This is a genomic window from Paraburkholderia sp. (genome assembly GCF_004298475.1).
GTDB lineage: Bacteria > Pseudomonadota > Gammaproteobacteria > Burkholderiales > Burkholderiaceae > Paraburkholderia > Paraburkholderia denitrificans.
In genome coordinates this window covers 1-115343 of sequence record NZ_SCRP01000006.1, presented here as the reverse complement: position 1 = coordinate 115343, position 115343 = coordinate 1, and the positions used below count along the sequence as shown (strand labels likewise).

The following is a 115343-nucleotide window of genomic DNA, read 5'->3' as shown; positions in this document are numbered from 1 at the left end:
CGCACGCCGTGCACGAGTTCTACGAGTGACTGGAAGTTTTCCTCGACGAGCCAGTCGATCTGCGCGTCGGGATGCCGCCGCAGGACGTCGGCGACGACAGGCATGTTGTGGACGACGTCGCCGAGCGACGATACGCGCACGATCAGGATCTTTTGTACGCTCAAGGCAAATCGGACGGCGCATCTGCGCCGAAAGAGGCGGTAAAGGCCGTGATTTTAGCGCGAGCGGTGGGGAAAACGAGGAAAAGCGCGGGCCGGGATGACGCAGGCATGCGGGGAAGCGCGACGCGCCCGGGTACCAGGCGAAATTCGTGCTGCTCGTGAAGCGGCTGCCCGCGCTCCCGGTGGCGTTCGTGGTGAATGTTGACGGCTACGAGTCCGTCTGGTTCTCTTCCAGGTATTCGTCCACGATCTGCACGAGTCCGGAAAGGTACTTCTTGATGCTCTCCCGTTCGCTGCTGTCCAGTTTGCTGTCGAATTCGGCCAGACTGCGATTCACCTGCTCGTAACAGACATTGATCAGCGGTCGACGCCCGGAGACGAAACGCAACAGAACGCGCCTGCGGTCGGTAGGATCGGGTTCCCGTTTGATCAATCCTGCCTTTTCCAGGCGTTTGAGCGACGTCGTAATGCTGCTCGGCGATAACCGCATGAGCTTCGATAACCGTCCCGGCGTGACAGGTTGAACCTCGTCGTAACAGGCGACTTCCAGGCACTTGAGATCCGTGATGCTCAGCCCGAGTCGTTCGGCCACGAACTGGTTGAAGGCCGCCAGCTTGACGCCCAGCATGAACCGCAGCCTGACGACTTCCGCGTTTTTTCCTGGATCTGTCATGACCGCTCCTGCCGTTACATGGGGGGCGCCGCGACGCCCGTCTGCCCGGCGAACGTCGGTAGCAGCACGCGAAGCACCTGGATGAAGGCGGGACCGAGCAGGACCAGCATCAGCGTGGGAAAGATGCAGAAGATCAGCGGGAACAGCAGTTTCACGGCGATCTTTGCAGCCGCCTCTTCTGCGCGCAGCCTGCGCTTGAGGCGCAGATTCTCTGAATGCACACGCAACGAGTCGCCGACGCTGGTACCGAAACGTTCGGCCTGAATCAGCATGGCCACCAGCACGTCGAGATCTTCCACGCCCGTGCGCAACGCGAGGTTCTTGAGTGCCGTTTCCTTGCTCTGTCCCGCCCGGAGTTCCAGCAGCAGAAGCTGCAGTTCGTTGCTCAGGGTCCGGCTCTTGATGTGCATTTCTTCGGCCACTTTCATCAATGCCGCGTCCAGCCCGAGCCCCGCTTCCACGCATACCGTGAGCAGATCCAGTGCATCGGGAAAGTCTTCGAAGATAGTCTGCTGGCGGTGCCGTACCCGGCGTGACAGCACGACGTTCGGCAGGTAATACCCGATGGCCGAAAGTACGACGAGTATCGCGATGAGGCCATGATTGTTGCCCGCCTCGATGTAGAGCGCCGCCACCAGCACGCAGACCAGCGGCAGCCCGACCGCGAGCCCCGTCTTCGCAGCGAAGTAGAGCACCGGCGCCGACGCGCTGCGCCACCCGGCATGCATGAAACGCGTGCGTAACGCGGAGTTCTCCCAGCCTTCCTTGGGAATCGACAGGCGCGCAATCGGCTCCGACACCTGCGCAATCTTCTTCGCCCATTGCACGTCGAGGTCGTTCGTATCCGACAGCGGAATAGCGCCGTCCGTCAACGTCTTGAGGCGGCGATTCAGTGAATTGGGCATGAATAGCGCCATCACACCGAAGCTGAACAGGACAACGATGATGAACACGATGGCCAGCAATACGATCTGCTCTGTTTTCATGGTCGACATGGGACGTGCCCATCTCCGTTCAGATATTCAAACGTGAATCCGGATGACCTTGCGCATCCACACGAAACCGAACAGCATCAGGACCACCGCGCCGCCGACCATCTTGAGCCCCGCGGGATCGGTCCACAGCACTTTCATGAAGCCCGGGTTGACGAGCGAGATGACCATCCCCAATCCAAAAGGCAGGAGACCGAGTATCCAGGCCGACAGCCTGCCCTCGGCCGAGAGCGCCTTCACCTTGCCCAGCAGCGCGAGCCGGCTGCGGATGAGCTGACTGATGTTGCCGAGAATCTCGGCCAGGTTGCCGCCGCTTTCGCGCTGGATCAGAACGGCGATCACGAAGTAGCGCAAGTCGCTGATCGGAACGCGGCTCGCGAGCGCGCCAAGCGCCTGGTTGAGCGGGACGCCGAAATTGATCTCGTCGAACGCTGCACGAAACTCGCCGCCTATCGGCTCTGGCATTTCGTCGCCGACGATCCCGAGCGCCGTCGCAAACGAGTGGCCTGCGCGCAGCGAGCGGCTCATCATGTCGGCGGCCTCCGGCAACTGTTCCTCGAGCCGCTTGAGCCGCTTGTTCATGGCGCGGTTGACCCTGAACGGCGCATACAGCGCCCCGATGAGCATCAGCACGACGAGCGCGGCAGCCGGAATGTAGACCAGCCTGCCAAGCAGCGCGATCACGACAGGCGGACAGACCATCAGCATCACGAACTTCCCGACCGACCAGTTCAGTCCCGACTGAACCAGCCAGCGGTCGAGCGCATGAATGCGCGGCACCTTCAGCAGCAGCCGGGACATCAGCGGCGACGAGCTGAGCTCGCGCTGCTTGAGAATCGACCCGGCTCGATCGTTGCCGTGGCCGCCCGCGGACATCATCCGGATGCGGTTTTCCAGGCGCTTCGCCTCGCTGCTGTGCCCGCTTTTCCACCAGAAGTAGCCGGCTTCGATCAGCAGGATGATCGAGACGAAGACCAGAATGACGAATCCATAGAATAGCGTGTTCATTTTCAGATACCTCGCAGGCACATGGCCGTGGCCGCCGCCCGTTGCTGGTTCCGCGCTGCGTTCGTCATGCGGGGCTCACACCGGGTAATGCTTCGACGGGTCGTACAGCGTATCGGGCACGGCTACGCCAAACGCCTGGAGACGCTCCGAGAATTTCGGTCGCACGCCGGTGGCGCAAAAATGCCCGCATACTTTGCCTTCCCGATCGACGCCGGCGCGCCTGAACGTGAAAATCTCCTGCAGGTTGACGACGTCGCCTTCCATGCCGGTGATTTCCTGAATGCTCGTGATCTTTCTGCGTCCGTCCGTCAAGCGCGCGACCTGGATGATGACGCTGATCGCCGACGTGATCTGATGGCGGGCCGACTTCGGCGGCAGATTCAGCCCAGCCATGCCAATCATGTTTTCGAGCCGCGTTAGCGCATCGCGCGGCGTATTCGCGTGCACCGTTGCAAGCGATCCCTCGTGGCCCGTGTTCATCGCCTGGAGCATGTCGAGCGCCTCAGCGCCGCGCACCTCGCCAAGGATGATGCGGTCCGGCCGCATCCGCAGCGCATTGCGCACCAGTGCGCGCTGCGTGATCTCGCCCCGTCCTTCGATATTGGGCGGGCGCGTTTCGAGACGCAGCACGTGCTCCTGGCGCAACTGAAGCTCGGCGGCGTCCTCGATCGTGACGATCCGCTCGTCCGCCGGGATGAATCCGGACAGCACGTTGAGCAGCGTCGTCTTGCCGCTGCCCGTTCCGCCCGAGATCAGCACGTTCATCTTCGCGGCCGACATCGCTTCGAGCATCTGAAGCATCGGCGGCGTCATGCTCTGATTCTCGATCAGGTCTTTCGGCGCGAGCGGATTGACCGAAAAACGGCGAATCGACAGCAATGGCCCGTCGATGGCGGACGGCGGAATGATCGCGTTCATCCGCGAGCCATCGGGAAGGCGCGCATCCACCATCGGATTCGATTCGTCGATCCGGCGGCCGACGCGCGACACGATCTTTTCGATCACCTTCATCAGATGCGCGTCGTCGTAGAACGTGACGTCAGTCAGTTCGAGCTTGCCGCGCCGCTCGACGTACACATGCTTGTGCGTGTTGACGAGGATGTCCGAGACGGTCGGATCGGCAAGCAACGGTTCGAGCGGACCGAAGCCGAGCATCTCGTCGCGCACGTCGCGCACGAGCTGCCTGCGCTCCAGCTCGTTGATCGGCACGTTGTCTTCTTCGATGATCCGCTCGACCAGTTGCGCCAGTTCATGCTGGATCTGCTCAGTCGACAGACGCTGCAGCTTCTCCAGTTCGACGCGATCGATGATCGACTGATGGACGTTCTTCTTCAGTTCCTGATACGCCCGTTGCGCCATTTTCGAGCGATGCGCGCCCTGATCGTGAACCGATGCGTCGGGCAGATCAATAAACTGCTCACGGAGTGTCATTACGTCGGCCATTCTGGTTCTCCTCGATTTCAGGCCCGGCTCAGCACCGGACGGGCGAAGAATTTCTGCAGGATGCGCGTCCGCCCGATCACAGGCTGCGGCGAGAGACTGCGCATCAGATCGTTCAATCCTTTCGCAACGCCGCTCGATTTCGCGAGACGCAGGATCGGCACGCCCTGGTTGATCGATGCGGATACCGAAGCATCGTCTTCAGGGATCACGCTCGATGCGCGCAGGCCGATTGCTTTCTCCAGTTCCGGCAATCCCACGGGCCCCTTCTTTTCATAGCGGTTCACCAGCACGCGAATCCGGTCGCCGCGATAGCCGAGCGAACGGAAGATTTCCATCAGCCGGCGGCCCGCCCGCAGATACGGCAGGCTCAGTTGCAGCACGGCAAAGATGCATTCGCTCTGGTCCAGCGCGGCGATCGACACATGGCTGATGCTCTGCCCGATATCGAAGATGACGAGATCGTAGAGCGGGCGCGCCAGGTTCAGGATACGTTGCAGATGCTCCGGCTTGATGTCCCTGGCTCGCCCCGGGTCGAGCGCGCCGGCAAGCACGTCGAAGCTCTCGCTGACGTGCGTCAGGCACGCTTCGAGAAACGCCGGATCGAGACGCTCGATTTGCGCGCTGACGTCGGCGAGCGTGGCGGGCGGCGTGGCTTCGCAGACGAGGAACGCCGCTTCTCCGAACTGCTGGTTCAGGTCGATCAGCAGCGCGCGCTTGCCCGCTGCCGAGGCCGCAAACGCCAGATTGGCCGCGAGGAACGACGTGCCGCTGCCGCCTTTGCAGGAAACGAACGAGATCACCCGCCCGTCGCGCCGCGTGCCGCGCGACTTCGCGGCGATGCGCTCGACGGCACGCCCCAGATCGTGAGGGTCCGCGGGCCACGGCTGCACGTCCTTCACGCCTGCACGCATCGCGCGCACCAGCAGGTCCGCGGACGGCGACGGAGCGAGCAGGATGCAGCTCAAATCGGCATGCCTCGCCGCGATCGTAGCGAGCGCATCGAAATCCTCCTGCATCGGTTGCGAACTTTCGAAAATCAGCAGGTCGATGCCATCGAGCGCTTCATCGCTCGCGCAGAGATCCGCAAGACGTGCCGATGAAGTCCTGACGCGATGGCGGGACTCACCGGTCTCGACGATCCGTGCAACGGCATGCGCACGTGCCGGATCGGATGAAATCGTGAGAATGTCGATCATTTCATTCTTCCCATGATGAACGATGGTCTACGCACAGCTCGGATTGGTGCCGCCCACGCTGTTCAGGCTTTCGCGCGGCAAGGTCGTCGAGAACGGCGGCAAGGTCACATTGAACGGCACGAACGGCACCATCGTATTGACGGTGACGTTGGTGACCGACACCGTTACTGCCGTGCACGACGAGGCGTCGCATCCCGACGGCGTGTACGCCACCGAGACATTGGCCGGGGTCAGGATCGGCAGCATCCGCTGCATGTCCCGGACGACCGGGTTGGTCGTGGCCTGGCTACTGTTGACATCGCAGACGACCGCCACGCGCGCGCCCAGCCTCGTCGCCTCCGCCGCCGTGTTGAAGTAGAAGAGCACGCGGCCCATTTCCATCACGCCGATCAGCAGCGTGAAGAAAACCGATGCGATCAGCGCGAACTCGAGCGCCGCTACGCCTTTTTGACGTCGTGCGGGCGGCCGACGATGGATTCGGAGTCGGTTCATAGCACCTGCCTCATCACACAGCTGATATCGCCGAAGATCAGACCGCCGAGATTGAAGAACCCGGTGATCTGCGCGTACTGATAGCCCGTCACCTTCACCTGCACGAGATTGATCGTCTCCGCAGCGGGGTTGGTCTGCACGTTCTTGAACTGTCCGCTGCAGCCGGCCGTATTGACCTGGTCGCACACCACCACCTGATCGACCGTCAGTCCCTGGACGAGCGGCGGTCCTGAACAATCCGGCGTGCCATAGGCGACCAGACACTTTGCCTGCGCCATCGGATAGTCGGTGGTATCGGTCGGGTCGTAGGCCGACAGCAGACGCGCGCCGTCGCGCACCGACTTGACGATGGTGTTGTACTCATAGAACGCGTGGCCGAACTCGGCGATGCCAAGCAGCAGCGTGATGAGCGGCATCGCCAGAAAGGCGAACTCGACGGCGACCGCGCCCTTCATCTTCCGGGGCGACCTTCTTTGCCTGCGCATGACGAACCTCCTATTGGACCAGTACGGGCACCATCGGCCCGATGCCCGCCGTCGTGCTTCCCGGAATGCCTTGCGTGGCGCAGACCGTCGTCGGGTCGCTCGCGTCGCCGCGATACTCCAGGTAGACGGTGCCGTTGAGCCCGCTCTTGCTCCCGCCTTTTTCCATCGGGTGAAGCATCAGGATGCATGCCCATGACAGGATCGGCGCCTGGTGCACAGGACTTTGCAATACCGAGCAGTCGACCACCGGCACCAGCGCCAGCCGCCGGTCGGCGCCACTCGCGTAGTAGGTGCTCGCCTGGGTCGTGCCCTGGACATCCAGGAGATTGTCTGGAGTCGAGGGGCCGCCCTGATAGGGCGTGTGGTTCGGCCGCTGGTTGTCACGGAAATCCGGGAAGACATTGCCGGTCGGAATCGAACCGTTGAGCTGAGTCACGGGCGAATAGGCGAAGCCGGTGAAATCGGATATTCCGGCGGGATCCGGCGGCGGATTGTATTGGCCATGGTAGATACCGAAACGGGTGTTCCACGCGTCGGCCATGCTCTGGATGTTGCCGGTCTGGCCGACATTGGTTCCTTTCGATGGCAGCGTGCACTGGCCCGAGCCCGTGAGAAGCGTCCTCATGTCGGGCACATTCTGACCGGGGTACGCAACCCACATGAAGCTGCCGTTCAGTTGGTTGGTGCTCGAATCGACCTTGCTGGACACCCACTGCCCAACGCTATACGGACTCGCGGCCGGCGGTTGGCAAATGGCGACCGGCAGCGCGCAGGTCGTCTGCGACTCCGTGGTCGACGCAACCGCCGTCGCGGCGACGGCCGACGTGCCCAGCGTGGCGTCGACCACCTGCATGAACCAGTTGGGGATGCGCGTGCGGCTCACCGTGCAGCGCACATATCCGATATCCGGCACATCCGCCGTCGTGAACTGGTCCTTGGTGAGGTAAGGCCCCGCGAACTGCTTGCTGAACGTGACGTTGCTGTCGGTTGCCAGCGCCACGCTCTCACCCTGCAGCAGCACGCGGTTGCTCGCCCCCACCGTCATGGCAGCCGCCTCGGGCGTCGCAAGCGATACCGCCTTGGTCAGATCGCGCGCGGCGGCCAGCGCACAGGCGTCGGCGGCGTTGGACAGCTCGCTCTTCGCGACATACAGCTTGCCCAGATCGAGCGCGAGGCCTGTGAAGGCAATCAGCAACGCAAGCGTGAGCGCGACGATGATCGCCACGACGCCGCGCGCGCCCCGGCGAGCGGCACCGTACGAACCCGAATGATTGACGCGACGCATGACGATCTCCTGTGCCTGTTCCGGTTACTGGCCGCCGACCGCGCTTCCGCTGCCTACGCCGATGACGAATGCATTCGATGGCGGCGTAGGCGAGCGGAAGGACTTGTCGTAGCTGTCCATGGCCGTGACGGCGGACGTGCCATCCATACTCGGCTTGTCGGGCGTGTGCCCGGCGTCCGGATCGATGATCTGCGCCTGGGTGACGGCCTTGAGTGCCTGGCCGACGTGCGCATCCCAGATCGGCGTGCTGGACAGGCATCCGTTCAGCGAGGCGCACGCGCACAAGACCAGGGCGGCACGGCGCACGAGATTGACGAGTTCGAGTTTCATGAGATTCCCCTGTGCATCACATCAATGGTCCAGCGCGTGGCCCGATGCGCTTGCGGCCGCCACTTCCTGCTGGCCTGTGCCCGCTGCGATCCGGCTCGCGGCGGCTTCGATACGCGCAATACGGACGGCTTCGTTATCGGCCGTCTGTGCCGATGGCGGCGCGGACGGCGACCTCTCCGGCGACGGCCCGGTCGGCCCCTGCGAACCAGCTTGCGGGGGCACCTCTGATACGACATGCACGTCGGGCTGCGGCACGGCCATCACCGTTGGCGCAACCGGCGCCTGAGGTGCGGGTACCTGAGGTGCGGGTACCTGAGGTGCGGGCGCCTGGGATACGGGTACCTGAGGCGCCGGAGCAGGCATCGGTGCAGGCGATTGCGCCGGCTGCGCGTTCGTCGGCGTACCGACGGGTGTCACGGTCTTGCTGCCGTGACGGCCTTCCATGTTGCCCGTCGCATACACGTCGGCATCGTTCGTCGGCGAGAAGCTGTCCGTCGGCAACGGATAATTCGCGGTCTGCATCGGCTTCACGAGGTGCGGCGTGATGATGAATACGAGCTCCGTCATGTCCCGCTGGAACGATGTGCTACGCAGCAATGCGCCGAGAACGGGCACTTCGCCAAGACCGGGAACGGCCTTCAGCGCGCCCGTAATGTTGTTGCTCAACAGGCCGCCGATCGCAAACGACTCGCCATCGTTCATCTGCACGACCGTCGATGCGCGGCGCGTGTTGATGAGCGGCAGGATGGAAACCGAGTTCGTGCCGGAGGACGCGACCGTCACGCCCGTGGGAGACAGTTCGGACACTTCAGGCGCCACCTTCAGGTTGATCCGCCCATTGGCCAGCACGGTCGGCGTGAACCTCAGCCCGACGCCGAACTCTTCCTCCTGCAGCGTGATGCTCGACACGCCGTTGCCGCTGCTCTGCGGAATCGGAATGAAGATCTTGCCGCCCGAAAGGAACGTCGCTTCCTGGCCGCTGATCGTCACGAGGTTCGGTTCGGCAAGAATCTTGATCAGGTTGTCGGTCTTCTGCGCATCGACGGCGAGAGCCAACGGGCGGTTGTTGGCCTTGCTGAAGGCAAACGCGCTCGACACGCCCTGGAGCAGGCTGCTCACCAGCGCCCCCGTCCACGAGCCGAAGCCGCCCTGAATATTCACGGCCGCGCCCAGCTGGTTGATCAGCGTCTTCGAGACCTCCGCCACCTTGACTTCGAGCATCACCTGCTGCGGCGCATCGACGACCATCATGTTGATCACCGTGGCCGATTTGCTGGTGCTCGTACTCTGCTGGCTCGTGCTTGTCGTCCCGTTACCCGAATTCGACGAGGCCGCCTGCTGCTGTTGCGTAGGCTGCGAGTCCGCGAAAGCCTGGGCCATCTGCATCACCTGTTGTGCAGCGGGCGCGCTCGACACGCTCCCGGCCAGCACCAGGTTGCCGGCTGCCGACGATACGCGGATGCCGCGCTCTTCCGGCATCACCTGCCGCAGCGCCTGCTGCAGCCCTTCGGCATCGACATTGACGCTCACATCGATCATGGTGCAGGCGCCGCTCTTGCCCTGCACGATCATGTTAGTGGTGCCGACCGTCATCCCGACGACGTAGAGCGTTTGCGGGGACACCAGCGCCGCCTGCGCGACGACCGGGTTGCCGAGCGTGCGATTGCGCGCGGGCTCGGGAAGCGGCACGAGAACCGATTTGCCGACCGGTACGGCAACGTTGGTTTCGGCGCGCATCTCCCCGGTGCAGCTCGGGCCGCGCAACGGAATGGGCCCGCTCATCGCCGCCGCGCCGGGCATCATCGCGACGGTCATCGGCGCCGCACCGCGCAAGGCCGGCGACGGCGGCTTCGGGCCGCGCTTCGCCGCCAGGATCGGGTTTTCGATCGCCTCCTGCGCCTCGCTGGTCTGAGCGGCCACGAGGCCGAAGCAAAGCGCCGCAACGAGCGCCGTACTGCCCAGTGAGCGGTGGCGCGTCCGGCGGCCGCCCGAGAACCCCTGTTTCGTCTTCATTTTTGATTCCCCCGTTACCCGATGTCTTTCGAACGCACCGTGCAGTCGTCCCGGCGCCCGATGCCGGACGCCCCGCTCACGGGCTGACCGCCTGCGCCTAGAAACACTCCACGCCGCCCAACACACCCGATAGAACACCTACGCAATCGCGCGGCGCAGCCCGACGTGCCACATAGCGCGTGCGTACCACCGGACGCGCGGCGGGCGCCGAGGCAGCCACCGGAGCCTCCGTACCAAGCAGCGTGAATTTCGTCGCGCCGGGCGTGGCAAGCTCGGCGGTGTCGACCTGGTTGCGAAGCACGAGCGACAGCGTCCCGACACTGCGCGCCAAATCGAGCTTCTCTGCCTGTTCGGGCGTGACTTCGAGCGTGACGGCGTTGACGACCTTCGGCTTGGTTTCGTCGCGCCCGACCTCCTGCGCGACGGCCAGCACCAGGATCTTCTCGAGCACGATCTTCGAGATGTTTTCGTCCTTCGAACCCTTGGCGCCTTTGTCCTGCTGCGTGCTGACGATGATGTCGACGTAGTTGCCCGGCAGCGCAAAGCCCGCCACGCCGATCACGTCGTTCACCCGCACGGTGATCGCCCGGTCGCCCTGCGCGATCACGGCCGAGAGGCCGCCTTGCGTACCGACGGGCGTCAGCTTGCCTTCGAGAATCGGCTCGCCGCGCAGCACGCTGTTTTTCATGACCCGCCCGTCGAGTTTCTGGACATCGTTGAAAGTGCCGGCCGGCACGCTGCCCGATGGCCAGTCGACCATCTTGATGAATTCCGGGCTCAGCCGCTGACCGAGATTGATGTCGATGTCCGCGACGGCAACCTTGGCCGTCATGCCGGACGACCGGTCGATCAGCCAGCGCGATGCCACCGCGACAGCACCCAGCCCGGCTATCGCGGCAACCAGCAACATCACTATGGCGCGTACGTTCTTCATGATGCGTCTCCTGATTCCTGACCTGTTTCCTGACTAGGGTTTCCGGCCGCTTAACCGGTCCATTAACCGGCCGCTGATTTTTTTGCGGCCCGCTCCGACGCGCCCTGCTGTTGCGGCGGCGGCGCCTCGTACTCGCCGACGACCGCGAAATAGCTGTTCCACGCACGCAGAAGGTTCGGCGCACTGGCGACGGGCGGCTCGTCCAGATACCTGGCGTTGGCCAGCACGATGCGCAGAAGATCGCCCGGATAACAGGCGAGCAGCGGACGCCCGGACGTCATGTGCAGGTGATGAACGAGGTATTCGAAGGCATCGGCGTCCGATGGGACACGCAGCTCTTCGCTGCGGCGCTCATAGACGGCCCTGTACTCGGCGACGTCGAGCGCGCCGACATACAGCTTGCAGCCGAGACGCCGGAAGAACGCTTCATCGCCGAGATCCGCGGGCGAGAAGTTGCTTGAGAACGCAACCCAGACATCGAACGGCAGCGAGAAGCGCAAGCCCGTATGCAAGGTGAGCATGTCGCGGCCGCGATCGAACGGCACGATCCAGCGGTTGAGCAGTTCAGCCGGCTCGACACGCTGACGTCCCAGGTCGTCGACCACGTAAAGACCGCCGTTGGCCTTCACGTGCGGCGGGGCCTGATAGAACCCGCTCGCGTCGTCATAGTGCAGCTCGAGCATATCGAGCGTGAGTTCGCCACCCGACAGCACCGTGGGCCGCCGGCAGACTTGCCAGCGCGCGTCGATGGGCGCCCCCTGCGCGCCATCCGGCGCAGCGACGTTAAAGGGTTCGTGGATCAGCGGGTCGAAAATCTGGATCACTTCGTTTTCGACGGCAATCGCATAGGGCACCGCGACGCGCCCCGGCAGCAGGTTGCCCAGTCGTTCGGCAAGCGAAGTTTTTCCGCTTCCCGGCGGGCCGAAGAAGATCACCGGCTTGCCGCTGTTGACCGCGCCGCCAATGTCGTCGAGCAGCGACGTCCTGACCGTCAGCCCAGCAAAGGCCGCGCGCACCTGCGTGCGTGTCACGTGCATCTGCCGCACGGATTGCCGCGCGAGGACGGCTTCATAACTCGCGAGCGACACCGGCGCCGGGCCGACGTAGCGGCACCGGCTCATGAAGTCGGCCGCGCGCTGACGCCCGCCTTCCGTCAATTGAAGTTCGACATCGAGGTCGCTCGCGCCGCGCCGGACAATTTCGAGAATCCGCTCCCGCACGCCGAACGACACGACACTGTCGAGCACGCTGGCGCAGAGCTTTAGCCGCTGCACGAGCTGGGAAAGTGTCACTTTGCCCATCACGAATGCGGACTTGGCAACGAGTTCGAGAAGGAAGTTCTGGTCGAGGCCGGTTTCCTCGATGGTGCGCGGTGCGCGGGCCAGCTTGCCCGCCGCGTCCCCGTCGCTACGTGCGCGGCTGGCGTCATGAAGGCGCGTCACGTCGGCCGATGCCTGCGGCACCGTGTGCTGTTGGTCTTTCACGTTGTACCCCCGATTGTCACCGCGCATCGCGCGAAGTGTTTTTGCTGCCTTTATTGCCCTTCGACGTGGCCTCTGCTTTTGCGTGAATCTTTTGCGCGAATCTTTTGCGCGACTGCTCCCGCCCATCAAACGATGCCTTGTCCGGCGCGCAGGATCATGATGCTCAACGTGCCCAGTGCAATGGCGACGCCATAAGGCAGCGACCCGACCGAAGGCAGTACGGCGCCGCTTTCTTTCCCGGACAGCCTGCTGCACTGACCGCCCTGCGAGAGCAGGATTGCCAGAATGTTGGTGCCTGCGGCCCTGGCGTTACCCCTAAAGACAACCACCGCCAGCGACCAGACACCGCCAATGACGCAGGTCGTCAGCGCGATTTCGAATGCCATCCCGGGTCCGACGAAAGCGCCCACGGCCGCCATCAGCTTCACGTCGCCCGCCCCCATGCCGCGCAACAGGTAGAGCGGAAAGAACAGGCCGCCTCCCGTGAGCAGGCCCAAGATCCAGCGCTGGCTGCCCTCACCCACGCCGTGCAGTCCCCACTGCACCGCGAACGCCACCGCCAGACCCGTGAGCACCAGAACATTCGGAATGCGACGCGCATGCAGATCCGTGCCTGCGGCTGCTCCGAGCAGCCCCAAGAGACATGCCCCGACAGGAAAAGCGAAAGCGTCCATGGCGTTCCCCGGTTGTGCTAATTAGTTCGACCCTCGATAGAAAGCGGGTCGCTTTGTTATCGCAGTCTTCTTTCGCTTCTTAAGGCATCTTGATGCCGCTGAACCAGTAACCGACATTGGTAAAAAAACCGGTTCAGCCTGGTCGTGGAGCTGCACAGGGCAAAGACCCGGCAGCTCCGCCTTGCCTGGTGCGCCGCCTAGTTCACGGTGACATTCTTCAGCTTGGTCCCAATGTTGTTGAACAACGTATTGAGGTTGCTACCGACAGCCGTAGCGCCCAGGATGATCGCCACTGCGATCAGCGCAGCCAGCAGGCCGTATTCGATTGCCGTCACGCCATCTTCTTCACGGGCAAAGGCACGAACCAGGTCGAGAGTCTTTTGCATTTTTAAGCTCCTTGAAAATGAAGTTTTGAACTCAAGTACTGAAACATGCCCGCTGCGGGACCGAGCATCGGTTAAAGGGCCTCGCACTGCACGGCCCGGATTAGCCTGGCTAAGAGGATCGGCACTGAGACGTATCGCCCCTGAGTGATGCGCCGCGTACCTTCCTTTCCCCTACGCCACCACTGCGGGAACGTCGATAACCGCCGAGGCCGTAATCGCTGCTCCCTGCCCTTCAGCACCGACTTCCATGACCGACAGGTCAGAGGCTGAAGTCTTTCGGCATCGAGGATTGATTCCCCGTCAGCAGTCCTGCGATGCCGGAAACCGTGACACGTCGCCTGATCACTGCGCAGGCTGCACGTCACCGTTGCGCGTGCTACTAAGCGACTAGCGTGCCAACACGCCTGGGAGGCTTGATGGGATTGATTTGTTTGGCGAAGTAAAGGATCCCGGCAATCGGGTCACACACAGAATGTTTCACTGCTGAACACGAGTCCATGAAGTCGCCAGAAAAGCCATGGAAGCGCTTCGGAACGGCTTGACGACAGGAAGAGCCCGGCGCGCGTCACGGAAGACGTTCGTTCGGGCGGCTAAAGCATTGAAATCAAACAGGGACGCTCCAGTCGTCAGGTATTTTGGCGACGCGAATATTTGGGTAAGCAAGCGCACGTATGCAGACGAAATCCCTGCATCGCACAAGAGAATCAGGGGCATTGTGTGAAGAAACACACAGACCGCATGTGACACGCGCGGGCCTTGCCAGCCGGCCGCTGCGGATTCTGTTTTGTTTCACCTCTGATACAGCCTCGCTGTCCAGAACGGTGAATCAGACACGCGATGCGGTCTTGTGCGGCAATACAACCGGAGCCGTCATCGAGCTTTCAGAAATAATTTTCCTTCAGGCCAACAAAGCGTTCGGGCGAGCCGAATCGCCCTGTCGACGGGCATTCCGGACGCACAAACGTTTGCTGTCGCGAACGTCTTGTACCGGTGCAAGACGGGGTTACCGTGAAGGGGAATTCGTCGGCCTACCAGGAGAAACGCGCATAACGTCGCTTACGAGCGTCTGAAAAAGCCGCCCGGAATAGCGCAGTCACATTTTGTTACGCAAATGATTCATCGGTTACATGCGCAGGCTTGCGCGGCGTTCGAATCGTTTGGCGTACAGGATTCCGGGTGACGTCCGCTCTGTGCGCTCGCACGCACAGAGCCACATTCATGGAGCCGTGGCACGTACATGATCCGGAAAGATGTGAGCGCACACATGGAATACGAAGACAATGCCCGCCCGAAGGTAGACAAGGTACAAGAAGCCGAATGACAGCACTGCTGCTTGACCATGCAACCAGCAGGAACGTGGGTGGACAGGTCCGGGGTGGGGTGAACCGGGACAGCAGGATGTTCTGCAGCGGCAACGCGATGCGCTCGATGACAATGCGGCGCACCTGGTGACGGTTTTGTTTCGCGACCGTTTGTTTCGCAAAACAAAAGGAAACAGAAAGCCGCCCGTCAGCCAGCATGCGGAATTGTTCAGAGTCCGCATACGGACATCAAGGCGACCGTATGCGCCAGTCGATGCGGTGCGCGGCCCGATGTGCGCCGAACCGCACCGGGCCGCTCACCGCATCGTCAAAACGGCAGCTTCGCGTCCGGCTTCTCGGCGAGAATCAGGCGCTTGAAATCCGCCTGGATACGCGCGAGCGCCGCATCGTTGTCGGCCTCGAAGCGCATCACGACCACCGGCGTCGTATTCGACGACCGCGCGAGCCCGAAGCCGTCCGGATACTCCACGCGCAAACCGTCGATCGTGATGACTTCGTCCGCGCCCGTGAACTGCGCGTTCTTTTGCAGCTTCGCGATCAGCGCGAAGTTCTCGCCCTCTTCGAGCTTGAGTTGCAGTTCAGGCGTGGCGTGCGAGTTCGGCAGGCTGTTGAGCAGCGTGCTCGGGTCCGTGACGCGCGAGAGCAGCTCAAGCAGGCGCGCGCCCGTATAGAGCCCGTCGTCGAAGCCGTACCAGCGGTCCTTGAAGAACACGTGGCCGCTCATCTCGCCCGCGAGCGGCGCGCCGGTCTCGCGCAGCTTCGCCTTCACGAGCGAATGGCCCGTCTTCCACATGAGCGGCACGCCGCCCTTGGCCTTCACCCACTTCGCGAGATTGCGCGTGCACTTCACGTCGTAAATGATCTCTTCGCCCGGATGGCGCGACAGCACGTCCTCGGCAAACAGCATCAGTTGACGGTCCGGATAGATGATCTGGCCGTCCTTCGTGACGACGCCCAGGCGGTCGCCGTCGCCGTCGAACGCGAAGCCGACCTCGGCGTCGGTTTCCTTGAGCGCGCGAATCACGTCCTGCAGGTTTTCAGGGTGCGCCGGATCCGGGTGGTGATTCGGGAACGTGCCGTCCACTTCGGTGAAGAGCTCGACCAACTCGCAGCCCATCGTCTTGAAGAGGCGCGGCGCGAGATTGCCGGCCACGCCATTGCCGGTGTCGACCACGATCTTCATCGGACGCGCAAGCTTCACATCGCCCACGATGCGCTCGACGTATTCGTCGGCGATGTCGTATTGCGTGTAGCTGCCCGCGCCCGTGTCGAAGCGGCCCGCAACGATGCGGTCGTAGAGTGCGGTGATCTGCGCGCCGTAGATCGCCTTGCCGCGCAACACCATCTTGAAGCCGTTGTAATCGGGCGGATTATGGCTGCCGGTCACGACGATGCACGAATCCACGCTGCGCTCGCCGCCCGCCAGCTTCAGCGGCACGCTGGCCGCGAAGTAGCCGACCGGCGTCGGCACCATGCCCACATCGACGACATCGACGCCCGCTTCGCGCAGGCCGTCGCCCAGCGCGCGGCTCAGTTCCGGCCCGGAGAGCCGGCCGTCACGCGCGATCACGACTGCATCGCCGCCCTGCGCACGCACTTCGCTGCCGAATGCCCGGCCAATGGCATGCGCCGTTTCGGCGTCGAGCGTCTTGCCGATCACGCCGCGAATGTCATAGGCCTTGAAAATCGATTGAGAAACCATGATGAGACTCACCGTCCATGAATGATCGTGCCAATAGGTAACACAGTTCGGCTGCATATTTGCGCAGCCCGTTACGAAAAGTGGAATCCGTTACAAACTATAATGGCCGTCTTTCGCCTGTGCCACCCGACAATTGGGCACCCATTTTAATGCCTGGCCCTTTCCTTCCGACAACAATATCGATAATGCCTGTTCCGCGTCGGCCCCGTATGGCGCATGAGCGCCCGGCCACCCCAGGCGCCGTGCGGCCATGCTGAGCCTGAAGCGCTACGCGAACCCCGACGTCGCCCGCGCATTCGCAAACATCATGTGGCTCGGCCTCGAACGGGTCACGCAGATCGCGGTCGCCATTGCGATCAGCGGCGTACTCGCGCGCTACTTTGGTCCCGATGTCTTCGGCAAGTGGCAATACGCCAACACGCTGCTGCTCGTGCTCGCGCCCATCACCTGGGTGTGCGGCGCGGAAATCCTCGTGCCGACCATCGTGACCCGGCCGCCGGAGCAACTGGGCACGGTGCTCGGCAGCGCATTTGCATTGCGCATCGGCGTGTCCGCCGCGGCGCTGCTCGCGACCTGGGCCGGCATCGCGATGGGGGCGGCCGATCCGCTCGTCGGCGCCATGCTCGCCGGCCTCGCGGTCACGATGTTGTTCCGCGAACCTTTCGTCGGCGTCGTCAACGCCTGGCTGCAAAGCATGACGTACAGCAAACCGCAGTTGCTGGCGAGCATGACGACGGCCATCGTCAAGGCGCTCTTCGTCTGGCTGCTCGCGCGCGCCGCATTCCGGCCCGCAAGCTTCGGCTGGCTGTGGGCGATCGAATCGGCGGCAATCGGCGCGGCCCTCGTGCTCTACTTCCGGCGCCGCCACGGCGGCAAGCTCGGCTGGCATTTCGACCGTACGCTTTTTCGCCACTTCGCCACGGCAGGCACCGTGTTCTGGCTCGGGCTCATCTGCATGTACCTGTTCCTGAAACTCGACCGACTGATGCTCGAACGCACGATCTCGTTCGCCGACCTCGGCCGCTATTCGGCCGCGCAGCAGTTGAACGAAAACTGGATCACGCTCGCGCTGATGCTCGCGCAAACCATCGCACCCGCGTTCGTGTACCGCGTGCAGCAGAGCGCGCAACTGCGCCGCAATCTGCTGCGGCTCTTCATCATGACGGCGGTGTTGATGGTGTCGGGCGCGCTCGTGCTCGATGCGCTCGCAGGCTTCATCATCGGCCGCGTGTTCGGCCCGGATTACGCGGAGGCAGCCGGCATTTTCCGCTGGGCCGTGTGGCTTTCCGTGCCCGCGGGAATCGAGGCGATCGGCAACCTCGTCGTGCTCAAATACCAGGCCAAATTCGTGCTGCTCGCCAAGTGGCTGCTCGCGCTCGCCGTGGCGTTCGCCGTGAACCTGATTGCCATTGATCGCCTCGGCGCATACGGGGCACTCGTGGGACTTGCGGCGGGCTATGTCGCCGCCGCGAGCGTGAACTTCTATTACATCCGCCTCAAGCTCGCTTCATGACGAACCCCATTGCAGGCGCCGCGCGTAACGGTGCGCTCGCCGACGTCGCCGTGCTGATGCCCGCCTATAACGGCCAGGCCGACGTCGAACGCTCGCTGGCTTCGTTCAGTGAGGACGCAACGATTTACGCGCTCGTCGTGGACGACGGCAGCACGCCGCCGATCGTCGCGCCCGACGTGCCGGGCATGTGCGTGGAAATCCTGCGCATGCCCAGGAACGGCGGTATCGAGCGCGCGCTCGAAGCAGGCATCGAAGCACTCGCCACACGGGGCTTTCGTTACGCCGCGCGCATCGACGCGGGCGATCTCGCGTTCGCGCACCGGCTTGCGAAGCAGCGCGCCTGCATGGAGGCATCGCCCTCGCTCGCCGCGCTCGGCATGTGGACGCAAGTCGTGAATCGCGCAGGCGAGCCGCTCTTCATGCTGAGGCCGGCAGCCGACCCCGCGCGCTTGCGGCGCGAGCGCCTGTTGCGCTCGCCCCTGGTTCATCCTTCGGTGATGCTGCGCGTGGACGCGGTCAAGGCCGTGGGCAACTATCGCGTGAAATATCCGGCAGCCGAGGATCTCGATCTGTTCCTGCGGCTGATGGAGCGCTACGAATGCGCGAACCTGCCGGAGCCTGGGCTCTATTACGAACTCAATGAAGGCGGTATCAGCGCGACGAAGCGGCGGCGACAAATCGTTTCCACGCTGCGTTTGCAATGGCGCTATTTGAACGTGCTGAACTGGCGCGACTGGGCGGGGCTCGCGAAGAGCTTGCTGCATTTTGTGACGCCGTACAGGACGTTGCAGCGCGTGAAACGCGTGCTGTACACGTGAAAATCAGGCATCGTGCAGGACCGACCGAAGGCCAGGATGCTCGACGAAAGGATTGGCCAGCGGAAAATCAATCCGGCAGCCGTATCTGGCGCACCCCTCCTCGCGGGTCATAGCGCATTCGAATCGATTCGAGATCGACAGGCAGGCACCGCGAGCGCGCGCGCCGCCGCGCAACCTCGACGAAACCGAGCCGCCGATACAACGCAGCCGCACGCGTGTTGCTCACGAGCACGTCGAGTACGATCTCGCGTTCATCCGGCTCGCCAGCCAGGCCGCGCATGCCCGTGCGCTGCGCGTCGCCGAAGAGTTCGCGGAAAACGCCCGTGCCGCGCATTGTCGGCGCGACGGCGCAGTGGGCAACCCGCGTCTGGCGGCGCTTCGGCTTCGGCAGTTCCTGTTCGAGCACGAGCCCGCGCAGCAGCATCGGGACCGTGCGCCGCAGCCCGAAATACCGCAGCAGTATCCACGCGATGTGCGGATCGTCCGCGAGAACGTCTCTGCCGTCATGCGCGGCAAGCACGCCGATGACCTTGCCGCTCGCGTCGAGTGCCACGCGATGCCGTCGCCAGGAAAATCGCCCGGCAGAAAGCGCGAACGCATCACGCAGAAACGCCACGCACGCATCGGACGATACCCCCAGAAAAAACCGGAATTCCCGCTCTCCGGACGCGTAGACGAGTGGTGCAGCAGCAGCCGCATCCGCCGCGCGCGCAGCACGAAAGGTCAGTGCAGCCGGTGCGGCCGACGCCTCGTGCGCCTCGTGCGATAGAGCGAGCAGCGCTGCAGATCCAGTCGCCACGATGTCGTCCCGCTATCTTTTCGCAATGCGCGCGAGCGTGTCGACTGCATGCGTGATCTGGTCCGGCTCGTGCGTCGAGCAGATGAAAAAACGCAGCCTGGCTGCCCGTTCTTCGACCGCCGGATAGAAAATCGGCTGCACGTTGATGCCTTCCTCGAACAATGCGTTAGCCCACCGTGCCGCCTTGAGCGAGCTGCGCGTGATGACGGGCACGACGGCGTAGCCCGCGCTGTTGCCCGTATCCAGACCGGCTGCGCGCGCTTCGCGCAGGAACTGCCGGCCGCGCGCCTGCAGCGTCGCGACCCGCCCGGGCTCGGCAAGCATGCGATCAAGCGCCGCGAGCGAGCCTGCCGCGAGTGCCGGTGCGAGACCGACGCTGTAGAGAAACCCGGGCGCAAGATGGCGCAGCATGTCGATCAGCGGCTGGCAGCCCGCGATAAAGCCTCCACAGCCCGCGAGCGTCTTGCTCATCGTGCCCATCCAGAGATCGACGTCGCCGCTCGCCACGCCGCTATGCTCGCGGATGCCCCTGCCCTCTGCACCGAGCACGCCGAGCGAGTGCGCCTCGTCGACCATCAGGAACACGCCGTGACGCTGCCGGATTTCGACGAACCGCACGAGATCGGGCAGATCGCCGTCCATGCTGTAGAGCCCTTCGATCACGACGAGCACGTTGCGGAATTCGTGGCGCACGCGCGCGAGCAGCGCATCGAGTTCGCACCAGTCGTTGTGAGCGAACGAGAGGCGTTTTGCGCCGCTCAACCGTGCGCCTTGCACGATGCTGTTGTGTGCGAGCACATCGTGGACGATCAGATCGCCTTGCCCGAACAGGGCGCCGATCACCGTGACGTTCGTCGCGTGGCCGCTCACGAATGCCACGCAGTCGTCGGTGCCATACAGCCGCGCGAGCGCCTGTTCGAGTTCCCGCTGCACCGCGCGTTCGCCCGCAACCATGCGGCTCGCGGACGCCGAGGTGCCGTAGCGGTCGATCGCGTCTTTTGCCTGGGCCGTCACGTACGGGTCGCCGGAAAGCCCGAGGTAGTTGTAGTTCGCGAAGTTGATGTACTCGCGCCCGCCGATACGGGTCGTGGCGCCTGCCGCGCCCTCGTGCACGCGAAAGAACGGCGACGACACGCGCAGCGCGTCGCCCATCTGGCGAATGAGGCTCACCTGCTGATACAGCGGCATTGCCTCGAAACGCGCGCGCGCGTCCCACGCACCGCCCGCCGCCGCGCCCGTTCGCGCCGCGGCCTTCACGGCAGCGCCTTCGCTGTGCACCTGCACCGCACCGGAGACGCGCTCAAGGTGGCGCTTGAGCGCCGCCGCCGCAAGCTGCTTGCGGATCTGCTCACCCATTCCCATAAAGTGCCGCTCCCTGATCGAAGGCTCGCGCGGTGCTACGCCGCGCATTCGGTCCACTCCCACGCATCGCGCTCGGCGAGCAGCGCGGCAAGCAGCCGGAAGTTCATTTCGTGGCTCGGGCGCTGCGCACTCACGCGGCCAAGCAGTGGCGCACCGGCGAGTGCGAGGTCGCCGACGAGATCCAGCACGCGATGACGCACGAACTCGTCGGGCAATCGCATGCCGCCCAGCACGCGATTGCCGACGATCGACGCGGTGCACGAAGGTCGCGCCCCGCGCAGGATCGGCATGCCGCGCACGTAGCCCGCGATGATTGCGGGCACCGCCCGTTTCACACGCCCATACGAGCGTGACGGCGCGATCTCGCTGGCGAAAACTTCGGGCGTGAGCGCGCCGCTCCACTGCATGTCGCCGAAGCCCTTGAGGTCGTTGCACACGCACATTTCGTAGCGTGCCGCTGGTTCGACGCGCATTTCGCGGCGCTGCGCGCCACTTCCGTCGACGACCACAACCGTCTTGAGCACGCGAATGAAGCACTTCGGTTGCGGCAACGCCTCGCGGCCGCAGGCACGTATCGCCTCGATCCAGGGCAACGCGCTGCCGTCCAGGATCGGCACTTCCTCGGCGTCGATTTCGACCACCGCATGGTCGATCTCGCAGGCCAGCAACGATGCGAGCAAGTGCTCAACCGTGCGCACGCCAAGCCCGTTCGCGGCGCGCAGCATCGTGCACAGCGGCTGCGCATGCCGCAGCGCAGGCTCCGCGCGCAGCCACACCACTTCACGCTTGTCCTGGATGCGGCGAAACACGATGCCCGGCGACGCCTCCGCCGCCGTTGCATCACGCACCGGCACGATGCGCACGTTCACGGCGCGGCCCGTATGCAGTCCGTGGCCGCGCATCGTCAGCTCGCGCGCGAGCGTACCCTGACTGGCTAGCCAGCCGGCCGGTACGCTCATTGCACCGCCTCCGTTTCGACGGTCCGGGTGGCATCCGGCGCGCCGGCGGCGCGCGCGGCCGGTTCGCCGTCGAGGGCGTGCTGGCTCGTCAGTTGCGCAATCGTGACGCCCCGCGCATCGACCTGAGACGCGCCATCGTCCGCGCCGTCCTCATTCGCTTCGACCGAATCCACCGAATCGGCCGAATCGGTCGAAGCGACCGCATGGACAATACGCGCCGCGAGCGAGCGGACCGTCGCACCCTGCCCAATCGCCATCACCGAGAGCTTGACCCGGAACCGTTCTTCGACGGCGAGCCCCAGTTCCATGCCCATGAGCGAGTCCATGCCCATGTCCTGCACGGCGCGTTCGACGTCGATGCGCTCGGGCGCGAGATGAAGAATGTGCGCGATCTGCGCGCGCAGTGTTTCTTCGACCAGCGCAAGCGCGTCGGCACGCGGCATCACGCGGATGCGTTCGCACACGTGCTGCGCACCCTCGTGCACGGGCTCCTGCACGCCGGACGTGCACATCGAGGCGTAACGGCGCGCGAGCGCTGCGGGCATGCCGCGCGAAAGCGCCTGCCAGTCGAGCCGCACGACGGCCTCACCCGCTGCGCCCGCAAGCAGCACGCGTTCCAGCGCAGCAAGCGCTTCGTCCGACGAGATCGACGCGCCGCCGATACGCGACTGCAACGCCTCACGCGTTTTTTCGTTGCGCGCGAGAAAACCAACGTCTTCGAGCGGCCCCCATGCCATGTACGTGCCGGGCAGTCCCGCTGCGCGGCGCGTTTCAACGAGCGCTTCGAGAAAACTGTTGGCGGCGACGTAGCTCGACTGCCCCGGGTTGCCGAGCGCGGTCGTCGCGGAAGAGTAGACAATAAAGAAGCGCAAATCGTGGCCCGCCGTGGCGCGATGCAGATTCCATGCGCCCGCAACCTTCGGCGCGAGCACCGCTTCGAAACGCGCGTCGTCGAGATTGCGCACGAGACCGTCGTCGATGTGCATGGCCGAATGCAGTACGCCCCTGAGCGGCGTGCCGCGCGCGGCGATCGAAGCAACGAGCGCCGTAACAGCCGCTGCATCGGTCGCGTCGCACGACACCACATCCACGCTTACTTGCGCTTCTTCGCGCCAGTGCGCGATCTCTTTGCGCGCCGCGTCGTTCAATACGCCGCTGCGGCTCGCGAGCGTCAGGTGGCGCGCGCCGCGCGCAACCATCCAGCGGGCACTCGCGAAGCCCAGGCCGCCCGTGCCGCCGATCACGAGATACGCACCATCGGCATCGAGCTGCAACGTCGCGCCGCGAATCTGCCCGCGAATCTGCCCGCGCGCCGGCGCGGGCGTGCCCGCCGGATAGCCGACGAGCACCTTGCCGATCTGCCGCGCCTGCTGCATGTAGCGGAATGCCTCCTCGACGCGCGCAGCCGGGAACAGGCGATACGGCAGCGGATGCAGCACACCTTCTTCGAAGCATTGCATGATGTCGCGGAACAGACGCGTCGTCAGTTCGGGCAGCGCGCCCATGAGCTGGTCGGCGTCGATGCCGAAATAGCTGATGTTGTTGCGGAAAGGCCGCAGGCCCAGGCGGCTGTTCTCGTAGAAATCACGCTTGCCCAGTTCGAGGAAACGGCCAAACGGGCGCAGCGTATCGATGCTGCGCACCATTGCTTCTCCCGCCAGCGAATTCAGCACGACGTCCACACCCGCGCCGCCCGTGGCCTCGCGAACCTGATCGGCAAACGCGAGGCTGCGCGAGTCGAACACGCGGTCCGCCCCGATGAGTCGCACGAATTCGCGCTTCTCGCGGCTGCCTGCCGTCGCGAACACTTCGGCGCCGAGATGGCGTGCAAGCTGGATCGCGGCGATGCCGACGCCGCCCGCACCGCCATGCACGAGCACACGCTCGCCGCGACGCAGGCGCGCCAGCTCGACGAGCGCATACCAGGCCGTGAAGAAGGTGGTCGGAATCGTCGCCGCTTCTTCGAACGTCATCGCCGCCGGCTTGTGCGTGAGCGCGCCCGCACGCGTTTGAACGCGCGTGGCGAACGACGCGGGCCCGAAGCCGAGCACGGCGTCTCCCGGCCTGAATGCGCGCACATCCGCACCAACGCGCGTAACGCGCCCGGACAGTTCCATGCCCACCGTCGCGCCCGCGAATCCCGTCTCGACCGCCTCGTCGGACAGGAGTCCCATCGCGTACATGACGTCGCGGAAGTTCAGGCCGGTGGCGACCGGCTCGATTTCGACCTCGTCGCCGTCGAGCGCGCGCTCGGGCTGCGCAAACCATTCGAGGTTACGCAGTGAACCCGGCGATTCGAAGGCCAGCGCTACCGCACGCGCGCTGCCGTCGCTCTGCGGCGTACTGCGGCGCAGCGCTTCGGCCGCATCGAGCATGCGCGGCACGAAGCGGCCATGCGCACCGAGCAGCACTTCCTCCTCCCCGTCCGCAGCAAGCAGTTCGTTCGCAAGCGTGGCGAATGCCTCTTCGCAGGCGCACGACACGTCGATCAGACGGCAGCCCAGTTCCGGATGCTCGTTCGCCAGCACGCGGCCGAGCCCCCAGAGCGTTGCCTGCTCCGGGCGACGCGCTGCTGCTGCGGCGGCTGCATTCGGCACAAGGCTCGCGAACGGTGCGCCATCCTGCGTGACGATGCTCAACTGCACCGGCACGCCCGCATCGCCGAGTTCGCGCACGAGCCGCGCGAGCGCGACGGAGGTCGCGCGCTGGGTACGCATGACGGCAGCGCCATCGGCATCGACGGGCAACGTGGCATCGGACGCCATGAACACGAGATGCAACGGCGCGTTAGCGGGCGCGATGCTGATCGGGTGCAGCGTCTGCGCCACTTCGGCTTGCGCGACGACAGCGACGTCCGCGCCGCGTTCGCGCAATACCGATGCCAGCCCCTCGACGCGCGCATCGGCTGCGGCACCGGCATGGACAACGAGCCACGGTGCGTTGGACGACGCGGACGACCGAGGCAGCACGGACGGCGCGGCGGCGATCGGCAGCGTGCCCGCAGCCTTGCGTGACGGTGCGCGCGCAACGATCAGGGCCGGCGTCCCCTCATACTCGACGCCCTGCTCCGCGAACGAGACGATGTCGGCAAAACCTGCTGCGTCCAGCATGCGCACAATCTGGGCGGCGGTCAGCGACGTAGCCGCCGTCACGCCGGACGGTCCGAACACGATGTCGGCGAAACGGCTGTGACGCGATTCCGTGACCACGACGAAGGCACCCGGCGCGAGCCAGCCGCGCAGCGCGGTCAGCATCGCGAGCGGATCGCGCGGCCCCGCCAGCAGCCGGTTCACGATCACGATGTCGTAGGGTGCGTCATCTTCGGCGGTAAGCGTGAGGTGCTCGCCCGTGACAAGCGTGACGAGGCGAGCCGCGCAGGTGCCTTCGGCTGCCAGCGCCGCCTGCTGCGGCACGGTGCACGCGATTGCATAGTCGCAGCGCGCGGCGGGTAGCGCGAGCGCCAGCGGACTCGGCACCTCCGCGTCCGGATCGCCGATCTCAAGCACGCGCAGACGGCGCGGTGCCTGCCATGCCGCCACCGCGTGCGCCGTAAAGGCGCCGATCAGCGCACGCACATGCGACCACGTCGGCGAGGCTTCAAAGAAGTGTTCGACGAGACTGTTGCCCGTCGCGGACATCGTCTGCTCCGGCTTCAGTTCGCCCTTGAGCAGCGCAGGCAGCAACGCGCCGCAGTGCGCGAGCAAGGTCAGTTCGGCAACGTGTGCAGGCGACTGTTCGAGCAGACTGCGCCACAGCTCGTCAACGTGCGGCAACGCTTCGCAGGCTTTGGCATCGCGCATGAGACGGCCGCCGTCGAAATGTGCAAGGCCATCCTCGACGAGCATCGCCGCAAGACGCGCCGCGAGGTCCGCGAACGGGCCGCCGGGTAGCTCCGTGGCGTCGAACGCGCCGCTCGCTTCGAGCGCACGCAGCGCGTAACCGCTTGCGAGCACATCGATAAGCGGCAGCACTTCGGTCAGATGCATCGCACGGCGTGCGTGCTCGTCACGCATGGCGAGCGTGCTCACTGCATCGTCGAGCAGCGTGGCCGACGTGGGCAGCGACGACGCATCGAAACCGCCTGCAAGCGGACGCGCTTCGAGACGAAACGCATAGCGGCCCGGCTCGGCGTGGCGGCGCGCCTGCAGATCGACGCGGCGGAAACGGCACTCGCCCAGGCGGGCGACGACACGCCCTTCGCTATCGAGGAAATCGAACGACGCCACGACGGAATGTGGACTGCGCCGCTCAATCGTCGCAAGCACGCGCTCGACGGTATCGCCGCGCAGATACTCGACCCGGACGATCTGCACCGGCACATACGCAGCGCGGCTGGCAGCGGCGCCCTCGTCGGCGAGCAGCGCGAACAGCGGATGAAAACCCGCATCCATCAACGCAGGATGCAGCAGATACGGCGCCGCCACCGGCCTGTCGAGCGCGGCGAGCGCCATGCCATTAGCTGTGCCATCAGCCATGTCATTCGCCACGCGCACTTCGCGCACGAGCCGGAACGCAGGGCCATACGAGAGTCCGATCCGCTCCGTGTTCGCGTAGAGCGTGTGCGCGTCGAGCGCGGGCCGGGTCGCGAACGCATCGAGCACCGCTGCGGGCAGTGCGTCGCGCGAAGCAAGCGTCGTGCCGCTCGCGAGCAGGCGGCCGACCACGTTGGTCGCCCAGGCGTCCTCGCTCATGCGCTCGCGGGTCTCGATCGTGAACGCGGCCGTGCGGGCATCGATCGTCAGTCGGAACAGTTTTGCGTGCTGCGGCTGGAACACGACTGGCTGACGAATTTCGACATTTTCGAGCGCGCACGACGGCGTGCCGAAGAACGCGCGCGCGGCGGCGAGCGCCATCTCCACAAAACCCGCGCCGGGAAATGTCACGCCGCCGTCGACGACATGATCGGCAAGGAACGGCACGCGCACCGGATCGATCTGGTTTTCCCATGCGAACGCGTGTTCGCGCAGACGGTAGCCAAGGAGCGGATGCTCGCGGCGGCGGTCGGCGAGGCCATAACCTTCGGCAGTCGGCGTGACCCAGTAGTGCTCGTGCTGCCACGGATAGCGCGGCCACGAAACTTCCGTGCAAGCCGGCCGATACGCGACGAGGCGCTCGCGGTCAACTTGAGCGCCGTGTGCCACCGCGGACAGGATCGCGCGATGCAGCGTGAGCGCGCTGTCGTGATGGCGCTTGAGCGTGGCGAGCGTGACGCCTTGCACCTTCAGCGCATCGAGCGACTGCTTCACGTAGGTGCGCAGAATCGTGTGCGGACCGACTTCGACGAACAGCCGCACGCCCTCGTTTACGAGCCGCGCAATCGCCTCGCCAAAACGCACCGGCTCGCGGATGTTGCGCCACCAGTAGTCGGCATCGAGCGCCGTGCCGTCGAGCGGCGCGCCCGTCACGGTCGAGACGAAACGGCACTCGCCCGCACGCGGCGCGATGTCCGCGAGGCGCTCGTACACCGTCTTCTCGATCGCGTCCATGTGACGGCTGTGGAACGCGTAATCGAGATCCAGTAGCTGGAAGAACTGTCCGCTCGCAGCCAGCGCCTCCTGAATCACCAGCAGGCCCGCGAGCGATCCCGCCAGTGTCACCGCCTGCGGGCTGTTGATGCCGGCCACCTCGATATCGTCCGCGAAACCAAGGCGCTCGATCAGCTCGCATGCCTGCGCCTCGCCGATACCGGCGGCCGCCATGCGGCCAGTGCCGCGCGTCGTCGCCTGCGCACGGCTGCGGGTCTTCACGACCCGCACGGCGTCCTGCAGCGTGAGCGCGCCAGCGGCCCACGCCGCGGCAACCTCGCCGACGCTGTGACCAACGCTCGCGCAGAACGCCACGCCGCGCGCCTCGATCGCCCGCACGATGCCCACCTGGATCGCGAAGAGCAACGGTTGCGCGTGCTCGGTTGCGGCAATCATCTCGTCCTCGACGCCCGCCGAGAGCACCGCCGTCAGCGATGGGCTGCCGTCGGCGCACCAGAGCGCGTCGACTTCCGCAACAGCCGCGCCAAACGTCGCATCTTGCGCGAGCAGTTGCTGGCCCATGCCCGCCCACTGCGCACCATTGCCAGAAAACACGAGCGCGACGCGCGCGTCGTCCTCGAGCACCTCGGCACGCACGACGGCCGCGCACGCATCGTCGCTATCGGCTGAAGCGAGCGCGGCGAGCGCGGCCCAGGCTTCATCGAGACTCGACGGCGCGACGATCGCACGCTGATCGAGCCACTGGCGGCGATGCGCGGTCGCGCTCGCGAGCACGTCCCACTGCACGCCTGCATCGAGTTGTTCCGAGTAGCGCGCGGCCAATGCGGCAAGCGCCGGCTTCGAGCGCGCGGACAGCACGAGCGGCGCAAGACCGGGTGAAGCCGACGCAGGCACCGCAGCACCGCGTTCGACGGCAGGCGCCTGCGTGAGCACGACGTGCGCGTTCGTGCCGCCGAAACCGAATGAATTGACGCCCGCGATGAGCGCATGGCCGTCCTCGCCGATGGGCGTAAAGCGGTCGACGACGCGAAGGCCGCCCGCCTCGAAATCGATATTCGGATTGGGCGCATTGAAATGCAGCGTGCGCGGCACGGCGCGATGCTTCAGGCACAGGATCGCCTTGAAAAGCCCGGCCATGCCCGCCGCAGTTTCCAGGTGGCCGATGTTGGTCTTGACCGAGCCGATCAGGAGCGGCTTGCTGGCAGGACGGCCTGCACCCGCGACCTCGATCAACGCGCGCGCCTCGATCGGATCGCCGACTGCCGTCCCCGTGCCGTGCGCCTCCACGTAATCGACCGCGTGCGGATCGATGCCTGCGCACGCATAAACCTTGCGCAGCAGCGCGGCCTGCGTCGCCGCGCCCGGCACGCTGATGCCGCCCGGCGAAAAACCATCCGAATTGACGCCGGTTCCGGCGATGACCGCATGAATCGCGTCACCGTCCGCGAGCGCGCGTTCGAGCGTCTTCAACACGACGACTGCGCCGCCTTCGGCGCGCACGTAACCGTCGCCCGTCGCGTCGAATGCGCGGCAACGACCGCGCGGCGAAAGCATCGACGCCTTCGAAAAGCCCACGAAACCGAACGGATGCAAGAGCAGGTTCACGCCGCCCGCAAGCGCCATATCGACATCGCCCGACTGCAGCGCGCTCACGGCCTGATGAAGCGCGACGAGCGACGACGAACACGCCGTATCGATCGTCATGCTCGGGCCGCGCAGATCGAACAGATACGAAATGCGGTTCGACGCGATGCTCAGTGTATTGCCGGTCGCGGAGTACGGATCGACCGAATTGAGATCGTCCATGCTGCGGTTGGCGTAGTCGGTACTGGCGGCGCCGACGTAGACCGCGCAATTGCAGCCGCGCATGTCCTGCGCACGCACGCCGGCATCTTCGAACGCCTCCCAGGTCAGTTCGAGCAGAAGGCGCTGCTGGGGATCCATCTGCGTCGCCTCGCGCGGCGAGATGCCGAAGAACGCGGCATCAAAACCGGCGACATCGTCGAGCACGCCCGCAGCGAACGTATAGCTCTTGCCGGGCTCGCGCTTCGACGGATGTTGATGGAACTCTGTGCCGAAGCGCTCCGCTGGAATCTGTGTGACGGCGTCTTTTTCGCCTTCCAGCAGTTTCCAGAACGCCTCCGGCCCGTGTACGCTCCCCGGAAACCGGCACGACATGCCGACGATTGCGATCTTGCTGTTATTCATGGGCGCTGTATCTTCTCCACCGTGCTAACCGATGCGTTGCACTGGCCCGCTTTCTCCATGGCGTGGAGCAGCGCGGTGCCAAGATCCTCGACGGCTCTGTCTTGCATCCTGGCGGGTCGGCCTCCAGAGTTTCGCCAGATGAAGTAGTTGCTATGGGCCGGTATGTTGCCGAACCGTTCGAATACGTGGGATAACGCCGGGACGTGATCGCCGTAAAAGCACAGGATCGTGTCGCGACGGCGTTCGCGCAGATGCGCGATGAGGTGGCCGATCATCGCATCGGCGTTCGCAACATGGCGCAGATAGGCGGTGAGATCGCACCACACCGGATCCTCGCCGAGCTTGTGGTAGTGCCCGGCCTCCCCCGCTTCGACTGATTCCAGATGGAGCGGCCCGTGATTTTCCATCGTTATCGCGAAGATGAACGCGGGCTGCGAACGGTTTTCGTCGAGCAGCGCGACGATACGGTCGAGCACCGCCGCATCGGAAACATATGGGCCGGCTCGCGGCGCACATTCGAAAGCGCGAATGTCGAGAAAGCGGTCGAACTGGAGCAGCGGGAAAACGCGGTCGCGTCCAAAAAAATCCGCGAAAAACGGGTGAATCGCCACCGTGCGATAACCGGCGTGTCGAAACCAGCCCGCAAGCGATGCGCAGGTGCGGCGCACAAATGCGTAGGGATAAAAGCGCGCGTAGCCAAGCTGCGACGACGCCAGACCCGTGAGCAACGCAAACTCCGAGCGCATCGTGTTGGCGCCCCATGCAGGAACGCCCAGTCGGCCGTGTTCGAGCGATTCGCGGCGGGCCTGGTCGAAGTGCTTCAGGAGAGAGGGATCTATTGCGCTCGATAGCTTGCGCGGGTCGAAGAACGACTCGCTCTGAATCACGATCACGTCGGGATGGGTTGATGGCGCCTTCGCCTCGGCAAACGGACCGGCAGCGACCGTACGCGCGAAAGCCCGAAAAGTGGCCGGACGCATGCCGTTCAGCAGGTAGGCCGCGAAAACCGGGAAGAAGCCATGGTGGCGCTGGTCTTCATGCGGGTCGAGGCTGAGTCGCAGGCGCGCCGCGAACAGGTAGCCGAGCGCGAGGCATGCAGCGGCCCCTGCGGCGCCGACGACGGCGGCGGATGCGGGCAGCGTCGTATCGAGGAAGAAAACGGCGACGAAAACCGCGCTGCCGACTGCGATGGGCCCGATCGTCGCAGGGCTCAGGAACGGCAGGTAAAGGCGCGGACGCGTGAACAGCTGGCTGAAGAGGCTCAGGTCCGTAAAGACAAAAGGCTCGCGTAAAGATGCGTACTTTGCGTTACTGACTGCGCTGATGAGCAGGATCAGTGCGAGCGCAACGAACACCGCGAAATATGGACGGCGCGTAATTGCGAGCGTCAGGCAGATGAGGAACAGCACGCTCACTGCGTGGAGTGCCAGCGCGACGGGGCGGCGACGCAGGCGCGCGCGCGGAATGACAAAGGTGTCCGCGCCGAGTGACAGCGCGATGGCGGCGACGAACGCGATCGGTATTGACGAAGACGCCACGCTATCGCTCCTCGCGCGGCAGGTAGGACAGGCGGCCGAGAATTGCGTCGGCAAGCGAGGGCGGCAGGAGCGTCAAAAGGCGCATGCCGAACGCGAGCGGGCCGGGAAAGGCGATCTCGGCGCGACCGGCATCGAGCTTGCGCCGGATATAAGTGGCAGCCCGATCGGTGCTCCACATGAACGGCTTGTTGCCCGGAAACACGTCGCTCATGGCGGTTTTGATGAACCCAGGCAGAATCAGGGTCAAGCCCACACCATCGCGGCGCAGGATAGGACGCACCGACTCTGCATACGCCTTGATTGCTGCTTTACTGGCGCAGTAAGCGGGCGAAATCGCCATACCACGAATTGCCGCAAGCGATCCGACCAGCGCGATCTGTCCGGTCCCGCGCAGACGCATGCGATCAGCCACGGACTGCACCGCATGCAGCGCACCAAAAAAATTTATTTCGATGATGGTGCGCGTGCGCGCGAGATCTTCCCAGTCGTTCGACGTAGCCAGCGTGCTGGCGACGCCCGCGTTCGCGATCAGCAGATCGATGGGGTGCGCCGCATCGAAACCCCTGAGCCACGCCTGCATTGCCTCGACGTCGCGGACATCTAAAACGCCGACGACCGCGCACGCACCCGCTGCGCGGCATCGCTGCGCGCATTCGTCTAGCCGCGCGCCATCCCGGCCGATGAGACCGAGCGTCGTGCCTCGCGCGGCGTACCCCCGCGCAAGCGCCTCACCCAACCCCGAACTCGCGCCGGTCACCGCAATAACGCGTGCAGGCATGCTAGCCATCGCCTGCTTCCTCCAGACGCTTGACAGCGCCCTCAATGGCCATTGCAATGCCGTCGCGCGTGTAGAGGTCACCGTTGATTTGCGTGTGAAACAGCACATAGTTGAGGAACGCATAATAAAGGTTCATGTCCGGCAAACTGGCACCGAACCAGAAGTCGTCAAGCTCGCCCTGCCATGTCAAGCCGGGCATGTCGTACACCGCAGTTCCGAGTGCAATCAAGGGTTTCCGGTGATGCAACGCCGACAGTCCTACCGTACTGTTGACGACAATGACACCCCGCGTATGCTCGAGCAGCGTCGGCAAATGGCCAGCTTCGAGGTAGACGATACGCTTCGTTATGCAAAGCGATTTTGCTAATTCCATAGCGAAACGCCTGTATTCTATGATGCCGGTGTCAAGTGGGTGATTCTTGATGACAAGCATGGCATTCGACGGCACATGCTGCGCGAACGAGCGCATGACACGTTCGATAAATTCACGCACACCGCTGAATGGTGAATGAACGATGATCTGTGAGTCCGAATTTAATTGCAATGGAAGCAGGTAATAAATGCGCGCCGAGTTAATCAGCATTGCAGTCGCCTTTGCCGCCTCATCGCGGTGCAGCCCCTGCTTTGCGAGGCGCGATGCGAGCCCCGCATATTCCCTGAATCCGTTGAACGGACGATGGCTTTCATACTCTGGAAAGCGTATCGAATAGATCAGGTTAGCCATCCGGTAGCGGATGTCGTGCCATGCGCGTTCGTAGAGGTTGTATCCCGTCGGGCGAGCTTCCGCAATCCCGGGCACACGATTCTCCAAGTACCACGTAGGGTCACGCGGCAAGCGCGATCGACCATTGACGCCGTACTGTTCGAGCGTAAGCCAGTGGGGGCGCACATAGCCTTCTTCGAAAACATGCACGCGCACGCCGAGCCGTTCGGCAATTGGATGAATCGGACGATGAATGGCACGGCAATCGCCGAACAGGAATATGTCGGATGCCGCACCGGCATTTAACGTACGCTCGTACCACGCCGGCAAATCCGCAGCCCGTTCCGCATAATTCAAGACGGGTACTCCGTGCGAGTAAATCAGGTCACCGCCGCAGAAATTGACCTTTTGCACCGAATGCCCCCTCTCGATTAAAGCCGCCGACAAGCGGGCGAAGAAAGGCGAAGCAGTGCCTTGCAGAGCAAGAAAGGATCTCGGCATCAGAAATAGATTTAGAGATTTGCGAAATGAATCAGCCAGGCGAACGACGGATGAGTTTTGATGTATCGGAATTTGGCCGTCGATGGTACACCGCGAACAACGACCCGCTCCATTCTCTCCAGTTATTTTTGTAAGTTCGTTGCAACAACGCAAAAAACAATCCGTAATGGTTTTTCCACATTCATCCTCGAAGATAGGTTCATCAGGATTCCTGTAGACATGCATGAGCGTCTTTTATGCGCCTCAACCAGACGTGCAAGTGTGACGACATACCCGTTATGCACTAACCCATCAGATAATTTATGCAAGATCACCTAAGAAACAATGTGTCGATGATGCGTACAAGGTTGATAAGTTTGGATACATGTCTCCACAACATTTTCATATGCCCACGAATCTGAATCGGGTCGATTGGGACCGACATCTCGGCATTTTCACCACACCGGAGGCAGTCGTTCGTCGGCTCGCAGTTCAGGCTTCGCGTCCGCTTCTCAAGCACCCCAGACATCGGCGGACGGCGCTGAAAATGATCCGATGGTCCGGCAACGCAATTCGACATCTGCTCTGGCGCGTACAACATGCGCCGCGCAGTTCGCATAACCCACATCCTTGTCGAGCGAGGAAAAAATAGCGCATGAATATCGTTCCGGTCATTCTTTGCGGCGGCAACGGCACGCGTTTGTGGCCCATGTCCCGTGGCGGTTATCCGAAGCAGTACCTCAAGCTGACGAGCGATCTCTCGCTCGCTCAGCAGACGGCCAGGCGAGTGCATGGCGTCGAAGGCATTGCGCCGCCGATCGTTGTCACCAACAACGAACAGCGCTTTCTGGTGGCCGATCAATTGCGTCGGATTGGTGTGCAGCCGTCGGCCATCGTCCTCGAACCGGTCGGGCGTAATACCGCGCCAGCGATTGCTGTTGCGGCGCAGTTCGCGATCCGCGAGGCAGGAGATGCTCTGCTGCTCGTGCTTCCTTCCGATCACGTTATTCAGAACGAGAGCGCCTTTGTCCAGGCTGTGCAGATGGCCCGCGCGATTGCGTGCGATGATCGCCTGGTAACGTTCGGCATCGAACCGACCAGCCCGCACACCGGTTATGGCTATATATTTGCTGGCGCCAGGCTCGCTGAGCAATCATCCGCGCACACAGTGGAAGCCTTCGTGGAGAAGCCCGATTTACAGACTGCAGAGCGCTTTCTTTCGGAGGGTGGCTATTACTGGAACAGCGGCATGTTCATGCTCAGGGCATCCTCCTATCTGAGCGAGTTGTGCCGCCATGCGCCGGACATCGCCCAGGCGTCATCGCTTTCACTCGAGCGCGCCACGCAGGACAATGATTTCATTCGCCTCGATGCCGATGCGTTCACGCGTTGCCCCAACGTGTCCATCGATTACGCGGTGATGGAAAAGACGGATCGTGCGGCAGTCGTCGCGACGGTGGACCTTGGCTGGAATGATGTCGGTTCGTGGTCCTCGCTCGCAGAGATCGCTCAAAAGGATGACAACGGCAACGCGCTGATCGGTGACGTACTCGCCGACGGTATATCTGATTCGTACGTGCGCGCCGAGCATCGCATGGTAGCGGCAATTGGCCTCGACCATGTGGTGATCATCGAAACTGCGGACGCGGTGCTAGTCGCACATCGTGACAAAGCGGAGAACGTCAAGCAGATGGTCGAACGCCTGAACGCTTCGGGTCGTCAAGAGTCGGTCTCGCATCGATGCGTCGTACGTCCGTGGGGCTCTTATGAAAGCATTGATCGGGGCGAGCGCTTCCAGGTCAAACGCATTGTCGTGAATCCCGGCGCACAATTAAGCTTGCAAATGCATCATCATCGCGCAGAGCACTGGATCGTGGTGAAAGGCACGGCGGCTGTCACCAACGGCAACGCGGAAATTATCCTGACCGAGAACCAATCGACGTATATTCCGCTCGGCGTCACGCATCGCCTTCGCAATCCGGGCCGCATTCCGCTGGAACTCATAGAAGTCCAATCCGGCGCCTACCTCGGCGAAGACGACATCGTTCGCGTCGAAGATACATACGGTCGCGCGTGAACTGAACCCTCAGGTTTGTCCGCTTTGGGAATCCTGTTTTCCGATTCGGAACGGGAGTGGGCGATGAAACGTAACCGGTAATCGACAGGCCGGATCGTGGCGGCGTCCAGGCAAACCGGGTCGGGGACGCGGCCGGGGCGCCAGTCGGATAAAATGATCGCCCGACGCTATACCAGCTTTGCTGGCAGAGTTGCTTCGATAACGATCAGCCTTCGTGAACACCATCGCCACTCAACCCAGGCCCATTTCCCGGCCGGTTTCCTCATTGCGCATCGCCCTCGTTTGCAATACCGCCTGGGCAATCTACACCTACCGCCAGGGGCTGCTCCGCGCACTCACGGCTGCGGGCGCGCAAATCACCATCATCGCACCGCGCGACCGCACCTTCGAACCGCTTGCCGCAATGGGCTGCCGTTGCGTCGAACTGCCCGTCGCCTCGAAAGGCACGAATCCCGTAGCCGATCTTGGCACGCTGCGCGCACTCTACCGCCACTATCGCGCGCTCAAACCCGATGTCGTTTTCCACTACACGATCAAGCCCAATATCTATGGATCGGTTGCCGCATGGCTCGCGCATGTACCGTCGGTCGCGGTAACGACAGGACTCGGCTACGTATTCATCCAGAAGAGCCGCGCTGCACAGGTAGCGAAATTGCTCTATCGTTTCGCGTTCCGCTTCCCGCGTGAGGTCTGGTTCCTCAATCGCGACGACGAGGCCGCGTTCAAAGATCAGAATCTGCTCGTTCACCCGGAGCGTGCGCGATTGCTGCATGGCGAAGGCGTGGATCTCGAAGAGTACGCATTCACGCCGCTGCCCGAGCGCGACATCTTCGCGTTCGTGCTGATAGGCCGGCTGCTGTGGGACAAAGGCGTCGGCGAATACGTCGAAGCCGCCCGCGCCTTGCGCGCGCGCTATCCGCATGCGCGTTTTCGCTTGCTCGGACCGGTCGGCGTCGACAACCCGAGCGCGATCTCGCGCGAAGACGTGGCGGCGTGGGAGCGCGAAGGCGTGATCGAGTACCTGGGCGAAACCGCCGACGTGCGCCCGTTCATCGCCGACGCGGACTGTGTCGTGCTGCCGTCCTACCGCGAAGGCGTGCCGCGCACGCTGATGGAAGCCAGCGCGATGGGCCGCCCGATTGTCGCGACGGACGTGCCCGGCTGCCGCGAAGTGGTCGAAGACGGCGTCAATGGGCTGCTCTGCGAGGCGCGCAACGCCGCATCCCTCACCACCCGGCTTGCGGACATACTGGAAACAAATCGCACCGGGCGAGAAAAAATGTCCGATCTGGGCCGAAAAAAAATCGAAAAAGAATTCGATGAGCGAGGTGTGGTACAACGATATCGCGAACTCATTCACCAGATTACCGGCGTGACGTTCTAAACGAGCGCATTCATTCAATCAACGGGAACACGGCATGACACGGACGAACTCCAGGGGCACGATCCTCGTCACGGGCGGTGCGGGCTATATCGGCTCGCACACGTGTCTGGAGCTGCTTGACGGCGGCTACGATGTAATCGCGCTCGACAACCTCGTAAACAGCCATCGCGGGTCGCTCGCACGCGTCATGCAGATCACCGGCAAGGCGCTCACGTTCTACGAAGCCGACGTGCGCGACGAAGCCGCACTCGCACGCATTTTCAAAGCACATGCAATCACTGGTGTAATCCACTTCGCAGCGCTCAAGGCCGTTGGCGAATCTGTCGCCAGGCCGATCGAGTACTACCGCAACAATATCGACGGGCTGCTCGTCGTGCTCGACGTGATGCGCAAGCACGACGTGAAGCAGTTCGTGTTCAGTTCCTCGGCAACGGTGTATGGCGTGCCCGAACGCTCACCGATCGACGAGTCGTTCCCGCTCTCCGCAACGAATCCGTATGGCCAGTCCAAGCTGATCGCCGAGCAGATGCTGCGCGACATCGAGGTTTCCGACCCGTCGTGGCGCATCGCGGTGCTGCGCTATTTCAATCCGGTTGGCGCGCACGAAAGCGGGCTGATCGGCGAGGATCCCGCGGGCATTCCTAACAACCTGATGCCGTATGTCGCGCAGGTTGCCGTCGGCAAGCTGGAGAAACTGCGTGTATTCGGCGACGATTACCCCACACCCGACGGCACCGGCGTGCGCGACTATATCCACGTCGTGGATCTCGCACGCGGACACCTTGCTGCACTGGACGCGCTGCATGGGCGCGATTCGGGATTTGTCGTGAATCTCGGCACGGGGCGCGGATATAGCGTCCTCGAGGTCGTGAAGGCTTTCGAGCAAGCGTCGGGCCAGCGTGTGCCCTACGAGATTGTTGCGCGGCGGCCCGGCGATATCGCCGAATGCTATGCCAACCCCGCGAACGCCGAAAAGCTGCTCGGCTGGCGCGCGCAGTTCGGCATCGAGCGCATGTGCCAGGATCACTGGCGGTGGCAGGAAGCCAATCCAAAGGGTTTCCGGTAAGCAAGCTCGCACAACAACCTCGCACAACCGGTGTCCCCGCACGGTGCGTTACAGCAGCGTTTCGACGGCCTTGAGCGCCGCGCCCACGACCTGGTCCATGTTGTAGTAGCGGTATTGAGCCAGCCTGCCAACAAAGGTGACGTTGGGGGTTGCTTCAGCGAGTTCGTTGTATCGTTGAAAGAGCGCCTCGTTTTCCGGACGTGGAATCGGATAATAGGGTTCGCCGTCGGACCGTGGATATTCCTTGACGATCGATGTCCCCGGGTGCTTCTGGCCCGTGAGATGTTTAAATTCAGTAATCCTCGTGTATTCGTGATCGTTTGGATAGTTCACGGTTCCGCTCGATTGAAAATGCTCCACACCGCTCAAATGTATGTGCTGGAATGAGAGACTGCGGTAAGGAAGCTTGCCGAAGCGGTAGTCAAAGTACGCATCGATCGGGCCGGTATAAACAACGCGGTCATATTCGATGATCGACCTCAACAGAAGAAAATCGGTGGACAGGCGCACTTCGATGTTCGGATGATCGAGCATCCTTCCGAACATGGTTGTGTATCCCTGCGCCGGCATGAACTGGAACGCGTCGGTAAAGTAACGGTCGTCATCATTCGTTCGCGTCGGAATTCGCGCGGCCACGCCGGCGGACAACTCCGATAGATCCAGTCCCCATTGCTTTAACGTGTAGCCGCGAAAAAATCGCTCGCACAAGTCTCGACCGACACTGCTCAGCACGACGTCCTCGCTGGTGGTGAGCCGCTCCCGTGCCTCGCGTACCGACGCAAGGTAATCGGCTGTTTCCTGTTCGTTCAGATCGAGGTTGTATAGCGTGTTGATGGTCGTGCGATTGATGGGAATCGGATAGAGATTGCCGTCGATATGAGCCTGAACCCGATGCTCGTAGAAGCGCCAGTCGGTAAACCGCGACAGATACTCGAATATCCGCCTGCTGCCCGTATGAAAGATATGCGGTCCATACGGGTGGATCAGCACGCCATGTTCGTCCGTACGGTCGAAGGCATTCCCGCCTATATGATCGCGCCTGTCGATCACAAGGACGCGCTGCCCACCCGTCGCCAGGCGTTCTGCACAAACGGCGCCGGCGAAACCCGCGCCCACGATAACGAAGTCATATTTCATCTCGCGGCATCCTTGCAGATTGAACTGGAATAGCGCGTTCCGCGTGGAGCGGCGAACCCTGTGTGATCCTGACCGGCCAGGCATGCCGCGTATGAAAATGGGGTGCGCAGCCGCAGTACATGCTGTGGGAACGAACCCTCCCCGCCCGGCGCCACAGGGTTCACTGCAGTCGAAATTGTCGAGCCTTTCGCTGAACAACTATGTTCGTTCTCGCACATCGTCTTGCGCAAGCGGGGGATAGATTCGGATCAACCGATCCTGCGTTCCCGGCAACTGGCCGCCTACTTTGGCAACCTGATTTGGCAACCTGATTGATCGGTCTGTTGCCAAAACGATTACGACAAAATGCACAAGTATCTGATCATCCTGCGATGCGGCGACAAGTCATTGCATAGCCAATGGTTTGAGCACGGCGATTCCCCGGATTTCGATCTGGTTCTCAGCTATTTTGGAAGCGCCGAGGATTACCGGGATAAATTTGCTACGGCGATACACCGGTACAAGGGCTCGAAGTGGGAGGGCCTGAATGATTTCCTGGCAAACAATAGCGAACTTGTTTCGCAATACCGTTATGTGTGGTTGCCGGATGACGATATCTTGACGGACGTATCGACGATCAACGCGTTCTTTGCGTACGTCGACCGGGAGAACTTCGCGCTTGCTCAACCCGCTCTGGACGAGCGAAGCTTTTTTTCGCATCCGGTTACCTTGCAAAATAAATCGTTCAGCTTCCGTGAGACCAATTTCGTCGAAGTCATGGTGCCGTGTTTTTCGGCGGCGGCGCTACGGACGGTAAAGGATGGCTTCGAGCACACGAAGTCTGGATGGGGCCTTGATTATTTATGGCCCAATCAGTTGGCCGGTTTGGGGCGGGTTGGCATAGTCGACCGATTTGCCGTGTTTCATACGCGCCCGATCGGATCAGCGGGACATGGCTTGGGCGCCGCCGCAACGGCACCCGCAGCCGTCACGCCCGTGACCGAACTGCATCGGACGCTCGGTGCATTCGGGCTGAAGATATCGGTAAAGGTGCGGCGCGCCAGAATGCGCGATGATAAAAAGACGCTGGAAAGCGGTCTATTAGGCAATCCGCTGCTTTACCTCTACGGCGCAAAGGGCAGCTTGTCGGTGCGGCGCGAAAACTTCCGTGGCCACGCGCGAATCCTGAAGGAATATATCCCGTGGATTCATCTGGCACATCGCCACGAACGCGCATAGAAGCCTGGACGTAACCTTCGCTGCCCCACCAACACCGTGAGCGGTGCGGCTGGCTCATCAGCCGCACCTCCACGGATCATTGGCCTACAGCGCGTACCGGCCTTCCGACGTCGTGCCCCCACGCTCAGGCCGTGTCGTCGCCGACCGGCTGTTGCCGGTCAACATCTGGTCGAGAGTGCGCGCGAGCGGCTCGACATAGGGTTCCAGCACCATGTCATAGTGACCGGAACCGAATCTGGTCACGTTGAGGCCGTGCCGCGCGATGTGTTGCCATAGCGGCATGGGGCTCGCTCTGTCGATGATCGGGTGAGCCGCGCGAACATAGTGGATCGGTCCGGCGTCATACGCTTTCGGCCGGTATGTCGCCATCGCGACGCGCATCGCCTCGCGCATGCGCTGCACGGCGGGCGGCAAGCTCAAGACCTCGGGCGTCGGGTTGCGAGCCATATGCCCCAGGCGCAGCCTGATCTTGTCGACCGCGCCGGACAGCTTGCGCGAGATGAACTGCGCGCGCTCGACGGGAGGAACATCGCACCACGCTTTCCATTGGCGCCGCATATAGACCGACTGGTAACGCAGCCAGTCCGGAAACGGGAGGCACCGCTCGTGCACGTAGGTGTCGAGGATGCAGAGCAGTTCGATTTGCTCGCCCGCACGATGCAGTTGCTGCGCCATCTCGAGCGCCACGAGTCCGCCAAACGAAAATCCGATGATGGCGTACGGACCGTGCGTCTGCACACGGCGGATTTCGTCGACATAATGCGACGCCATGTCGACCACGCTGCTCTGCGGCGCCTCACGGCCGTCGAGTCCACGCGCGTGCAATCCATACAGCGGACGTTCGCTTCGCAGCTCGTTGATCACCTTCAGGCATTCCATCACCGAGCCAGCCATGCTGTGGACCCAGTACACCGGAGAACCCACGCCGGCTCGAATCGGCACGACGATGTCGTTCGACCGATCCGGCGCACGGTCGCTTTCGCGGATCGTTGCGGCGAAGCGCGCGATGGTCGGCGCGGCAATGAGCGTTGCAAGCGAGATCGAGCACGGGGTCGCGTCCTGCACCTGCGCGATCATGGCGGCGGCCATCAGCGAATCGCCGCCGATGTCGAAGAAATTGTCGTCGCGGCCAATTGGCCCGAAGTCGAACAGATGTTCCCATACCGCCTGCAGGTACCGCTCAAACTGCTCCAGCGTTTCACCCACTGGCGGAAGTTCGCGCTTCGTCACGTTGAAGGCCGGATGTCGACGGATCGCATCGAGGCATTCCGGATTGCGCAGTGCGGCCGTGTTGCCGACGGGCAGCCCGTTCACCGCATTGCGTACGGCAGCCTCGGAGGGTTTGCCGCTATGCGTGACGGGCAATGCGTCGACCTGCAGGACGACATCGGGCACATGCGCAGGCGAGGCGCGTCTGCCGAGTTGCCGGCGAATATCGGCGATCAGCGTGCTGTTCAGGGTGATGCCCCGCTCCAGTACCACCAGCAGGACGACGCGTTTATCGAAGGCATCGTCCGTGTCGGCCTGAATCGACATCGCCGGCATCGCGCATGACGCTGCCGCCGTCCGCCGGGGCGCAACGCGCTGCTCGACCACCATGGATTCGAGGATGCCCGGGATGTCGCTCAGGACGCGATAGATTTCTCCCGGGCCCACGTTGATGCCCCGTACATTGAGCACACCGTCCGAGCGGCCGTGCATGTGCGCACCGCCTTGCGAGGAAAATTCGAGCTGATCGCCGTGCGTCCACATGCCCGGATTTGCCGCGAAATACGCCGCATGAAAGCGTGAGCCGTCCGCATCGCCGAAGAAACCGAGGGGACGCGACGGGAAGGGATTCGTGCAGACGAGTTCACCCCTGCCTTGCGCGGGTCCGTTACCGTCCCACGCCTGCACGTCGAGCGCCAAAGAGCGGCACTGCGCTTCGCCGGCATGGACAGGCAGATTCGGATTGCCAAGTACGAAGCAGCCCAGAATGTCCGTGCCGCCCGAAATCGATTGCAGCTGCAACGGCTTGACGTGGTCATGCACCCAGCGGAACTGCGAGTCGAACAGAACGGCGCCGGTCGACATCATGGCGCGAAGCGCGCGCAGATCGAATTTTCGGCCCGGTTCGAGTCCCGATTCGGCGCACATCTTCAGATACGCGGGACTCGTGCCGAATACGGTTACGTGCTCTTCTGAGACGAGGCGCCACAATGTGTCGACGCCCGCAAGCGGACCATCGTAGGTGACGATCTCCACGCCGGACGCGAGCGCCGACAGTTGCCAGTTCCACATCATCCATGCACAGGACGTGTGGAAATACATCTTGTCGCCGGACACCAGGTCGCTGTGGAGGCGGTGTTCTTTCAGATGCTCGAGCAGCGCGCCGCCGGCGCCGTGCACGATGCATTTCGGCTTGCCGGTCGTGCCCGATGAAAACATGATGAACAGCGGATGATTGAACGGAAAGCGCCGCCAGGCAAAACCGCCCGCATCGGCACTGGCGGCGAGACGGCTGGATGTCCAGGTCGCCTGCGTGATGCCCTGAGGAAGCGGGCCATCATCGACGCTGACGACGGCCTCGAGCGTTACGGTCGAGGCGGCGATGGCTGCAACCTTATCGATCAGCGCAACGCCGGTGTCGAACGGCAGGGGTGCGGTATGGGCGAACAGCAGGCGCGGCGAGAGTTGTCCAAAGCGTTCGAGCAGGGCCTCCGTACCCATTTCGGGCGACGCCGTAGAGAGGATTGCACCAAGCGCCGTGACGGCGAGCGCTGTGACGACAGCATTCTCGTCGTTGCGCATCACCGCGACGACGCGATCACCGCTGCGCAGGCCGAATCGTTCCAGCGCTGCGGCGAGGCGCTCGACGCGTTCGCGCAATTCGCCGCGTGTCAGGCGCGTGCGGCTCCCGTCCGCATGGCATGCGGTAATCGCGGGCGCCGTTGCGGGCGCAACGTCGAAGCTGAGAAGGTTATCCGCGTAATTCAATTCGATGTCCGGAAAAAACACCGCCTGTTCACACGCATCGCCAACGCAGACCGGGTCGGGATCGCCCGCGTAATTCAGCGCCGGCACCCAGTCGATGAAAAACCGCCAGAAAGTCCGGTAATCCCGCACCGAAAATGCATGCAACGCGTGATAGTCCTTCAGCGCTTCTCCGGTATGTGCGCGCAGTGCCGCCGCAAACGCTGTCAACTGCGATGCAGCGATACGTTCCGCGGGCGGTACATAAACTGGACCGTCGGCCGGTGCGTGGTGGTCGGTCAAGTCGTGCTGATTGGTCATTTCCGTGCTCCCTTCCCGAACAATCCGGACAATCCTTGCCCCGCGACGTCTGGCTGGATATCCGGCTACCTCGCGTACGCAACGCGGTGCTCACACAAGCAGCGCCTCTGTTGGATCAGGCGTGTATAGACTTCTGACCTTAAGATCAGAAGTGCGCGCGATCTGTTCGCCAGCCAACCGTTCGCCCGGACCGTTCATTCAGGCCGCCTATCCAGGCCAATCACGCAGGCCACTCAGGCAGGCCCACCAGGCAGGCTAACTACGCAGACCCGTCTCCGATGCGAAGGGAAGGCTCGACGGCCGGTCCACGGTGGCGCAGCTTGCGGCACTCGTAGTAGACAAGCCCGGTCACGAGCGTTTCGGTCAACACCACTGCGATGGCTGTTCCGAGCGCCCCGAGCCACGTAACCAGCCATATCAGCTGGATCGCGTGAAACCCCGCGCCAATCGCGTAGATGCGCTTGAGAGAGCGCAGTTCTCCCCGCGCGACCAGCCGCAGTTGCAGAAGGATAATGGCGAGCGCCAGGATCAACGGCAGAAAGATCAGCACTTTCAGCACGGGCAACGCCGGCAGGAAACGCGCGCCGAATAACAGCAGCACCAACCGGTCGCCGACCAGGTAGACAGTCAGAATCGCCAGCGCGTTGGCCAGCACGACAGCCGAAATCAACTTCCTGACGATTTCCTCGGCGGCAGCGGTGTCGCCTTGCGCATAGAGTTTGCAGACACGCGGAAACAAGGTCTGGACGAGCGGCCACAGCAACTGTCGTATCGGGCTCGTCAGCTTGTCCGCCGTCACGTAGTAACCCACCTGGACATTGCCGCCGATGAATCGCAGCACCACGGTATTGGCATACGTGTAGAGAAACGTCAGGGCCGATCCGGAAAAAATCTGGAACGCGTCCGCCGACTGCTCCCTGAGATCGGCCCACGTGACGCGCTGCCAGGACGTCACCATGCCGTTCACATGCGCCGCACCCGTCAGCCAGAGGCCGGACAGCATGAGCGGCAGGAAGATCGTCGCTGCGGCGATCAGATAGTCCTGCGGAGATCTGACGAAGAGGAAAAACGGCACAAGGCACGCGACGCGCGAGAGCAGGCTGACCAGCGCCATTTGGGGCATTCTTTCGAGGCCCTGATAGAGCCATAGCGGGTTGAGCACGGCGCCCGCCACGGACAGCAAGCCGATCGCGATCACCCACCGGTCCGGGTACAGGGAGGGAACGCCCAGCAGCATCACGACGACCACCAGGATGCTCAGCGCCGCAAGCCCGCCTTTCGCTATCGTGATGGTCCAGTAGAGACGGGCCAGTTCAACCGGGTTGTCGCGATTGATCGAGACTTTTCTGGCCGCGGTCAAATCGAATCCGAAGTCCGTCATCATGATGAAGAACTGGATGAACGCCTGCGCGAAACCGAGCTGGCCAAATTTTTCAGGCCCGAGCGTGCGGGATAGCCACGGCAGCGCCAGCAAGGGCACGAGGAAGTTGCACCCCTGTATCGCATACAGCGCAATTGCGTCTTTTCTTGCCGACAAGGGAACCTCGTGACGAACGAAGGACTGATCGCTGGCTGTACAGCCTCGGCGCGTGCGTCGCGCGCTGTCCCGAATACAAACCGGTACCGCATTGGAACAAACCTGCCGGGGGCGCTCCGTTCGGATCCCCACACTCCCCCTCGCGTTGCTCCGCTACAGGTGTCGTCTCGTCCCGCTCTGTCCCGCTCTCGTCCTGCCACCCGTGCTGCGCCTCGCTCCACGATCCGCATTCATCCCGCGCCGTACGGGTTCGCCCCGCTGATGCGGGCTACGCCACATACCAGAGGTCGTCCTGCGTGATAGAAAAGCCAGGACGTCCTTTTTCGCCGCTTGCCACCGGACGGGTATTCGCTTTGCGACCGGCAGGCCGCAGTCGACAACGCGCGCGACGGCATATTCGTGCTGCTACAGGAGCTAAAGTCATGAAGTCGGTATCCGTCGCAATGGCCACGTACAACGGTGCCGTTTATCTGCAGGCGCAACTCGATAGTCTGGCAAAACAGCAGCGCTTGCCCGCGGAGCTGGTTGTCACGGATGACGGGTCGACCGACGACACATTGGTTATCCTTGCCGAATTCGCCCGCACCGCCCCCTTTCCCGTGCGCGTTCACACCAATGTGCAGCGCCTTGGCTATCGAGCCAATTTCATGCGCGCGGCCGATCTGTGCCAGTCGGAAGTCATCGCGTTCTGCGATCAGGATGACGTGTGGTCGAGCGACAAACTCCGGCGTTGCGCAGACGCGCTCGAATCCACTGACGCGCTCATGGTGTGCCATAACGCGATCGTCACGGACAGCGTCCTGAATCCCATCGATACCCTGGCGAGGGACGCGCTCGCGAGGCCTTACAACCCGCCGCTCAGCATCGACCCGATGCGGCATGCCCTGGGGTTCACGTTGGTCTTCGACCGGCAGTTCGTCCAGTTTTCCACCCTGTGGGACCGTTCTGTCGATCTCAACGATTTCCGCTGCCAGGAAGGTCACGACCAGTGGTACTTCTTTCTCGGCAGTGTGTTCGGCCCGGTCGTCTACATCGAGTCGCCGCTCGCCCATTACCGCCGACATGCCGCCACCGCGACATCGACCCGGTGGGCCGGTGCGTCCCAGGTATCGCAGGCGGTACATTTTCTCTTCGAGTGTCTGCCGCGCTGGGAAATGCATGCGCTCGCCTTCGAGCGGCGAGCGGCGATTCTGGAGGACATTGCGAGCCGGCCCGCATGTTCACATGCGGCTGCCGCGCGCTCGGGTGCGGAAAAATATCGTTCGCTTGCGCGGCTCTATCGTGAGCGAGTCGAACTGTACAACAGCAACACCCTCGTCCATCGGATGAGGCTATTCGCGCGCATTATCGCCTCGGGCGGCTACCGGAGCGCAAACGTGTGGGCGAAAGGACCGAAGAGCGCCGCAAAGGATCTGCTGGCCGGCGTATTTCGCCTGAGCCACCTGATCCCGGCTGCGGCGCGGACCAGGCTGCGCGGATATTGAGTGCCCCGCAGCAGCGTCATCCGCAACCGCACGCAGCAACCGCACGCCATTACCGGGTTACCGGGGCTCCGACGACCTCACGGAGAAATTCGCTGTAGCGCTGCCTGCACACCTGCCAGCCGAACTCATCGATCACGCGCGCCTGCACGGCTCGCCCCTCCACGCGATTCGGCCATTCCTGCACGATCGACCGAACCAGGCCGGGTAATTGCTCGATCGTGTCGAACAGGAATACATTGTCGAACCGCTGCGCCGCCCAGACCATGAACGGCACCGAGCGTGCAATCAACACCGGTACCCGGCCAATGGCCTCGAAGAAAGCACCGCTCACCAGCATCGAATCCGCGACATGCGGAAGAATGATCACATCGGCGGCACAAATTCTCGCCTCGAACTCGCTGTCGCTCAAAAACCTTGCGTCGATCGTGACCGTGCCCGACATATCCCGCTTGTTCACTATCGTGCGCAATGCACGGACGTAGGCCGCATCGCCCCGCCCGGCAATCTCCAGCGTCTGCTCCTGCGGCCATACTTCAAGCAGGGCAGCGATATCCTTGTAGGGCTCGATTGTCCCGAGCAGCGCGAATGTCGGCGATGCATGCGTTCGCGCCGCCGGGGCGGCGCTCCGGCCCGGCGCATCCCAGTACAGCGGGTGAGGCAGGTAGCGCGCTTTATATCTCGCCTCGAAATCCGGTGCATGCACAACGCGATGATCCGCAAGCCGGCGTACGAGGGACATCATACGAACCGAGAGTTCCCGCACTTTTCCGCGCGCATTGTGGACTGCGTGATCGTGGACGAAATAAACGACCTTCGCCCGACCGACGACCATGAGCAGGCAATAGAAGAGGAAGATCAGTGCGCCCCGCAGCGAGAGCGACACGCGTCCGGCGCCGCTCGTGAACGCGCGCAATTCGATCCAGTGAAACATGACGACGGTGCCGGGACGAAAGAGGTCGACGAGGCCGCCCCGCAACAACCCCCTGATCGACAGCGGCTGCACATCGTAGCCAATATCGGCCAGCAACGCCTTCAGCAGTTCGATATAAGCGTTCGTCGTATTGGTGAATGGCGAAAGCAGGATACGCGGCGCATGTGCAGGCATCTTCATCCCGTCCGTTTCGTGGTGCCGCATGCAATCCGTCCTGCGCTCAAGGTCAACCTGCCCCGTCCGTGTGGCTCACACCGTCGCAACACCCGCCATGGCCAGAACGATATCGATAATGCGTGCCTGCACCTGCTCTTCGAGCATCGAGAAAATCGGCAGACACAAGACCTGTTCGGCAACGGCGTTCGCCACCGGAAGGTTCTCCCGTTTCGCGGAAGGCAGGGCGCGATAGTCGGCGAACTGGCTGATCAACGGATAGAAATATCGCCGCACAGCAATCTGCCGCGCGCGAAGTTCGTCGTACAGGGTATCCCGGCTGACCGGAAACTCCGGCGTCACGCGTACCGGAAAATAGGCATAGTTTCGGCTGTTGATCGGGTCGACCTCCAGCAATTGCAGTCCGCGCACGTTGCCCAGCGCTTCACGATATCGCTGATCGATGCGCGCACGCGCCTCCTGTGCGCGCGGCATGTGCTGCAACTGGAGCAGCCCGAATGCAGCCTGCACTTCATTCATCTTGCCGTTCAGGCCGCAGGCCGTGACTGTGACCTCGTCTTCGATGCCGAAATTCTTCAGCCGGTCGACGCGACGCTTCATTTCCGCGTCGCTAAAAACAATGGCGCCACCCTCGAACGTATGGAATATCTTGGTGCCGTGGAAGCTGAGCACGGACATATCGCCGCAATTCAGAATCGACTGGTTGTGCCGGCGCACGCCGAACGCATGAGCCGCATCGTAAATCACGCGCAAACCGTGCCTGTCCGCAATCTTCTGGATTTGTTCGACGTCGCACGGATTGCCGTACACATGGACGGGGACGATCGCGCGTGTTTCCGGTGTGATCGCGGCTTCGATCCTGGACGGATCGAGGTTCATGCTCACGGGGTCGATGTCGACAAAGACGGGCTTTATACCGTTCCAGTGAATCGCATGTGTCGTCGCGACGAACGAGAAGGGGGTGGTGATCACCTCGCCGGTGATGTCGAGCGCCTCCAGTGCGAGAATGAGCGCAATCGTGCCGTTCGAAACCAGGCTCACGTGCTGGACGCCCAGATACTCGCAAAGCGCGGCCTCCAGCTGGATATGAAACGGACCGCCGTTGGTCACCCAGCGGTTCGCCCAGATCTGCTCGAGATACGGCATGAACTCGACAAGCGGCGGGAGGTACGGCTGTGTTACGGGCACCACAGTAGCCTTCGCATCGTTCATCATGATTTTTCTCGCTGTCCTGGTTCCGTCCGGCAACGCGCATCCCACAGACGATTGAAGGCCGCCACGCAACTGCCCAATCGATACCGTGCACGCAACCGCTCGCCTCGACTTTCCACCGTTCAGAAAATCTCATATGTGCGCGGCCGCACAACAACTGCTACGCGCCCCACGATGGTCACAATTTGAGGATGCGCTGCGGGTGGCTCTTTCCAGCCAGAAGATGCGCAAAAGCAAGCAGGTTTCCCCACAGGCGCCCGCGGTAGTCGAACAGCGGGTCGCGACGCAGGCTATGAAAAAGATTCGACAGAATGTGGCGGCTGATGAACCGGAAGGCCGTTTTGCGCGCCATGGTGTTCTTCTTGACGAGAAATACCGGATTGGCAATTTGCGAGTAGCCAAGACGGATTCCCGAAATCCGCCCTCTCCGGGTGCCGAGGTGCACGCCGCGGCATGCCGGTTCATAGACAAACCGGCCAAAACGCAGTGCCTGCGACGTGTAATCCTGGTCCTCCTGCCAGCCATACAAGGGCAAGGCTTCTTCGAACCGGCATGTGCGTGCAACCCGGTCGACGAACGCCATATTGCAGCCGTAGGCCGACGTGATTTCCCTGCGTTCGGCACCCGACGCCCAATGCTCGCATGGCGCCAGTGCCCCGCTCAGATATCTGCGTGCATCGTCTTCGCAAACACCGGCCGTTTTCACGCCGTCCGCGAGAATCTGCCCCGTCATGCCGATCACGCCCGGCTCTTGCACAAAGAGTGTTTCGCAGTTCGACAACCACGCATCGTCTGGCCGGAAATCGTCGTCGAAGAAGGTGACGAACCATCGCTCATCCGCATTCAGGCGGTCCGCATCGCGCAACATGGCAGTCAGGCCGTAATTGCGCTGCGCGGTGAGCCCGGCCGTCCCCGAGAGGAGCAGGAACACCGGCAAGGCGGCGCACAACGGGTGTGCCGCGAGCCCCGCCGTGTCGGCCTGGGCTGCGCCCACCACGTAGACCGCGTCGGGGCGACGAACCTGAACGAGCAGGTAGTCGAACAATATCGCCGTCTCCGCTGCCCTTCCTCGCGTAGCAACGATCACAAAGCTTCGCATGGCGCCCCTTGGCCTGAAAGGTTCGTTCACCTCACTTCGGCAGTTGCTCGATGTTCGAACGTGAGCAGTGCCGTCGGATGTCGTTCCACTGCACGCTCGACGACGCCGAGAAATTCCTGCCGGAACCGCGCGGCAGAAAAGCGCGCAGCATGCAGCCGGCAGACTTCGTCATCGAATGGCGCACGGGCCTCGAACCGTTTGATCGTATCGACGATGGCCTCGACGCTCTGTTCGTAAAAGAACAGTCCTGTGCCAAAACGCGGATCGCCGGAGTCGATCACCGTTTCGAGCGCACCGCCCCGCCCATAGGCGATCACCGGCGTGCCGCACGCCTGCGCCTCGACGACCGAGATCCCGAAATCCTCTTCCGCGGCGAACACAAAAGCGCGTGCGCGTTGCATGTGATCGATCAGCACATTCGACGGCTGATAACCGAGCACCGATATATTCGGACCTGCCAGCTCACGCACCGTTTCGAAATCCGGACCGTCGCCGATTACGATCAGACGTCTGTCCGGCATTTTCGAAAAAGCCTCGACAAGAAGCGGAATGCGCTTGTACGGCACCATCCTCGACGCGGTCAGATAGAAATCCTCCCGCGCTCGCCCGGTCGGCGCAAATCGCTCCACGTCGACCGGCGGATAGACGACCTGTGCGCTGCGCCCGTAGATCTTGCGGATGCGGCGCCCGACAAAGGCCGAGTTGGCGACAAATTCGTCAACGCCATTGGCGGTGCGCATGTCCCAGATCCGCATGTAATGCAAAGCGGCGCGCGCAACCCAGCTCTTCGGGCCGCGCAGCTTGCGCGCCTGCGCCAGATATTGATGCTGGAGATCCCAGGCATACCGGATCGGCGAATGCACGTAACTGACATGGACCTGGTTCGGGCCGGTAATCACGCCTTTCGCAACAGCATGGCTCGAAGAAATAACAAGGTCGAAGCTCGACAGGTCGAACTGCTCGACGGCAAGCGGCATCAGCGGCAGATAAATGCGAAACGCCGTGCGCGCCCGCGGCAGATTCTGAATGAACGACGTGGTGGCGTGCTTGCCGCGAAGCACGTCGGCACGCAGTTCTTCCGGAAAGAAGTCCACAACGCTAAATAGCTCCGCGTCGGGCCACAGCTTCAGGATCTGCTCCACCACGCGCTCCGAGCCGGCATAGCTCGCGAGCCAGTCATGCACGAGCGCCACGCGGCCAAAGCGCCGCCGGCCAGCGGCTATCGCATCGATTTTGGCTAGTTCAGCCATGGCGAAATCTCTTCAAGTAGCGCGACGGCAGTGGCACGCCAGGTTAATCGGGCAGACCGCGCACGCCCTTTTCTGCGCATGCGATCGCGCAACGCCTCGTCCGATGCCACCCGATGCAGCACTTCAGCGAGTTCGTGCGGGTCGTCCGGTGAAAAATAAAGTGCGGCATCGCCACAGGCCTCGACAATCGAAGGCAGGCGCGAAGCAACGACCGGGCAGCCGAGCGCCATGGCTTCGACCGGAGGCAGTCCGAAGCCCTCGTAGCGTGACGGGAAGACGAAGCACGCGGCGTCGCGGTATAGCGCGCCCAGATCCGCGTCGCTCACGTAGCCAAGATGGCGGACGAATGAAGGCAGCGCGGCCTGGCCGCTGCCGTAGACCCTTGGATCCGTACCGCCGACCACGACGATGTCAAACGGCGCGCCCGACATCAGCCGGGCGGACTCGACGATGAGCCTGAAATTCTTGTGCTGGTTCGAACTGCCGACCGCCAGCACGTACGGGCGCGTCGCATCGCTGCAAGGATGACGCTGCGTGGCGGGCACCCGGAGCATGTGTTCGCCGCTCTCGTGAACGACGCCGATCTTGTTCGCCGGAATACCGTACGCTTCGTAGAGTTCGCTTCGCGAAAACTCCGATACGGTAACGATGCGGCGTGCAACGCGGCCAATGGTGGGCGCCATCCAGCGGTACCAGGCGGAAAACGCGCTGCTGTAGCTCTGCGGAACGCGCACGGGCGCAGCGTCGTGGAGCACCGTCACCTGGCGGCGGTACACGAGCGGCCCGGAATTGCAGAGATTCAGCAGCAGCGAACCGTTCGCGGCGAACGGCAGACTGAGCTGTTCCCAGTACGTTCCGCGTCCGCGTCCGGCCGACCTCACTGGAATGTGATGAAAGGGACTCTGTGAGCGGCCGACGTGCGCCGGCGCGACAAGCTCCACGGTCAGTGCGGTCACGATCGGATCCTGCGCGTCCAGCAGCGCGTCGATGGCCCGCACCGTCTCGAACGCGAAGCGATCCACGCCCGTCGCCGGCCGCCCGAGAAATCGGCCATTGATTACCAGTCGTCGGGTTGCCGAAGGGCTCATGGACCGTGCTCCCCACCTCATGAGCGAGCAGCTTGCGCCCCGCGCGCGAGCGGATTCGCAATGTACAGCACCGCCTGATCACTGATCCTGCGCGACGGTACGAGACAGACGAGCGTCAGGGCAATCGCGGACAGCTTCTTGCCCACGGTCCAGAAAGGATTCGCGACGATCGAGCGGAAGTATTGCCTTGATTCGCACAGAATCCATTGCCATCGCTTCCAGAGCGTCGCATCGTAGACGCGCATGCACAGATGCGCCTTTTCATACGAAAAGTCGATCGCACGCTCAGGAAGTTCTTCGCCTAGCCGCTCACTGACGAGCTGACGCAGCGCAGCCCATCGATGTGGAAATGCACGCACCACCTCGCTGATATCCTGGCAATTCGCAATCGACAGCCCGACCTCGCGATTCGTTGCGGGTGCCGCGCCGGATTCCTTGCGATGAACGCGATAGCCGCCGAGTTCCTCTTCGATCGCCATCACGTCGCCGAGCAGGGCAATGCCATAGATTGCGAAGAAATCCGCGGCGATGCCCCGCCCTTTCGCCTTCGGCACCGGCAGGATTTGCCTGAGCGCGCTCACGCGATAGACGTTGCCCGACGCGGGCGGAGACGGATAGAGCCACCCGCGCCGCAGCAGCTCGCCGCACCCGGCGGGCGGTGTCGAATTCGGTACGCGCGCGCCCGTGCGCGCACCTTCGCCATCGATCACGCTCAAGCGGAACTGCACCTTGGCATAGTTGCCGCTTTCGAATGCGCGGAGGACCTGTGCGACAGCCCCCTCATACAGCACATCGTCCGAGTCGAGGTAAAGCAGATAGGGCGTGTCGGCCATTTCGAGGCCAAGGTTATAGGCGCTCGCCTGGCCGCCGTTTTCCTTGATCACCGGCACAATGCGGTCGCCATAGCTTTCGATGATGGCCCGCGACCCGTCGGTCGAACCATCGTCGATCACGACGACCACTGTCCTGTCCGGTTCCTGGGCCAACGCCGAATCAATGGCTTCGCGCAGGAACCGTTCATAGTTGTAGCTGCATATCACGATCGTGATGTCTTTCACAGCGCGCTCCCTCCGTCCGTGAGCTTCGGCTGGTTGGCGGAGGTGCCGTACCGATACGTTCCGTAATCGCGTCCGTACCGGGTGTGCTGCGACATGTCGTTGAAGATGACGCCGTGAATGGGCACGCCGAGCTGCGCCAGTCGGCGCGCGGATTCGCGGATGTCCTCGAGGCTCGACAAACCGTGCCGCACGACCATGAATACCGTACCCGAGAGCTTCGCGACGATGCCCGAATCCGCGACCGGCAGAATCGGCGGCGAATCGATCAGCACGAGGTCATACTCGGCCTCCACGCGACGCAGGAACGCCTGGAAGTTGCGATGAAGCAGGATGCCGCTCGGGTTTTCGCCGTATGCGCCACACGATATGAAGTCCACGCCCGGCAGCACCGCGCGCCGCACGACCTGCTCGAACCCCAGGTTGTGCATCACGATTTCGGCAAGGCCCGGTCCCTGATCGGCCCCGAGGGAGACGTGCAGCGTGCCCCTGCGCAGGTCGGTATCGACAAGCAGCACACGCTGGCCCGACGCGCCAACGAGGGCAGCCAGATTGACGGAGACGAATGACTTGCCGACGGCGGGCGTCGGTCCGGCGATCTGGACAATGCGGTTTGGCGCATTCATCAAGGCAAAGTCCAATGCGCTGTGAAAGCTGCGCAAGCTCTCGATCGCCGCGTCATCGGCCGAAGCGTGCGCCAGCACGAGACTCCCTCCGCCTCCCGCAGGTACGCCACGTGTGAGCAGTTCCTGGGTCTTGCTGCGCGGCACCTTCGCGTAGACGGTGAGCCCCGTGCCGAACTCGATTTCCTGTGCGGCAGCCACACGGTCAATCACTGCGCGCTTCAGAAGCGCAAGCGCAACGCCGACGAAGATGCCGGACAGCAATCCCCCCAACACGGCCATGATGCGCTTCGGACGAATGGGGCTTTCCGGCACGACTGCCGGATCGAGCATCCGGACGTTCCCGACCTTGCCCGCCTTCAGCAACCGAAGCTGCTCCTGCGTATTGAGCAGATTCGTGTACAGATCGGTGCTGACCTGCACATCGCGCTGCAGACGCAGAAGACCTTGTTCGAGCGGCGGCAATTTCCGCGTATCGGTATCCAGACTGGCGACCTGGCGCCTCGCTTCAGCCAGTTGATCCTCGATGCTGCGAACCGCCGGGTGTTGGGGCGTAAAGCGTTCGAGCAATTGCGTACGTCTTTGTTCGAGATCCGCGACCACACCTTTTGCCTGGGCCGAGCGCGCAAGCAGCGAACTTGCCTCGGCGTTCAGGTCGACCGTGCCATGCGCGGCACGAAACTGGTTGTAGCGGCTTTCCGATACCTCAAGTTGCGATTTCAACTCAGGCAGTTGCTGACCGAGGAACGCAATGGATTTCTCGGCCTCCTCCACGGTGCGCCGGATGTTCTGCCGCACGTACTCGGTGCCGATTGCATTGAGCACCTGACTGATCTGCAGCGGATCGCGTCCTTCCAGCGCAACGCCGATCACGTCGGAGTCGTGTCCCTTTTCCGAAATCAGCAGATTGCTTTGCAGCCGCTGGATCGTCGCGAGCCTGGAATTCTTGATGACCGTGAAGCGCACACCCGGCGCACCGACCAGTTCCTTCACAAGCAAAGCAAGATCGCCCCCCGCGACGTGCGCGTTCAGCGGCTGCCCAACGCGCCCGTCCAGGTTGATGCCATGCGTTTCTTCAGTCAGCCTGAACGCGCCGTCACCCAGCTCAGTGAGCGTGAACGGCAACCCCTCTAGCGCCTCCGGAACGTCCACCGAAGCAACGTCGATGCTCTCCGATCCCCATGCGAAACCGCCGAGCCCGGAAAAGAGGAGACCATTCACGTGCCTGGCAATCCATTTCCCGACGACCGGGAAGTAACGCGGTTCGGCGCTCAGGTAAAGCCGCGTGCTGTCCACCGCGCGCGCGATCACCGCGCGCGAGCGAAGCACTTCGATTTCGGCGGACGCTGCCGTCTTGACTGCAAACATCGACGAGAGGTCGGTGAGCGCATTTTTCGACGAACCCTGGTTCTCCTCCACCTGAATCAGAATATCCGACTGGTAGACGGGCTCGGCGAGCACCGCATACGTCAATCCTGCCAGCAGAAAAACTGCCGTCACCGCGCCGACCAGATAACGACTCTGATAGAGCACCTCGAGGGCGTTGCGCGCCGGTCCACCCTCGTCTGCTTCGAGGTCGATCACGGGCGCGGCTGAGTATTTCATACGAGTTCTCCAGTTCCGCCAGTTTTCCAGGCGTCCGGCGACGCTCGCGTGTGTGACGCTCAAAAGCCTCACACACGTCGCGTCGCGCCGCTCAATAGCCCACCATGCGGCTGGTTGCGGCTGCCTGGGTACTTGGCAAGATCAGATTGATGACACGGCTCCACTTGACAAGGCCCGCCGCGTCGACGAATACAACGTCGCTCGGCTTGAGGTCGAAACCATCCGCAACGGCCATCGCAATCGGGGATGTCGCATCGAGATGAAACACAGTGGGATCCGCACCCTCATGCCGGCGCACGACGTACACCTGCGAAGGATCGCCCGAGGCCTGACTGATCCCGCCAGCGCCGCCGATTGCGTCGCTCAGCGACAAGTGGCCGTTGTTGAACAGCACGCTGCCAGGATGGCCGACCTCGCCGAGCACATACGCCTTGCTGTCGTTCTGCGAATAGACACGCACCAGGTCGCCGTTGCGGAGAAGAATGCTGTCGGGGTTCACGCCCTTCCTGATCATGTCCGGGATGTTCACGACCACGGTTTGCTTGCCGCGTGTGATGCTGACGTCCGAGCGGTCCGCGGTGGCCGTGAAGCCGCCCGCGCGATTGATCGCCTCGGGCAGCGTCATCGGCATGTCGTTCAGCACCTGCAGGCCCGGGGTGCGGACCTCGCCGTCGAGATAGATCCGTTTGCCGCGATAGGCCGCGATGCGCAGGGTGACCTGGGGATCGCGCAGATAGCGCGAAAGCTTCTGCGCGACAAGATCGCGCGCCTGCAGCTCAGTCAGCCCCGTCACCTTGACCGGGCCGACGTAGGGAATCTGGATGATTCCGTTCGAATCGACCGTATAGCCGAAGACAACGGAACTCGCTCCCGGATCCGCGCCATTGCCGCCCGTTATGACCTGCTGGTTCATCTCCGGGTGATCCCACACGGTGATGTTCAGCACATCGCCCACCGTGAGCGTGTAAGGTCCCGCGTCGGCAAAAAGTGACTCGACGCTCTGCGAAATCGCGGTCGAACGTCCCGCCCGCTCCTGCTCGACCAGTTGGCTGTTGATCTCGATGAGCTTGTCTGGCGGCGGAGCGTCTGCGTCTTGCGCCGGTGCCGGTGTGCCGCCGCTGGTGCCGCCACTGGTACCTGCACGCGGGCTGTCGAGGTTGCGCCCCATCGTCGCGTACGTCATGCCCGGTGCGATCGTGCATCCGGAAAGCAGCGCGGCGACCGCCGCGACGGCGCTCACGCCGCACCACCACCGGGCTTTGCGCGATGCAGTCTGTGCAAAAAAAGGTCCTGTGTGTACCATTGTCACCACCCCACGTATCTTTCGTTCTTCCCTGAAGACCTTCAGCAACGGCGCCAACGCTCATGGGCAAGAGGCTTCTCCTTATCGTTTCGGGTTCGTGCGCGGCATTGGCGTTTTCAGGCGCCCATGCACAATTCGCCCCTGCGCAACCCAACCCGGCAAGCAGCCCGGCTCGCGCAACCCAACGCTCCGGCGCGGGTTACAGCGGGTACCCGCGGTTTGCCTACCCCACCTCGCCACTGTCGCGTCCATCGCCGCCACACGCCACCGCCCCGCACGCACAGCGCCGGCTTCAGACCAACGACGCCGCCGGAAGCAACGCCGACCCGTACGCCTACGACGGCTGGAACAGCAGGACCTACCAGGCGCCGTCGCTGGACGGTCCAGCGCTCAATGACCCGTGGTCAACCCGTTCGCCGGCAGATGCAACACCGGAACACATGCGGTAGCTATCGCAACGGCAGCCACGGCAGCAACGGCAGCGCTGGCTCGCCGTCCTGCCTCACTTCTGCAAACTGCTGACGCACAGGTCAGTACGCGCCGCTTCCGTGGAGTACGACCTTGAACGTCTTGAACAGAATCGCGATATCACGCGACAACGACCAGGTCTTCACATACGCAACATCGAGCGACACTCTCGTTGCGTAATCCGTGTCGCTTCGCCCGCTGACCTGCCACAAACCCGTCATTCCCGGCTTCGCCATGAGGTAGTAGTCCACATCATCGCCATAGCGTGCGAGCTCCTGATCGATAATCGGCCGCGGGCCAACGAGGCTCATGTCGCCACGCACCACGTTCCATAACTGCGGCAATTCGTCGAGGCTCGTGCGCCGCAGAAATCGCCCGACGTGCGTCACCCGTACGTCATGCTTGAGCTTCAGATCCCGCTCCCATTCCAGTCGTGCCGCAGGATCGTGCTCCAGCACCTCTTTCAAAACCAGATCGGCGTTCACGACCATCGTCCGAAACTTCAGGCACATGAACTTTTGACCGTTGCGGCCGACTCGCCGATGTGCGAAGAACGCGGGCCCTCCATCGCTCCTCACGACGAGCGCCAAAACACCCAGCACGGGCGACAGCAAGACGAGCAGTGCAATGCCCAGTACCAGATCGAATACCCGCTTCACCAGCTGTCGCGAAACCACTGCCCCAGTCACGCTCACGAAAGCGGACACGACAGCGGCCTTGTGCAGCCACGTGCGATGAACAGCCGGCCATACGACCCGCATCGAAACAAACGTCATGGCGTGGAAGGCAAGCAGCGAAACACCCGTCACCAGTGTCCAGTAAATAAACCACGGCATTGAAACAAGCGGCATCCGGTTGATCGCATAAAGCAGCGCGAGTCCGCAAAGTTGAACCACCATCCACGCAATAGCGGTTCTGCCCGCGACACTGGCCATCGACCCGCTTTGCTCCGCACGGTATGTCCCGCAAGCAGGGAAGACAGACAGCGCGAGCGCCGAAACAAACGCCACCAGCGACAGCTCTGTCTCGTGCGGGTGAACAGCAACCGGAATCTGCAGATGTAATGCACCGAAGGCGCCGAGAACTATCAACGCAATGTCGATAGCCCGATGAATTAGTCCAGGCATTTCTTCAACTCCAAACCAGCAAGTTCGTCCGCCGAAATTTGATCAGGTAACGAACCCCCAACAACTCATCATTAATTTAGTATGTCTATGTATATTGAATGAGAATGAGACAACGAAATCATCGATTCCCGGAGAGATTGACAAGCCAACTGGCTAAATCGACATCATTCCGGGGATTACGTCTGTCCCGCCGCCCTGCTCCGACACGCCTGCACTCACACACTTCTCACGACGTTGACGTGATCGATATTCAGTCGGCGATATCGACCACTTCCTGCGAAAAATCTTCGCCAGGTTATCTCCGTTACCCCGATCCGCCTTGCCGATTTCCTCTGAGGTCCTTAACACCTCGATCACCATGCGGACATCAAGCAGCGAGAAACCGTCACATACAACGAGACCGACCTGACGAACAGCAGGCTTGAATGCTTCACACGGCGTAGGCGATCCGTAGATCGGCATGGTCGTTGCGTGCACAATCGTGCATCCAGAAAAACGTTGACACCCTCTGCCCGTTGGCGCTAACACGCCGCAGGCAGAAATTTGCGCAGCTCAGGCGTTACGTGGTTGCCATTCTTGCGGCTTCGATAGATTTATATCGTAGAGCCCGTAACCAGCACTACCGCTATCGGTGGGTAAGTGTGCGGTCCTCAACACATGCCCGGGAAAGTCAGCCGACGGCTTTCAGCATACGAATCCGGGGGATTGCCCGTGCGCTTCTCAACGCGGCACACTTCGCACGGCGCAGCAAGGCTGCTGCTGCGAGCACAAGAACGAGCGATCAGGTTGACCGCAAGATGTCCATCCAGATTTTCTGCACCTCGGACAGCGCGAATCGCCGCGCATCCTGAATCGACTTCTGCTCGAGCGCCCGGAGTCGATCGACGTCGCGCTCAAGCTTCGTAAGCGCTGACGCAGCCCCTGCCAGAAAATCTTCCTCAGCGAAAATAAAGTCCCGCAGCTCGGCATCGCGCACGATGGTGCTGGGGCCGGTGTGATTCGTCGCCATCGGAATACATCCGCAAGCCATCGCTTCGACGAGAACCATACCGAACAGTTCTTCCCAGGCGATCGTGCGTCTTGATGGAAGAACGACAACGTGGTGCTGCATGAAGATCGAGGAAATTTCGGCGCGACTGCTGACGCGTCCAAACAGCGTAACGTTCGGCAAACCCGCGCTTTCAATGCTTTTCCTGAGCAGACCATCGCCGGCCAGGCCGAACTCGATCGAAGGCAGGCGCCGCGCGAGTTCAATCACGTACTCCACCCCTTTGCAGTCCTCGAATCGGCCGGCAAATACGACCTTCAAGGGCGCCGGCGGCCGATACGGCGCCGGATGAAATATCGTTGGGTCATAGGCGTGAAATACAACAAAGAGCCTCTCACTGTCGATCTTGAACAATCGATGAAGCTGCTCCGCGACGCACGGCGTCACAAGGGCGAAACGATCGACTCTTCGAGTCAGGAAGTTCGACCAGGCCTTGCGAATTGCGCCCGTGAGAACGGCCGGATTCTTTGCAAAGCGTGCGCCCTCCCAATCGGTCCAGGACGAATGATAGATAATTCGCGCGTGCCGCAATGCGCGAGACAGAATGGCGATCCGCCAGTCGAGCGGCGCTATCCCCAGAATCACTGTCTTACCCCTCAAAACTTGCGGAAACAGCGTCCAGAGCGCGAGTAACCAGGCATCACGAAGCGCTTTCCTGGCCTTGTCGCGATCACCTTGCTCAAGGCCTTGTTTGAGCTTACGCAGCGGCGTGAATTCCACCTGCTCGACTGCAGAGTAATCGAGCGCCGCGGCGGCGCTCACTGCACCTGTGTAGTGGGACGGCTCGCCATACTCATGCAGGATGATCAGATCGGCATCGGCCAGTTTTTGCGGCCTCGCACGCACATTCGCATTCGACGCAGTCCACGAAAGGAGCATCGTGAGCGGATGTAGCGCGCACAACAGATTTTTAGCGACTACCATCGGGTCGCTCTGGATGCACAGGTGAGGAATCCAGGCAAACATGGCATTCAACGGGTCATTGTTGCAAGTCGTTTTAGCGCAGGCACCAGCGACACATCATCCGGCTCGCCATCGCAGTGTCTGTCGCACCGCATTCGATGTGACACGCATCAGACGGTCAAAAGCTTTCGGCTCTGCCCGCGCGGCCCACACCAGAGCCAGTAGCGTAAAAAATAGCCAGGCCGCCGTGCGCAGCCACGACGATACGTTCAGTACCTCGGTCGCGGCGTAGGTGGCGAGAATCTGCAGTGCGGGTACACACAGGTATCGTGCCGCCGGTTTGCCGAACCCCGCGGCCCTGAAGAGCAAAATGCCATCGACGGCGCATCTCGTACTCCACGCCAGCGCCGCGCCGACAAGACCAAACGCGTGCAGCGCCCACCAGAGCAACGCGATGAACGGGACCAGCTCAATCAGATGAAGGCGCGCAATCATGCCGGGTCGTCCCATTGCCTGCAGGTGGCTCGAAGGAAGGAACGCCAGCGAGTTCACCCAGACGCCAACCAGGATCGCCTCGCCGACCGGAGCGGATCTCGACGCGAAATCGTGGCCGGTCCAGAGCGACAGAAAAGGCCGCATCAGAAAGAGACCGAAGACGATCATCGGTGTGGTGGCCGCCGTCAGTCCACGCACGGCGGCCATGGTCAGCTCGTTCGCACTCGTCGGTTCGAGTGCGGACAGACGCGGAAATAGCGTGCGCGTAATCACACCAGGCAAGATGCGTGCGCGCTGGGCCAGGTTAAACGGAACCTGGTAATAGGCCACCGCCTGAGCGCCCAGCGTGCCGCCGATCAGGAGCCGGTCGGCCGTCGAGAGCAACGGGCTCAGGAGATTCGTCACCGTCACCCAGGCGCCATAGGAAAAGAGCGGCCGGATGAATCGCAATCCAGGACCGCCGGAAAAGCGCAATGGCGCTGCACGGCAGACCACCGCAACAAGCAATACAAGCGAGGCGGCACCGGAAAGGATCGCAGCGGCAATGAGATGCCGCAGATCTGGCCCGACGATGACCGCCGTCGCCAGAGGCACGATCTGGAAGAGCATGCCGGAGGGTACCTGCACGGCGTTGAGTGCGCCGAACTGCTCGCGTCCGATCAGTGCGCCGTAAAGTACCCCACTGACTGTCGCGAGCGGAACGGCGCAGGCGAGCCACGGTAGCGCCGTCATGACCTCCGCGAAGAGCGCCGCGTCAATGTGAAACTGCACCAGCAGCAAGCCGCCCGCCGCAAGCAACACGAGACCGCCGATTGCGCCGAACACGGCATTCAATATGAGCGCCGTCCAGATCAGCGATTCACGTTCAACCGCATCGGAAAGCTGGGCCACACGGTTCGACGTGGCCGCCGCGAGTCCGAGATCGAAAAAACCGAAATAGCCCTGGAGCATCCAGACGATCGCCAGCACGCCGTAGCCTGCTGTGCCGACGTGCTCCAGATACATCGGAACCGTTGCGAGCGAAACGACGAGTGGAAGCACGCTGCCGAGGAAGTTGAATAGTGCGTTTCTCGCCAGACTGGGGCGTGAATTCATGGTCCGTCGTGCGCAAGGGATCAAGGAAGCAGGAAGCAGCGACTTCCCGCTCCCGTTATCTTGACGATTGCTTCATGTTGCGATCGTTCGCAACCGCACCTAGATCCGACGTTGGTTCAGGGAAATCCTGTGATCTTTCGCTATGGCAGCCCATAGCCGGTCCGCCGTGCGCATTCGCCGCCCGGAGACCGTTCATCCCCGGTGTGGCCAGGCCGGTATACGGCTCTCGTGTTTGGGCGCGTCGAGCCGTGGTGTCGCAGGTGCACGCGTATAGCCGACTAAAACGCCGGGGCGCGAAGGCTGTGCCTTTTCCAGGGAAGACCGGTTTCCTGGGCCATCGACGCCCCCAACCGGGGCAACTCTGCGAATCGACGATGACAACATGCCCGCAGCAGCGGCAAACATGTAGAAGCACGGTCCCAGATCGAACACCGTGCCAGATATCGACGCGCTAACCAGAATTGCCAGCATGGTTTGCCTCGACGCATAGCAGACGACACGGTCGAGCATCGGACCCTGCGCGGGAATCGGCGAGACCGTGCATTTGCAGATAAAAACGCCGAACAGCATGGTGCCGACGATGCCGAGGTTCGACAGCAGGACCAGGATAAAGCTCGACGTCCGCGAACTGCCGATCCCCACACCGAACCCGAACGTCTCAACAAGATTGACCAAGGCTTGCCTGTTCCATGCCCCCCTCTCGATACCCGAGGCGCTATCTACCTTGTTCAGGACCGCATCGTTGAAAAAATCACCCAGTGACTCCAGCAGACTGGGCCTGAAGACGATGGCGTACAACAGCGCCATGATGCCGACACATATCACGACAGCGCACAAACGGAGTTTGCGCGACTCGCTGCGCGGCGTGATGCGACCGCAACGGCCAAGCAGCAGTACGACAAGATAGACCGCAAACCCGACGTACGCCGTCGCGGAAGTCGACAGCGCGAGCAACACGCCGGACGCAAACGTGAGCATCCCGGTGATGCGCGGCCGGTAACCGAACAACCATAGATTGGCTGAGAAGGCGAAGAGCAAGAGGGTGAAACCGGAAAATGCGGACGCTTCTGCAAATGTCCCAGCAATTCGCCGCATACCGCCCACTTCTTCCCCGTCGTGCAACGTGTAACTGGCCGTCTTGATCACGCCCAGCACGTTTATGCCGACCGACGAAGAACCGATATCGATGATGGCCGCGATCACGTTCAATGCGGCAACCAGCAGAATGGCGTTGGCGAAATGCTTATAGCTGTTCTTCTTCGAGAGAAAAACCGCCATGCAGCAGTAGACAAGGACTTCCCCGATGAAATAAATCGACTGCGTCAGGTTTCCGGACACGGGACCGAGCGGCTGCAGATCGGGGGCATTGGGGTCGATGGCGCCGCGATTGATCGCATACACATACGTGGCGCCCGCCATGGCGCGCGGCAGGAACAGGCCGCCCACCACGGCGAACACACACAGGCAAAGCAGCGGAAATCCCGGACTGCCCGGAGCCACCGGCCGCCACAACGCCGCGCCGCCGCCGATGTTGAAGGCCCGCAGGGCGAAGAAGAGCAGGAAAAGATTGGCCGGAAGAATCGTCAGTCCGCCGATCGCCGGAAACGCAATGGCGGAAGAACACGCGAACAGGCAGCAGAGGACGAGAAAGTAAATTGCCCAGTGGTAGTTCAGGTTCAGCGACAGCAGACCTAACACGAGCACAATCACGCCGAAGATTTGAATTTGCATGTTATCCGATCCTTCGTTGGCCTCGCCGACGACGGTACTCGCCGCCGCAACCTCCGCGTGCCTCCGTCTGGCCGCCAGGCTACCTGGCTGTAGCACCTGCAATTAATACCGCGACGCTGAATGACAAATCGTGCGGTAGCCCACGTACGCGCAATTCAAAAGACCACATGATGCGTCGGAGGACCGGACACCGTCGGCTGCGCTCGACCGCCATGCGCTGAACCCGCACCTTTCGTCGGACAATCGGCGCTGAACGGTGCGTCATTGATCAGGCAATACAGGTCGGCAATCGGGACGGCGGTGCAAACCGGCAAACCAACCCCAGCGAAACGAGGGACAGGCGATGCGCCGTTTGAGCAGGTTCCTGATCCCGATTTCGATACTCGTCCCGTCGATAGCGGCCTACTTTGCGAACGCAACCCTGACCGCCGCGGCGAATCCTGACGTTGCACGCGCAACTGTCCCGGACCCCGCCCTTGCGCCCGACAAGGTTGACATCGATTTGACGGGATACACACTGACCTTCAATGACGAATTCGACGATCTCAGCGTAACGACGCGCTCACCCAAGGGCAATGCTACGTGGTACTACATTCCGCCGTACGGACCGGCCGGAAACTACTCGGCATCCATGTGGGACATCAGCGCACTCGGCGTAACCAACGGCGTGCTGTCCATCAAGGCCTTCACTGACGCCAATGGCGCCTGGCATTCGGGAAACATTTCGTCCATGGACGCAACGGGCCAGGGATTTTCCCAGCGCTACGGATACTTTGAAGTGCGTGCGAGGATGCCCCGCTCCGGCACGGGATCATGGCCGGCGTTCTGGCTGTTGAGTTCCACGTCGATAAACAACGCGTTGAAAAGAAATTATTCGGAGATCGATATTTTCGAGTGGTACGGCAATGCATACACCGAAAAGGGCGCATTTATTCAGCAGGCGAGTCACAACTGGAAAGCCAACGGCAACCCCGGTGAGGGTGCACAACTCTATTCACCCGCCACACCGATGCCGAACGGAGCGAAACCCTGGGAGGACTTCCATATCTACGGCTGCCAGATCGACCCGGATCACATCACCTGGTATATCGACGGCGTTCAGACGAATCAGATTTCGGCCACAAAGTCCTCAGACTATATGACCGGGCCGTACTACATCATGCTCGACTATGCGTTGGGCGGCGGTTGGCCCATCGCCAATGTCAAAGACGGTTCGACCTTCGAGATTGATTGGGTTCGCGTCTATTCGCTGCCCCAAAAACGGGGCGTCGCTTCTGTTCGATCGGCAACAGATTCCAGTCGTGCCCATTGATACGATGCAGCAATTGCAAAATGCATCGGTCCGATCGGCTTGCCACCGGGCTGTTCACCGTACCGGGTCGAGGTGATCGGAGGTGATCGCTTCCCGTTGGTGAAGGTCCGAACCAGCCAAACGTTCGGTCCGCTTTTCGACCGTGACACGTCGGGGAAAAGCATGGCGTACGATCTGCATTCGTCAAAGACCAACCGCGACTACATCGACCACATCGATGGCCTGCGTTTTGTCGCCGTGACGCTGGTGCTCCTCTATCACGTCGGTATGCCGGGATTTTCAGGCGGCTTCATCGGCGTCGATCTGTTTTTCGTCATCTCCGGATTTCTGATCACCCGCATCTTGTCGAAGATGCAGCTGGACCGCAGCGGGATCCTTCACTTTTACGCGAGCCGGTTCCGCCGTATCGGACCGACTTACCTGGCTGCCGTGGCCATGATCGGGGTCGTGGCATCTTTCGTCTTTCTGCCGATCCATCTGGAGATGCTGCTTCCCGGGCTCGTCTCGTGCATTGGCTTCGTGTCGAACATCGTGTTCTACCGGGCAACCAGCTACTTTTCCCCAGACCTGCTGTACAACCCACTGCTGCACACGTGGTCGCTTGCCGTCGAATGGCAGTTTTATATGCTTTACCCGTTTGCGTTCATCGTGTGCCGCCGGATGAGATTCAGCGATCTGACGACGCTTGCGCTGATGGCCGTGACGTCATTTGCACTCTCGGTAATACTGCTCGCCTTCTACAAACTGGAAGCAGCGTTTTATCTGCTGCCTGGGCGCATGTGGGAGTTCGCTGTGGGCGGTCTGCTTGCACTCGCTCCGGCCCGCACATTGCCGCCTGCGGTATCGCGTGTCCTGGCGGCCGCCGCTGTTGGCGCCATCGCGTTTTGCACCGTGCACTACGATGTCTCCACGCTCTTTCCTGGCGCGGCGGCACTCGTGCCATGCATCGCGACGGCGATCCTCGTGCGCGAAGGTGTACGCCCCGGCATCCTGCATTCGCTTTTGACCCGGACGCCGGTTCGTATCCTGGGTCAGGCGTCGTATTCGATCTATCTGTGGCACTGGCCCATCATCGTGTTCCTCAACTACGGATTCGTGCACTTTTCTGATTATCCGTTCGTCTACAGGGCAGTGACGATTGTGCTGCTCTCGCTCGCGTGCGGCCTCGCCTCGTGGCGCTTCATCGAATTGCCGTTCCGCCGCCCCGACGGCCTCCGGGGCAAACGGCTCGCTGCGATATCGACGTTCGCAACCGTGCCGTTGCTGACCGCGTTCGTCATCGCGGCTACGAGCGGCCTGCCGCAGCGGTTTCCGGGTGCAGTAACGCTCCTCTCCGCAGGTTCCGCGGACGTGGGAGCGTTCCGGTCCTGCCTCGCGCGGACGGCCTCTGCCGACGGCGATGCTCGCGGGTTGTGCAGACTCGGCGCGTCTCACGCGCGGCGTACGTTCGTCGTGCTCGGCGATTCACACGCGGCGGCGCTCGCTGAAGGACTCTCCGTTCTTGCGAGTCGACACGGCAAAGCCGGTGTGCTCGCGGTGGCGGACGGCTGCCCGCCGTTTCTCGGCTTTCCATCGAGTTATGCGCCCGCGCGCAAACGCTGCGCCGACAATCAGGCGGCGATGCCCGCCCTGGTCGCTGCGACAAAACCTGAAACGGTGATCCTGCATGCCGCATGGCCTGCGTACTATAAAGAGACGCCTCAGGCGTTCAAAGCCGCGCTCGCCAAAACGCTTGACTGGCTTGCTGCGCAAAAGGTGCACGTCTATTTGATCGGCGATACGCCAGGCGCAAGCGCGAATGTGCCGATCGGTCTCGCGAAGAAGGCCGCATATAACGTGCCGTTCGAACTCGAGCGCACTGCCGATTACGAGAACAGCCACGAAGCAGTGAGTGCGCTCCTGCAAGCCGAAGCGCATGCGCGTGGTTTTGTCTACCTGGACACGGCGTCTGCGCTGTGCGAAAGCGGCGGCTATTGCGAAGTCGAATCGAATGATCACCCACTGTACTGGGATTCCGCGCATCTCTCCGGTTACGGTTCGCGGCTTGTGGCGATCGATCTCGATCGCGGCGGAGGGATTGTATTCTGATGCGGGGGGTGTTTCGATTTCCAGCGTTCGTGCATTGACAGTGATCTGCTGTAGAAATCCTGGACAGCAATGCGGTTAGCTCGTGTGGCGCTGCACCCAGCGTCGCGCACGTCCAAGGAGTCCTGCATGATCGATGCTACGGTCCATCTCTAAAGGGAGTTCATTGGTAGAGACGCCATTCACGCGTTCTAATTCCAATCGATCTATTTCCGCCTGGAGTGACCGAGCCCACGCGGTGCGCTGTATTACGGTGGCATGTTCCAGGTAACAACGTGCTGTGTCCAGCCCGGCGCAGTACATTAAGGGGCCTCCACCTCCGTCTCGGAGGGTCGCAACATTCTCTGGGACAGGAGACCAGATCCGCGCCTCAAGTTGCTCGATTGGTTCTTTGGTTATGAACTCCGATTGGTATTCGACAAGGAAAGCCCAATGACGTCCTGGTAAAGGGATTATCGTGAAACCATGCGGCTCAAATATCAGTCTGACCGCCTCGATCGAATAAGACATGACGTGTCCCCGACCGTGAGGGTCTAGATACCCGGGATCTTCGGTTAGCACATACTCGGGTTGTCCAGAATTGATCAAATAGATCGCGCCGGGTGCTGATGTCTGCGCGATCTGTTTTGCTAGTGTGTCGAGCATGGATGGCGTTAAATGCTCGATGACCTCAATACAGACCCCCGCCTCAAACTTTTGACCGATTTCCGCGAGAGGGCACAGCTTGTAGTTCGGGTGTTTTGACCGGAATGCCGACTCGGGCGGAAAGAGTTCCACGCCGAAAAACATATTGGCTGCGTCGGGTAATGCAGCGGCAAGTGCATCTAGCAAATATCCTGGTCCAGAACCGATATCAACAAAGCGGGTGATCGGAAGCCGGCAGTAGAAGAACGTCTCCGCGACGCGCTGCAATGACGAACCGTATGACCTCTCCCTGGCGGCGCATAGCTCCATTTTCCAGTATGCGTCGTTGTAGTTTGATGCGGAGTCTTCCTCCATTGCGCGCAAGAATCCCGGATCCGCAAAGAGTGAGCCGCATCCGCGGCATGTGTAGAACGCGACGTTGTCAATCTTCTTGTAGTTGTCTACAGCGTGCGACTCACAGACTACGCATTGAGTCATTTCTCCTCCTGATGCACATAGTGCAGCGTATTGTCGAATCGACCTGGTAGCTTCCCTTTCCACAACCAACACAATCTCTCCGCGCATTGTCACCGGAAAATATGTCAGGATGTATTGTTGAGTCAAATGCTCACGCACCCAACGACAAGGCGCAGACGTAGATGTCTATTCCGGTATCCACAGGTAGCAGAGCGTGCTGCGCCATCGCCGCTCCCTGACCCCAGGTGATCGTTCTTCGCAGCCTGGGGGAAGGTCCTTCAGCGATATCGTATAGCTCGTCGCACCGCTTCTGCACCGTAACCCGCCACAGCGGGTCCGTGCGTCGTTCCGAGCACATCGTACTCATAGCGGCCGACCCATGCACAGCTCTCTGTTCAAGCCGCCGCGCCGCTGGACGCACTACATCTGGTAGATCGCCTCAACGAGTGATCATCCGGGAAGTCGACTGGCAATCGGTTGGCGATCTGCTCCAGCCTCCACGACCATGCCCAGCATCGATCCTGGCCACCGGCATACCTCGGCGAGCGCGTTACTACGACGCGCGAGCGCCCGCCACAGCAGGCACGCTCTGCAGCGGCGGCGCCAACGTCGGCTGATATTCCGGCACCCAGCGGCGCAGGTCACGCCGCACATCCTGATCGGACAACACGCGATGCTGCATCAACCATGGCAACAGATCGTCCAGCAGGTTATCCGGCACACCACGCGCCTTAGCGATCCGCAGTTTGGGATGCGCCGTACGCGTGGTGGTTTCATCGTCGGCAAGCAACTCTTCGTACAGCTTCTCGCCCGGCCGCAACCCCGTGAACTCGATCTCGATGTGCTCCTCGCTGAACCCATAGAGGCGGATCAGATCGCGGGCCAGATCGACAATCTTGACTGGCTCGCCCATATCAAGAATAAAGATCTCGCCGCCGCGTCCCATGCTTGACGCCTGCAGCACCAGTTGTGAGGCTTCGGGAATCGTCATGAAGAAGCGCGTGATCTCCGGATGCGTCACGGTGACCGGACCACCCTTGGCGATTTGTTGCTGAAACTTCGGAATCACGCTGCCCGCGCTGCCCAGCACATTGCCGAAGCGCACCGTTTCGAACTGGATACGCGTGCTCGTTTGCTGCAGGGCCTGACACGCCATCTCCGCGAGGCGCTTGCTCGCCCCCATCACGTTGGCGGGATTGACAGCCTTGTCGGTCGAAATCAGAACGAAGTGCTTCACATCGTGACGGATCGCAGCCCGCGCCACACGATAAGTCCCGAGCACGTTGTTGCGAACCGCTTGCCACGCGTTCTGCCCTTCCATGAGCGGCACATGTTTGTAGGCCGCCGCGTGAAAGAGGATATGCGGCGCATGCCGCGACAGCACCGAATCGAGTAATAGCGAGTCCTTGGCGTCGCCAATCACCGCAACCACCGGCAAACCAGGGAAGCGGTCATGTAGTTCTTCCGTGAGCTTGTAGATCGCATATTCGGACAGATCGAAGGCGATGAGCTGTGCCGGCTCGAAGCGCAGGATCTGGCGGCACAGTTCCGAGCCGATCGAACCGCCCGCTCCCGTCACCATGACCACGCGATTGCGCAGCAAGGCTTCGACGTGCGGCGTATCGATCTTGACCGGATCACGGCCCAATAGGTCTTCGAGGTCGATCTGCCGGACCCGCGAAAGGAATGCCTGACCTTGCGTCAGCGTTGTCAAGGCCGGCAAGACCATGGCGCGCACGCCAGCGCGCACACACAGCGTCGCTACGCGGCGCTGTACGTCCACAGATGCAGAGGGAATCGCGATAATCGCGTATTCGGTCTTGAGCGACGCCGCCAGTTGCGGTAGTTCGCTGATCGAACCCAGCACCTTGTAGCCGTAGATTTCGCGCCCATGTTTGGCTACATCGTCATCCAGCAGACCAACGAGGCGCCACTCGCTCGAGCGCGATAGCTCGCGTGCGAGGCTCGCCCCCGCAGAGCCTGCGCCGAGCACGACCACGGGCTTGCCCTCGCCAACGAGACCGCCGTAGAGATAAAACTCCTTGGTCGCGCGATAGAGCGCGCGGGAGCCGCCCATGAGGAGGAACAACAGTAGCGGCGAGACGAGCAGCACAGAACGCGGCACGATCGGCACAGGTTGCACCAGCACCGAAACCACCATCGTGAGTAGCGCACCCACGATAATGGACTTTGAGATCCGCACGAGATCCGGCAGGCTCGCGAACACCCACATGCCGCGATACAAACCAAAAATACGGAACATCAAGCCGTAGATCGGCAGAACCCAGAATAACGAATGCAACCCGCCGCGCATGAAATCAGCCGGCACGGAGCCGTTGAAGCGGATAACGTAGGCGCTCAGCCATGTTGCCGAGACCGCGAGCAGATCGAACAGAAAAGCACCGAGAGATAGTAGCGAGGCTTTACCTTTAAACATCAGCGTCATACCTCAGAGGATTGCTCGGACAGTGTTGATTGAAAACGACGCCAACGCAGATCTACTGCCGCTCCCAATAGCAGGAGAACGACGATCCACGCAGCGACAACGCACCATTGAACAGCCGGACGCCGCCCAAGTGCAAATAACGCGAGTGCGATCCCTACCGACATCACCGCATACCAGATCATGGCGGTTCTGGCATGCCCCATCCCTGAACGCACCATACGCTGATAGTAGTGCTCCCGGTGAGCTTGCCAGAACTTTTCGCCACGCAGCAAACGGCGCGCCAGAGTCATCGAGGCATCGATGATGAAGGGCGCGAACACCCCAACCGGAAACCAGATGGGCCAGACGCCGCGCAGCCATCCCCAATATCCAAGCGCGCCGGCCAGGAAGCCCAACGAAATCGAGCCGGCGTCGCCCAGGAAAATCCGCGCAGGGTGGAAATTGAACAGCAGAAAACCGAGCGCCGCGCCGGCCACCAGCGCGCACGCAAGGGCCAGTTCGGGTTGGGGATGGGCGGCCGTCAGCGCTGCCACGGCGTAGCCACCGAAGCCAAACAGGGCCATACCGCCGGCGAGACCATCCGCGCCGTCCATGAAGTTGTAAAGATTGACCAGCCATATCATCAGAAACGATAAGGCGGCGAGCACCAGCCAGGGCACCGGCGCAGGATAGCAAGCGACAAAGCCGACGACAGCGATCAGGTGGGCCGCGAATCTGACGCGAGCCGGCAGCCCGCGCCGGTCATCGATCTGGGACAAGGCGGCGAGGAACGTGGTCGCCACAGCCGCACACCGAAGGCTCGGTGCGACCAGCAGAAAACCCGCCACGGCGACTGGCACGATGCCCCAGCCGCCCACGCGTGGCGTCGGACGCGCGTGAAGCGAGCGATCGTTTGGAATGTCGGTGGCAAGACGCCAGGCGAGGCCCGTTCTCAGTAACACCAGCAGAATCAGCGCGCATGCGCAGGCTGCCGCGAGAGCGGCCAGCGCGAGATTCATCCAGAGTGTCGTCGGAGAAGCTTGCATGACCATGGACGACCTCAATGCGTCGCTCGATACCAGCGGGCAGTAGCGGCCAGCCCCTGGTCGGTTGAATACGGCGGACGCCAACCGAGTACGGTGCGAATGTGGCTCGTGTCTACCTGTAAGCTGCCTATCAGACGATTGATCTGTGCCGAGCGGCCAGTCAACCGGCCCGCCAGGCGCAACCAGCCCGATGGCACCGGCAAAAGGCGAGCCGGCGCCTGCAGGTGCCTGGCCAGGGACTGAGCCAGCTCGGTCACCGTCAGATCGTCCCCATCTGCGACGTGGAAACACTGCCCCCCTGCTCTCGGCTCGGTCACGCAATGCACGAGCGCGTCGGCCAGATTCTCGACGTAGACAAGACTGCGCTTCGCGCGAATGGCACCAAGCGGCAACGGCAAACCTTTGGAAATGGCTGTCATCAGACGGAGGAAGTTGGCCCGCACACCGGGGCCGTAGACGAGCGGCGGCCGGACAATCACGATTTCGAGTCCAGACTCGTTGCCGTATTGGATCAAGGCTTGCTCGGCCTCGTATTTTGACTGTCCGTATGGATCCTGCGGCCGTGACGGCGCGTCCTCGCGCAGCGGGCGACCGGCATCGGCCTCCGCTATCGCCTTGATGCTACTGACAAAGACCATGCGCCGAACGCCTTTCGCGCGAGCGGTCCTGGCGACCCGCAAGGTCCCATCGACATTCGTCGCCCGGAATTCAGCAAGCGGGTCCGAAGCCACGTCCTGCATAACGTGGACTCGTGCGGCGAGGTGCACGACGCAGTCAACTTGAAGCGCGGCGGGCCAAGCCTCGGCCAGTCCTGCATAATTCTTCCCCGTGTGAACCCATTCCTGCGTACCGGTCAGACAACCGCCCCGCTGGCGGATCAGCCCGGTCGTCGCGTGACCTCCGCGCAACAGCGCACCGGATAGAGCGCGTCCGACGAAACCGTTGGCACCGGTGATGAGAACGTGACTCATAGCCACTTCCAGCCGAACCGGTTAAAGAACTTGAACGCCGACGAGACGAACATTTGAATGTGCTTCGCCCCTTTACGCGAGGCGCCACCGCCATGGTGCAGCACCCTCACGGCGGGCGTATAGACCACGCGCGCGTGCTCATGTGTACGCAAGCTCAAGTCGTAGTCTTCGAAATAGAGGAAGTAGCGCGGATCGAAGCCGGCGAGCCCTTTGAGCAACGCCGTGCGAAATAGCATGAAGCAACCGCTCACGATGGGTGGGTCCCACACAACGTCGCAGTCGTTGATGACATCGCGCATTTCGTAGCGCGAAAGCCGTCGCGCAAACAGACGCCTGATACTACCCGGCACGAATCCCCTGACGAATAAATCCAGCAGGGTCGGATAACGGCGGCACAGGTACTGCAGACGTCCTTCGTCGTCGCCGATGCGTGGCGTCAGGAGACCCGCTTCGGGATGCCTCGCAAAGAAATCGAGAGCGTTCACCAAGGCAGGGGCATCGAGATCGATATCGGGGTTCAGAATGAGGTGGTAACCGCTCACGGACCGTTCTATCGCGAGGTTGTGACCTCGCCCATACCCTACGTTGCCGTGGCCGTTGATCACGACGGAAGGAATGCCACGATCGCGCAGCCCGGCCAGCTGCGCGGAAACATCCGGCAACTCACCATTATCGACGAGGTAGAGGACAACCGGAAAAGCAGGATTGTTCACGCGTAATGCGTCGCAAGCGGCTTCCAGACTCGACAACGTACGAGTAAGGAGCACCAGGTCCGGTCGGTAGACGACAACGGACACGGATAAGCTTTCGGTCTCGGGGTGCGGCGCGTTTGTAGCTGTCATGTGCAGTGGTGGGTGTCGTCTTGGCGACACTTGTCTGGTTTGGCCCACGACGGGCTCTCAATTTTGCTCAAACTGGGGGTATTCGGCAACCTGGCTTTCCTTTTGTTACCCCACGAAACGTGGTGGTAAATGTTGTGAGGCACCGGGCATGGGGCCTCTCTTTAGGGCTTGGGTGGGGCCCCTATCCGCTCGATGGAGCGAAGACGGAACGATCTACGGCGATAGTCAGCGTCGATTTGCGGATTGAACGCAACATGATCGCTTGGCGACAGATCGAGCCGGAAGGCTCTGGCGACCAGCCAATTTGCGCAGGTCAGCGGAAGCACTACCGTCCGTACCCCTTCCACCAGTGACCGAAGACGGCGAGGATGTTGCCACCGTCCTGAAGGTTCAGGCCGTGCCCGGCGCTGGCCGGGTGCGCAAACATCACAGGGATCTTTCCGGCGTTCCAGTCGCGGATCGTCTGCGGATCGTGGTCGAGCTGCCGCCCCTTCGGAAACCTTGAGGAATATCAGCAGATCATCGAGCGCATCGGTCCGGTGCGCCAGATGCAGGCCGGTCACAACCGGCCGATGTTCCTTTACCACATCGTTGCGCGCGACACGATCGACGAAGACGTGATGCCACGCCGTGAGACGAAGCGCGAGGTTCAGGACATCCTGCTCGACGCAATGAAGCGGAAAAGCTTGCGATAGTCAGCCCTGCACGACAGCCGCCGCAGCCGTGCTAACCGGCTGCGCAGCCTTGCGCACGCCACGAATGCGTGCCTCGACCGCTCCGGCGACCCAGTGTACGCCCGCTCCCATCAGCCACACGCTCACCAGAAAGAAGACATAGATCAGCGACTTTGGGCTGGTCACAAAGCCGAAGAAGTGGCGATACCAGCCGGCGAACGGCATGTGCACGAGGTACACCTCGAAGCTGATCGCGGTGAGCTTCGGCAGGTGCCACGGCAGGCGGCCAAGCGCACCGCTCACGCTCAGCGTGCCGAAGCCTAGCAGCGGATGTCCGAGCCATACCTTGCCGTCTGTCATGACTGCCCACGTACCGACGAGCAGACACACGACGCCGAGCGGCAATGTCCGCATGAGCCAGCGATCGGTTTGCTCCGGATGCTTGACCAGCATCACGCCGATATATGCACCGATGACAAACGACGGGCTCCATGCGAAGGCCATGAAGGCGTAGTTGAACGGGCCGAGATCAATCGGCATCCGGTGTGCGGAACAGGCAAGCACCAGCACCGCGACGAAGCCGAACACGCCGAAGCGGTCGATCATCTTGAAGGCGAACGGGAACGCCAGATACAGGACCAGCAGAGACGGCAGAAACCAGAAGTGCGTCGAGAATGCCGTGTTCGGATCCTGCGGGATGAGAAGCACGTCCTTTACCCATCCCTGCCAAGTCTGCGGAATGACGAACAGGTGATCCCACGTGCCGATCGACGAAGCGATTCCCTGATACGCGAACATCAGGACGATGGCTGTCCAGTACGGGATATAGATCTTCGAGACGCGATCGACGTAGAAGCGAGTCCAGCTCTTGCGGTTGCGCGCGGCGGACATGCCGAGGCCCAGACCGCTGATCGCGAAGAACAGGAAGTCGGCGAACCACCCGAGGTGGAACGGCAGCATCAGCACGTCGTGCGGCGTGTGCACCAGCTGCGCGAGCGTCGGGCGCGGCGCGCCGAATTGCAGATAGAAGTGGAACGACAGAACACCAAGGACAGCGAGGAGCCGAGTGTTATCGACCCATTTCAGTTTGTAATTTTTCATCTTTCGACCTTTCCGGCCCTTTCGGAATGGCGAGATGGTAACACTCGGCCCCGCGCGGGGCTGCGAATCAGGGACCGACGTAATACTCTTGGAAGAACGAGAGCGCGTTGCTAACCGTCGGTGTCGTTTGCCCGGCGTTGATAACGCCGTCGGCTTCAACATAGTCCGTCGACCCGTTCATCCGAATCAAGGCCGTTACCGGCAAAACGTAGGCAAGGGACGAACTCACTCCCGCATAGCCGGTAAAAATATTCTCGGCAGACATCGCACCGTTTTTATAGATCATCGACGCAGCCGTATAGTTGCCGGCTGTTGTATTCGTGCCTGTCATGTAAAGATACACGGTCACCATATACAGGCCGGACTTTTGCGGCGTGAAACGATAGTTCGTCGTCGCGTCGTACTCGGTGTTGCTATCTTCCGCCTTCGTGTTGAAGGTGATCTTCGCGACCGAACCGGCTGTGAGCGTCTGGTTGGCGCTCATCGTGGCCTTGAAATATGGCTGGCCACCCGCCGACGTTGCACCGCTCACGGCAGACTGTACGAAGGCCGTCGTCGCGATCTGCGTCGTGTTCGTGCCACCCGTTGCCGTGGGCGCGGCGGGCGTGCCAGTGAACGCCGGCGAGGCCAGCGGCGCCGCGCCGATGCGTGACAGTTCAGCGGCGGCGGATGTGACGCCCGTCCCGCCGTTCACCACAGGCACGGTCAACCCGCCGAGAATGTTCGCCAGTGCGCCGGCCCGAGTCGTCGCAGCCGTCCCACCGTTGGCGATGGCGAGCGTCCCCGACACACCCGACAAGGCGACCGTCTGCCAGGCGGGCGCGCCCGTCGGTCCCATCGACGTGATGACCTGACCCGAAGTCGAGCCTGTCGGATTGAGCAGCGTGATCGGCGAGAGCGTAGCGCCAAATACGGTGGTCGAAAGCGCGAGCAGCGCCGCGGCGAAAAGTCGTTTCATGCTTTAGAAGCTGTTGCGAAATTAGTTAAGCAGAGGCTTGAGACGCGTCCAGCAAATCAAGGCACAAGCCAAAGACATAAAGGCCTCGTGAACATGAGCGTAGCGTTCGTAGCGAACTTTGAGTCTTCGAAACGAGTGAAGCCAGGCAATCGAACGTTCCACTGGCCAACGTGTTTTGCCCAGCCCACTCCCGTGCGGTGCGCCGATTTTTGCGAGCATCGGCGTGATGCCTCGCTCACGCAAGCGCTGCCTATGGGGTTCGGAACTGTAGCCCCGGTCGCCCTGCACAATTTGCGGCTTGTGCAGCGGACGCCCCCGCTTGCCTCGGATGTGTGGAATGGCATCGACCAGCGCGTCGAGCTGGGTAATGTCGTGACGGTTCGCTGCACTCAGGATGACCGCGAGCGGGATGCCTTGCGCGTCGACGATGAGGTGATGTTTGCTGCCGAGCTTGCGCCGGTCCGTGGGATTCGGGCCGGTTTTTTTCCCGCCAGGACTGCGCGAATTGATGAACTGTCGACGAGTGCACGCGAGAGGTCGATTTCGCCACGACGACGCAGTTCGGCCAGCAACGCTTCGTGGATGCGCTGCCAGACACCGGCCTGCTGCCATGCGACGAGCCTTCGCCAGCAAGCGGTGCCTGAACCACATCCCATTTCTTGCGGGAGCAGATTCCATGCAATGCCCGAGCGCAGCACGAATACGATGCCCGTGAGCACCGCACGGTCGGGTGTCGGCTTGCGGCCCGCATACTGGCGATTGCGTGGTGCTCGCACAGGCAGCAGGGGTCCGATGAGTGACCACAATTCGTCGTCTATGAGTTCTTTCGGCATCGCTTCCTGTCGGGCAAAACAAGACACGAAGTTAACACCAACTCGGGAAAGTTAACAGCCTCGAAATTTAATTTCGCGACAGCTTCTTAATGGACGACAATCTGAATAATTGAGCAGAGCATCACCAGTCGTACTTCGCCGCTTGCGCGCGAATTACTGCGCTTCTTCTATCTCGTACATTCTCACTCGTTTGACGAGCGCCCCCTCACTTCCTCTTGTCGAGAGATAAACATCCGCCAGCCCAGTGGTATTCCGAACTAAAACATTCTCTGTGAAATTTTGTTCACGGCCGGTACATTGTACGAGCCGATAATATGGGCTCGCATCCTGCCAATTAACTTGCGCAACAAAAATTTCATTGTGTGAGGCACATTGAAAATCCACCTTGTAAGTCACCCACTTAGCGTTACCGACCGAAACATTTGCCACAGCTGAATTTTTAGAACTTACCATCAGACCTGCTTTCGATTGCGGAACACGTACCCCTCGATTGAATTCACTCAAAGTCGGCGGATAAAAATCAGTAATCAGTTTTCTTTTGATTGGCGAAGGCATAAATTTATATGCAATCGTCTGCCCGACCTGCATCACCGGGAACCCGTATTCGCTAACGATAGGCCCAAGTTTTGCAGTATATGAGCCAGAATCTTCGTATATCCTTGAAAGATCCCAATATATCGTTGTCACACCAAGTCGCCTCAAAAGGTCAGTCAATTCTAACGGCGATTTCGTGGCAGCCATTCGATCCGCCAAGATAGGCATATACGATGACTGAGAATACACGCTACCCCAGAGGGTGGAGAAAACCGGATGATCCGGGTCAAACAAAATCTTTTCTTTTCCATCGCCCGAAAGTGACAATTTTTCGTTCAATATTAATTCCGGATTGTTTTCCACCAAAAAACTGTGCTTCTTGCCCCTTGAAAACAACTGCAACCAGCCATCTGCCATATACCAGGCAGCATTAGGGCTGGCGATCAGATTGAAAATCGCAACAGTTCCAAGCAATAGCGTGGCACTAATGTAGCGCAGCCGTACTATCAGCGTATCGGAAGACTTTTCGGATGAAAAAAGCGCAGCAAGTATCGCAGTAGACAACGGAATAGCCGGCGCCATATAGCGATAATACTGTATAGCATAAAACATAACAACACAATACAAAACGGCGGCCAAAAACATTAAAAACAGGGTACGCCGCCGCTTATCAAAAGCCGCCAACACAATTGCAACTGGCACCTCAAATACAAATTGAAATCCAGAAACGCCGTCGCGTGACTCAAAAAAATTTGAAGTCCACCAAAACATTCTAAAAAAATCAACGAGCGTCCTCCTATTCGCATAACGCCCGTCTACATAATTTTCCAACGGTAGAAATGGAGATTTGAATATCCCGTTATATAGCGGAAACACCGGATTCCCAGTTTTTATATAGGAAAATATATAACTATGAAACGCGACAAAAATGGCGGAAACACCCAGCGCAATGACCCATTTCGCATTTGGGCGAACATCAAAAAAATTCGCTTTCCAGTCCGTTCGGAGCATGACGTATGGAACAAAAAGCGCCCCGAGCAATATAACCATTGTGATCTTACAGGCCAGTGCAAGAGCACACACGCCGACTGCTGCAATCAACACGTCGCTCCAAGGCGCACGCCGCAGCCTAAGGATCAGAGAGCCCGTCGCTGCCGCAAGGCAAATTGCGAACAGTTCCACTTGCTGCGATGTCACCAGCATCAGAACAATCGGAGACGAAATGGTGACGGCGCTCAGCAGTAGTCGCGGGCCACGGGGCACTCTTACAAGGCGTAACAGTCGCCAAACCATCCAACTTGAAAGCGCCAGCAGCATGATGTTGGTAGCACCACGAGCGTCGCGACCGGCGACGAAAGTGACACAGCCATGGATCAAATCAACGGCAAAGGGGGCGACTGCCCATTTCTGGGAAGAAAAGTTAAACTGAACTTGTCGATAAAAACGGAGCTCCGATCCAATTAATCGATGAAGAGAGTTATCATCAAAATTAATTGTCGGAAAGAATGCGCAAGATGCAACGTAGGTAAAAACGAGAATAAAAAAAATAAATTGAATATACGGTAGCATCCTGATCGAGGCCGCAACTCGACTACCGGCAGCGTTCAATTCACTGACGCGCGAAAGTGAAAATAGATATGGAAGAGCAAGAGCAATCACATAACCCGAGCGGTAATTTAGGTGAGTATGCGCAAGCACGCCCGTGAATACAAGAAACAAGATTGTCCCGCATATCCAGCGCAGCTCGGGAATTTGAAGGCGTCGATGCACCCGGGTCTTCCGCAAAACGAAAGATCCAGCCAAATAAATACTGCCCACCGTATAGACAGCACTAGCGAAGCTTATTACATCCGATCCGACCGCAAGAAATATCAAACACAGGATCACCAAGAGAAGTCTCGACCACAGTACCGGCAGCACCAAGTAGACAGCTAATGCAATAATTCCTGAAATAGTCGCATATTCAAGAAGTATTCGAGTTGGATGTGCTGCGAGAGGAAGTTTGATTTGATCAAACTGGATCGCCGATAAAATCAGAATAACTAGTGAAAAACAGAGTAGCACAATTGCAATTGCACTCACTCTCGACTCGGAATCGACAGCGAAAAAAGTTATATCCTGACGAATGCTTGAATTTTTTTCGTTATTTCCGAGCATTTTCCTAGGCACTCAAAGAAATATAGACACCACAAACAATGAAAATTGCCCCAACAAAGGTTCTCGCCTTTAAAGCTTCATGAAGAAAAACACTGGACAATATCGGAACAAGGAAAAAAGCCAGCGAGGTAAAAGCGTACGCCACACTAAGAGGCGTCGTCTTTAAAACAGCGAGCCATAAAAACGTTGCAACCCCATAGATCACGAGTGCAATAATTAGGGTTTGATTAAGCAGACTAGGAATTAGCCTATCAAGACGAAAATCAATCTGAGCTGCGGAAATTTTAAATAAAATTTGCCCAGTGGATAGTGCCAAAATGGTCAGGAGTGCTAGAAGTATTTTAGTTGCGTTCATACAAAATAATCAGCCTTTCGATTCGGATGATGGCACAAACTCGTCCCTACGAGACGTAAGCATGTCATGAATACTTTTACGCGGAACGTTGGCAACATCGAATGCGATAAATGCCAAAAGAAGCTGAAGTCCCATCAGTACGCAAAGCGTTGATACCATAATGGTGCCAAACGGTGTCGCTTGCTTCACGAACAGGTTCGAAATCCAGTGGTAGAGCCCAAATAACGTGCCAAAGGGGAATAAAATCATTCCAATAACCAACTCGAACGACGCCACCGTCATATCACGCAAAAAATAATTGTAAAAAACTCGCTTCCCGAAGTTGCGAAGATGCTTCCCGAGAAATTCAGGAAGGATACGTTTAATACTAAGGTTACTCTTCTCATCTCCATAGCGCGAATGCATTGGCACGTCAATGATCACAGCACGGATTGTATTGAGCCTGAAGAGCATGTCAGTCTCAAAGAAATATCTCTTGCTGATTTTATCCATCGGGAGTGACTCTGCGACTTTAGCATGGATCGCTGTATATCCATTTGTGGGATCGAAGACCGACCAATAGCCGGTGGATATTTTCGTCAGGAAGGACAATACGGCATTCCCAAATATCCGAATTTTTGGCATCTGATTAATGAAGGTCAGATCGTAAAATCGATTTCCCTTTGTATAGTCGGCATGGCCATTGAGAATTGGGGTAACAAAATATTTAAGCAACGCCGGATCCATCTGGCCGTCACCGTCAATCTTGACGGGGACTTCAGCGCCATCGCCGATCGCGGCTTTGTAGCCTGTCATAACGGCGCCGCCCACTCCTTCGTTCTTTGCATTACGCAAAACACGTACCCTTGGATCTACGCAGTGGCGCTCGATAAACTCGCCTGAATTCTCCGGACAACAGTCGTCAACCGCGTACACTCGCCAAACGTGTTCGTCGATCTTCGACAATACGCCCAAGATGTGATCTGTGACGCGGTAGCACGGAATGACGACTGCAATTTTTCTCATATCGTTTGGACGTATAGTTGCAAGAAGCGAGCGGCCAATTCTACCTTCGTTTGTCTCAACCACGACAAGGCTGGCGCAACGATCTTTCGAATTGAAAGTGGAATTCGACGTGTGTAGTCAATAGTCGAAAGTGTTGTGCACTTTACGCAGCAAAATCGTGAATTCTGACGGCAACATCCAGTAAATCATGGACGCGCACAAACTCCGTATCTAAATCCTTGACGACTACATCCCCAAACAGATAGTACTCGCCAACCTTAGCCGCCTTTGCCGCCTGCATATCGGTCAACGAATCCCCCACCATGACTGACCTACCAAGATCGATGTGGTGCTCCGTGGCCGCCCTCAACAACATCCCCGGCGCCGGCTTCCTGCACTCACACACCACGCCATACTCGCCAATCCCTGCGCTCGGATGATGCGGACAGTAATACACCTGCGTGATCGGCGCACCCTGCGCAGCGAACTGCTCAAGCATCCACTTCGTGAAAGCCGCAAACGTCTCTTCGCTGTAGTAACCGCGCGCGATGCCAGCCTGGTTGGTCACGACGAACACGTCGTAGCCCGCCTTACGCGCCTCCCGCACAAGCTCGAAAATTCCCGGTACGAACACGCAGTCCTCTGCGCGATGCAGGTAACCAATATCGACATTGATAACCCCATCGCGATCGAGAAACAGCGCGCGCCTCAGTGCTGCCATCGTCTCAAGCCACCATCTGCGGTACGAGCGTCTGCGCCAGCGCGTAGTCTTCCGGCACACCAATATCGATCAACTGGCTAACGGCCGGAACCGCGTGCACCTGGAGATCGGCAAGATGAGCATGCAAAAAGTCCTGCTCGAACGAGAATCGCTCCTGATTCACATAGCCCATGAACGAAGCGCGCTTGACCAGATAGACACCGGCGTTGATGTAGCCCGCACCAGTCTGCCCCTTCTCGCGGAATGCGGTAACGCGGCGCGGCGCGGCGGCGTCGAAATCCACGGCACCGTAGCGGGCGACGTCATCAAGCTGCGCTACCGCCATAACGACGTCGGCCTCACCCGACGCACCCGCGGCGCGCAGATCGTCGAAATCGACAATGGTCATCGTGTCGCCGTTGAGCACGAACGCTGCGTCGCCACCAATGTGGGCCATAGCCCGGGCAATGGCGCCGCCAGTACCAAGCGGCTCGTCTTCGATGACGTAGTGCACCTTCAGCGTCCCGAAGGTGTCACCGAAGTAGTCCTCAATCACGTCGCGCTTGTAGCCAACTGACAAATAGACATCTGCAATACCCTGCTGTTCGAGACGGCGCAGGACCCACCACAGAAACGGCTTACCCGCCACCGTAGCCATCGGCTTAGGCAGATCAGGCACAACGGAACGAAGGCGCGTACCGAGTCCGCCAGCGAGAACAATTGCGGGAATCATGCCGGACTAAACATGCTCGATTCAACCAGGCCACAAATGATGTGCGCCAGCAGGATATGACCTTCCTGAATCTTCGGCGTCGATCGCGACGGCACTTCAATGCACACGTCGCACAACTCGAGCATCGCATTCCCGCTTGCTCCGGTAAAGCCCGCAACGTACATACCCTTCTTGCGGGCCTCTTCCATGGCGAGCAGGACGTTCGGCGACTTGCCCGATGTCGAGATGCCCCAGAAAAGGTCGCCCTTGACGCCGCCCGATTGGACCTGGCGCGCAAACACTTTCTCGTAGCCGTAGTCGTTGCCGATGGCGGTCAACGCCGACGTGTCGGTGGTCAACGCAAACGCGGGCAGACCGGGGCGGTCGAAGTTAAAGCGGCTGACAAATTCGCCCGCAATGTGTTGTGCATCGGCGGCGCTGCCGCCATTGCCGGCGATCAACACCTTGTTGCCGGACTTGAACGTGTCGACGATCTTCTGTGCGAAACCAGCAACCTTATCCAGCAGGACTTCGTCGGCGTGTATTGCAGTGAAGAGGTCGATCGCCTTCGATATTTCATTCCGGATCGTATCTTTCATTAGGTCCTCCAGGAATACGTACCGTGTTCTGTGAAATTGCAGGTAAATACCTGACCGTTGAATTGCGCAAGGGCGCGAATCACGTCTGGCCGCTTTGTCGGGTCAACGATGAACATCATGAAACCACCGCCGCCAGCCCCGGACACTTTACCCGCACGCGCGCCAGCCGCAATTGCCGCGTCGTAAATTGCGTCGATGCTCGCGTTGCTAATGCTGGTAGCCATCAGCTTCTTCGAGATCCACGAAAGACGCATCGACTCGGCGAAACTGTCGAAGTCACCCTTGAGGATCGCTTCTTTCATTTTTACGGCTTCTTCCTTCACACGGTGCAATGCGTCGAGCGACGTCGAGTTGCCGCTCCTCACGCTATCTGTCTGCTGCTGAATGATCCGCGCAGACTCGCGGGACACACCCGTGTAAAACAGAACCAACGAAGACTCGAGTTCCGCGCGTACCGAATGCTTCACGCGCAGCGGGTTGACGATCACCCGGTCCTTGTAGAACTCCATGAAATTGAAGCCGCCAAACGTCGCCGCGTACTGGTCCTGCTTGCCGCCGGCAAACGCAAGATCCACGCGTTCGATATCGTAAGCAAGTTGCGCGATGTCATATTCGCCGAGCGGAATCTGCAGGTACTCAACGAAGGCGTGGACCAACGCCACCACCATCGTCGACGACGAGCCCAGCCCCGATCCAGGCGGCGCTTCGGAGTGCGTCGTCACATGGACGGACAGCGGCACTCCCGCGTTGTAGTCACGAACGATACGGTTGTACACGCCGACGTGCAGCTCCAGCCCCTTGACCAGGTCGAGGGAGGCCGTAGCCGCGCCCGACCAGTGCACGGAGTTGTCTGCGGCCACCAGCTCGACGATACCGTCCTGGCGAGGCGTAATCGTCGCGTACGCGAACTTGTCAATGGTGGCGTTCAGCACAAGCCCGCCGAAATCGTCGGAATACGGCGAAACGTCCGTGCCGCCGCCAGCAAGTCCAAGTCGCAGCGGTGCGCGCGCGCGCACCGTTCCAGGTACGTAAGAGGTCGTCATAAGCGATAAATCAATGGTTGAAATCCAGATCCCGCGCAAACACCTCACGAATTGCCGCGCTCGAGAAGTTCGCGGCAACGTAAGCGCGCCCCGCCTCGGCAACACGGAACCAGTTCGCGTCGTTGCGCACCAGCTCGATCACGCTGGAGGCAAACACAGACGGGTCGTCGGTCACAGGCAGAATGTGTTCGAGACCCGCCAGTCCCTGAATGCCGACGGGAGTCGTCACTAGCGGCGTGCCGAAATTCATTGCCTCAACAACCTTGTTCTTTACACCCGCGCCAAAGCGCAACGGCACCACGGCCACGCGCGCGAGCTCATACAGTTCGGCCAGCCGCTCGTCGGTCACATACCCGGTCACCACCACCCTGGGCCCGGCCAGCGCCTTCACCTCGTCGGTCGGATTGGAGCCGACCAACGAAAGCTGAATATGCGGCAGTTCGGCACTAATGCGCGGCATGATTTCGTTCACGAGCCACTTCGCTGCGTCAACGTTGGGCGGATGACCAAATCCGGCAACGAACACAATCTGGCTGCGCTCGTGCAACGTATCCTCGTTATCGTTATCCGGACGCGGCTCGAAAAAATAAGGCGGCAACACACGCGCCGCCACGTCGGGCGCCATCTTGTTGACGGTCTCGGCCTCCGTTGCCGACGGGTAATACACCCGATCGACCGCGTTCCAGACTTTCAGTTCGAGCTGACGCTCGCTCTCGGCCTGGCGCAGCAATTTCTGCTCGCCCGATACCTCCGCCTGCTTCAAGGTGCGCTCGAAGTGCAGGTCGTGGCCGTAGTAGAGCAACTTGGCAGCGGGTGCGTACTTGCGCAACGGCTCGATGAACGGCTCGCTGATATGTGGACGATTCAAAAATGCGAAGTCGATGGTCTGATCGGTATTCTTGATCCATTCTTCAAAGCCATCGATGAACTGCGGACCGTAATAGACCTCGACGCCCATTTGCTGCAGCGGCTTCACATAGGCTTCGTCGTACCAGAGATTCTGCGGCCAGAACTTGACGTTGAGCCCCATCTCGAGGAACACGCGAATGAAGCAGACAATCGAACGCGAACCCGCATCGCGATCGGGCTGCGGAACATAGTGGTCGATGATCAGAACGGTCTTGAGGTTGCGCGTGCGATCACGCGCTGCGCTCACGTGCGTGCCGTTGTCGAAGTGCTGCGCGTTGAGGACCTCGTGCCAACGTTCGCGAAACTTCTTCTGATTCTCGACCTGGTAAGCCTTGATGCCAGACCCCGTATCCGTTCCGTTCGAGACCCCTTCGTAGTGGACAATGACCGATTCCGGCTGGTAGTAGACCTTCTTACCCGCGTGACGGATCTTGAATGCCAGATCGGAATCTTCGCAGTAGGCCGGCACATAGTGCTCGTCGAATCCTCCCAGTTCGTTCCACAGCTCTCTTCGGAGCAACAACGATGCGCCCGACGAATAGTCGATTTCCTTGACGTAGTTGTAGGCGCTCCTGGACGGGTCGTCGAGACGTCCGAAATTCCACGCGGAGCCGTCCTTCCACATGATTCCGCCCGCTTCCTGCAGACGGCCGTCGGGATAGACAAGCTTGGAGCCGACCATGCCGCAATCCGGACGCGTGTCGAACAGCGCGACCATCGAGTCGAGCCAGCCGGGCATAACTTCCGTATCGTTGTTCAGGAAGTAGACGAAATCGCCACGAGCGTGCGTCGCGGCGTAATTGCACGAACGGATGAAACCCAGATTCTTCGGATTCGACACAAAGCGAAGACCCGGGATCTCTTGCATCCGCAGAATATCCGCGTCTCCCGATGTGTCTTCCGCAACGATAACTTCGATCGGAACCGTCGGCATATGCTCGACGATCGACCGGACGCACGCAAGCGTGTACGGCAAATTACCGTAAGCCGGTATGACAACCGATACCAGTGGATTCTCCACCACCGGCAGCTTCAAGGCAGCAAGGATCGAGTCGAACTCTTCCGGCTTGATTTTCGGGCGCCCTAAAATCTGGGTCAGCCGCGCGCGTTGACGCTTCCATGTTTCGTAAAACACCACGCCTTCGAACAGCGGCCCGGCAACGCGAAATAACACACTTGCAAGTGCGTTCTTTTGCCGGTAATTGAGAGGCAGCGACTTGTAAGCCTCACGCGCCCAGCGTTTGGCATGGGGGCGAAGCGGCTGCAGTATCGATGAAAAATCGCCTCGGACGAGCCGCATCAAGCCGCGCAACGGGCGCGTGATCTTCCATGACGTGGATGCCTGGAGCCTTGCCAGTTCGCCCTGAAAATAGCCGAGTTCCGCATGGAGTTCGTCTTGCACATGGCGAATTGCGTCGTACCGATCAAGAAGAGCCGAGCTGTCACCTTTCCTGGTCGATTTCAGCCGCTGAAGCTCCTCGTCGAGCGACAATGCCCATGCCGTCCGGTCAGCAAATTCGGCTTGCAACCGGCGGATTTCCTTGTCGCGTGCGTCGATTTCGCTGTTCTGGCGATTCGCCCACACCGCGAGTTCCTCTTGCCGGCTATAGAGATCGCAGCCCTCTTCAAAGAAGACCGATGCCTCCAGCCTGGGCTGTCCGTGCTCAGCATCCTTCGAGCAGACGGCCAGAAAATACATGATCGCGTCGAGTTTCGGTGTCCGCACCGTTACGCCGGCCTGGTCGAGCGTCAGAGCGGAATACGCTGCGTCCTGGCGGTCTTCCGGGAGTATCACCGAACTCGTAGCAAGGCGCTGGCCATAGTACGTGACGCCGCTGAAATAGCGTTTCACCAGCGCGTCGAGTTCGGCGAAATACAGCTCCCGGACGTGAAACTCGTTCTTGAAGTTACGGTCGTCCGAGTACACCTTCTTGTTGGGCGACGACAGGATAAGAAAACCACCCGGCTTTAGTACGCGGTGAATCTCCGCAAGCATTTCATCGTGCTGCGTCAGGTGTTCGAGCGTCTCGAACGAGACGACCGCATCCACGCTCGCGTCAGCCAGCGGGATCGCCGTTGCGCTTCCCTGCCTGAACGAGAGATTCGGGACATCGCCGTAGCGCGCGACTGCATGCTCGACCGCCTCATGCGAAATATCTACGCCCGTCACATCCTTAGCGTACTTGGCCAGAATTGCCGAGCCGTACCCTTCGCCACAGGCAATGTCCAGCACATGCAGACCCTTGACGGTCTGCGCTGCCCAACCGTACCGGTGCAAATGTTCATAGCGCATGTCCCCTTCTTCGGTCGGGACATACCGTTCGCCAGTGAACTCGATCACGCCAGTGACCTCTCTTTTTCGACGCTAATGCTCAGCATAGGGATGCCGATTAAGCCGTGACGCATTGTGCTGTCGACTGTACGGAACTGCAACGCGTCGTGTAGCCAATGCTGTTGGGTGTGATCGTCCTGGGTGCCGGATGCAACGGCCGCGTCAATGGAGTACGCGCCAACCGGCAGGATCGGCATGCGGAACCGGAATGAGGCAATGAACACTTCGCCCTCACTTCCTTCGATGACGTCTTCGTAACTCAGGTGCGAATTGTCGCCGAACAGGCGTTGTCCCAATCTGTCTTTCACGTAGAAGCCAAATATCAATCCCGCCATCTGCTTGTGGACAGCGACTTTCAATTGCAGCGTGACCAGTTCCCCACCCTGCATGAGTTGAGTCTGCCGGCTGTCTTCGTCGATCAGTGAAACGTCGACGATCGAGGCACCGCCCGCACCGAATGCGCTCTCGTGCGCCTCCGGATCGAATTCAAATACCTTGATCGAGTTCGCGGGCCTCAATTGATCGAGCCGCGGATCGACCACATCAAGTGCTTTCATCTTGGCCCGGGCCCGCTCGGACTTCGCCGCGGTCACGGCTACGCCCTGAGCCTTGCGATCAAGCACATGCTGCTCGGCCAGATAAGCCTCGACCACTTCTTTGGCCGATCCATCCATGCGCACCGAACCATGATCGAGCCAGACAGCGCGTGAGCATAGACTCGTTACCGCGCCGACATCGTGGCTCACGAACAGCAGCGTTCCCGTCTTTTGAAATCCGCGCAAGAACCGCATGCACTTCTGCGTAAAACGCACGTCGCCGACCGACAGTGCTTCATCGACCACCAGGACATCCGCGTCGACGTGTGCCGCAATGGCAAATGCCAGTCGGACGTACATGCCGCTCGAATAGGTCTTCACCGGCTGCGACACAAAATCGCCAATCTCCGCAAACTCGATAATGGAGTCGTAGCGCTCTTTCAGTTGCTTTTCGGTGAGCCCGTACAGCATGCCGCTTAGATAAACATTTTCTTCGCCAGTGAACTCGGGATTAAAACCGGCGCCAAGTTCAAGTAGTGCAGCTACACGACCATTACGCGTCACCTGCCCTTCTGTCGGGAAAAGCGTGCCGCAGACAAGCTGGAGAAATGTCGATTTGCCGGAACCGTTCTGTCCGATGATCGCCACGGTCTCCCCGCGCTCGATCGTCAGGTCGACCTTGTGAAGCGCCCAGAATTCACGGAAATACTCTTTCGGCTGTCTGCCGAACAATCGCGACACACGCGGAAAGATCATCTGCTTGAGACGATCCTGCGGGTCCGAATAAATCTCGTATCGCTTGCTGAGGCCCTTGACCTCTACTGCGGTTGGCTGAGCAGTATTAGAGGACATCGGCGAACCCTTTGCGCGTTTTCTCAAACCAGAGAAGGCCGAGCGATGCGACCGCGTATGCAATCACCGAGTACAAAAACCAACCGGCCCAGTTGACCTGGCCGCCCCAAATAGCAACTGTGCGAATCTGATCGATGACGAAAGTGAGCGGGTTCAGCATGATGATCGCTTGCAGACGCTGCGGCACCGACGAGAGCGGATAAAAGACGGGGGCCATGAACATGAGCAAGGACGACACGATACCCATCACCTGTCCCAGGTCGCGCATGAACACCCCGAAGGATGCCAGGAACCAGACGAGACCCGCCGTCAGGACGACAAAGGGCAGCAGAATCACCGGCACAAAAATCACCGTCCAGGGAATATGACCTTGCCAAAGCAGGATCGCGGCCAACAGGATCACCGACGCCACCAGCATATGGAACAGGGCTGTTCCAATCGCAATCCACGGCAGCGTCTGCAGCGGAAAGACCACCTTCTTGACGTAGTTAGGATTACCGACAACAAGCATCGGCGCGCGAGTCAAACACTCCGATAGCAAGGTGTGCGTCAGCACGCCGACGAACATGACAACGGCAAATTCAATGTGATCGCTGGAGCCCGCCCGCCATCTCGACTTGAACACGAAGCCAAACACAAACGTGTAGATGCTCAACATCAACAACGGCGTAATGAACGACCAAAAGAGTCCGAGAAACGAACCCTTGTAGCGGCCGGCAACCTCGCGTTTGACGAACTCCACGATGAGATGCCAGTTCTCCGTGAGCGAGTACACGACTGCAAGCGGATGCAGGAGTCGTTTTGGTGATTCCATACCTGTTCCTATTCTCGATACCGACGCACTTACTGCTCCAGAAGATCGCCCAGAGCCAGCGCGAGCCCTTCGCGCCAATCGAGGCGACCGAGCCCGAAGCGCCGGTCGAACCTGTCGTTGTCGAGCATGGAGTACAGCGGACGGCGCGCTGGCGTCGGATATTCGTCCGACGATATCGGCTCGATCGACGTCGCCTTGATCGCCATCTTCCCGGACGCGCGCGCGCCCTCGATGATCGCCCTTGCGAATTCGTGCCATGTCGTCTGACCCGCGGCGGTCATGTGGAACAAGCCAGACTCGAATTCGCCGGCATTGCGCTCACGCTGTGCCTGCGCCACGACATGGGCCGTCAGATCCGCGATCATGCGCGCGGAGGTCGGTGCACCATGCTGATCCGCCACCACGCGCAGGCTCTCGCGCTCACTGGCCACACGCAACATGGTTCGCATGAAGTTACGGCCGCGCGGCCCGTACACCCACGTTGTCCGCAGCGTGAGCCAGTCGCCGGCGGCGTTTTCAATCGCCCGCTCGCCGGCCAGCTTGCTCGCACCGTAGACGTTCAACGGCGCCACCGGATCGGTCTCGACGTACGGCGTGCTCGACGATCCGTCAAACACGTAATCGGTCGAGTAGTGGATCATCAGCGCGTTCTGCTTGCGTGCGGCCTCGGCCAGCACGCCGACCGCTTCAGCGTTCACCCGGTGTGCAAGTGCCGCGTCGGTCTCCGCATTGTCGACGGACGTATAGGCCGCTGCATTGACGATCACGTGCGGGCGCACCGAAGCGACCAGCTTCGCCAGCGTCTCCGGTTTCGCCAGATCGGCTTCGTTGCGATCAAACGCGACCACCTCGCCTAGCGGCGCCAGCGCACGACGCAGTTCCCATCCGACCTGCCCGTTGCGGCCAGTCAGCATAATCCTCACGCGAATACCTCTGCTTCGGCGAGCGGCCGCCCTGCCGCATCTTTCGCGGCAACCTGAGGCGCGCCGTCGAGCGGCCATTCGATCCCGAGCGCCGGGTCGTTCCACAGCAGGCTGCGCTCGAACTCCGGAAACCAGTAGTCGGTTGTCTTGTAAAGAAACTCCGCACTTTCCGAGGTCACGCAGAAACCGTGTGCGAATCCGGGAGGCACCCACAGCTGGCGCTTGTTGTCGGCGGACAGGTACACGCCCACCCACTTGCCGAAGTTCGGCGAACTGCGGCGGATATCTACCACGACGTCCCACACTTCGCCGCTCACCACGCGCACCAGCTTTCCCTGCGGGTGCTGAATCTGGTAATGCAAGCCACGCAGCACGCCCTTCACTGAGCGCGAATGGTTGTCCTGGACAAACTCTGCACGAGCGCCCGTTTCGCTCGCGAAGTCACGCGCATTGAAGCTTTCGTAAAAGAAGCCTCGCTCGTCACCGAACACTTTGGGCTCGATGATCTTCACGTCCGGTAAAGCGGTCGCAATTACATTGATGGGCATGCCAAGGGGTCCGAAAGTAGATTTTGCAGATAGCGCCCATAGGCGTTTTTCAACAGCGGAGCAGCCAGCGTCTCAAGCTGCTCCGGGCTGATCCAGCGCTGCCGGAACGCAATCTCCTCAGGGCACGCGACCACCAGACCCTGCCGCTTTTGCAGCGTGGCAATGAACGTTGCCGCTTCGATCAGCGAATCGTGGGTGCCGGTATCGAGCCATGCATAACCGCGCCCCATGATCTCGACATTGAGCGCACCTAGCGACAAGTAGCGCGAGTTTACATCGGTGATCTCGAGTTCGCCGCGTGCGGAAGGCTTGATATCCGCCGCGATATCGCAGACCTGCTTGTCGTAAAAGTACAGTCCCGTGACCGCGTAGTTGGAGCGCGGTTTCGCCGGCTTTTCTTCAATCGACAACGCACGGAACGACTTATCGAATTCCACGACACCGTACCGCTCCGGATCGTGCACGTGATACGCGAACACGGTTGCGCCGTCTTTCTGCTCGTTGGCGCGCTCAAGTGATTTCGCGAGGTCGTGTCCGTAAAAAATGTTGTCGCCGAGAATCAGCGCCGACGGATCGTTGCCCACGAAATCGCGGCCAATGATGAAGGCCTGGGCCAAACCATCGGGCGACGGCTGCACCGCGTACTGGATGCTCATGCCCCACTGACTGCCGTCACCGAGCATTGCCTCGAAGCGCGGCGTGTCTTGCGGCGTGGAGATGATCAGGACGTCACGAATACCCGCCACCATCAGCGTGGACAGCGGATAGTAGATCATCGGCTTGTCGTAGACCGGCAACAGCTGCTTCGATACGACGTGGGTTATAGGATACAGACGGGTTCCCGACCCGCCAGCGAGAATAATGCCCTTGCGCGCCATGACGGTACCTTTACGCGCGCTGCGCGTAGTTGGTCTCAACCCACTTTCGATAATCGCCGGAAGCCACTTCGTCGACCCACGCCTGGTTGTCGAGATACCAGCGCACGGTCTTCGCCATGCCCGTTTCGAACGTCTCGGCCGGCTTCCAGCCCAGTTCACGCTCGAGCTTGCGCGCGTCGATCGCGTAGCGGCGATCGTGGCCGGGGCGGTCCTTCACGTACGTGATCTGGTCGCGGTACGAGCCCGCAGCCTTCGGGCGCAGTTCGTCGAGCAGGTCGCACAGCGTATGCACGACTTCGAGGTTCTTCTTTTCGTTCCAGCCGCCCACGTTGTACGTCTCGCCCACCTCTCCGCGCGCGAGGACTTCGCGAATCGCGCTGCAATGGTCGCCGACATAGAGCCAGTCACGCACGTTCTGACCGTCGCCGTACACGGGCAGCGGCTTGCCGGCAAGCGCGTTGGCGATCATCAGCGGAATGAGCTTTTCTGGAAACTGATACGGACCGTAGTTGTTCGAACAGTTCGTGGTGAGCGTCGGCAACCCATACGTATGGTGATATGCGCGCACGAGGTGGTCCGAACCGGCTTTGGTTGCCGAATACGGACTGTTTGGCGCATAAGGCGTCGTTTCGGAGAATTGAGGGTCCGTCGCCGAAAGCGAGCCGAAAACTTCGTCCGTCGAGACGTGCAGGAAACGGAATGCGGTCTTTTCACTCTCGGGCAATCCATTCCAGTACTTGCGCGCGGCTTCTAGCAGCGCAAAAGTACCAACCACATTGGTCTGAACAAAATCCGCCGGGCCATGAATTGAGCGATCGACATGGCTTTCCGCCGCGAAATGCACAACAGCGCGCGGCCGGTGTTCCGTAAAAAGTGCGTCCAGCCCCGCAGTGTCGCAAATGTCCTGGCGCACAAATACGTGCTTCGGATTGCCCCGCAGCGACTGCAACGTTCCCAGATTGCCCGCGTAGGTCAACTTGTCCACGTTCAAAACGGCTTCGTCGGATTGACGCAACCAGTCAAGCACAAAATTGGCGCCGATAAAACCGGCGCCTCCCGTTATGAGGATCATGGAACTCCCTTTGTTGGCGCGAATACGCGGACACGTCCAGCGCTCCTCCTCGCCGCCAGACGCTCAGACGAATGCTGAAAAATGGACTATTCGCGAGACAACGCCGAGGTTAATCCAAACTGCATACTCTGACTCTGATTTATTAACGGCAATTATACGGGGCGGTCGAGCGAACGCCATAGCCCTAACATCCAGAAACAGCTTGATAATTTCCGCCCGACCCTACTCAACCTGAAATCAGGCGGGGGCTACATTATGTCAAAATAACCTTACGCAAACGGATTCACCCGACGTCCATCACACCCCCATCCCTCTCCTGTGATACCGTCACCCGATCCTCTGGCGCTCCGCCAACCGTCCCAAGCCCAATTCGCATCCGTTTTCGCTTCAATGATCAAGCACGACCCGCTTCCGCCCCCCCTCGCTTTCGGCGACCTCCAGGGCTGCCTCTCACCATTTCGCGAACTGCTGGCCAAGGCTGCGCCCTCCCCCGACACGCCGCTCTGGTTCGCGGGCGACCTGATCAATCGCGGGCCCGCGTCGCTTGAAACGCTGCGCGAAGTCATCGATCTCGGCGAGCGTGGCGTAGCCGTGCTAGGCAATCACGATCTGCATCTGCTTTCGGTTTCGGCGGGCATTCGCAAGTCGAAAAAGGGCGACACCATCGACGACATCCTGAACGCGCCCGACGCGGAAGACTTGCTGCACTGGGTGCGCCACCGCCCAATCGCGCACTACGAGAACGGCATGCTGATGGTGCATGCGGGAGTTTTGCCGCAGTGGGACGTCGACCTGACGATGGAACTCGCGCGCGAACTTGAAAAAGCGCTACGCCGCGACAGCTGGCGCGAGACGCTCGCAGGCCTCTACGGCAACGAGCCGAACCGCTGGTCAAAGAACCTGAAAGGCATCGATCGCCTGCGCGTGACGTGCAGTGCGCTCACGCGCATGCGCTTTTGTGATCGCGACGGCGTAATGGATTTCTCGTCTAGCGGCGGCATCGATTCCGCGCCGCCGGGTTTCATACCGTGGTTCGACGTGTCCGGGCGCAAAACCGAAAACATCACGGTAGTCTTCGGCCATTGGGCCGCGCTTGGTCTCACCTTGCGCAAGAACCTGGTCGGTCTCGACTCGGGCTGCGTCTGGGGTGAGCAGTTGTCGGCAATCCATCTCGTCGACGATCCGCACGAGCGCATCCTCACGCAGGTCCCATGCGAGAGTTGCCGCGCGACGAACGGCTAAATCACCCGAATTCGCGCAGGCGCACGCCTTCCCGCGTCAAGTCGCCTGCGCCGCGCCATGCGGATGCGCCGACGGTTCCGCCCGCATCGTCTCCAACGCCAGCCCCACCGCCGCCTCCGCCTGCGCTGCCAGCTTGCGCCGGTCGTCCTGCGGCGGAATCGGCTCACCCACGTAAACGTGCGCGGTCAGCGGCCCGTCATTCAAAATCGCATCGAGTGACGCCTTGAGCGACACGTCGTCGATATACGCGGGCGCGAGCGATTGCCGCCCCTGCGCATCCTCGTAGAAGATGCACAGCGGCTGCACCGGCCGGCCCGCCGACACCGCCGCCTGAAACATGTTCGTATGAAACGGCTTGAGCGCGCCCCCATCCGTTGTCGTGCCTTCAGGGAACACGCACATCAGCTCGCCGCGTTCGAGCCGGGCCGCCAGTTCGTGCATGATGCGCCGCGCGTCGCTGCGCTTCTCGCGCTCGACGAACACCGTATCGAGATTCTGCGCGAACCAGCCGATCAGCGGCCAGCCGCGGATCTCGGCCTTCGAGACGAACGGCGTCGGCCGCCACGCGTTGATGACGTAGATGTCGATCCACGAAATGTGGTTGCTCACCACGAGCGCGCCCGCGTCGATGCGAGCCGCGTCGTTGTGGACGACGAGCTTCATGCCGCACAGCGCGAGCATCTTGAGCGACCACGCGCGGTTCATCGCGTGGCGTTCGTCGGCGCTCGCACGCGGAAAGCGCAGTGCGACAGTCAACGCACCACACAGCAGATGGACGAACAATCGGGCCTTGCGAACGAAGAGACTCATGGCGAATCAGACGAAATCGATATCGATTGAGGTGCGTGTCGAGGGATGTAGCGCGATCGGATTCAGGTGCGCTCGAAGCCGATTCGTCCGGCGACGAGCGTAGCGCGCACGACAGCGGGCAGTTCGTAGCCGAGAAACGGCGTGTTGTGCCCCTGGCTCTTCAGCGCGCGCGGCGCCACGTGCCAGTGTGCATTCGCATCGAACACGCAGAGATCGGCATCCGCGCCAACTTCAATGCGGCCAGCGTCGAGCTTCATGGCGGCCGCGGGCGCCGACGTGATGCGCGCAAGCGCCTGCGCGAGCGGCACGCGCGCCTCCTGCGCCCACTTCACCGTCAGCGAGAGCAGGAGTTCGAGACCGGTCGCGCCCGGCGTCGCTTCGGCGAACGGCAGGAGCTTTTCGTCGTCGTCCACGGGCGTGTGGTCCGAGCAGATCGCATCGATCGTGCCGTCGGCGAGTCCCGCGCGGATCGCTTCGCGGTCGCGCTGCTGACGCAGCGGCGGGTCGAGCCGGAACTGCGCATCGAAATAGCCGATGTCCATGTCGATCAGATGCACGTGGTTCGCGCTCACGTCGCAGGTCACCGGCAGTCCTTCGGCCTTCGCCGCACGCATGAGCTCGACACCCGCCGCCGACGAGAGATGCATGACATGCACGCGCGCACCCGTCACGCGCATCAGTTCGAAGAGCGTATGCAGCGCGATCGTCTCCGCGCTCACGGGCACGCCTGCAAGACCAAGCCGCGACGCCACCGCGCCGCTCGCCGCCACGCCGCCCTTCGAGAGATACGCGTCCTGCGGACGCAGCCACGCCGCGTAGCCATACGTGCTCGCATATTGGAGCGCGCGCAACAAAACCTGCGTGTCGGCGATGGGCTGATCGGCTTGCGTGAAGCCGATGCAACCGGCTTCGGTAAGCGACACCATCTCCGTGATCACCTGGCCCTTCAGCCCCACAGTGAGCGCGCCAAGCGGATGGACGTGCGCGCGTTCGAGCTTGCCCGCTCGATACTTGAGCATCTCGATCAGGCCCGCTTCATCGAGCACGGGATCGGTGTCGGGCATGCACACGAGGCTCGTCACGCCGCCCGCGAGCGCCGCGGCCATTTCCGATTCGAGCGTCGCCTTGTGTTCGTAGCCGGGCTCGCGCAGACGCGTGCACAGATCGACGAAGCCCGGCGCAACGTAATGCCCTTTCGCGTCGAGGGTTCGGTCCGCCTCAAAATCTGCCGGAGCCGCGCCCAGCGCGACGATCTTGCCGTCGGCGATATACACGTCCTGCTGCGTTTCGGTACCGGCGGCGGGATCGATCAGCGTCCCGCCCTGAATGTGGATCTTCATGCGCTGCCCTTGTTGTTTGACCGGTTCACCCGTTTGCGCCCGCAACGATGCTCATCACGGCCATGCGCACCGCGATGCCGAAGCTCACCTGATTGAGGATCACCGATTGCGGACCATCCGCGACCTGCGAGTCGATCTCGACGCCGCGGTTCATCGGCCCCGGATGCATCACGATCGCATCGGGCCGGGCCAGCGCGAGCCGCTCGGGCGTGAGGCCCCAGCTTTTGAAATACTCCTGCGCCGAAGGCAAAAGCGCGCCGCTCATGCGTTCGTTCTGCAGGCGCAGCATGATGATGACGTCGACGTCCTTCAGCCCCTCGTCGAGATTGTGAAAGACGCGTACGCCCATTTGTTCGAGTCCGCCGGGCAGGAGCGTGCGCGGCCCGATCGCACGCACTTCGGGCACGCCGAGCGTGGTGAGCGCATGAATGTCCGAGCGCGCAACGCGCGAGTGCAGGATGTCGCCGACGATCGCCACGCGCAGGTTCGTGAAATCGCGCTTGTAGTGGCGGATCGTGTACATGTCGAGCAGTCCCTGCGTGGGATGCGCGTGACGGCCGTCGCCCGCGTTGATCACGTGCACGTGCGGCGCGCAATGCTCGGCGATCAGATACGGCGCGCCGCTCGACGCATGACGCACGACGAACATGTCGGCGTGCATCGCGGAGAGATTGCCGATCGTGTCGAGCAGCGTTTCGCCCTTGCTCGTCGACGATGCATTGATGTTCAGATTCAGCACGTCCGCCGAAAGGCGTTTGGCCGCGATTTCGAAGGTCGTGCGCGTGCGCGTCGAGTTCTCGAAGAACAGATTGAACACCGACTTGCCGCGCAAAAGCGGCACCTTCTTCACGTCGCGGTCGGTCACGCTCACGAACTGCTCGGCGGTATCGAGAATGTGCGTGACGATCCGGCGCGGCAGGCCCTCGATCGTCAGCAGATGCTTGAGTTCGCCGTTCTTCGTGAGCTGCGGATTGCCCTTCAGGAAGCCGTAGTGAAACGGTTCGTTATCGGCGGATTCTGGAGTGGATTGGGAATTCATCGCTGAGGTCCTTTGCATGCAGGGCCGGGATCGTACGGAATGCGCGCGAGGTCGATAGCTTCGCGGAGCACACGCAACGCGCGGGTCGAACTGGCGCCATCAGTCACCATCGCGCACCATCAGGCGCCGCCTGCCGGCGTGACGTGAAACGCGAAACGGCCGTCGGCGTCGCGTTCGAGCACGAGCGTCGCGTCGGCGGCCACCTCCGCGATACCGCCTGCGAAGCGCGCCGCCACCGGCAGCTCGCGGCCGCCGCGATCGGCCAGCACCGCCAGCTCGACCGAAGCGGGGCGGCCGTAGTCGTACAGTTCGTTGAGCGCCGCGCGCACGGTGCGGCCCGTGTACAGCACGTCGTCGACCAGCACGATACGGCGGCCCTCCACTTCGAACGGCAACGAAGTCGGGCTCGCCTGACTGTGCAGGCCTTTTTTGGCGTAGTCGTCGCGATGGAGCGCAACGTTGACGACGCCCCATCCGCTCGCGCCGAGATCGTGCGCGAGCCGCGCTGCAATCCACGCGCCGCCGCTATGGATGCCCGCGAGCGCGACGCCATCGGGCGCGCTGAATGCGTCCGCGGGATACGCGGCGCGGATCTGGTCGAGGACGGCGCGATAGAGCGCCTCGGCGTCGAGCGTGTCGCTGGGACTCATGGCGTGGGAGCGGAGAGTTCGTCGAGGTATTGCTGGAGGATCACGCAGGCCGCTTCGGCATCGAGCTGGTTCTTGCCTTCGCCGCGTTCGCGCAGACGCGCCTCGGCATCGACAGACGAATAGCGCTCGTCCACCCACACCACCGGCAGATTGAAGCGTCCGTTCAGTTGATTGCCGAAGCGTTTGGCCTGCTGCGTCATGGCGTGCGGCGCGCCGTCGGGATGTGACGGCAAGCCGACGACGAGCAGATCGGGCTGCCACTCGCGCAGCAGCGCGCCGACGGCTTCGAAACGATAGTCGCGGCTGCGGTTCTGAATCACAGTGAGCGCCCGCGCGCTATGCGTGAGCGCGTTGCCGAGCGCGACGCCGATGCGTTTTTCGCCGTAGTCGAATGCGAGCAGGGTGGCTTCAGCCGCGCCACGCCCGGTAGCCACGCTCATGCGTGACCCGCTTCGCCCGAAAGCATCGTCGACGAGATGCCGAGCAGCGCAAGCGCCGCATCGAAGCGCCCTTCGGCGGGCACGTCGAAAACGATCTTCGGATCGGCCTCGACCGTGAGCCAGCCGTTGCGCGAGATTTCGTCTTCGAGCTGGCCCGCGCCCCATCCGGCGTGGCCGAGCGTCAGCAAGAAACGCTCCGGGCCCTTGCCGTTCGCGACGGCTTCGAGCACGTCCTTCGACGTGGTCATTTCGAGGCCGCCCGGCACCGACATCGACGATGTGTAGCTCGTGCCCTCCTCGGGCGCGTGCAGCACAAAGCCGCGCTCGGTCTGCACGGGGCCGCCGAAATAGACGGGTACGTGCAGGAGCGGCTCGATTTCGAGCTTGAGGTCGATGCGGGAAAAGAGAGCCTGCAGATCGATGTCCGTGGGACGGTTGATGACGAGACCGAGCGCACCGCGCTCGGAATGATCGCAAAGATAGACCACCGTTCCTGAAAACGTGGGATCCGCCATGTTGGGCATGGCGATCAGGAACTGGTTGGTCAAATTGATGCGATCGTTACTCTTGGACATGGTTTGAATTCTAGCAAAGACGATGCGGAATGGCGGTAGCGTGCCGGGGTGTCCTGGGGGGACTTGTGCCGCCGTGTGCGGGACCGCCCGGCGCACCTGGAAGGTGCCCGCGCCCTGCGCCCTGCCGCCACAATGCTTACCGCTGGGTGCTCACTCTAACACGCAGGGGCACCGCGCCCGCAGAGCGGGGAACCGCGATGACGCCGATCGGAGCATTTCGTTGGATCTACGTTAAAAGAGCGCGAAAGGGTGCGAGACGGCGGCGGGCACTGCGTCTTGTCTGCAAGCTCGATGCCCGCGTGTGCCCAGATGTGCCCGAATGTGGCGGCTAGTGCTGTGGATTGCCAGGCGCAGCAACGGTCCCCGCTGCCGCCCCCGCGCCCGTGATCGCCGCGCCGAGCGCGCGCACAGCAGCCGTCGCATCCGGCTGCGCGATACCTGCCGCGATCTTGTGCAGCATCGCGCGCAGCGTTTCGCTTGCCTGCTCGAGCACTGCGCCATCCGGTGCCGCAGTCGCACTGGCCGCCCGCGACGGCTCGCCCGTCCCGCTTGCAGCCCCGCTTGCAGCCCCGCTTGTCGCCCCGCTTGCAGCCCCGCTTGCAGCCCCGCTTGCAACCCCGCTTGCAACCCCAGTAGCCGCCGCGTGCGCGGTGCGCCGCCACGCGAGGCCGAGCGCGTCGGCAAGCAACCCGACATGTCCAAGACCAAGCGCCCACGCCGCCGCGCCGAGCCGATATGCCGCATCGCCTGCAAGCAGCGCTTCGGCGGCGTCGCTTTGCGCGTGCCCGGACCACGCACGGGCATGGTCCGCAAGCGCGACCATCGAAGCGTCGGCCGTCTGCAGGAAATCCTCGTACGCATTCGCGTTGAGCGCGAGCACGCCGAGTTCGCGCGTGTGCGCGACGCGCGACGCCGTGGCGTCGGCCTGCGCGGTTTCCGCCTCCCAAAGCGCCTCGGATGCCTGCGTACCGGCGACGTGCCAGTCCACGGTCAGGCCGTAATCGTGCAGTAGTTCGACGTCGGCGGTGTCTTCAGCCGCCGCGCCGAAGAGCGCGTAATCGCGCCACAAAAGCGCGAGCGTCGTGCGCACGAGCGATTGCGGCGCGACGCGCAGCCCATGCGACTGATCCGCGAGCAGCAGATTGCAGCGCGCGTAGAAGCGCCGCATTTCGTCGTCGCCCCACAGTGACGCGCCGCTCCGCAATGCGCGCGTGCATGCCGCCGCGAGGCGCCAGTAATCGTACGGATCGGGGCTGGCGAGTTCGGCAAAGCAGGCGTCCATCTCGTCAAACGCCGCGTTGGCCAGCGCCGCCACCGCACGGCCGCCATTGGCGAGCCGCATCTTGAGCGCAGGCAGCAGCGCCGCCTCGTAACGCGCGCGGATCTGTGCGAGCTTGTGCGCGGGCTGTGCGCGCAGCGTCGCGGACGCGATCGGCCGGCCAAGCAACGCGACGTCGTCGTAAGCGAGCGACACACCCGGCGTTTGCTGGGCAACCAGTTCGAAAAGCGCCTGCTGCCGCGCATAGAGCGCCGGTGAGCACGACTGCTCGCGCAAATTGTGACGCTCGAGCGCGCCCATCAGGTCGGCAATCGCGTCGCGAAAGAGCGTGCGCGCCGCTTCATCGCCCTCGCCCGCCGCTGCGTGGCGCGACGGCTGGCCATGCGGCGCGGCCGCCCCGCCGGGCGCCGAAAGCGCGAAAGGCGACGCGAGCAGGAGCGTGTCGGCGAAACGTGCCGCTGCGAGCCATCCGGCTTCGCGCAACGCACGCCCGGCATGAAGCAGCGGCGTCGTGACGTCGCCGCGCGTGTCGAACGCGTGCTGCGCCTCGGCGAGCGCGGCGCGCGCGAGCGGCACATGCGCACCGCGCGGATTGGGCAAGGCTTCGAAACGGGCGACGGACGTTGAACGAAGGTTCATAGGACAGCGCCGAAAGCGATTGCGGACCGATGCGGCGGCCAGGTTGACCAGGGCGGCCTGCGTGCTGCCTCCCGGTGCAGCACGCCGGGTGCCGGACAGACCGGCTCGCAATCGGACGAAGAGAAGTTTTACGGCAGCGGGACAGCCGGCAATCAGGCTATCCGGGCGGCTATCTCAAAAGACGTGTGTACATAGGGCGCGCCATCAGCGCGCCCTATGTACACGTCGTCAGATCTGGACCATCTCGAAATCCTCCTTGCGTGCACCGCATTCAGGACAGGTCCAGTTGATCGGAACATCCTCCCAGCGCGTGCCGGGCGCGATGCCTTCCTCTGGCAAACCGGCTGCTTCGTCGTAGATCCAGCCGCAGATCAGGCACATCCAGCTTCTATATTCCATTCTTATGCCGCGTCGAAAAGTCCAAAAGAAATGGTCGGGAGACAAGAGCCATGATGGTACCGTGTTGCCGATTTTGTGCCTAGCAACCCGGTCGCGGGAATCGTCCCGCATCAGTTGCGGGGCGCGCGGCGGCGCGCCGCACAAAAATCGGCGCGCCGCCGACTTCATCCGTCCCCGGACGCGCCGATAATGCGCATAATTGGAGACACGGCGCGCTCCCGCGCCACGCTACTCCACACTCGTCACGCACATGCCCAGCGACACGCCTCCCATCGTCCTCACCTTCGGCCTTTCCGATCCGACCGGCGGGGGCGGCCTGCAAGCCGACCTGCTCACGCTCGCCAGCATGGGCTGCCACGGCGTGAGCGTGCTCACCGGCTATACCGTGCGCGATTCGGCGGGCTGCGACGAAGTCACCGGGCTCGACCCCGAAGTCGTCGCGACCCAGGCCCGCATGCTGCTGGAGGACATGCCCGTCGCGGCCTTCAAGGTGGGCGCGGCCACGCGCGCCGAAGTGGTGAGCGCCATCGCCGAAGTGGTGGCCGACTACGACGACATCCCGCTCATTCTCGCCCCCGACTTCACGCTCGACGACGAACACGTGCTCGCCGCCGACGAACTGCGCGAAGCCATTGCCGATCTGCTCGCGCCGCAAACCACGCTGCTCGTCGCAGACGCCGCGACGCTGCTCGCGCTCGCGCAGCCCGACGGCGACGCCGAAGCGCCCAGCATCGATGCGGCAATCGCGCATCTGCTCTCAACTGGTTGCGAATACATCCTTTCGATGGAGACGGGCACGCATCGCCTGGTCAACACGCTGTTCTGCGAGGACGGCCAGTTGCGCCAGGATCTGTGGGACCGCGCGACGCAGCCGATGCTCGGCCTGACCGACACGCTCGGCGCGGCAATCGCCGCGTTGCTGGCAAACGGCCAGGAACCGCCCGAAGCCGTGCGCGAGGCGCAGGAGTATGTGTATCAGGCCGTGCGCAGCGCGTTTCGGCCCGGCATGGGCGCCTGGTTGCCGGATCGCTTTTTCTGGGCACGCAGCAACGACGACGACGCGAACGAAAAATCGCAGAAAGCCGGCGGCGACGCACCTCCCGCGGGCGACGCGCCGCACTGAAGGTGCCGTCTTCACGCAGGCTTGCCCGCCGGAGCGGTTGCAACCCCGCCGATGAAAGTGTCGGGCAGCGGGTCGTCGATACCCGCAAACGGCCTGGATATAATTTATACATTTCCAGAGCGATTAACGATTGTGATGACCGCACCGATCGCTTCGGGCCGACCCGAAATTTCCAACAGCACGAATTGAGTGTGTCCTATGTCGATGGCAGGCGGATCGTCCAAACTTCGGAGTATCACGGTCGCCGACGCGGCTGCCGACGAGTTGCGCCGGAGGATCATGTCCGGCGAGTATCCGGAGGGATTCCAGCTCAAACAGGACGCACTCGCAGTGGAAATGGGCATCAGCCGTATTCCGATTCGTGAGGCGCTCGTACAGCTGGAAGGAGAAGGGCTCGTCAAGAGCGTGCCTCACAAGGGCGCAGTGGTGTCGGAACTTTCGATTTCCGAAATCGCCGAGCTATTCGAGTTGCGCGGTTTGCTCGAACCGCGTCTTCTGAAGAAATCCGTACCGAAACTCACGCCAGCGGATTTCGATGAGATGGACGGCATCATCGCCGAATATCGACGCGAATTGCACGCCCAGCACCAGGCGCGATGGGGCGAGCTGAACACCCGTCTGCATGCCATCCTGATGTCGAAGGCGGATCAGCCTCGCACGTTGGCGATCGTCAACTCGCTTCTGCAGCAAACAGCCGCTACACGCGCCTCCAGCTCTCCCTCAGTGCGCAAAGCACCAGACGCGCCGAAGAAGAACATGACGAACTGGTGCGGCTGTGCAAAACAGGCGACATTCGTGGCGCCGCCGCGCTACTGAAGCGTCACATCGACAACGCCTGCGAAGAGCTCAAGCAGTTCATCGCGTCGCGGCGACGTCTTTCAGCGTGAGCTTCCAAGGCCATATCGGCCTCTTCTAATACCCGCCACTCTTCACGCGACGACTAAGTCCGACCCACGCGAAGCGTGGGCGACCCAGGCTTTCGCGTCTGCTGAAGGCAAATCCATAATTACCGCAGTTTTTGTCGGCTGGCCGCCGTTCAGGCCCGCTCCGGCAGCCTTCAAAAAATAGATTGTATAAAATATACGTCAGGATTAGTATCGGCACATCGCGGCCGCTTCCCCTGCATCACTGCACCGATGCGCCTGTGATTGGCCTTTATTCCCAATTCTTCAGACTATTCAGGAACGCGTGATGTCTTCCAATATCTTCGAAGGTACTATCCCGGCACTCATGACCCCCTGCACCGCCGCGCGCAAGCCGGACTTCGACGCTCTCGTGGCCAAAGGACGGGAACTCGTGGATCTCGGCATGAGCGCGGTCGTGTATTGCGGTTCGATGGGCGACTGGCCGCTCCTGACCGAGTCCGAGCGCCAGGAAGGCGTCGCACGCCTCGTGGCGGCGGGCGTGCCGACGGTCGTCGGCACCGGCGCGGTGAACTCGAAAGAAGCGGTTTCGCACGCGGCCCATGCGGCGAAAGTCGGCGCGCAGGGCTTGATGGTCATCCCGCGCGTGCTCTCGCGCGGATCGTCTCCTGCTGCGCAGAAGGCGCATTTCTCCGCGATTCTCGCCGCCGCACCGGCGCTGCCCGCAGTCATTTACAACAGCCCCTACTACGGCTTTGCCACGCGCGCGGATCTGTTCTTCGAACTGCGTCGCCAGTTCCCCAATCTGGTTGGCTTCAAGGAATTCGGCGGAGCAGCGGACATGCGCTACGCGGCCGAGAACATTACGTCGCAAGACGACAACGTGATTCTGATGGCGGGCGTCGATACCCAGGTCGTCCATGGCTTCGTGAACTGCGGTGCGACGGGCGCGATTACCGGCATCGGCAACGCACTGCCGCGCGAAGTGCTGCAGCTGGTGAAGTTGAGCAAGAAGGCGGCTGCGGGCGACGTCACCGCCCGTCGCCTCGCGATGGAACTGGATACGGCACTCGCCGTCTTGTCGTCGTTCGACGAAGGAACGGACCTGGTCCTGTTCTACAAGTATCTGATGGTGCTGAATGGCGACAAGGAATACACGCTCCATTTCAACGAAACCGACGTGCTCAGCGACGCCCAACGCAACTATGCAGAAAGCCAATATGCCCTGTTCCGCAACTGGTATCGCGAATGGTCCAAAGGTCTGCAAGACTAAGCGGTCCCGTCGAACCTCTCGTTGAAGCGTAAGCGAAGCGGCCCGTCATGGGCCGCTTCGCGCATAGGCGCGCCGGACGGAACGAAAAGAAACAAACTCAGGCGTCGGCGCTATCGGCGGGCTTGCCGCCTTTCGCCCGCGGATGCCGCAACGCGCGATACTGGCTCGGCGTGATACCGACCGTGGCCTTGAACTGGCGCGTGAACGCGCTGTGATCGTTGTAGCCGCAACGTGTGGCGATATCCGTGATGCTCAGATCGCCCGCGAGCAGATCGGAGGCCACGTCGAGCCGCGTCTTCAGCAGCATCTGGCGCGGCGTGAGATGAAACACCTTGTGGAAATAGCGCTCGATCTGCGCCACGGACAGATGCGTGAGCGCGGCGAGATGCGACACCTTGAGCGGTTGCGCGTAGTTGTCCTGGATGTGGCGCGCGGCGATGGCGAGGCGCTGATACGCATGATGCGTGCCCTTCGCGGCCTGCAGGTCGCGCGAGATGCCCGCGAGGCCCAGCACGTTGCCTTGCGCGTCGTGCAGCGGAACCTTCGAGGTCAGGCACCAGCCGGGCTGGCGCCCCGGATAGAGATGCAGCTCGAGCTGATCGATGAGCTTGCTGTCCTCGCGCATGATGGCCTCGTCCTGCGCCGTGTAGAGCGCGCCGAAACGCTGGGGAAACACCTCTGCGGCCGTCTTGCCGAGCAGCGAACGCTTGTCCCTGAAGCCGCAGCGCGCTGCGAGCGTCGTGTTCGCGAACACGTAGCGGGCTTCCCGGTCTTTCACGAAGAACGCCACGTCGGGCATGGTGTCGAACACCGGCTCCAGCAGCGCATAGTGCGCCACCATCTGCGCGAGCGTGGTGTTTTCAGCGACGACGAGCAACGCCTGATCGGCCATGAGTGAAAAACGCGGTGAAGAACGCGGTGAGGAACGCGGCGGCGAATGGAAAGGGATGGCGAAACGCGGGCGCACCGGCAGCTTGTTGTGCCGCTTGCCTCAACGAGCCGAGCCCGCATTTCTCCACCGACGCATACGCCGCGCGTCGCGTTCAGTCCTCGGCGTGGGCCGCCAGCAGCGTGCCGATCCGGGCCGGCGCGATCGGCGGACGCGGTATGCCCTGCGTCCAGCCGAAACAGAACGATGCGGCGGTGCCGCATATCTTGCCCTGGCATGGTCCCATGCCGCAACGGGTATGAAGTTTTGCATCGCGCCACGAGCGATGCTGCGCGACGTCGCCGAACGCCACGTCTTCGCAGCGGCAGAACGTCGTCTGCGGGGATGCGAGATCGCGTAGACGCGCGTCGAGCGCAAAAGCCGCGGACAGACGCGCGGCGAAGCGCCGGTAACGCTCGCGCTCGGCAAAGCGCGCCTGCGCGCGTGCGCGTTCCCCCAGTGCGGCATGCGCCGCGATACACCCTTCCACGGCCGACAGTTCCATGCCCCCGACGCCCGTGCATTCGCCTGCCGCATACACGTACTCGACCGAAGTCGCTTGCCAGTCATCGACGGCGATCACGGCATCGCGCACACCGGCGAGCGGCTGATCGTCGATCCGGCAACCAAGCTCGGCACCCAGCGACGTATTCGGCACGAGCCCGTACGCGCATGCGAGACGATCGCACGCCACGCTGATCGCTTCGTTGCCGCGCTGCACGCGCACGTGCGTGAGCCGGGTCTCGCCGCAGGCCTCGATCACATACGAACCGCACCAGTACGGCGTCGCGCGCAGATCGAAACGCATGCGCAGCGCCTGGCCGAGCTTCGCTGGCGTGTGGACCAGTTGCGCCGCAAAGCGCCGTACGGAAGCCGCGCTCGCCTGCTCGACCAGCGCGACAACGCTCGCGCCCTGCGCGCGCGCGGTCATGGCAGCCGCCAGCAGCAGCGGACCGCTGCCCGCAATCACGATGCGCTCTCCCCGCACGTCCATGCCGCCCTTCACGAGCGCCTGCAAACCGCCCGCGCCGGTCACGCCGGGCAGCGTCCAGCCGGGATAAGGCAGGAAGCGCTCGCGCGCCCCGCTTGCCACGATGAGCCGGTCATAACCGAGCACGCGCGCGTCGTGTGCGTCTTCGGCCAGCAGTCGCCGTTCGGGCAGCGCCTGCACGATGCGCGTGCCGGCCAGGTGCGTGAGCGCGCCGCGCCGCACAAACGTGTCGATGCGGTCGAGCACGGTGCGTGCGCGAGCGTCGGCGCGATGATGCGGGCCCTGACGCCAGACCTGTCCGCCCGCGAGCGCGTTATCGTCGACGAGACCGACACGCGCACCGGCCTGCGCCGCGGTCAAGGCCGCGTTCAGTCCGGCCGGCCCGGCGCCGACGACAAGGATGTCGAAATTCATGATTCGGTCCTTCCCGTGCACACGGTCATGCCTTCTGCGCAGAGCGTCTGGCACGCGAGGCGATGGCGCACGCCGTCGATCGTCACGCGGCACTCCTGGCATACGCCCATGCCGCACAGCGGACCGCGCAGCTCGCCGCTCACCGAACGGCGTGTGACCACGCCCGTCTTCGCGACCCGCGCCGCCTGCGCGACGGCGGCCACCACGGAGCTGCCCGGCGCCACGCGCACCGTTTGCCCGTCGACCGTCACCGCCAAAAGTGTCTCAGCCATGCGCGGCCTCCTGTGGCGCACAGCGTGCGGGCAGATACGGGGCAGCGTCGATCGGCGTCGCACCGTTGCTCATCTGCGCGGCGATCAGCCTGGCCGTCGCGAGCGCCGTCGTCACGCCGAGCCCCTCGTGCCCGGCCGCGAGCCAGGTCGCAGGATGAAGTCCGGCGGCGAACGGGCCAGCCGGTCCGATCAGCGGCAGGCCGTCGTTTGTAGCGGGACGAAAGCCCGTCCACGCGCGAATCGCATTGAGGTCACGCAGGCCCGGCAGGAAGTGCGCGGCGCGCGCCAGCATGCGCGCCAGCACGGCGGAATCGATTGCCGGATCGACAGTGTCGAACTGGCGCGACGAGCCGATCAGCAGCTGCCCGGTCGGGCGCGGCTGCACGTTGAACGCGACCGAGGTGCCGCTCGCGTTGTGCGCGCTCTTGATATAGCCGAGTTCGAGGATCTGGTGACGCACGGTGCCGGGATAGCGGTCGGTGATGAGCAGGTGCCCCTTCTTCGGCCGCAACGGCAGACCCGGCAACAGCCGCGCGGCATCGAAGCCGTTGGCGACCAGCACCGCGCCCGCCGCGATCGACTCACCGTCGGCAAGCTGCACGCCCGTGCGCGTCACGCGCTCGACGTTCGCATCGAGCCGGGTCGCGATGCGCCCTTTCACCGGCTGGCCGAGCAGCCACGCGGCGACGGCCGGCGCATAGACCACGCCGTCGTCGGGCACGATCATCGCGCCGCGCAAGTCCTCGCGCAAGGCGGGCTCGGCTGCGCGCAACGCCTGCTCGTCGAGCATCGCGCACGCCACGCCATCGCGTGCGAGCGACTGCTGGCGGGTCTGCGCATAGGCGTATTCGTCGTCGTCCGTGGCGACCCACAACGTACCGCAGCGAACGAACGCGTGGCGCGCATCGAGGCGCGGCGCAAGATCGAGCCAAAGCTGGCGCGACCACGCGGACAGCGCGAACTCGGCGCGCGTGTCGTCCATCACCACGAGATGGCCCATGCCCGCCGCCGTGACGCCGCCGCCCACCACGCCGCGCTCGAGGACGAGCACATCGGCGCCGAGCGCGGCCAGCTCGTACGCGCACGCCGCACCGACGATACCTGCGCCGACCACCACGACATCCGGCGCGCCTTCCCCCGCTTTTGTCACGCGCGAATGCCCCAGGCGAAAGGATCGGCGTCGGAGAAGAGCAGACGCGCCTCGGCGTTCACATGCGCCGTGCCGCGCACGCTCGGACGCACATAGCCCGCAGGCAGACCCGGCTCCAGTGCATAACCCGCCTCGAACACGCTGCCGATGATGCTGGCCTGATGCCACGACGCGCCCGGCGCAAGCTTGCCGTCGGCGGCCAGGCACGCAATCTTCGCGCTCGTCCCGGTTCCGCAGGGCGAGCGGTCATACGCCTTGCCGGGACACAGCACGAAGTTGCGGCTGTCGATACCGGCGCGATCGGGTTCGGCGAACAGCTCGATGTGATCGATCAGCGCGCCGTCCGCGCCGGTGATGCCGTTCGCCTCCAGCGCGCGCCGCATCGCCCAGGCCGCGTCGGTCAACGTTTCGATATTGGCAAACGTGAGCGGCAGCCCGTGATCGGCGACCAGGAAGAACCAGTTGCCGCCCCACGCGATGTCGCCATGCACGCGCCCGTGGCCGGGCACGTCGAGCGGCACTTCCGTCCGGTAGCGGTAGGCGGGCACGTTGCGCACGGTCACGCTGGCATCGGCGTGCAGTTCGGCCTCGACGACGCCCACGGGCGTCTCGACCCGGTGAACGCCGGGCGCGATACGGCCGAGATGCGCGAGCGACACGATCAGGCCGATCGTGCCGTGACCGCACATGCCAAGAAAGCCGACGTTGTTGAAAAAGATCACGCCCGCCGAGCAGGTCGGATCGTGCGGCTCGCACAGGAGCGCGCCGACCATCACGTCCGAGCCGCGCGGCTCGTTGACGATGGCCGCGCGCACGTGGTCGAAGTCGCGGCGGAAGATTTCGAGGCGTTCGGCAAGCGGGCCGTGGCCGAGATCAGGGCCGCCCGAGATCACGAGGCGGGTGGGTTCGCCACCGGTATGCGAGTCGATGACGTCGATGTGAGAGAGCGTTTTCATGGCGGTAATCGTAAGCGGCCGCGATTTTGCCGTCTTGGCCGAACACACCTGATCCGCTGATGATTTCGGCATAGTGCCCGGACGTCTTGCCGACCGGTCCAGTAGCCGCCAGTGCGGCCTGCGGTGAACTCAGGGGTGCTACACAGCACAGCCCCGCCGGGATTACCCGAGTAGCCAGAAAGGGCCGTTGGTGAGCCTGTGAGCGCGGCTTCGCGACTATGCCGATTTCTGCATCGCCGCTGTTTATTTTCCCCAAGACTCGGCAACTTCTGGATTCGTATATTGAGCTAGCCCGTCACCGCCAGATCCGGAGCACTGGGCTTGAGCGCCCACAAGGCCATTGAGGGTGCAGGCACTGGCACCGCCCCATATAACGAGGAACGAGGAGTCCAAATCAATGAACTTTCGTCTGACACCCCTATCCGCCGCAATGATCCTGGGGGCAACCCTGACAAGCGCCCCGAGTGCGTTTGCCGCGTCTCCGGTTAATGTCCAGATCGGTTTTGCTGCACCGCTCACCGGCGGCCAGGCTCACTACGGCGCCGACTTCCGCAGCGGCGTGCAACTCGCGATCGACGACATGAACGCCACGAACCCGGTCATCGGCGGCAAGCCCGTGCACTTCGTGCTCGACGCCCAGGACGACCAGGCCGATCCGCGCACGGGCACGACGGTGGCGCAAAAGCTCGTCGACGACGGCGTCGTCGCCGTCATCGGCCACTACAACTCGGGCACGAGCATCCCGGCCGCGCCGATCTACGCGAAGGCGGGCATCCCCGAAATTGCAATGGCGACGGCTCCGACCTATACGCGCCTCGGCCTGCCCACCACGTTCCGCCTGCTGACGTCGGACACCCAGTTGGGCAGCGTGCTCGGCGACTACGCCGTGAAGGGTCTGAAGTTCAAGCGCCTCGCGGTCGTCGACGACCGCACGGCCTACGGCCAGGGCGTGGCCGAAGAGTTCACCAAGGCCGCGAAGGCTGCGGGCGCAACGATCGTCGATCAGGAATACACGACCGACAAGGCCGTGGACTTCCGCTCGATTCTCACGAAGATCAAGGCAGCGAACGTCGATGCGGTGTTCTACGGCGGCGCCGACACGCAGGCCGCGCCGATGCTCAAGCAGATGCGTACGCTGGCGATCAAGTCGCCGCTGCTCGGCCCCGACATGCTCCAGTCCGACAATCTGATCAAGGTCGCGGGCGACGCGAGCGAAGGCACGCTGGCCGCATCGGAAGGCGCCCCGCTGGCCCAGATGCCGGGCGGCAAGGCTTTTGCGGAGCACTACAAGGCGCGCTTCAACCAGCCGGTGGAACTGTATGCGCCGTACGCTTACGACGGCACGATGGCCGTGTTCAACGCAATGAAGAAGGCCGACTCGACCGATCCGCATGTGTTCATCACGGCGCTGAAGGCGACGAACATGAAGGGTGTCACGACCAGCGAACTGTCCTATGACCAGTACGGCGACCTGAAGTATGGCGGCGTGACCGTGTACAAGGTCTCCGAAGGCAAGTGGGTGCCGTTGCAGACGGTGGGCACGAAGTAAGGCTTGCTGGAACCGCGCGCCATGCCGGGCGCGCGATTAAATACAGTACTTAAAAGCGATGCGGGGGATGCGCCTTTCGGCGCATCCCCCGCATTTTCATGTAATTCCGGCTAAGCCGAAATTACATGTCCATACCCATGCCGCCCATGCCGCCCGGCATGCCGCCAGGCATCGGAGCATCTTCCTTCGGCACTTCAGCAACGGCTGCATCCGTCGTCAGCAGCAGGCCAGCAACCGAAGCTGCGTTTTGCAGCGCGGTGCGCGTGACCTTCGTCGGGTCGACCACGCCGGCTTCAACCAGGTCGCCGTACTCGCCGGTCGCTGCGTTGTAGCCGTAGTTGCCGTTGCCGGCAGCGACTGCCGCGACCACGACGCTGGCTTCTTCGCCGCCGTTCGTGACGATCTGGCGCAGCGGCTCTTCCATTGCGCGCAGGACGATCTTGATACCTGCGTCCTGATCGGCGTTGGCGCCCTTCAGGCCCGAAACTGCCGTGCGAGCGCGGATCAGCGCGACGCCGCCGCCGGGGACGATGCCTTCTTCAACGGCAGCGCGGGTGGCGTGCAGCGCGTCTTCGACGCGTGCCTTCTTTTCCTTCATTTCGACTTCGGTCGCAGCGCCGACCTTGATCACTGCCACGCCGCCGGCCAGCTTCGCCACGCGCTCTTGCAGCTTTTCGCGGTCGTAGTCCGAGGTCGCTTCTTCGATCTGCGTGCGGATCTGCTTCACGCGCGCTTCGATGCTTGCGGCTTCGCCAGCGCCGTCGATGATCGTCGTGTTTTCCTTGCCCACTTCGATGCGCTTGGCTTGACCCAGTTCCTGCAGGGTTGCCTTTTCGAGCGTGAGGCCGGTTTCTTCCGCAACGACCTGACCGCCGGTCAGGATCGCGATGTCTTCCAGCATCGCCTTGCGACGGTCGCCGAAGCCCGGAGCCTTGACGGCGACGGTCTTCAGGATGCCGCGGATGTTGTTGACGACGAGCGTTGCGAGCGCTTCGCCTTCGACGTCTTCAGCGATGATCAGCAGCGGACGGCCGGCCTTCGCGACTTGTTCCAGAACCGGCAGGAGGTCACGGATGTTCGAGACCTTCTTGTCGTGCAGCAGCACGAACGGGTTTTCCAGAACGGCGACTTGCTTGTCCGGGTTGTTGATGAAGTACGGCGAGAGGTAGCCGCGGTCGAACTGCATGCCTTCGACGACTTCCAGCTCGTCTTGCAGCGACTTGCCGTCTTCGACGGTGATGACGCCTTCCTTGCCGACCTTGTCCATCGCTTCAGCGATGCGGTCGCCGATCGACGAATCGCTGTTCGCCGAGATCGAGCCGACTTGCGCGATTTCCTTGTTGGTCGTGCAGGGCTTGCTGACCTTGCGCAGTTCTTCGATCGCTGCTGCGACGGCCTTGTCGATGCCGCGCTTCAGGTCCATCGGGTTCATGCCCGAGGCGACATACTTCATGCCTTCGCGGACGATCGACTGGGCCAGCACCGTGGCGGTCGTGGTGCCGTCACCGGCGTTGTCGCTGGTCTTGGAAGCGACTTCCTTGACCATCTGCGCGCCCATGTTCTGGAGCTTGTCCTTCAGCTCGATTTCCTTCGCGACCGAGACACCGTCCTTGGTGACCGTCGGGCCGCCGAACGAGCGCTCGAGCACCACGTTGCGGCCCTTCGGACCGAGCGTGACCTTCACTGCGTTGGCGAGAATGTTCACGCCTTCAACCATCTTGGCACGGGCGGAATCGCCGAACACGACGTCTTTAGCTGCCATCTTCTAACTCCTTGAATTCTTGAATAGTGGGCGGTGCAATGAACTTACTTGTTCACCACGGCCATGATGTCTTCTTCGCGCATCACCAGCAGTTCCTGGCCGTCGACCTTGACGGTCTGACCAGCGTACTTGCCGAAAAGAACGCGGTCGCCGACCTTCACGTCGAGGGCGATCAGTGCGCCCTTGTCGTCGCGCTTGCCCGGGCCGATGGCCAGGACTTCGCCTTGATCCGGCTTTTCCGCAGCTGCGTCCGGGATCACGATGCCCGAAGCAGTCTTGGTTTCTTGATCCAGGCGCTTGACGATCACGCGATCATGCAAAGGACGAAGGTTCATGGATAGATCCTCTCTCTCTTGATTAGGACTTGAAGACACTCAAGAACACCTGGCGGGCGAGGCCCACCAGAAAATTGTTAGCACTCTCGTGCGACGAGTGCTAATTATATGGACGAGGAATGACAAATTCAAGAACGGGGGCGGGAGTTGCCTGCGGGACGGTCGAGATTCACCTGACCTGGAACTCCATTCAATTGATCTGGAACTTCCGGGCGCCCGCAAAAGCGGTCGCATTTATCGCTTTTATCATTAGAAACATAGAGTTAAATAATAAAAACACGCCACCTGGCAGGCCTGATTCAGCGGTCTGCGCGCTATTTAATCCAGCAATTGAAGCCTACGACGCAGGCTTCAACGCGTCGCGATGACCGTAGCCGCTCCAGGGAAATTCCCGATCTGAGGGGTCGGAAGCCCGGCCGAACATTACGGGCGTCTGCGGCGTTGCACGCTTGAGTGGATTCGCTGGAGAAAAGAAAGGTCGCATCCGGGAAGCATGTTCGGCGGTCTGCACGGCCAGTTCAGACTCATCGGCGCAATCGGGCAGGAAATCGATCAGCTTGAGAAACAGAAAAGTGGCTGGCACAAGCGCAAATCGTTTGACGACGCATCAGCACCAGTCCGTCGTATTATTTGATTTCATCAAATGCCAGGAATCTTGAATCGATGATCCAGATTTCCCGTATTTCCCTACGCCGGTGGTCTGCGATGACGATCGTCGCCATCGTTGCAGCGACATCGGCACTACCCGCGCAGGCACAGCACGACCGGCGCGGTTATGGCGGTCACGGGCCCGAGTATCGCGACGGCGGCTATCGTGGCGGGCATGGCGGCGGCGGACATGGCGACAACGGCCTGGTCGGCGGCCTGGTTGTGGGTGCGCTCCTTGGCGCGGTCGCTGGCGCAGTCATTTCGAACGCAACGCAGGCGCCGCCCGCCGATGTCTATTCCGCGCCCCCGCCGCCGCCTCCCCCGGGCGCCTACTACTATCCCAACAACTACCCTCCCGGCTACTAAGCTGGCGTGCCATGGCGCGACGCCCACGTACGCACTATCGGGGCGACGCGCGGTTGCCTGCAGCCCGTCTATCAGAGAGCTTCCAACCATGAAAAAAACGCTTCGTAAAACGGTTGTTCCCGCCTTGTTCGTCCTTGGCTTGTGCACCACTTCCGCATGGGCGCAAACGGCGGCGACGAGTAATCCGGACGCGGCATCGTCCGTGGCTGCAAATCGGGCGCAGAAACATGCCGATTTCGTGGAGCAACGGATCGACCGGCTCCATTCCGAATTGAAGATCACCGCTCAGCAGTCGCAGCCGTGGGATGCATATGCACAGGTCATGCGCGACAACGCGAAGAGTACCGATTCTGCAATACGGGATCGTGCGCAAAAACTTCATTCGCTGAACGCCGACGACGCAATGAAATCCTATGCATCGCTTGCTCAGTTGCATGCCGATAACATGCAGAAACTCGCGACCGCGTTCAGTACGCTATACGCCTCGCTGTCCGACGATCAAAAGGCGATTGCCGACGAGTTGTTCCGCAACCAGCGTGCGCGCTCGCATATGAGCCATTCCGGGCACAAGCCGGCTGCATCGTCAGGCGCGGCTTCGGCCCCGGCTCCGGCATCGGCACAAAAGTGATGAGACTGACCAGCGCACCCGCGCAGACGTAAGCGATAAACCAGCCGGTCCGTTGATGCGCACCCGCAGCGGTCATCAGATAAGGCGTCGTTCCGCTCAACAGGGCGACGACGAGGTTATACGTCGAACCAATGCCGACACCACGCACCTCGGTCGGAAACAACTCGACCATGATTGCGGGCGCAATCGCCGTGTACAAGCCGTACAGCAGCATGCCGAACAACTGGACCAGCAATATCGACGTGAAGCCGGGGCCGATGGATTCGATCACCGGGTAGAGGAACAGCACGTAGCCGAGGGCGAATACGATCAGTTGCGGGCGGCGGCCGATGCGGTCGGACAGGGCGCTGGATCGTCTGCAGCACGAGCTTGAGTATCACGCGGCGGTGACGCGCGACGTCGGCCCCGTGTCCTGGCATCCACACGCAGCCGTTTTATATACGCAACGCGCCTCGTCACGCCATCAGCACATTCACGGCGTCTTCAAGCGCCTGGGCCTGCTGGTTGAGTGCAGCAGACGCGGCCGTGGATTCTTCGACGAGCGCCGCGTTCATCTGGGTGATCTGGGCAAGCTGCTCCACCGCAATCTGCGACTCGCCGATTTCGACGCTTTGACCGCTGCTTGCACGGGCAATATCCGAAATGGTCTGCGTGAGGCCTGCAATGGATTGCTCGACCTTGCCCATGTCGCCACCGGCGCTGGCCGCCGCCTGGGCACTTGCCGTCATCAGTTCGAGCGAGTTGTCGATCAGCGATTTGATTTCGCGCG

91 protein-coding genes and 5 pseudogenes (1 of these 96 running past the window's edge) are annotated in these 115343 nt (G+C 61.7%); 17 read left to right on the top strand and 79 right to left on the bottom strand.

All coding sequences use genetic code 11. From position 1 onward, the window contains the following. From waaC to EPN59_RS03220, 16 genes are all read right to left on the bottom strand, one after another. Positions 1 to 164, bottom strand: the start of a protein-coding gene (gene waaC, locus EPN59_RS03295; RefSeq protein ID WP_363928537.1) for a lipopolysaccharide heptosyltransferase I. Its footprint begins 838 nt before the window's first position; the window shows 164 of its 1002 coding nt (coding positions 1-164); it begins with the start codon at positions 162 to 164; its stop codon lies off the left edge, out of view. Positions 165 to 369: 205 nt separating this feature from the next. Next, positions 370 to 834: a MarR family transcriptional regulator gene (locus tag EPN59_RS03290; RefSeq protein WP_293034127.1), complete on the bottom strand. Its 465-nt coding sequence runs from the start codon at positions 832 to 834 to the stop codon at positions 370 to 372. 14 nt (positions 835 to 848) lie between these two features. Beyond that, positions 849 to 1829: a type II secretion system F family protein gene (locus tag EPN59_RS03285; protein ID WP_293034128.1), complete on the bottom strand. Its 981-nt coding sequence runs from the start codon at positions 1827 to 1829 to the stop codon at positions 849 to 851. Between the two features lie 27 nt (positions 1830 to 1856). After that, on the bottom strand, positions 1857 to 2834 hold the full coding sequence (locus EPN59_RS03280) for a type II secretion system F family protein (protein ID WP_293034129.1): 978 nt from the start codon (positions 2832 to 2834) through the stop codon (positions 1857 to 1859). 75 nt (positions 2835 to 2909) lie between these two features. Beyond that, entirely contained in the window at positions 2910 to 4277 is a 1368-nt protein-coding gene (locus EPN59_RS03275; RefSeq protein ID WP_293034130.1) for a CpaF family protein, read from the bottom strand. Positions 4278 to 4294: 17 nt separating this feature from the next. Next, positions 4295 to 5473, bottom strand: coding sequence for an AAA family ATPase (locus EPN59_RS03270; RefSeq protein WP_293034131.1), 1179 nt, complete (start codon positions 5471 to 5473; stop codon positions 4295 to 4297). Between the two features lie 27 nt (positions 5474 to 5500). Next, positions 5501 to 5965 carry a TadE family protein gene (locus tag EPN59_RS03265; protein ID WP_293034132.1) on the bottom strand — a complete coding sequence of 155 codons (465 nt, stop codon included), beginning with the start codon at positions 5963 to 5965 and terminating at the stop codon, positions 5501 to 5503. Continuing rightward, complete coding sequence (locus tag EPN59_RS03260) at positions 5962 to 6450, bottom strand: TadE/TadG family type IV pilus assembly protein (RefSeq protein ID WP_293034133.1); 489 nt, start codon at positions 6448 to 6450, stop codon at positions 5962 to 5964. The genes EPN59_RS03265 and EPN59_RS03260 overlap by 4 nt, the downstream gene beginning before the upstream one ends. A gap of 10 nt (positions 6451 to 6460) precedes the next feature. After that, positions 6461 to 7735 carry a pilus assembly protein TadG-related protein gene (locus EPN59_RS03255; protein WP_293034134.1) on the bottom strand — a complete coding sequence of 425 codons (1275 nt, stop codon included), beginning with the start codon at positions 7733 to 7735 and terminating at the stop codon, positions 6461 to 6463. 24 nt (positions 7736 to 7759) lie between these two features. Beyond that, positions 7760 to 8065 carry a hypothetical protein gene (locus EPN59_RS03250; protein WP_293034135.1) on the bottom strand — a complete coding sequence of 102 codons (306 nt, stop codon included), beginning with the start codon at positions 8063 to 8065 and terminating at the stop codon, positions 7760 to 7762. A 21-nt stretch (positions 8066 to 8086) separates the two neighbouring features. Beyond that, complete coding sequence (locus EPN59_RS03245; RefSeq protein ID WP_293034136.1) at positions 8087 to 10078, bottom strand: type II and III secretion system protein family protein; 1992 nt, start codon at positions 10076 to 10078, stop codon at positions 8087 to 8089. 97 nt (positions 10079 to 10175) lie between these two features. After that, positions 10176 to 11012 carry a Flp pilus assembly protein CpaB gene (gene cpaB / locus EPN59_RS03240; RefSeq protein WP_293034137.1) on the bottom strand — a complete coding sequence of 279 codons (837 nt, stop codon included), beginning with the start codon at positions 11010 to 11012 and terminating at the stop codon, positions 10176 to 10178. 62 nt (positions 11013 to 11074) lie between these two features. Beyond that, positions 11075 to 12496, bottom strand: a complete 1422-nt coding sequence (locus tag EPN59_RS03235) for an ATP-binding protein (RefSeq protein WP_293034138.1) — start codon at positions 12494 to 12496, stop codon at positions 11075 to 11077. A 125-nt stretch (positions 12497 to 12621) separates the two neighbouring features. Continuing rightward, the gene (locus EPN59_RS03230) at positions 12622 to 13170 is read right to left on the bottom strand and encodes a prepilin peptidase (protein ID WP_293034139.1); all 549 of its coding nucleotides are present in this window, start codon (positions 13168 to 13170) and stop codon (positions 12622 to 12624) included. Between the two features lie 197 nt (positions 13171 to 13367). Then, positions 13368 to 13556, bottom strand: coding sequence for a Flp family type IVb pilin (locus EPN59_RS03225; protein WP_293034140.1), 189 nt, complete (start codon positions 13554 to 13556; stop codon positions 13368 to 13370). 1629 nt (positions 13557 to 15185) lie between these two features. Further along, positions 15186 to 16580: a phosphomannomutase/phosphoglucomutase gene (locus tag EPN59_RS03220; RefSeq protein ID WP_293034141.1), complete on the bottom strand. Its 1395-nt coding sequence runs from the start codon at positions 16578 to 16580 to the stop codon at positions 15186 to 15188. A gap of 250 nt (positions 16581 to 16830) precedes the next feature. Here EPN59_RS03220 and EPN59_RS03215 point away from each other — a divergent pair, with 250 nt between their 5' ends. Both EPN59_RS03215 and EPN59_RS03210 read left to right on the top strand, forming a co-directional pair. Next, positions 16831 to 18093, top strand: coding sequence for an oligosaccharide flippase family protein (locus EPN59_RS03215; protein ID WP_293034142.1), 1263 nt, complete (start codon positions 16831 to 16833; stop codon positions 18091 to 18093). Continuing rightward, positions 18090 to 18911 carry a glycosyltransferase gene (locus tag EPN59_RS03210; protein WP_293034143.1) on the top strand — a complete coding sequence of 274 codons (822 nt, stop codon included), beginning with the start codon at positions 18090 to 18092 and terminating at the stop codon, positions 18909 to 18911. Before EPN59_RS03215 ends, EPN59_RS03210 begins: the two co-directional genes overlap by 4 nt. A 67-nt stretch (positions 18912 to 18978) precedes the next feature. Here the strand turns inward: EPN59_RS03210 and EPN59_RS03205 are convergent, their stop codons facing one another. From EPN59_RS03205 to EPN59_RS03175, 7 genes are read right to left on the bottom strand one after another with little or no spacing between them, the layout of a single operon-like run. Further along, a complete protein-coding gene (locus EPN59_RS03205) occupies positions 18979 to 19689 on the bottom strand; it encodes a GNAT family N-acetyltransferase (RefSeq protein WP_293034148.1) in 711 nt (236 codons plus the stop codon). A 33-nt stretch (positions 19690 to 19722) separates the two neighbouring features. Further along, positions 19723 to 21072 carry an aminotransferase class I/II-fold pyridoxal phosphate-dependent enzyme gene (locus tag EPN59_RS03200; RefSeq protein ID WP_293034144.1) on the bottom strand — a complete coding sequence of 450 codons (1350 nt, stop codon included), beginning with the start codon at positions 21070 to 21072 and terminating at the stop codon, positions 19723 to 19725. Positions 21073 to 21107: 35 nt separating this feature from the next. Then, entirely contained in the window at positions 21108 to 22031 is a 924-nt protein-coding gene (locus EPN59_RS03195) for a UDP-3-O-acyl N-acetylglycosamine deacetylase (protein ID WP_293034145.1), read from the bottom strand. Then, positions 22028 to 29725, bottom strand: a complete 7698-nt coding sequence (locus EPN59_RS03190) for a type I polyketide synthase (protein WP_293045542.1) — start codon at positions 29723 to 29725, stop codon at positions 22028 to 22030. Before EPN59_RS03190 ends, EPN59_RS03195 begins: the two co-directional genes overlap by 4 nt. After that, positions 29722 to 31248: an LTA synthase family protein gene (locus EPN59_RS03185; protein ID WP_293036835.1), complete on the bottom strand. Its 1527-nt coding sequence runs from the start codon at positions 31246 to 31248 to the stop codon at positions 29722 to 29724. Before EPN59_RS03185 ends, EPN59_RS03190 begins: the two co-directional genes overlap by 4 nt. A gap of 16 nt (positions 31249 to 31264) precedes the next feature. Beyond that, on the bottom strand, positions 31265 to 32050 hold the full coding sequence (locus tag EPN59_RS03180; protein WP_293045539.1) for an SDR family NAD(P)-dependent oxidoreductase: 786 nt from the start codon (positions 32048 to 32050) through the stop codon (positions 31265 to 31267). Beyond that, the gene (locus tag EPN59_RS03175; RefSeq protein ID WP_293036837.1) at positions 32043 to 33245 is read right to left on the bottom strand and encodes a capsular biosynthesis protein; all 1203 of its coding nucleotides are present in this window, start codon (positions 33243 to 33245) and stop codon (positions 32043 to 32045) included. The genes EPN59_RS03180 and EPN59_RS03175 overlap by 8 nt, the downstream gene beginning before the upstream one ends. A gap of 634 nt (positions 33246 to 33879) precedes the next feature. Between EPN59_RS03175 and EPN59_RS03170 the strand changes: the two genes are divergently transcribed. From EPN59_RS03170 to galE, 3 genes are all read left to right on the top strand, one after another. Next, complete coding sequence (locus EPN59_RS03170) at positions 33880 to 35301, top strand: mannose-1-phosphate guanylyltransferase/mannose-6-phosphate isomerase (protein ID WP_293036817.1); 1422 nt, start codon at positions 33880 to 33882, stop codon at positions 35299 to 35301. Positions 35302 to 35545: 244 nt separating this feature from the next. Beyond that, positions 35546 to 36685 (top strand): glycosyltransferase family 4 protein, encoded by a 1140-nt coding sequence (locus EPN59_RS03165; protein ID WP_293036838.1) that lies wholly within the window; start codon positions 35546 to 35548, stop codon positions 36683 to 36685. A 34-nt stretch (positions 36686 to 36719) separates the two neighbouring features. After that, a complete protein-coding gene (gene galE / locus EPN59_RS03160; RefSeq protein ID WP_293036819.1) occupies positions 36720 to 37751 on the top strand; it encodes a UDP-glucose 4-epimerase GalE in 1032 nt (343 codons plus the stop codon). Positions 37752 to 37799: 48 nt separating this feature from the next. On the opposite strand, the gene glf is transcribed toward galE, so the two are convergent. Further along, a complete protein-coding gene (gene glf, locus EPN59_RS03155; RefSeq protein ID WP_293036821.1) occupies positions 37800 to 38888 on the bottom strand; it encodes a UDP-galactopyranose mutase in 1089 nt (362 codons plus the stop codon). A gap of 345 nt (positions 38889 to 39233) precedes the next feature. On the opposite strand from glf, the gene EPN59_RS03150 reads away from it, so the two are divergent. Further along, positions 39234 to 40106, top strand: coding sequence for a DUF707 domain-containing protein (locus tag EPN59_RS03150; protein ID WP_293036823.1), 873 nt, complete (start codon positions 39234 to 39236; stop codon positions 40104 to 40106). An 84-nt stretch (positions 40107 to 40190) separates the two neighbouring features. Here the strand turns inward: EPN59_RS03150 and EPN59_RS03145 are convergent, their stop codons facing one another. Both EPN59_RS03145 and EPN59_RS03140 read right to left on the bottom strand, forming a co-directional pair. Next, positions 40191 to 43379, bottom strand: a complete 3189-nt coding sequence (locus EPN59_RS03145; protein WP_293036825.1) for an acetoacetate--CoA ligase — start codon at positions 43377 to 43379, stop codon at positions 40191 to 40193. 259 nt (positions 43380 to 43638) lie between these two features. Continuing rightward, positions 43639 to 44916 carry an oligosaccharide flippase family protein gene (locus EPN59_RS03140; RefSeq protein ID WP_293045536.1) on the bottom strand — a complete coding sequence of 426 codons (1278 nt, stop codon included), beginning with the start codon at positions 44914 to 44916 and terminating at the stop codon, positions 43639 to 43641. 422 nt (positions 44917 to 45338) lie between these two features. Here EPN59_RS03140 and EPN59_RS03135 point away from each other — a divergent pair, with 422 nt between their 5' ends. Beyond that, the gene (locus EPN59_RS03135) at positions 45339 to 46400 is read left to right on the top strand and encodes a glycosyltransferase (protein WP_293036829.1); all 1062 of its coding nucleotides are present in this window, start codon (positions 45339 to 45341) and stop codon (positions 46398 to 46400) included. 49 nt (positions 46401 to 46449) lie between these two features. Here EPN59_RS03135 and EPN59_RS03130 read toward each other — a convergent pair whose 3' ends face one another. The 12 genes from EPN59_RS03130 to EPN59_RS03075 form a co-directional block, all read right to left on the bottom strand. Further along, a complete protein-coding gene (locus EPN59_RS03130; protein ID WP_293036831.1) occupies positions 46450 to 47535 on the bottom strand; it encodes a glycosyltransferase in 1086 nt (361 codons plus the stop codon). Between the two features lie 45 nt (positions 47536 to 47580). Beyond that, positions 47581 to 48720 carry a DegT/DnrJ/EryC1/StrS family aminotransferase gene (locus EPN59_RS03125; protein ID WP_293036833.1) on the bottom strand — a complete coding sequence of 380 codons (1140 nt, stop codon included), beginning with the start codon at positions 48718 to 48720 and terminating at the stop codon, positions 47581 to 47583. Between the two features lie 175 nt (positions 48721 to 48895). Beyond that, positions 48896 to 49762, bottom strand: coding sequence for a glycosyltransferase family 2 protein (locus EPN59_RS03120; protein ID WP_293045533.1), 867 nt, complete (start codon positions 49760 to 49762; stop codon positions 48896 to 48898). Positions 49763 to 49842: 80 nt separating this feature from the next. Then, positions 49843 to 51066 (bottom strand): glycosyltransferase family 4 protein, encoded by a 1224-nt coding sequence (locus EPN59_RS03115; RefSeq protein WP_293034558.1) that lies wholly within the window; start codon positions 51064 to 51066, stop codon positions 49843 to 49845. Continuing rightward, a complete protein-coding gene (locus EPN59_RS03110; RefSeq protein ID WP_293034557.1) occupies positions 51054 to 52088 on the bottom strand; it encodes a glycosyltransferase family 1 protein in 1035 nt (344 codons plus the stop codon). The genes EPN59_RS03115 and EPN59_RS03110 overlap by 13 nt, the downstream gene beginning before the upstream one ends. Before the next feature lie 83 nt (positions 52089 to 52171). Then, complete coding sequence (locus tag EPN59_RS03105) at positions 52172 to 53212, bottom strand: glycosyltransferase family 2 protein (RefSeq protein WP_293034556.1); 1041 nt, start codon at positions 53210 to 53212, stop codon at positions 52172 to 52174. Then, a complete protein-coding gene (locus EPN59_RS03100) occupies positions 53209 to 55437 on the bottom strand; it encodes a GNVR domain-containing protein (protein ID WP_293034555.1) in 2229 nt (742 codons plus the stop codon). The genes EPN59_RS03105 and EPN59_RS03100 overlap by 4 nt, the downstream gene beginning before the upstream one ends. Before the next feature lie 91 nt (positions 55438 to 55528). Then, positions 55529 to 56788, bottom strand: a complete 1260-nt coding sequence (locus tag EPN59_RS03095) for a polysaccharide biosynthesis/export family protein (protein WP_293045530.1) — start codon at positions 56786 to 56788, stop codon at positions 55529 to 55531. Positions 56789 to 57270: 482 nt separating this feature from the next. After that, positions 57271 to 58335: a sugar transferase gene (locus EPN59_RS03090; RefSeq protein ID WP_293034553.1), complete on the bottom strand. Its 1065-nt coding sequence runs from the start codon at positions 58333 to 58335 to the stop codon at positions 57271 to 57273. Between the two features lie 781 nt (positions 58336 to 59116). Next, positions 59117 to 60349, bottom strand: a complete 1233-nt coding sequence (locus EPN59_RS03085) for a glycosyltransferase family 4 protein (protein ID WP_293034551.1) — start codon at positions 60347 to 60349, stop codon at positions 59117 to 59119. Positions 60350 to 60403: 54 nt separating this feature from the next. Further along, positions 60404 to 61876: a flippase gene (locus tag EPN59_RS03080; RefSeq protein WP_293034550.1), complete on the bottom strand. Its 1473-nt coding sequence runs from the start codon at positions 61874 to 61876 to the stop codon at positions 60404 to 60406. 192 nt (positions 61877 to 62068) lie between these two features. Beyond that, entirely contained in the window at positions 62069 to 63607 is a 1539-nt protein-coding gene (locus tag EPN59_RS03075) for an O-antigen ligase family protein (RefSeq protein ID WP_293034549.1), read from the bottom strand. A 352-nt stretch (positions 63608 to 63959) separates the two neighbouring features. Between EPN59_RS03075 and EPN59_RS03070 the strand changes: the two genes are divergently transcribed. Together EPN59_RS03070 and EPN59_RS03065 are read left to right on the top strand one after the other, a co-directional pair. Beyond that, positions 63960 to 64919, top strand: coding sequence for a glycoside hydrolase family 16 protein (locus tag EPN59_RS03070; RefSeq protein ID WP_293034548.1), 960 nt, complete (start codon positions 63960 to 63962; stop codon positions 64917 to 64919). 162 nt (positions 64920 to 65081) lie between these two features. Then, entirely contained in the window at positions 65082 to 67007 is a 1926-nt protein-coding gene (locus EPN59_RS03065) for an acyltransferase family protein (RefSeq protein WP_293034547.1), read from the top strand. Positions 67008 to 67082: 75 nt separating this feature from the next. Here the strand turns inward: EPN59_RS03065 and EPN59_RS03060 are convergent, their stop codons facing one another. From EPN59_RS03060 to EPN59_RS19695, 6 genes and pseudogenes are all read right to left on the bottom strand, one after another. Then, positions 67083 to 68126: a methyltransferase domain-containing protein gene (locus EPN59_RS03060; RefSeq protein ID WP_293045528.1), complete on the bottom strand. Its 1044-nt coding sequence runs from the start codon at positions 68124 to 68126 to the stop codon at positions 67083 to 67085. A 532-nt stretch (positions 68127 to 68658) separates the two neighbouring features. Continuing rightward, entirely contained in the window at positions 68659 to 70551 is a 1893-nt protein-coding gene (locus EPN59_RS03055) for a nucleoside-diphosphate sugar epimerase/dehydratase (protein ID WP_363928536.1), read from the bottom strand. Then, positions 70548 to 71582, bottom strand: coding sequence for a glycosyltransferase family 4 protein (locus EPN59_RS03050; RefSeq protein WP_293034544.1), 1035 nt, complete (start codon positions 71580 to 71582; stop codon positions 70548 to 70550). Before EPN59_RS03050 ends, EPN59_RS03055 begins: the two co-directional genes overlap by 4 nt. A gap of 8 nt (positions 71583 to 71590) precedes the next feature. Further along, on the bottom strand, positions 71591 to 72547 hold the full coding sequence (locus EPN59_RS03045; protein ID WP_293034543.1) for an SDR family oxidoreductase: 957 nt from the start codon (positions 72545 to 72547) through the stop codon (positions 71591 to 71593). Beyond that, on the bottom strand, positions 72544 to 73389 hold the full coding sequence (locus EPN59_RS03040; protein ID WP_293034542.1) for a glycosyltransferase family 2 protein: 846 nt from the start codon (positions 73387 to 73389) through the stop codon (positions 72544 to 72546). The genes EPN59_RS03045 and EPN59_RS03040 overlap by 4 nt, the downstream gene beginning before the upstream one ends. A gap of 364 nt (positions 73390 to 73753) precedes the next feature. Next, positions 73754 to 73876: pseudogene (locus tag EPN59_RS19695) on the bottom strand (ATP-dependent helicase); the annotation flags it as partial. A 61-nt stretch (positions 73877 to 73937) separates the two neighbouring features. Between EPN59_RS19695 and EPN59_RS03035 the strand changes: the two are divergent. After that, positions 73938 to 74084 carry a hypothetical protein gene (locus tag EPN59_RS03035; protein ID WP_293034541.1) on the top strand — a complete coding sequence of 49 codons (147 nt, stop codon included), beginning with the start codon at positions 73938 to 73940 and terminating at the stop codon, positions 74082 to 74084. Here the strand turns inward: EPN59_RS03035 and EPN59_RS03030 are convergent, their stop codons facing one another. The 17 genes from EPN59_RS03030 to rfbB all read right to left on the bottom strand — a co-directional run bounded on the left by EPN59_RS03030 (position 74085) and on the right by rfbB (position 92903). Further along, complete coding sequence (locus tag EPN59_RS03030; RefSeq protein WP_293034540.1) at positions 74085 to 75164, bottom strand: acyltransferase; 1080 nt, start codon at positions 75162 to 75164, stop codon at positions 74085 to 74087. 67 nt (positions 75165 to 75231) lie between these two features. Further along, positions 75232 to 76122 (bottom strand): hypothetical protein, encoded by an 891-nt coding sequence (locus EPN59_RS03025; RefSeq protein WP_293034539.1) that lies wholly within the window; start codon positions 76120 to 76122, stop codon positions 75232 to 75234. A gap of 21 nt (positions 76123 to 76143) precedes the next feature. Continuing rightward, a protein-coding gene (locus EPN59_RS03020; protein ID WP_293034538.1) for an IS5 family transposase occupies positions 76144 to 76955 on the bottom strand; the annotation gives its coding sequence in 2 pieces (ribosomal slippage) (positions 76144 to 76616 and positions 76616 to 76955; 813 coding nt in all). A gap of 153 nt (positions 76956 to 77108) precedes the next feature. Further along, positions 77109 to 79571 carry a hypothetical protein gene (locus EPN59_RS03015; RefSeq protein WP_293045525.1) on the bottom strand — a complete coding sequence of 821 codons (2463 nt, stop codon included), beginning with the start codon at positions 79569 to 79571 and terminating at the stop codon, positions 77109 to 77111. A gap of 79 nt (positions 79572 to 79650) precedes the next feature. Then, positions 79651 to 80001 carry an EamA family transporter gene (locus tag EPN59_RS03010; RefSeq protein WP_293045522.1) on the bottom strand — a complete coding sequence of 117 codons (351 nt, stop codon included), beginning with the start codon at positions 79999 to 80001 and terminating at the stop codon, positions 79651 to 79653. Positions 80002 to 80010: 9 nt separating this feature from the next. Beyond that, on the bottom strand, positions 80011 to 81006 hold the full coding sequence (locus EPN59_RS03005) for a glycosyltransferase (RefSeq protein ID WP_293040889.1): 996 nt from the start codon (positions 81004 to 81006) through the stop codon (positions 80011 to 80013). A gap of 142 nt (positions 81007 to 81148) precedes the next feature. Further along, complete coding sequence (gene gmhB, locus EPN59_RS03000; protein ID WP_293040886.1) at positions 81149 to 81706, bottom strand: D-glycero-beta-D-manno-heptose 1,7-bisphosphate 7-phosphatase; 558 nt, start codon at positions 81704 to 81706, stop codon at positions 81149 to 81151. A 4-nt stretch (positions 81707 to 81710) separates the two neighbouring features. Further along, positions 81711 to 82418, bottom strand: coding sequence for a nucleotidyltransferase family protein (locus EPN59_RS02995; RefSeq protein ID WP_293040883.1), 708 nt, complete (start codon positions 82416 to 82418; stop codon positions 81711 to 81713). Next, entirely contained in the window at positions 82415 to 82996 is a 582-nt protein-coding gene (locus EPN59_RS02990) for a D-sedoheptulose 7-phosphate isomerase (RefSeq protein ID WP_293040881.1), read from the bottom strand. Before EPN59_RS02990 ends, EPN59_RS02995 begins: the two co-directional genes overlap by 4 nt. Beyond that, positions 82996 to 84039, bottom strand: a complete 1044-nt coding sequence (locus EPN59_RS02985) for a dehydrogenase (RefSeq protein ID WP_293045519.1) — start codon at positions 84037 to 84039, stop codon at positions 82996 to 82998. Before EPN59_RS02985 ends, EPN59_RS02990 begins: the two co-directional genes overlap by 1 nt. Before the next feature lie 10 nt (positions 84040 to 84049). Further along, positions 84050 to 87289 carry a methyltransferase domain-containing protein gene (locus tag EPN59_RS02980; RefSeq protein ID WP_293045516.1) on the bottom strand — a complete coding sequence of 1080 codons (3240 nt, stop codon included), beginning with the start codon at positions 87287 to 87289 and terminating at the stop codon, positions 84050 to 84052. Beyond that, positions 87286 to 88668 carry an ABC transporter ATP-binding protein gene (locus EPN59_RS02975; RefSeq protein WP_293040872.1) on the bottom strand — a complete coding sequence of 461 codons (1383 nt, stop codon included), beginning with the start codon at positions 88666 to 88668 and terminating at the stop codon, positions 87286 to 87288. Before EPN59_RS02975 ends, EPN59_RS02980 begins: the two co-directional genes overlap by 4 nt. After that, complete coding sequence (locus EPN59_RS02970; RefSeq protein ID WP_293040868.1) at positions 88658 to 89482, bottom strand: ABC transporter permease; 825 nt, start codon at positions 89480 to 89482, stop codon at positions 88658 to 88660. Before EPN59_RS02970 ends, EPN59_RS02975 begins: the two co-directional genes overlap by 11 nt. A 29-nt stretch (positions 89483 to 89511) precedes the next feature. After that, positions 89512 to 90405, bottom strand: coding sequence for a dTDP-4-dehydrorhamnose reductase (gene rfbD / locus EPN59_RS02965; RefSeq protein ID WP_293040890.1), 894 nt, complete (start codon positions 90403 to 90405; stop codon positions 89512 to 89514). Beyond that, positions 90402 to 90953 carry a dTDP-4-dehydrorhamnose 3,5-epimerase gene (gene rfbC, locus EPN59_RS02960; protein WP_293040865.1) on the bottom strand — a complete coding sequence of 184 codons (552 nt, stop codon included), beginning with the start codon at positions 90951 to 90953 and terminating at the stop codon, positions 90402 to 90404. Before rfbC ends, rfbD begins: the two co-directional genes overlap by 4 nt. Then, positions 90938 to 91831 carry a glucose-1-phosphate thymidylyltransferase RfbA gene (gene rfbA, locus EPN59_RS02955; protein WP_293040862.1) on the bottom strand — a complete coding sequence of 298 codons (894 nt, stop codon included), beginning with the start codon at positions 91829 to 91831 and terminating at the stop codon, positions 90938 to 90940. The genes rfbC and rfbA overlap by 16 nt, the downstream gene beginning before the upstream one ends. A gap of 10 nt (positions 91832 to 91841) precedes the next feature. After that, the gene (gene rfbB / locus EPN59_RS02950; RefSeq protein WP_293040859.1) at positions 91842 to 92903 is read right to left on the bottom strand and encodes a dTDP-glucose 4,6-dehydratase; all 1062 of its coding nucleotides are present in this window, start codon (positions 92901 to 92903) and stop codon (positions 91842 to 91844) included. 390 nt (positions 92904 to 93293) lie between these two features. On the opposite strand from rfbB, the gene EPN59_RS02945 reads away from it, so the two are divergent. Next, positions 93294 to 94145 (top strand): symmetrical bis(5'-nucleosyl)-tetraphosphatase, encoded by an 852-nt coding sequence (locus EPN59_RS02945; protein ID WP_293040856.1) that lies wholly within the window; start codon positions 93294 to 93296, stop codon positions 94143 to 94145. Positions 94146 to 94181: 36 nt separating this feature from the next. Here the strand turns inward: EPN59_RS02945 and EPN59_RS02940 are convergent, their stop codons facing one another. From EPN59_RS02940 to EPN59_RS02905, 8 genes and pseudogenes are all read right to left on the bottom strand, one after another. Continuing rightward, the gene (locus tag EPN59_RS02940; protein ID WP_293040854.1) at positions 94182 to 94955 is read right to left on the bottom strand and encodes a lysophospholipid acyltransferase family protein; all 774 of its coding nucleotides are present in this window, start codon (positions 94953 to 94955) and stop codon (positions 94182 to 94184) included. Positions 94956 to 95017: 62 nt separating this feature from the next. Beyond that, entirely contained in the window at positions 95018 to 96295 is a 1278-nt protein-coding gene (locus EPN59_RS02935; RefSeq protein ID WP_293040851.1) for a dihydroorotase, read from the bottom strand. 25 nt (positions 96296 to 96320) lie between these two features. Further along, positions 96321 to 97286 (bottom strand): annotated as a pseudogene (locus EPN59_RS02930) (aspartate carbamoyltransferase catalytic subunit); the annotation flags it as partial. Positions 97287 to 97453: 167 nt separating this feature from the next. Next, positions 97454 to 97984, bottom strand: a complete 531-nt coding sequence (gene pyrR / locus EPN59_RS02925) for a bifunctional pyr operon transcriptional regulator/uracil phosphoribosyltransferase PyrR (RefSeq protein ID WP_293040845.1) — start codon at positions 97982 to 97984, stop codon at positions 97454 to 97456. After that, entirely contained in the window at positions 97981 to 98424 is a 444-nt protein-coding gene (ruvX, locus tag EPN59_RS02920) for a Holliday junction resolvase RuvX (RefSeq protein ID WP_293040842.1), read from the bottom strand. The genes pyrR and ruvX overlap by 4 nt, the downstream gene beginning before the upstream one ends. Further along, on the bottom strand, positions 98421 to 98999 hold the full coding sequence (locus tag EPN59_RS02915) for a YqgE/AlgH family protein (protein WP_293040840.1): 579 nt from the start codon (positions 98997 to 98999) through the stop codon (positions 98421 to 98423). Before EPN59_RS02915 ends, ruvX begins: the two co-directional genes overlap by 4 nt. A 328-nt stretch (positions 99000 to 99327) precedes the next feature. Next, positions 99328 to 100917 (bottom strand): hypothetical protein, encoded by a 1590-nt coding sequence (locus EPN59_RS02910; RefSeq protein WP_293040838.1) that lies wholly within the window; start codon positions 100915 to 100917, stop codon positions 99328 to 99330. A 228-nt stretch (positions 100918 to 101145) separates the two neighbouring features. Then, positions 101146 to 101316 (bottom strand): rubredoxin, encoded by a 171-nt coding sequence (locus EPN59_RS02905; RefSeq protein ID WP_293040836.1) that lies wholly within the window; start codon positions 101314 to 101316, stop codon positions 101146 to 101148. Positions 101317 to 101566: 250 nt separating this feature from the next. Here EPN59_RS02905 and EPN59_RS02900 point away from each other — a divergent pair, with 250 nt between their 5' ends. The 3 genes and pseudogenes from EPN59_RS02900 to EPN59_RS02890 all read left to right on the top strand — a co-directional run bounded on the left by EPN59_RS02900 (position 101567) and on the right by EPN59_RS02890 (position 104575). Continuing rightward, the gene (locus tag EPN59_RS02900; RefSeq protein WP_293040834.1) at positions 101567 to 102439 is read left to right on the top strand and encodes a hydroxymethylpyrimidine/phosphomethylpyrimidine kinase; all 873 of its coding nucleotides are present in this window, start codon (positions 101567 to 101569) and stop codon (positions 102437 to 102439) included. Positions 102440 to 102643: 204 nt separating this feature from the next. Beyond that, positions 102644 to 103326, top strand: a pseudogene (locus EPN59_RS02895) (GntR family transcriptional regulator). Between the two features lie 304 nt (positions 103327 to 103630). Beyond that, positions 103631 to 104575, top strand: a complete 945-nt coding sequence (locus tag EPN59_RS02890) for a dihydrodipicolinate synthase family protein (RefSeq protein WP_293040832.1) — start codon at positions 103631 to 103633, stop codon at positions 104573 to 104575. Between the two features lie 97 nt (positions 104576 to 104672). On the opposite strand, the gene EPN59_RS02885 is transcribed toward EPN59_RS02890, so the two are convergent. The 5 genes from EPN59_RS02885 to EPN59_RS02865 all read right to left on the bottom strand — a co-directional run bounded on the left by EPN59_RS02885 (position 104673) and on the right by EPN59_RS02865 (position 109286). Next, positions 104673 to 105467 (bottom strand): AraC family transcriptional regulator, encoded by a 795-nt coding sequence (locus EPN59_RS02885; protein WP_293040830.1) that lies wholly within the window; start codon positions 105465 to 105467, stop codon positions 104673 to 104675. 151 nt (positions 105468 to 105618) lie between these two features. After that, a complete protein-coding gene (locus tag EPN59_RS02880) occupies positions 105619 to 106908 on the bottom strand; it encodes an FAD-dependent oxidoreductase (protein WP_293040828.1) in 1290 nt (429 codons plus the stop codon). After that, positions 106905 to 107180 carry a 2Fe-2S iron-sulfur cluster-binding protein gene (locus tag EPN59_RS02875; protein ID WP_293040826.1) on the bottom strand — a complete coding sequence of 92 codons (276 nt, stop codon included), beginning with the start codon at positions 107178 to 107180 and terminating at the stop codon, positions 106905 to 106907. The genes EPN59_RS02880 and EPN59_RS02875 overlap by 4 nt, the downstream gene beginning before the upstream one ends. Beyond that, positions 107173 to 108330, bottom strand: a complete 1158-nt coding sequence (locus EPN59_RS02870) for an FAD-dependent oxidoreductase (RefSeq protein ID WP_293045513.1) — start codon at positions 108328 to 108330, stop codon at positions 107173 to 107175. Before EPN59_RS02870 ends, EPN59_RS02875 begins: the two co-directional genes overlap by 8 nt. Next, a complete protein-coding gene (locus tag EPN59_RS02865) occupies positions 108327 to 109286 on the bottom strand; it encodes a 4-hydroxyproline epimerase (RefSeq protein WP_293045510.1) in 960 nt (319 codons plus the stop codon). The genes EPN59_RS02870 and EPN59_RS02865 overlap by 4 nt, the downstream gene beginning before the upstream one ends. Before the next feature lie 397 nt (positions 109287 to 109683). Between EPN59_RS02865 and EPN59_RS02860 the strand changes: the two genes are divergently transcribed. After that, on the top strand, positions 109684 to 110835 hold the full coding sequence (locus EPN59_RS02860) for a branched-chain amino acid ABC transporter substrate-binding protein (RefSeq protein ID WP_293034520.1): 1152 nt from the start codon (positions 109684 to 109686) through the stop codon (positions 110833 to 110835). Positions 110836 to 110956: 121 nt separating this feature from the next. On the opposite strand, the gene groL is transcribed toward EPN59_RS02860, so the two are convergent. The 3 genes from groL to EPN59_RS02845 all read right to left on the bottom strand — a co-directional run bounded on the left by groL (position 110957) and on the right by EPN59_RS02845 (position 113515). After that, positions 110957 to 112597 (bottom strand): chaperonin GroEL, encoded by a 1641-nt coding sequence (gene groL / locus EPN59_RS02855; protein ID WP_293034519.1) that lies wholly within the window; start codon positions 112595 to 112597, stop codon positions 110957 to 110959. A 44-nt stretch (positions 112598 to 112641) separates the two neighbouring features. Further along, complete coding sequence (gene groES / locus EPN59_RS02850) at positions 112642 to 112932, bottom strand: co-chaperone GroES (RefSeq protein ID WP_091996917.1); 291 nt, start codon at positions 112930 to 112932, stop codon at positions 112642 to 112644. Positions 112933 to 113269: 337 nt separating this feature from the next. Next, entirely contained in the window at positions 113270 to 113515 is a 246-nt protein-coding gene (locus tag EPN59_RS02845) for a hypothetical protein (protein ID WP_293045507.1), read from the bottom strand. A gap of 80 nt (positions 113516 to 113595) precedes the next feature. Between EPN59_RS02845 and EPN59_RS02840 the strand changes: the two genes are divergently transcribed. Further along, positions 113596 to 113946 (top strand): hypothetical protein, encoded by a 351-nt coding sequence (locus tag EPN59_RS02840; RefSeq protein ID WP_293034517.1) that lies wholly within the window; start codon positions 113596 to 113598, stop codon positions 113944 to 113946. A gap of 88 nt (positions 113947 to 114034) precedes the next feature. Further along, positions 114035 to 114574: a Spy/CpxP family protein refolding chaperone gene (locus tag EPN59_RS02835; protein ID WP_293034516.1), complete on the top strand. Its 540-nt coding sequence runs from the start codon at positions 114035 to 114037 to the stop codon at positions 114572 to 114574. 19 nt (positions 114575 to 114593) lie between these two features. Here EPN59_RS02835 and EPN59_RS02830 read toward each other — a convergent pair. Both EPN59_RS02830 and EPN59_RS02825 read right to left on the bottom strand, forming a co-directional pair. Beyond that, positions 114594 to 114863: pseudogene (locus EPN59_RS02830) on the bottom strand (MFS transporter); the annotation flags it as partial. 166 nt (positions 114864 to 115029) lie between these two features. After that, positions 115030 to 115343: pseudogene (locus tag EPN59_RS02825) on the bottom strand (hypothetical protein); the annotation flags it as partial.

Coding starts and splice junctions, on each gene's coding strand:
- EPN59_RS03290 (WP_293034127.1), bottom strand. CDS start 834: ATGACAGATCCAGGAAAAAACGCGGAAGTCGTCAGGCTGCGGTTCATG.
- EPN59_RS03285 (WP_293034128.1), bottom strand. CDS start 1,829: ATGTCGACCATGAAAACAGAGCAGATCGTATTGCTGGCCATCGTGTTC.
- EPN59_RS03280 (WP_293034129.1), bottom strand. CDS start 2,834: ATGAACACGCTATTCTATGGATTCGTCATTCTGGTCTTCGTCTCGATC.
- EPN59_RS03275 (WP_293034130.1), bottom strand. CDS start 4,277: ATGGCCGACGTAATGACACTCCGTGAGCAGTTTATTGATCTGCCCGAC.
- EPN59_RS03270 (WP_293034131.1), bottom strand. CDS start 5,473: ATGATCGACATTCTCACGATTTCATCCGATCCGGCACGTGCGCATGCC.
- EPN59_RS03265 (WP_293034132.1), bottom strand. CDS start 5,965: ATGAACCGACTCCGAATCCATCGTCGGCCGCCCGCACGACGTCAAAAA.
- EPN59_RS03260 (WP_293034133.1), bottom strand. CDS start 6,450: ATGCGCAGGCAAAGAAGGTCGCCCCGGAAGATGAAGGGCGCGGTCGCC.
- EPN59_RS03255 (WP_293034134.1), bottom strand. CDS start 7,735: ATGCGTCGCGTCAATCATTCGGGTTCGTACGGTGCCGCTCGCCGGGGC.
- EPN59_RS03250 (WP_293034135.1), bottom strand. CDS start 8,065: ATGAAACTCGAACTCGTCAATCTCGTGCGCCGTGCCGCCCTGGTCTTG.
- EPN59_RS03245 (WP_293034136.1), bottom strand. CDS start 10,078: ATGAAGACGAAACAGGGGTTCTCGGGCGGCCGCCGGACGCGCCACCGC.
- cpaB (WP_293034137.1), bottom strand. CDS start 11,012: ATGAAGAACGTACGCGCCATAGTGATGTTGCTGGTTGCCGCGATAGCC.
- EPN59_RS03230 (WP_293034139.1), bottom strand. CDS start 13,170: ATGGACGCTTTCGCTTTTCCTGTCGGGGCATGTCTCTTGGGGCTGCTC.
- EPN59_RS03225 (WP_293034140.1), bottom strand. CDS start 13,556: ATGCAAAAGACTCTCGACCTGGTTCGTGCCTTTGCCCGTGAAGAAGAT.
- EPN59_RS03220 (WP_293034141.1), bottom strand. CDS start 16,580: ATGGTTTCTCAATCGATTTTCAAGGCCTATGACATTCGCGGCGTGATC.
- EPN59_RS03215 (WP_293034142.1), top strand. CDS start 16,831: ATGCTGAGCCTGAAGCGCTACGCGAACCCCGACGTCGCCCGCGCATTC.
- EPN59_RS03210 (WP_293034143.1), top strand. CDS start 18,090: ATGACGAACCCCATTGCAGGCGCCGCGCGTAACGGTGCGCTCGCCGAC.
- EPN59_RS03200 (WP_293034144.1), bottom strand. CDS start 21,072: ATGGGAATGGGTGAGCAGATCCGCAAGCAGCTTGCGGCGGCGGCGCTC.
- EPN59_RS03195 (WP_293034145.1), bottom strand. CDS start 22,031: ATGAGCGTACCGGCCGGCTGGCTAGCCAGTCAGGGTACGCTCGCGCGC.
- EPN59_RS03190 (WP_293045542.1), bottom strand. CDS start 29,725: ATGAATAACAGCAAGATCGCAATCGTCGGCATGTCGTGCCGGTTTCCG.
- EPN59_RS03180 (WP_293045539.1), bottom strand. CDS start 32,050: ATGGCTAGCATGCCTGCACGCGTTATTGCGGTGACCGGCGCGAGTTCG.
- EPN59_RS03175 (WP_293036837.1), bottom strand. CDS start 33,245: ATGCCGAGATCCTTTCTTGCTCTGCAAGGCACTGCTTCGCCTTTCTTC.
- EPN59_RS03170 (WP_293036817.1), top strand. CDS start 33,880: ATGAATATCGTTCCGGTCATTCTTTGCGGCGGCAACGGCACGCGTTTG.
- galE (WP_293036819.1), top strand. CDS start 36,720: ATGACACGGACGAACTCCAGGGGCACGATCCTCGTCACGGGCGGTGCG.
- glf (WP_293036821.1), bottom strand. CDS start 38,888: ATGAAATATGACTTCGTTATCGTGGGCGCGGGTTTCGCCGGCGCCGTT.
- EPN59_RS03150 (WP_293036823.1), top strand. CDS start 39,234: ATGCACAAGTATCTGATCATCCTGCGATGCGGCGACAAGTCATTGCAT.
- EPN59_RS03145 (WP_293036825.1), bottom strand. CDS start 43,379: ATGACCAATCAGCACGACTTGACCGACCACCACGCACCGGCCGACGGT.
- EPN59_RS03135 (WP_293036829.1), top strand. CDS start 45,339: ATGAAGTCGGTATCCGTCGCAATGGCCACGTACAACGGTGCCGTTTAT.
- EPN59_RS03130 (WP_293036831.1), bottom strand. CDS start 47,535: ATGCGGCACCACGAAACGGACGGGATGAAGATGCCTGCACATGCGCCG.
- EPN59_RS03125 (WP_293036833.1), bottom strand. CDS start 48,720: ATGATGAACGATGCGAAGGCTACTGTGGTGCCCGTAACACAGCCGTAC.
- EPN59_RS03115 (WP_293034558.1), bottom strand. CDS start 51,066: ATGGCTGAACTAGCCAAAATCGATGCGATAGCCGCTGGCCGGCGGCGC.
- EPN59_RS03100 (WP_293034555.1), bottom strand. CDS start 55,437: ATGAAATACTCAGCCGCGCCCGTGATCGACCTCGAAGCAGACGAGGGT.
- EPN59_RS03090 (WP_293034553.1), bottom strand. CDS start 58,335: ATGCCTGGACTAATTCATCGGGCTATCGACATTGCGTTGATAGTTCTC.
- EPN59_RS03085 (WP_293034551.1), bottom strand. CDS start 60,349: ATGTTTGCCTGGATTCCTCACCTGTGCATCCAGAGCGACCCGATGGTA.
- EPN59_RS03080 (WP_293034550.1), bottom strand. CDS start 61,876: ATGAATTCACGCCCCAGTCTGGCGAGAAACGCACTATTCAACTTCCTC.
- EPN59_RS03075 (WP_293034549.1), bottom strand. CDS start 63,607: ATGCAAATTCAAATCTTCGGCGTGATTGTGCTCGTGTTAGGTCTGCTG.
- EPN59_RS03065 (WP_293034547.1), top strand. CDS start 65,082: ATGGCGTACGATCTGCATTCGTCAAAGACCAACCGCGACTACATCGAC.
- EPN59_RS03060 (WP_293045528.1), bottom strand. CDS start 68,126: ATGACTCAATGCGTAGTCTGTGAGTCGCACGCTGTAGACAACTACAAG.
- EPN59_RS03055 (WP_363928536.1), bottom strand. CDS start 70,551: ATGACGCTGATGTTTAAAGGTAAAGCCTCGCTACTATCTCTCGGTGCT.
- EPN59_RS03050 (WP_293034544.1), bottom strand. CDS start 71,582: ATGGTCATGCAAGCTTCTCCGACGACACTCTGGATGAATCTCGCGCTG.
- EPN59_RS03045 (WP_293034543.1), bottom strand. CDS start 72,547: ATGAGTCACGTTCTCATCACCGGTGCCAACGGTTTCGTCGGACGCGCT.
- EPN59_RS03040 (WP_293034542.1), bottom strand. CDS start 73,389: ATGACAGCTACAAACGCGCCGCACCCCGAGACCGAAAGCTTATCCGTG.
- EPN59_RS03035 (WP_293034541.1), top strand. CDS start 73,938: ATGCAGGCCGGTCACAACCGGCCGATGTTCCTTTACCACATCGTTGCG.
- EPN59_RS03030 (WP_293034540.1), bottom strand. CDS start 75,164: ATGAAAAATTACAAACTGAAATGGGTCGATAACACTCGGCTCCTCGCT.
- EPN59_RS03025 (WP_293034539.1), bottom strand. CDS start 76,122: ATGAAACGACTTTTCGCCGCGGCGCTGCTCGCGCTTTCGACCACCGTA.
- EPN59_RS03010 (WP_293045522.1), bottom strand. CDS start 80,001: ATGAACGCAACTAAAATACTTCTAGCACTCCTGACCATTTTGGCACTA.
- EPN59_RS03005 (WP_293040889.1), bottom strand. CDS start 81,006: ATGAGAAAAATTGCAGTCGTCATTCCGTGCTACCGCGTCACAGATCAC.
- gmhB (WP_293040886.1), bottom strand. CDS start 81,706: ATGGCAGCACTGAGGCGCGCGCTGTTTCTCGATCGCGATGGGGTTATC.
- EPN59_RS02995 (WP_293040883.1), bottom strand. CDS start 82,418: ATGATTCCCGCAATTGTTCTCGCTGGCGGACTCGGTACGCGCCTTCGT.
- EPN59_RS02990 (WP_293040881.1), bottom strand. CDS start 82,996: ATGAAAGATACGATCCGGAATGAAATATCGAAGGCGATCGACCTCTTC.
- EPN59_RS02985 (WP_293045519.1), bottom strand. CDS start 84,039: ATGACGACCTCTTACGTACCTGGAACGGTGCGCGCGCGCGCACCGCTG.
- EPN59_RS02975 (WP_293040872.1), bottom strand. CDS start 88,668: ATGTCCTCTAATACTGCTCAGCCAACCGCAGTAGAGGTCAAGGGCCTC.
- EPN59_RS02970 (WP_293040868.1), bottom strand. CDS start 89,482: ATGGAATCACCAAAACGACTCCTGCATCCGCTTGCAGTCGTGTACTCG.
- rfbC (WP_293040865.1), bottom strand. CDS start 90,953: ATGCCCATCAATGTAATTGCGACCGCTTTACCGGACGTGAAGATCATC.
- rfbA (WP_293040862.1), bottom strand. CDS start 91,831: ATGGCGCGCAAGGGCATTATTCTCGCTGGCGGGTCGGGAACCCGTCTG.
- rfbB (WP_293040859.1), bottom strand. CDS start 92,903: ATGATCCTCATAACGGGAGGCGCCGGTTTTATCGGCGCCAATTTTGTG.
- EPN59_RS02945 (WP_293040856.1), top strand. CDS start 93,294: ATGATCAAGCACGACCCGCTTCCGCCCCCCCTCGCTTTCGGCGACCTC.
- EPN59_RS02940 (WP_293040854.1), bottom strand. CDS start 94,955: ATGAGTCTCTTCGTTCGCAAGGCCCGATTGTTCGTCCATCTGCTGTGT.
- EPN59_RS02935 (WP_293040851.1), bottom strand. CDS start 96,295: ATGAAGATCCACATTCAGGGCGGGACGCTGATCGATCCCGCCGCCGGT.
- pyrR (WP_293040845.1), bottom strand. CDS start 97,984: ATGAGTCCCAGCGACACGCTCGACGCCGAGGCGCTCTATCGCGCCGTC.
- ruvX (WP_293040842.1), bottom strand. CDS start 98,424: ATGAGCGTGGCTACCGGGCGTGGCGCGGCTGAAGCCACCCTGCTCGCA.
- EPN59_RS02915 (WP_293040840.1), bottom strand. CDS start 98,999: ATGTCCAAGAGTAACGATCGCATCAATTTGACCAACCAGTTCCTGATC.
- EPN59_RS02910 (WP_293040838.1), bottom strand. CDS start 100,917: ATGAACCTTCGTTCAACGTCCGTCGCCCGTTTCGAAGCCTTGCCCAAT.
- EPN59_RS02905 (WP_293040836.1), bottom strand. CDS start 101,316: ATGGAATATAGAAGCTGGATGTGCCTGATCTGCGGCTGGATCTACGAC.
- EPN59_RS02900 (WP_293040834.1), top strand. CDS start 101,567: ATGCCCAGCGACACGCCTCCCATCGTCCTCACCTTCGGCCTTTCCGAT.
- EPN59_RS02890 (WP_293040832.1), top strand. CDS start 103,631: ATGTCTTCCAATATCTTCGAAGGTACTATCCCGGCACTCATGACCCCC.
- EPN59_RS02885 (WP_293040830.1), bottom strand. CDS start 105,467: ATGGCCGATCAGGCGTTGCTCGTCGTCGCTGAAAACACCACGCTCGCG.
- EPN59_RS02880 (WP_293040828.1), bottom strand. CDS start 106,908: ATGAATTTCGACATCCTTGTCGTCGGCGCCGGGCCGGCCGGACTGAAC.
- EPN59_RS02875 (WP_293040826.1), bottom strand. CDS start 107,180: ATGGCTGAGACACTTTTGGCGGTGACGGTCGACGGGCAAACGGTGCGC.
- EPN59_RS02865 (WP_293045510.1), bottom strand. CDS start 109,286: ATGAAAACGCTCTCTCACATCGACGTCATCGACTCGCATACCGGTGGC.
- EPN59_RS02860 (WP_293034520.1), top strand. CDS start 109,684: ATGAACTTTCGTCTGACACCCCTATCCGCCGCAATGATCCTGGGGGCA.
- groL (WP_293034519.1), bottom strand. CDS start 112,597: ATGGCAGCTAAAGACGTCGTGTTCGGCGATTCCGCCCGTGCCAAGATG.
- groES (WP_091996917.1), bottom strand. CDS start 112,932: ATGAACCTTCGTCCTTTGCATGATCGCGTGATCGTCAAGCGCCTGGAT.
- EPN59_RS02840 (WP_293034517.1), top strand. CDS start 113,596: ATGATCCAGATTTCCCGTATTTCCCTACGCCGGTGGTCTGCGATGACG.
- EPN59_RS02835 (WP_293034516.1), top strand. CDS start 114,035: ATGAAAAAAACGCTTCGTAAAACGGTTGTTCCCGCCTTGTTCGTCCTT.